The 96,996-nt window shown below is 59.1% G+C and carries 91 protein-coding genes, 2 tRNA genes and 2 pseudogenes (1 of these 95 cut by a window edge); 42 read left to right on the forward strand and 53 right to left on the reverse strand.

Going from position 1 to position 96,996, the window contains the following annotated elements:
- From tauD to F8N96_RS25305, 7 genes are all read right to left on the reverse strand, one after another.
- A protein-coding gene (gene tauD / locus F8N96_RS25270) for a taurine dioxygenase (protein WP_150800122.1) crosses the window boundary here: on the reverse strand, positions 1-792 show its 5' portion. Its footprint begins 51 nt before the window's first position; only the first 792 of its 843 coding nucleotides appear in the window; the start codon lies at positions 790-792; the stop codon falls past the left edge of the window.
- A 49-nt stretch (positions 793-841) separates the two neighbouring features.
- Entirely contained in the window at positions 842-1,675 is an 834-nt protein-coding gene (gene tauC, locus F8N96_RS25275) for a taurine ABC transporter permease TauC (RefSeq protein ID WP_150800123.1), read from the reverse strand.
- A complete protein-coding gene (gene tauB, locus F8N96_RS25280; protein WP_150800124.1) occupies positions 1,672-2,466 on the reverse strand; it encodes a taurine ABC transporter ATP-binding subunit in 795 nt (264 codons plus the stop codon). The genes tauC and tauB overlap by 4 nt, the downstream gene beginning before the upstream one ends.
- Before the next feature lie 15 nt (positions 2,467-2,481).
- Positions 2,482-3,459 carry a taurine ABC transporter substrate-binding protein gene (gene tauA / locus F8N96_RS25285; RefSeq protein WP_150800125.1) on the reverse strand — a complete coding sequence of 326 codons (978 nt, stop codon included), beginning with the start codon at positions 3,457-3,459 and terminating at the stop codon, positions 2,482-2,484.
- 238 nt (positions 3,460-3,697) lie between these two features.
- Positions 3,698-5,281 (reverse strand): glutamate--cysteine ligase, encoded by a 1,584-nt coding sequence (gene gshA / locus F8N96_RS25290; protein WP_150800126.1) that lies wholly within the window; start codon positions 5,279-5,281, stop codon positions 3,698-3,700.
- 255 nt (positions 5,282-5,536) lie between these two features.
- Entirely contained in the window at positions 5,537-5,920 is a 384-nt protein-coding gene (locus tag F8N96_RS25300) for a PaaI family thioesterase (RefSeq protein ID WP_150800128.1), read from the reverse strand.
- Positions 5,920-8,244: a Tex family protein gene (locus F8N96_RS25305; RefSeq protein ID WP_150800129.1), complete on the reverse strand. Its 2,325-nt coding sequence runs from the start codon at positions 8,242-8,244 to the stop codon at positions 5,920-5,922. Before F8N96_RS25305 ends, F8N96_RS25300 begins: the two co-directional genes overlap by 1 nt.
- A gap of 360 nt (positions 8,245-8,604) precedes the next feature.
- Between F8N96_RS25305 and ompR the strand changes: the two genes are divergently transcribed.
- Together ompR and F8N96_RS25315 are read left to right on the forward strand one after the other, a co-directional pair.
- On the forward strand, positions 8,605-9,345 hold the full coding sequence (ompR, locus tag F8N96_RS25310; protein WP_007903084.1) for a two-component system response regulator OmpR: 741 nt from the start codon (positions 8,605-8,607) through the stop codon (positions 9,343-9,345).
- A 101-nt stretch (positions 9,346-9,446) separates the two neighbouring features.
- Positions 9,447-10,760, forward strand: a complete 1,314-nt coding sequence (locus F8N96_RS25315) for an ATP-binding protein (protein ID WP_150800130.1) — start codon at positions 9,447-9,449, stop codon at positions 10,758-10,760.
- 46 nt (positions 10,761-10,806) lie between these two features.
- On the opposite strand, the gene rimK is transcribed toward F8N96_RS25315, so the two are convergent.
- Both rimK and F8N96_RS25325 read right to left on the reverse strand, forming a co-directional pair.
- Complete coding sequence (gene rimK / locus F8N96_RS25320) at positions 10,807-11,712, reverse strand: 30S ribosomal protein S6--L-glutamate ligase (protein WP_064675391.1); 906 nt, start codon at positions 11,710-11,712, stop codon at positions 10,807-10,809.
- Positions 11,709-12,170, reverse strand: a complete 462-nt coding sequence (locus tag F8N96_RS25325) for an ATP-dependent zinc protease (protein WP_191630788.1) — start codon at positions 12,168-12,170, stop codon at positions 11,709-11,711. The genes rimK and F8N96_RS25325 overlap by 4 nt, the downstream gene beginning before the upstream one ends.
- Positions 12,171-12,404: 234 nt before the next feature.
- Between F8N96_RS25325 and F8N96_RS25330 the strand changes: the two genes are divergently transcribed.
- From F8N96_RS25330 to F8N96_RS25340, 3 genes are all read left to right on the forward strand, one after another.
- On the forward strand, positions 12,405-12,812 hold the full coding sequence (locus F8N96_RS25330) for an RNA-binding S4 domain-containing protein (RefSeq protein WP_150800132.1): 408 nt from the start codon (positions 12,405-12,407) through the stop codon (positions 12,810-12,812).
- Positions 12,813-13,002: 190 nt separating this feature from the next.
- Positions 13,003-13,905 carry an Hsp33 family molecular chaperone HslO gene (gene hslO, locus F8N96_RS25335; RefSeq protein WP_150800133.1) on the forward strand — a complete coding sequence of 301 codons (903 nt, stop codon included), beginning with the start codon at positions 13,003-13,005 and terminating at the stop codon, positions 13,903-13,905.
- Between the two features lie 181 nt (positions 13,906-14,086).
- A complete protein-coding gene (locus tag F8N96_RS25340) occupies positions 14,087-15,628 on the forward strand; it encodes a phosphoenolpyruvate carboxykinase (protein WP_150800134.1) in 1,542 nt (513 codons plus the stop codon).
- Positions 15,629-15,704: 76 nt separating this feature from the next.
- Here the strand turns inward: F8N96_RS25340 and F8N96_RS25345 are convergent, their stop codons facing one another.
- From F8N96_RS25345 to F8N96_RS25365, 5 genes are all read right to left on the reverse strand, one after another.
- Positions 15,705-16,976 (reverse strand): type II toxin-antitoxin system HipA family toxin, encoded by a 1,272-nt coding sequence (locus tag F8N96_RS25345; RefSeq protein WP_150800135.1) that lies wholly within the window; start codon positions 16,974-16,976, stop codon positions 15,705-15,707.
- A gap of 2 nt (positions 16,977-16,978) precedes the next feature.
- Positions 16,979-17,467 (reverse strand): helix-turn-helix domain-containing protein, encoded by a 489-nt coding sequence (locus tag F8N96_RS25350; RefSeq protein ID WP_150800136.1) that lies wholly within the window; start codon positions 17,465-17,467, stop codon positions 16,979-16,981.
- A 364-nt stretch (positions 17,468-17,831) separates the two neighbouring features.
- Positions 17,832-18,131: a hypothetical protein gene (locus F8N96_RS25355; protein WP_150800137.1), complete on the reverse strand. Its 300-nt coding sequence runs from the start codon at positions 18,129-18,131 to the stop codon at positions 17,832-17,834.
- A 386-nt stretch (positions 18,132-18,517) separates the two neighbouring features.
- A complete protein-coding gene (locus F8N96_RS25360; RefSeq protein WP_150800138.1) occupies positions 18,518-18,850 on the reverse strand; it encodes a hypothetical protein in 333 nt (110 codons plus the stop codon).
- 272 nt (positions 18,851-19,122) lie between these two features.
- The gene (locus F8N96_RS25365; protein WP_150800139.1) at positions 19,123-20,196 is read right to left on the reverse strand and encodes a S8 family peptidase; all 1,074 of its coding nucleotides are present in this window, start codon (positions 20,194-20,196) and stop codon (positions 19,123-19,125) included.
- 267 nt (positions 20,197-20,463) lie between these two features.
- Here F8N96_RS25365 and F8N96_RS25370 point away from each other — a divergent pair, with 267 nt between their 5' ends.
- Together F8N96_RS25370 and F8N96_RS25375 are read left to right on the forward strand one after the other, a co-directional pair.
- Positions 20,464-22,392, forward strand: coding sequence for an ATP-dependent DNA helicase RecQ (locus F8N96_RS25370; RefSeq protein ID WP_150800140.1), 1,929 nt, complete (start codon positions 20,464-20,466; stop codon positions 22,390-22,392).
- 67 nt (positions 22,393-22,459) lie between these two features.
- Positions 22,460-22,891, forward strand: coding sequence for an acyl-CoA thioesterase (locus F8N96_RS25375; protein ID WP_150800141.1), 432 nt, complete (start codon positions 22,460-22,462; stop codon positions 22,889-22,891).
- Positions 22,892-22,960: 69 nt separating this feature from the next.
- On the opposite strand, the gene F8N96_RS25380 is transcribed toward F8N96_RS25375, so the two are convergent.
- From F8N96_RS25380 to F8N96_RS25395, 4 genes are all read right to left on the reverse strand, one after another.
- Complete coding sequence (locus F8N96_RS25380) at positions 22,961-23,449, reverse strand: glycine zipper domain-containing protein (RefSeq protein WP_150800142.1); 489 nt, start codon at positions 23,447-23,449, stop codon at positions 22,961-22,963.
- A 353-nt stretch (positions 23,450-23,802) separates the two neighbouring features.
- Entirely contained in the window at positions 23,803-26,151 is a 2,349-nt protein-coding gene (locus tag F8N96_RS25385) for an FdhF/YdeP family oxidoreductase (protein WP_150800143.1), read from the reverse strand.
- The gene (gene fdhD / locus F8N96_RS25390; RefSeq protein ID WP_150800144.1) at positions 26,148-27,002 is read right to left on the reverse strand and encodes a formate dehydrogenase accessory sulfurtransferase FdhD; all 855 of its coding nucleotides are present in this window, start codon (positions 27,000-27,002) and stop codon (positions 26,148-26,150) included. The genes F8N96_RS25385 and fdhD overlap by 4 nt, the downstream gene beginning before the upstream one ends.
- A 92-nt stretch (positions 27,003-27,094) precedes the next feature.
- Positions 27,095-27,982 (reverse strand): LysR family transcriptional regulator, encoded by an 888-nt coding sequence (locus F8N96_RS25395; protein WP_150800145.1) that lies wholly within the window; start codon positions 27,980-27,982, stop codon positions 27,095-27,097.
- 137 nt (positions 27,983-28,119) lie between these two features.
- Between F8N96_RS25395 and lysM the strand changes: the two genes are divergently transcribed.
- Positions 28,120-28,560 carry a peptidoglycan-binding protein LysM gene (gene lysM / locus F8N96_RS25400; protein ID WP_017335932.1) on the forward strand — a complete coding sequence of 147 codons (441 nt, stop codon included), beginning with the start codon at positions 28,120-28,122 and terminating at the stop codon, positions 28,558-28,560.
- An 81-nt stretch (positions 28,561-28,641) separates the two neighbouring features.
- Here the strand turns inward: lysM and yrfG are convergent, their stop codons facing one another.
- Positions 28,642-29,304: a GMP/IMP nucleotidase gene (gene yrfG / locus F8N96_RS25405; protein WP_150800146.1), complete on the reverse strand. Its 663-nt coding sequence runs from the start codon at positions 29,302-29,304 to the stop codon at positions 28,642-28,644.
- A gap of 90 nt (positions 29,305-29,394) precedes the next feature.
- On the opposite strand from yrfG, the gene nudE reads away from it, so the two are divergent.
- Both nudE and cysQ read left to right on the forward strand, forming a co-directional pair.
- Positions 29,395-29,961: an ADP compounds hydrolase NudE gene (gene nudE / locus F8N96_RS25410; protein ID WP_150763299.1), complete on the forward strand. Its 567-nt coding sequence runs from the start codon at positions 29,395-29,397 to the stop codon at positions 29,959-29,961.
- Positions 29,958-30,785 carry a 3'(2'),5'-bisphosphate nucleotidase CysQ gene (gene cysQ, locus F8N96_RS25415; RefSeq protein ID WP_150800147.1) on the forward strand — a complete coding sequence of 276 codons (828 nt, stop codon included), beginning with the start codon at positions 29,958-29,960 and terminating at the stop codon, positions 30,783-30,785. The genes nudE and cysQ overlap by 4 nt, the downstream gene beginning before the upstream one ends.
- A 117-nt stretch (positions 30,786-30,902) precedes the next feature.
- On the opposite strand, the gene F8N96_RS25420 is transcribed toward cysQ, so the two are convergent.
- From F8N96_RS25420 to F8N96_RS25430, 3 genes are read right to left on the reverse strand one after another with little or no spacing between them, the layout of a single operon-like run.
- A complete protein-coding gene (locus tag F8N96_RS25420; RefSeq protein WP_150800148.1) occupies positions 30,903-31,358 on the reverse strand; it encodes a thioesterase domain-containing protein in 456 nt (151 codons plus the stop codon).
- Between the two features lie 40 nt (positions 31,359-31,398).
- The gene (locus F8N96_RS25425) at positions 31,399-32,793 is read right to left on the reverse strand and encodes a sigma-54-dependent transcriptional regulator (protein WP_150800149.1); all 1,395 of its coding nucleotides are present in this window, start codon (positions 32,791-32,793) and stop codon (positions 31,399-31,401) included.
- On the reverse strand, positions 32,790-34,598 hold the full coding sequence (locus F8N96_RS25430) for a sensor histidine kinase (RefSeq protein WP_150800150.1): 1,809 nt from the start codon (positions 34,596-34,598) through the stop codon (positions 32,790-32,792). The genes F8N96_RS25425 and F8N96_RS25430 overlap by 4 nt, the downstream gene beginning before the upstream one ends.
- 131 nt (positions 34,599-34,729) lie before the next feature.
- Between F8N96_RS25430 and F8N96_RS25435 the strand changes: the two genes are divergently transcribed.
- The 4 genes from F8N96_RS25435 (at position 34,730) to F8N96_RS25450 (ending at position 40,401) form a co-directional block, all read left to right on the forward strand.
- A complete protein-coding gene (locus F8N96_RS25435) occupies positions 34,730-37,642 on the forward strand; it encodes an aminotransferase (protein ID WP_150800151.1) in 2,913 nt (970 codons plus the stop codon).
- Positions 37,643-37,953: 311 nt separating this feature from the next.
- On the forward strand, positions 37,954-38,832 hold the full coding sequence (gene aguB / locus F8N96_RS25440; RefSeq protein WP_064675413.1) for an N-carbamoylputrescine amidase: 879 nt from the start codon (positions 37,954-37,956) through the stop codon (positions 38,830-38,832).
- A gap of 5 nt (positions 38,833-38,837) precedes the next feature.
- A complete protein-coding gene (gene aguA / locus F8N96_RS25445) occupies positions 38,838-39,944 on the forward strand; it encodes an agmatine deiminase (protein ID WP_150800152.1) in 1,107 nt (368 codons plus the stop codon).
- A gap of 244 nt (positions 39,945-40,188) precedes the next feature.
- A complete protein-coding gene (locus tag F8N96_RS25450; RefSeq protein WP_150800153.1) occupies positions 40,189-40,401 on the forward strand; it encodes a hypothetical protein in 213 nt (70 codons plus the stop codon).
- A gap of 195 nt (positions 40,402-40,596) precedes the next feature.
- Here the strand turns inward: F8N96_RS25450 and F8N96_RS25455 are convergent, their stop codons facing one another.
- Entirely contained in the window at positions 40,597-42,690 is a 2,094-nt protein-coding gene (locus F8N96_RS25455; protein ID WP_150800154.1) for a TonB-dependent receptor, read from the reverse strand.
- A gap of 426 nt (positions 42,691-43,116) precedes the next feature.
- Between F8N96_RS25455 and F8N96_RS25460 the strand changes: the two genes are divergently transcribed.
- The 7 genes and pseudogenes from F8N96_RS25460 to F8N96_RS25490 all read left to right on the forward strand — a co-directional run bounded on the left by F8N96_RS25460 (position 43,117) and on the right by F8N96_RS25490 (position 49,695).
- Positions 43,117-44,403, forward strand: coding sequence for an OprD family porin (locus F8N96_RS25460; RefSeq protein WP_150800155.1), 1,287 nt, complete (start codon positions 43,117-43,119; stop codon positions 44,401-44,403).
- A gap of 330 nt (positions 44,404-44,733) precedes the next feature.
- Positions 44,734-45,024 carry a type II toxin-antitoxin system RelB/DinJ family antitoxin gene (locus F8N96_RS25465; protein WP_150800156.1) on the forward strand — a complete coding sequence of 97 codons (291 nt, stop codon included), beginning with the start codon at positions 44,734-44,736 and terminating at the stop codon, positions 45,022-45,024.
- Positions 44,990-45,304 (forward strand): annotated as a pseudogene (locus F8N96_RS35510) (type II toxin-antitoxin system YafQ family toxin). The gene F8N96_RS25465 and the pseudogene F8N96_RS35510 overlap by 35 nt, the downstream one beginning before the upstream one ends.
- 264 nt (positions 45,305-45,568) lie before the next feature.
- Positions 45,569-46,582, forward strand: a complete 1,014-nt coding sequence (locus F8N96_RS25475; RefSeq protein WP_150800157.1) for a 2-keto-3-deoxygluconate permease — start codon at positions 45,569-45,571, stop codon at positions 46,580-46,582.
- A complete protein-coding gene (locus F8N96_RS25480) occupies positions 46,579-47,859 on the forward strand; it encodes a four-carbon acid sugar kinase family protein (RefSeq protein ID WP_150800158.1) in 1,281 nt (426 codons plus the stop codon). Before F8N96_RS25475 ends, F8N96_RS25480 begins: the two co-directional genes overlap by 4 nt.
- A gap of 5 nt (positions 47,860-47,864) precedes the next feature.
- A complete protein-coding gene (pdxA, locus tag F8N96_RS25485) occupies positions 47,865-48,866 on the forward strand; it encodes a 4-hydroxythreonine-4-phosphate dehydrogenase PdxA (protein ID WP_150800203.1) in 1,002 nt (333 codons plus the stop codon).
- 55 nt (positions 48,867-48,921) lie between these two features.
- Positions 48,922-49,695 (forward strand): DeoR/GlpR family DNA-binding transcription regulator, encoded by a 774-nt coding sequence (locus tag F8N96_RS25490; RefSeq protein ID WP_150800159.1) that lies wholly within the window; start codon positions 48,922-48,924, stop codon positions 49,693-49,695.
- 255 nt (positions 49,696-49,950) lie between these two features.
- Here the strand turns inward: F8N96_RS25490 and F8N96_RS25495 are convergent, their stop codons facing one another.
- On the reverse strand, positions 49,951-50,274 hold the full coding sequence (locus F8N96_RS25495) for a helix-turn-helix domain-containing protein (RefSeq protein ID WP_150800160.1): 324 nt from the start codon (positions 50,272-50,274) through the stop codon (positions 49,951-49,953).
- Positions 50,275-50,494: 220 nt separating this feature from the next.
- Between F8N96_RS25495 and F8N96_RS25500 the strand changes: the two genes are divergently transcribed.
- The 3 genes from F8N96_RS25500 to F8N96_RS25510 are packed head-to-tail and all read left to right on the forward strand — an operon-like array spanning position 50,495 to position 52,122.
- Entirely contained in the window at positions 50,495-50,716 is a 222-nt protein-coding gene (locus tag F8N96_RS25500) for a tautomerase family protein (protein ID WP_138963756.1), read from the forward strand.
- Entirely contained in the window at positions 50,713-51,369 is a 657-nt protein-coding gene (locus tag F8N96_RS25505; RefSeq protein ID WP_150800161.1) for a DsbA family oxidoreductase, read from the forward strand. The genes F8N96_RS25500 and F8N96_RS25505 overlap by 4 nt, the downstream gene beginning before the upstream one ends.
- A gap of 42 nt (positions 51,370-51,411) precedes the next feature.
- Positions 51,412-52,122, forward strand: coding sequence for an SDR family NAD(P)-dependent oxidoreductase (locus tag F8N96_RS25510; RefSeq protein WP_150800162.1), 711 nt, complete (start codon positions 51,412-51,414; stop codon positions 52,120-52,122).
- A gap of 155 nt (positions 52,123-52,277) precedes the next feature.
- Here F8N96_RS25510 and F8N96_RS25515 read toward each other — a convergent pair whose 3' ends face one another.
- Positions 52,278-53,267 (reverse strand): Abi family protein, encoded by a 990-nt coding sequence (locus tag F8N96_RS25515; protein WP_150800163.1) that lies wholly within the window; start codon positions 53,265-53,267, stop codon positions 52,278-52,280.
- Positions 53,268-53,470: 203 nt separating this feature from the next.
- On the opposite strand from F8N96_RS25515, the pseudogene F8N96_RS25520 reads away from it, so the two are divergent.
- The 5 genes and pseudogenes from F8N96_RS25520 to F8N96_RS25540 all read left to right on the forward strand — a co-directional run.
- Positions 53,471-53,587: pseudogene (locus F8N96_RS25520) on the forward strand (3-oxoacyl-ACP reductase); the annotation flags it as partial.
- A gap of 257 nt (positions 53,588-53,844) precedes the next feature.
- The gene (locus tag F8N96_RS25525) at positions 53,845-54,243 is read left to right on the forward strand and encodes a carboxymuconolactone decarboxylase family protein (RefSeq protein WP_150744857.1); all 399 of its coding nucleotides are present in this window, start codon (positions 53,845-53,847) and stop codon (positions 54,241-54,243) included.
- A complete protein-coding gene (locus F8N96_RS25530) occupies positions 54,209-54,559 on the forward strand; it encodes a hypothetical protein (protein ID WP_224789629.1) in 351 nt (116 codons plus the stop codon). The genes F8N96_RS25525 and F8N96_RS25530 overlap by 35 nt, the downstream gene beginning before the upstream one ends.
- 750 nt (positions 54,560-55,309) lie before the next feature.
- Positions 55,310-56,305 carry a retron St85 family effector protein gene (locus F8N96_RS25535; RefSeq protein WP_150800164.1) on the forward strand — a complete coding sequence of 332 codons (996 nt, stop codon included), beginning with the start codon at positions 55,310-55,312 and terminating at the stop codon, positions 56,303-56,305.
- The gene (locus tag F8N96_RS25540; protein ID WP_150800165.1) at positions 56,302-57,291 is read left to right on the forward strand and encodes a retron St85 family RNA-directed DNA polymerase; all 990 of its coding nucleotides are present in this window, start codon (positions 56,302-56,304) and stop codon (positions 57,289-57,291) included. Before F8N96_RS25535 ends, F8N96_RS25540 begins: the two co-directional genes overlap by 4 nt.
- 176 nt (positions 57,292-57,467) lie before the next feature.
- On the opposite strand, the gene F8N96_RS25545 is transcribed toward F8N96_RS25540, so the two are convergent.
- Positions 57,468-57,743, reverse strand: a complete 276-nt coding sequence (locus tag F8N96_RS25545; protein ID WP_150800166.1) for a hypothetical protein — start codon at positions 57,741-57,743, stop codon at positions 57,468-57,470.
- Positions 57,740-58,720, reverse strand: coding sequence for an integrase domain-containing protein (locus tag F8N96_RS25550; RefSeq protein WP_150800167.1), 981 nt, complete (start codon positions 58,718-58,720; stop codon positions 57,740-57,742). Before F8N96_RS25550 ends, F8N96_RS25545 begins: the two co-directional genes overlap by 4 nt.
- 1,145 nt (positions 58,721-59,865) lie before the next feature.
- On the opposite strand from F8N96_RS25550, the gene F8N96_RS25560 reads away from it, so the two are divergent.
- Positions 59,866-61,854, forward strand: a complete 1,989-nt coding sequence (locus F8N96_RS25560; protein WP_046045539.1) for an RNA-binding domain-containing protein — start codon at positions 59,866-59,868, stop codon at positions 61,852-61,854.
- A 9-nt stretch (positions 61,855-61,863) separates the two neighbouring features.
- Here F8N96_RS25560 and F8N96_RS25565 read toward each other — a convergent pair whose 3' ends face one another.
- From F8N96_RS25565 to F8N96_RS25600, 8 genes are all read right to left on the reverse strand, one after another.
- Positions 61,864-63,186, reverse strand: a complete 1,323-nt coding sequence (locus F8N96_RS25565) for a tyrosine-type recombinase/integrase (RefSeq protein WP_150800169.1) — start codon at positions 63,184-63,186, stop codon at positions 61,864-61,866.
- Positions 63,187-63,357: 171 nt separating this feature from the next.
- Positions 63,358-63,433 (reverse strand) — tRNA-Thr (locus tag F8N96_RS25570).
- Between the two features lie 129 nt (positions 63,434-63,562).
- Positions 63,563-64,804 (reverse strand): nucleoside deaminase, encoded by a 1,242-nt coding sequence (locus F8N96_RS25575; RefSeq protein WP_150800170.1) that lies wholly within the window; start codon positions 64,802-64,804, stop codon positions 63,563-63,565.
- Between the two features lie 300 nt (positions 64,805-65,104).
- Complete coding sequence (locus F8N96_RS25580) at positions 65,105-66,334, reverse strand: methyltransferase (RefSeq protein ID WP_150800171.1); 1,230 nt, start codon at positions 66,332-66,334, stop codon at positions 65,105-65,107.
- On the reverse strand, positions 66,315-67,004 hold the full coding sequence (locus tag F8N96_RS25585) for an ABC transporter permease (RefSeq protein WP_150800172.1): 690 nt from the start codon (positions 67,002-67,004) through the stop codon (positions 66,315-66,317). The genes F8N96_RS25580 and F8N96_RS25585 overlap by 20 nt, the downstream gene beginning before the upstream one ends.
- Positions 67,001-67,696 carry an ABC transporter permease gene (locus F8N96_RS25590; protein WP_150800173.1) on the reverse strand — a complete coding sequence of 232 codons (696 nt, stop codon included), beginning with the start codon at positions 67,694-67,696 and terminating at the stop codon, positions 67,001-67,003. The genes F8N96_RS25585 and F8N96_RS25590 overlap by 4 nt, the downstream gene beginning before the upstream one ends.
- 78 nt (positions 67,697-67,774) lie before the next feature.
- On the reverse strand, positions 67,775-68,521 hold the full coding sequence (locus F8N96_RS25595; protein ID WP_150800174.1) for an ABC transporter substrate-binding protein: 747 nt from the start codon (positions 68,519-68,521) through the stop codon (positions 67,775-67,777).
- Positions 68,522-68,534: 13 nt separating this feature from the next.
- The gene (locus tag F8N96_RS25600; protein ID WP_150800175.1) at positions 68,535-69,308 is read right to left on the reverse strand and encodes an ABC transporter ATP-binding protein; all 774 of its coding nucleotides are present in this window, start codon (positions 69,306-69,308) and stop codon (positions 68,535-68,537) included.
- A 562-nt stretch (positions 69,309-69,870) separates the two neighbouring features.
- Between F8N96_RS25600 and gabP the strand changes: the two genes are divergently transcribed.
- Positions 69,871-71,262: a GABA permease gene (gene gabP / locus F8N96_RS25605; protein WP_150800176.1), complete on the forward strand. Its 1,392-nt coding sequence runs from the start codon at positions 69,871-69,873 to the stop codon at positions 71,260-71,262.
- Positions 71,263-71,337: 75 nt separating this feature from the next.
- Here gabP and F8N96_RS25610 read toward each other — a convergent pair whose 3' ends face one another.
- From F8N96_RS25610 to F8N96_RS25625, 4 genes are read right to left on the reverse strand one after another with little or no spacing between them, the layout of a single operon-like run.
- Positions 71,338-71,790 carry a hypothetical protein gene (locus tag F8N96_RS25610; RefSeq protein ID WP_150800177.1) on the reverse strand — a complete coding sequence of 151 codons (453 nt, stop codon included), beginning with the start codon at positions 71,788-71,790 and terminating at the stop codon, positions 71,338-71,340.
- A 6-nt stretch (positions 71,791-71,796) separates the two neighbouring features.
- Positions 71,797-72,213 (reverse strand): hypothetical protein, encoded by a 417-nt coding sequence (locus F8N96_RS25615; protein WP_150800178.1) that lies wholly within the window; start codon positions 72,211-72,213, stop codon positions 71,797-71,799.
- Between the two features lie 37 nt (positions 72,214-72,250).
- The gene (locus tag F8N96_RS25620; protein WP_150800179.1) at positions 72,251-73,225 is read right to left on the reverse strand and encodes an alpha/beta fold hydrolase; all 975 of its coding nucleotides are present in this window, start codon (positions 73,223-73,225) and stop codon (positions 72,251-72,253) included.
- Positions 73,226-73,273: 48 nt separating this feature from the next.
- The gene (locus tag F8N96_RS25625; RefSeq protein WP_150800180.1) at positions 73,274-74,353 is read right to left on the reverse strand and encodes a PDDEXK nuclease domain-containing protein; all 1,080 of its coding nucleotides are present in this window, start codon (positions 74,351-74,353) and stop codon (positions 73,274-73,276) included.
- A 261-nt stretch (positions 74,354-74,614) separates the two neighbouring features.
- Between F8N96_RS25625 and F8N96_RS25630 the strand changes: the two genes are divergently transcribed.
- Entirely contained in the window at positions 74,615-75,064 is a 450-nt protein-coding gene (locus tag F8N96_RS25630; protein ID WP_150800181.1) for a carboxypeptidase regulatory-like domain-containing protein, read from the forward strand.
- A 111-nt stretch (positions 75,065-75,175) separates the two neighbouring features.
- On the opposite strand, the gene F8N96_RS25635 is transcribed toward F8N96_RS25630, so the two are convergent.
- From F8N96_RS25635 to F8N96_RS25650, 4 genes are all read right to left on the reverse strand, one after another.
- Positions 75,176-75,251, reverse strand: a tRNA-Phe gene (locus F8N96_RS25635).
- 103 nt (positions 75,252-75,354) lie between these two features.
- A complete protein-coding gene (locus F8N96_RS25640) occupies positions 75,355-75,627 on the reverse strand; it encodes an oxidative damage protection protein (RefSeq protein WP_150800182.1) in 273 nt (90 codons plus the stop codon).
- On the reverse strand, positions 75,624-76,691 hold the full coding sequence (mutY, locus tag F8N96_RS25645; protein ID WP_150800183.1) for an A/G-specific adenine glycosylase: 1,068 nt from the start codon (positions 76,689-76,691) through the stop codon (positions 75,624-75,626). The genes F8N96_RS25640 and mutY overlap by 4 nt, the downstream gene beginning before the upstream one ends.
- Positions 76,688-78,913: an AsmA family protein gene (locus tag F8N96_RS25650; RefSeq protein ID WP_150800184.1), complete on the reverse strand. Its 2,226-nt coding sequence runs from the start codon at positions 78,911-78,913 to the stop codon at positions 76,688-76,690. Before F8N96_RS25650 ends, mutY begins: the two co-directional genes overlap by 4 nt.
- A 238-nt stretch (positions 78,914-79,151) precedes the next feature.
- On the opposite strand from F8N96_RS25650, the gene hisB reads away from it, so the two are divergent.
- From hisB to F8N96_RS25680, 6 genes are all read left to right on the forward strand, one after another.
- Positions 79,152-79,745, forward strand: a complete 594-nt coding sequence (gene hisB / locus F8N96_RS25655; protein WP_064680593.1) for an imidazoleglycerol-phosphate dehydratase HisB — start codon at positions 79,152-79,154, stop codon at positions 79,743-79,745.
- Complete coding sequence (gene hisH / locus F8N96_RS25660; RefSeq protein WP_150800185.1) at positions 79,745-80,383, forward strand: imidazole glycerol phosphate synthase subunit HisH; 639 nt, start codon at positions 79,745-79,747, stop codon at positions 80,381-80,383. Before hisB ends, hisH begins: the two co-directional genes overlap by 1 nt.
- A complete protein-coding gene (locus F8N96_RS25665) occupies positions 80,384-80,641 on the forward strand; it encodes a DUF2164 domain-containing protein (RefSeq protein ID WP_050682512.1) in 258 nt (85 codons plus the stop codon).
- 42 nt (positions 80,642-80,683) lie between these two features.
- Entirely contained in the window at positions 80,684-81,421 is a 738-nt protein-coding gene (hisA, locus tag F8N96_RS25670; RefSeq protein ID WP_033058290.1) for a 1-(5-phosphoribosyl)-5-[(5-phosphoribosylamino)methylideneamino]imidazole-4-carboxamide isomerase, read from the forward strand.
- Between the two features lie 9 nt (positions 81,422-81,430).
- On the forward strand, positions 81,431-82,201 hold the full coding sequence (gene hisF, locus F8N96_RS25675; RefSeq protein ID WP_007949037.1) for an imidazole glycerol phosphate synthase subunit HisF: 771 nt from the start codon (positions 81,431-81,433) through the stop codon (positions 82,199-82,201).
- Positions 82,202-82,281: 80 nt separating this feature from the next.
- Positions 82,282-83,037, forward strand: coding sequence for a substrate-binding periplasmic protein (locus tag F8N96_RS25680; protein WP_150800186.1), 756 nt, complete (start codon positions 82,282-82,284; stop codon positions 83,035-83,037).
- Here the strand turns inward: F8N96_RS25680 and F8N96_RS25685 are convergent.
- The 5 genes from F8N96_RS25685 to gpmI form a co-directional block, all read right to left on the reverse strand.
- Positions 83,018-84,337, reverse strand: a complete 1,320-nt coding sequence (locus tag F8N96_RS25685) for a Vps62-related protein (RefSeq protein WP_150800187.1) — start codon at positions 84,335-84,337, stop codon at positions 83,018-83,020. The genes F8N96_RS25680 and F8N96_RS25685 overlap by 20 nt on opposite strands.
- Before the next feature lie 115 nt (positions 84,338-84,452).
- The gene (locus F8N96_RS25690) at positions 84,453-85,229 is read right to left on the reverse strand and encodes a divergent polysaccharide deacetylase family protein (RefSeq protein ID WP_150800188.1); all 777 of its coding nucleotides are present in this window, start codon (positions 85,227-85,229) and stop codon (positions 84,453-84,455) included.
- 1 nt (position 85,230) lies between these two features.
- Positions 85,231-86,550: a S41 family peptidase gene (locus F8N96_RS25695; protein ID WP_150800189.1), complete on the reverse strand. Its 1,320-nt coding sequence runs from the start codon at positions 86,548-86,550 to the stop codon at positions 85,231-85,233.
- Between the two features lie 34 nt (positions 86,551-86,584).
- Complete coding sequence (locus tag F8N96_RS25700) at positions 86,585-87,877, reverse strand: murein hydrolase activator EnvC family protein (RefSeq protein ID WP_150800190.1); 1,293 nt, start codon at positions 87,875-87,877, stop codon at positions 86,585-86,587.
- Positions 87,878-88,128: 251 nt separating this feature from the next.
- Entirely contained in the window at positions 88,129-89,658 is a 1,530-nt protein-coding gene (gene gpmI / locus F8N96_RS25705) for a 2,3-bisphosphoglycerate-independent phosphoglycerate mutase (RefSeq protein ID WP_150800191.1), read from the reverse strand.
- A 154-nt stretch (positions 89,659-89,812) separates the two neighbouring features.
- On the opposite strand from gpmI, the gene F8N96_RS25710 reads away from it, so the two are divergent.
- The 3 genes from F8N96_RS25710 to secB are packed head-to-tail and all read left to right on the forward strand — an operon-like array spanning position 89,813 to position 91,009.
- A complete protein-coding gene (locus F8N96_RS25710; protein WP_150763342.1) occupies positions 89,813-90,226 on the forward strand; it encodes a rhodanese-like domain-containing protein in 414 nt (137 codons plus the stop codon).
- Position 90,227: 1 nt separating this feature from the next.
- Entirely contained in the window at positions 90,228-90,482 is a 255-nt protein-coding gene (gene grxC / locus F8N96_RS25715) for a glutaredoxin 3 (RefSeq protein ID WP_150800192.1), read from the forward strand.
- Positions 90,483-90,523: 41 nt separating this feature from the next.
- Positions 90,524-91,009, forward strand: a complete 486-nt coding sequence (gene secB / locus F8N96_RS25720) for a protein-export chaperone SecB (protein ID WP_007949026.1) — start codon at positions 90,524-90,526, stop codon at positions 91,007-91,009.
- Between the two features lie 172 nt (positions 91,010-91,181).
- Here secB and F8N96_RS25725 read toward each other — a convergent pair whose 3' ends face one another.
- Positions 91,182-91,637, reverse strand: coding sequence for a tRNA (cytidine(34)-2'-O)-methyltransferase (locus F8N96_RS25725; protein ID WP_007949025.1), 456 nt, complete (start codon positions 91,635-91,637; stop codon positions 91,182-91,184).
- Between F8N96_RS25725 and F8N96_RS25730 the strand changes: the two genes are divergently transcribed.
- Positions 91,636-92,076, forward strand: coding sequence for a hypothetical protein (locus tag F8N96_RS25730; RefSeq protein WP_150800193.1), 441 nt, complete (start codon positions 91,636-91,638; stop codon positions 92,074-92,076). The two genes, F8N96_RS25725 and F8N96_RS25730, sit on opposite strands and share 2 nt — an antisense overlap.
- Positions 92,077-92,732: 656 nt before the next feature.
- Here F8N96_RS25730 and ntrC read toward each other — a convergent pair.
- The 4 genes from ntrC to F8N96_RS25760 form a co-directional block, all read right to left on the reverse strand.
- Positions 92,733-94,169, reverse strand: a complete 1,437-nt coding sequence (gene ntrC / locus F8N96_RS25745; protein ID WP_150800195.1) for a nitrogen regulation protein NR(I) — start codon at positions 94,167-94,169, stop codon at positions 92,733-92,735.
- Positions 94,166-95,251: a nitrogen regulation protein NR(II) gene (gene glnL / locus F8N96_RS25750; RefSeq protein WP_150800196.1), complete on the reverse strand. Its 1,086-nt coding sequence runs from the start codon at positions 95,249-95,251 to the stop codon at positions 94,166-94,168. The genes ntrC and glnL overlap by 4 nt, the downstream gene beginning before the upstream one ends.
- A 230-nt stretch (positions 95,252-95,481) precedes the next feature.
- Positions 95,482-96,102, reverse strand: coding sequence for a DUF4124 domain-containing protein (locus F8N96_RS25755; RefSeq protein WP_150800197.1), 621 nt, complete (start codon positions 96,100-96,102; stop codon positions 95,482-95,484).
- A complete protein-coding gene (locus F8N96_RS25760; protein ID WP_150800198.1) occupies positions 96,099-96,614 on the reverse strand; it encodes a DUF4124 domain-containing protein in 516 nt (171 codons plus the stop codon). The genes F8N96_RS25755 and F8N96_RS25760 overlap by 4 nt, the downstream gene beginning before the upstream one ends.
- Positions 96,615-96,996 lie beyond the last annotated feature (382 nt).

The raw sequence follows: 96,996 nt of genomic DNA on the forward strand, positions 1-96,996 counted from the left end.
CCGCGCCGGCCGGTAATCATCGACCGCGAAATGCTGGGTCACGCGGTTATCCCAGAACGCCACGTCATCCTTCTGCCAGCGCCAGCGAATGGTGAATTGCGGACCAGTCGAATGGGCGAACAAAAACTTCAGGATCGTCTCGCTTTCGGTGTCCGACAGTTCATTGATCCTCGACGTGAAGCCTTCATTGACGAACAACGAGCGACGCCCGCTCACCGGGTGAGTGCGAATTACCGGGTGCGACAGCGGCGGATTCTTCCTGCGCACTTCTTCCCACTGGGCCAGCGCTTCGGCCGTGTTGCCAAAACGCTCCAGCGGGAACGAACGGGTGAAATCGTGAGTGGCCGTCAGCCCTTCAAGCAAGGTTTTCATTGGCGCGGACAACGCTTCATACGCGGCAATGCCGCTGGCCCACAGTGTGTCGCCACCAAACGCCGGCAGCAACTTGGCGCTGAGCACCGCGCCCATGGCCGGGGTCGGCAGGAAGGTCACGTCGGTGTGCCAGATCGCGTTGTCACGCACATCGGTGACGGCGGTATCGAGGATCAGCACTTCCGGCTGTTCCGGCACGTTCGGGTAGATCGGGTGAATATGCAGGTCACCGAAGTAGGCTGCAAAACGCGCCTGTTGCTGTGGCTCGAATGGCTGATCACGAAAGAACAACACTTGATGTTTGAGCAGCGCCTGCTCGATGTCGTCGCGCTGTTTCAGGTTCAGCGGCTGGCTGATATCGACGCCGCTGATTTGCGCGCCGAGGGCGGAGCTGAGGGGGACAATAATCAAGTTACTCATGGTCTTTCTCTTTGATCAGGGGCGCCAAGCTGTTTGTGGGAGCGGGTATTTAGTGAGCCTGGCCATGCCACGGCACCAGTTTGCGCTGCAGGGCGCGCAGGCCCATTTCCATGGCGAAGGCGATCAGGGCGATGACCAGAATTCCCAGCACCACCACATCGGTGACCAGGAACTGCGCAGCCGACTGCACCATGAAGCCCAGGCCGCTGGTGGCGGCGATCAACTCGGCGGCGACCAGCGTCGACCAACCTACGCCCAGACCAATGCGTACACCGGTCAAGATGTCCGGCAACGCGCTAGGCAAAATCACATGGCGAATCAGCTGTGCCCGGGTCGCGCCCAGCGACTGCGCGGCGCGCAACCTGGCAGGGTCGACGGTGCGCACGCCGGTTGCGGTGGCGATGGCGATCGGGGCGAAAATCGCCAGGTAGATCAGCAACACCTTCGACAACTCGCCGATGCCGCACCAGATCACGATCAGCGGCAGATAAGCCAGCGGTGGAATCGGGCGGTAGAACTCGATCAACGGATCGAGAATGCCGCGGGCGATGCGATTGTGGCCAATGGCGATACCGACCGGGACCGCGGTCAATATCGCGAAGCCCAGCCCCAGGCCGATCCGGCCCAGGCTTGCGCCCAAGTGCTGCCACAGGGTCGAATCCATGTAGCCGGTCGTCACCAGCAGCCAGGCTTTTTGCAGCACGGCGGACGGCGGCGGCAGGAACAGCGGCTCGATCATTCCAGTGGCGGTGACGGCCCACCAGATGACAATGAGCGCGACCAATGTCAGTACACTGATCCAGCGCGTACTCAAGCTGCGACGGATCGGCGCCACAGTAGCGCCCGGTTTCACCGCCGCGGCGGGAATTTCATAGCTGCTCATGCGCGCTCCTGCCGCTGGGTGGTGCTGCGTTGGGAGAACACCTTGGCGAGCACGTGTTCGCGGGTTTCGATAAAGCGCGGGTCGGACTTGATTGCCCGTGCCGATTCACCGGCGGCATAACGCTGGCCGAAATCCAGGCTCAGGCGTTCGACGATTTTCCCGGGGTTCGGCGCCAGCAGAATCAGGTCCGTGGCGAGGAACACCGCTTCTTCAATATCGTGGGTAATCAGGAACACCGGTTTGGCGGTGCGCTGCCAGACTTGCAGCAGCAGCTCCTGCATCTGTTCGCGGGTGAAGGCGTCCAGGGCGCCGAAGGGTTCGTCCATCAGCAGCACGCGAGGATCGGCAGCGAGCGCGCGGGCCAGGCCGACACGTTGCTTCTGGCCGCCCGAGAGCTGCCAGATCCGACGGCTCTCGAAACCGGAAAGATCCACCAGCGCGAGCATTTCCCGGGCGCGGATTTCGCGTTTGTCCCGGGAAACACCGGCCAGTTCCAGGCCGAATCCGACGTTGGCCAGCACGTCCTGCCAGGGCAGGAGGGCATCGTCCTGGAACACCACGCCACGTTCGGCGCTCGGGCCTTTGACTGGCACGCCATCAAGGGTGATGCGTCCGGCGCTGGGTTCGACGAAACCGGCAATCAGGTTCAACAGCGAAGTCTTGCCACTGCCGGACGGGCCGAGGGCGACCAGCATTTGCTGGGGCCCAAGGCTCAAGGATATATCCGCCAGCACAGGTTCCGGGCTACCTGGGTACTGTGCGCTGATGCGCTCCAGCTGAAGCAAGGCCATCGCGGTTAACTCCGATCAGTTGGTAATGTATTTGGCGCTGACGTAGGGGGCGTAGTCCGGCAGCACGGCTTCGACCTTGCCTTGTTCCTTGAGGAACGTGGCGGTGTCGGTGATGGCCTTGGTGGTCGGCGCGCCGAGGCTGATCACCTGATCCGCCGCCAGCGGGTAGACGTTGCCTTGCAGCAGCAACGGAATGTCGCTGGCCTTGGCGCCAGACAGTTTTACCAGCTTGTCGACGTTGCTTTGATTGGCGAGCCAGGCTTGCGGGTCTTTGCGGTAATCGGCGTAGGCATCGAGGGTCACTTTGGCGAATGCGGTGACGATTTCCGGGTGCTTCTCGGCGAAGTCCTTGCGCACGATCCAGGCATCGAATGTTGGTGCGCCGAACTTGGCCAGCTCGCCGGAGGTGATCAGCACTTTGCCGTTTTCCTTGGCGACACCGAGCGCGGGGTCCCACACGTAGGTGGCGTCGATGTCGCCGCGTTTCCATGCCGCGATGATCGCGGGCGGTGCGAGATTGAGTACGGTGACTTTCGAGGGGTCGATGTTCCAGTGCTTGAGCGCGGCGAGTAGGCTGTAGTGGCCGGTGGAAACGAATGGCACGGCGATTTTCTTGCCGATCAGGTCCTGCGGGGTCTTGATCCCGGAACCGTCGCGGGCAACCAGGGCTTCGGCGGCGCCGATCTGGGTGGCGATGAGGAAGGTTTCCACCGGGACTTTGCGGGTAATTGCCGCCGTCAGGGGGCTCGAGCCGAGGTAGCCGATCTGGACGTCGCCGGAAGCGATGGCAGCGATAATGTCTGCCCCGTTGTCGAATTTGCGCCAATCGATTTTAGCGTTGGTGGCTTTTTCGTAGGCGCCGTCGGCCTGGGCGACTTTGGCCGGGTCGACGGTGGTCTGATAGGCAACAGTGACGTCGGCGGCCTGGGTGAAGAAACTCACCGCAGCCAGCGATGCGGCCGCCAGGAGGCGAAGGGGGAAATTCAGTTTCATCAAGAAGCTCCTTGTCAGGCGACCGAGTGTCGGCGTGAAAGGAGACTAAATGATCTAAGAACTCGAAAATAAATAACTTTTTCGAATGAGCTTATGAGCGGAAAATTCTAAGCAGGTACCCTGATCGTTCCCACGCTCCCGCGTGGGAATTCAGCCCGTGACGCTCCGCGTCACTGGACGCGGAGCGTCCCTTGAGGCATTCCCACGCAGAGCGTGGGAACGATCAGTGCCAAGAAGATTAGTTGCTGATTGCCAAGATACTGGCCTGATACGACCCGACAAACACATCGAAATCGCCGACTTCGTTCTGCTCCAGCTCCACCTGCTGAGCCAGCGACGAACGCGCCCGCTCTTCAAACGTCGCCTGCTCCTCGGTACTCAACGGCTCGCTGCGGAAGTACTCCGCATGCACCTGGCTCTGGCGCAGGGAGAACTGAGCAAAACTTTCCTTGTGCTCAGCCATCGCCGCCAGCACTTGGGCCGATGGCGTCAGGGACGGGTCCCGGACCTTGGCTAGTTGCGCATCCAATGCCTTGCTGTGGGCCTCGCCGCCGTGGCTCTGATCCAGCAGCGCCGCCAGCGGCGCGATCTTCTCCAGCAGTTCGCTGGCCCACTCTTTCATGTCCACCGGCTGACCATCGCGTTGCAGTTGCAGGCCCGGACGGCGACCCTCCTTGACCACGCTGAGGAAGTTCGAGGTCGCGTTACCGCATGAGGTATTGGTCAGCAGCGGGCTGTCGTTCAGCGCGCAGTACAGCAGGAACGCGTCGAGGAACCGCGACTCCGGCAGGTCGATGCCCATCGGCAGGAACGGGTTGATGTCCAGGCAGCGCACTTCGACGTACTGGATGCCACGGGCGACCAGTGCCTGGATCGGCCGTTCGCCGGTATAGGTCACGCGTTTCGGGCGGATGTTGGAGTAGTACTCGTTTTCGATCTGCAGGATATTGGTGTTGAGCTGGACCCACTCACCATCCTTGTGCGTGCCGATCTCGACATAGGGGGCATAGGGCGTGGCCACCGCTTTGCGCAGGCTGTCGGTGTAGCTGGCCAGATCGTTGTAGCAGGGCGTCAGGCCGGCCTGAGCGTTGCTCTGGTAGCCCAGGTCACTCATGCGCAAGCTGGTGGCATACGGCAGGTACAGGGTATCCGGGTCCAGTTGTTCCAGCTGGTGCGAACGGCCGCGCAGGAAGCCGGCGTCCAGCGCTGGCGACGCGCCGAACAGGTACATCAACAACCAGCTATAGCGACGGAAGTTACGAATCAGCGCGATATAGGCCGACGACTGATAGTCGCGGTCGGTGCCGACAAAGCCTTCAGACGCCTTGAGCAGCGGCCAGAGCTTCTCCGGCAGGGAGAAGTTGTAATGGATCCCGGCGATGCACTGCATGGTCTTGCCGTAGCGCAGGGCCAGGCCCTTGCGGTAGACATACTTGAGCTGACCGATGTTGGAGGTGCCGTAATAGGCAATCGGGATATCTTCCTCGGCCGGCAACGGGCACGGCATCGATGGACTCCACAGGTACTCGTTGCCGAGCTTGCTGTAGGCAAAGCGGTGAATGCTGTCCAGGCTCGCCAGGGTGTCTGCCGGATCGGGCAGGGCCGGGGTGATGAACTCCAGCAGCGACTCGGAATAGTCGGTGGTGATTTGTTCATTGGTCAGCGCGGAACCCAATTCTTCCGGGTGCGGCGTTTGCGCCAGGCGACCTTCGCCGGTCACGCGCAGGCATTCACGTTCGATGCCGTGAAGGCACTGCTCGAGCAGAGAGAGGTTAGCGCGCTCGCCGAGCAGAGCCAGGCGGCGGTTGAGAAGTTCGCTCAAGTTGGATTCCTTCACGCGTCAGTCGCCCCAATATGGGGGTGGGCAAGACGGTCTACAAGGGTGAAGTTAAAACTGGCGTTTTCGCCTGGTTTTGGATCGCACAAACCTTTCCCTGTAGGAGCGAGCTTGCTCGCGAAGAGCCTGAGGGCGGCGCGTTCATTCAGAAAGCACGCGTCATCGTTAACGCCCATCGCGAGCAAGCTCGCTCCTACAGGAGGTATTGCGCTGAAATTAACTCAAATCGATGACATCTAGCTACAGGACAGCGAACGTACCCTGTGCTTTTGCGACAAGTTTTTCACCTTGCATCACGTCGGCTTCGACCACCAGCGTGCGGCGGCCCGGGTGGATCACCCGCGCCGTGCACATCACTTCACCGTCAGCGACGGCGCGAATGTAGTTGATCTTGCATTCGATGGTCACGCTCTGCTGGTCAAAGCCGTGGGTGCTGGAACAGGCCAGCCCCATGGCAATGTCCACCAGACTGAACAAGGCCCCGCCGTGCAGCTTGCCGCCGCGATTGCGCAGCTGCGGCTCAAGCGCCAGGGCGACTTGCGCCACCCCGGTTTCCAGGCCGTGCAAGCGACATCCCAGTAGCTTGAAAAACGCACTCTCGGTCAGCCCGGCAGGAATGTCCATCAGCGTTTCTTCAGCTGCTTGGCATTGGCGAACAGCGAAGCCATGGCATTGTTGGCCGGAGCCGCCGCCGGGGTTTCCTTGCGCGGTGCGTTGTTCTGGGACTGGCGTGGCGCCGAACCAGGACGCGCGCCACGGGCACCGTCGACTTTCTCGCCCGGGGTGTCGCTCATGCGCATCGACAGGCCCACGCGTTTGCGCGGGATATCCACTTCCATGACCTTCACTTTCACCACGTCACCGGCTTTCACCGCTTCGCGGGGGTCCTTGATGAACTTCTCCGAAAGCGCAGAGATGTGCACCAAACCGTCCTGATGTACGCCGATGTCGACGAACGCGCCGAAGTTGGTCACGTTGGTCACCACACCTTCGAGGATCATGCCTGGTTGCAGGTCCTTGAGGTCTTCGACGCCTTCCTGGAACTCGGCGGTCTTGAACTCGGGACGCGGGTCGCGACCAGGTTTTTCCAGCTCCTGCAGGATGTCGGTAACCGTCGGCAGGCCGAAGGTTTCGTCGGTGTACTTCTTCGGATCAAGGCGTTTGAGGAAGCTGGCGTCGCCGATCAGCGAACGGATGTCGCGGTCGGTCTCGGCGGCAATACGCTGAACCAGCGGATAGGCTTCCGGGTGAACCGCAGACGAATCCAGCGGGTTGTCGCCGTTCATCACGCGCAGGAAGCCGGCGGCCTGTTCGAAGGTTTTTTCGCCCAGGCGCGCGACTTTCTTCAACGCCGCACGGGTCTTGAATGCGCCATGCTCGTCGCGATGGCTGACGATGTTCTGCGCCAACGTTGCGTTGAGGCCGGAGATACGGGCCAGCAGCGCCACGGAAGCGGTGTTGACGTCGACGCCCACCGCGTTCACGCAGTCTTCGACCACAGCGTCCAGGCCGCGCGCGAGTTTCAGCTGCGAGACGTCGTGCTGGTACTGGCCGACGCCGATGGACTTCGGATCGATTTTCACCAGCTCGGCCAGCGGATCCTGCAGGCGGCGGGCGATCGACACCGCGCCACGTATCGACACGTCGAGGTCCGGGAATTCCTTGGACGCCAGTTCCGATGCCGAGTAAACCGATGCACCGGCCTCGGACACCATGACCTTGGTCATCTTCATGGCTGGATATTTTTTGATCAGCTCAGCGGCCAGCTTGTCGGTTTCGCGGCTGGCGGTGCCGTTGCCGATGGCGATCAGGTCCACCGAATGCTTGGCGCACAGGGCAGCGAGGACCGCGAGGGTCTGGTCCCACTTGTTGTGCGGCACGTGCGGGTAGACCGTGGCGTGATCCAGCAGCTTGCCGGTGGCATCGACCACGGCGACCTTGCAACCGGTACGCAGGCCCGGGTCGAGGCCCAGGGTGGCGCGCGGGCCGGCCGGGGCCGACAGCAGCAAGTCGTGCAGGTTGTGGGCGAACACGTTGATCGCTTCGGTTTCCGCGCCGTCGCGCAGTTCGCCCAGCAGGTCGGTTTCCAGATGGGTGTAGAGCTTGACCTTCCAAGTCCAGCGCACCACTTCGCCCAGCCATTTGTCGGCGGCGCGGTTCTGGTTCTGGATGCCGAATTGCTGGCCGATCATGCCTTCGCACGGGTGCATGGTGCCCGGCAGCTCGTCGCCGACTTTCAGCGCAGAGCTGAGGATGCCTTCGTTGCGGCCACGGAAAATCGCCAGGGCGCGGTGCGACGGCATGCTTTTCAGCGGTTCGTCGTGTTCGAAGTAGTCGCGGAACTTGGCGCCTGCCTCTTCCTTGCCGGCAATGACGCGGGCACTGAGGGTGGCTTCCTGCTTGAGGTAGCTGCGCAGCTTGTCCAGGAGGCCGGCGTCTTCGGCGAAGCGCTCCATCAGGATGTACTTGGCGCCTTCGAGGGCGGCCTTCACGTCCGCCACGCCTTTTTCGGCGTCGATGAAACGTGCTGCTTCGGTTTCAGGGCTCAGGGTCGGGTCGTTGAACAGGCCGTCGGCCAGTTCGCCGAGGCCGGCTTCCAGGGCGATCTGGCCCTTGGTGCGGCGCTTCTGCTTGTACGGCAGGTACAAGTCTTCGAGGCGGGTCTTGGTGTCGGCGAGCTTGATGTCGCGTTCAAGCTGCGGGGTCAGCTTGCCTTGTTCCTGGATGCTGGCCAGGATGCTGATACGCCGTTCGTCGAGTTCTCGCAGGTAGCGCAGACGCTCTTCCAGATGACGCAGCTGGATATCATCGAGGCTGCCGGTCACTTCTTTCCGGTAGCGGGCGATAAAGGGCACCGTGGAGCCTTCATCGAGTAGCGCGACGGCCGCTTCGACCTGTTGTGGGCGTACACCGAGTTCCTCGGCGATGCGGCTGTTGATGCTGTCCATAAAACCACCTGACAAATTGTGAAAGCAGGCTCGCAGGCACAGGATAATAGGCTCGGCGAGTCTGGTTGAGCGGCCTGGCCTGCGCCGCTACCTGGGTCAACAGGCTTCCCGTTGACCCGTGAAATCGAACAATTACTGCCTGCGCCTTGAAAATAAATAGCGGTCGCCGCAGTAATGAACAGACGTTGCCTGACACAAAAGGCCGCGCATTATAACCAGCGTTCGGTCATTCGGGGGCATCAGAGGCTGCAGGCACAATGCCTGGATTCCTGGCGGTGAAGGAAAAATCTGCTAACAATGCACACGGTGCGTATAACGACAGCTACGCCATAATGCGCGCCGAGATCAAAGGAGCATCCAATGAGCAGCACTGCAAACATTGCTGAAGGCGAAAAAATTCTTATCGTTGACGACGATCCGGGGCTCAGCAGCCTGCTGGAACGCTTTTTCGTCAGCAAGGGCTACCGCGCCCGCGCCGTTCCGAACACCGAGCAAATGGACCGCCTGCTGGCGCGTGAAGTGTTCAATCTGGTCGTCCTCGACCTGATGCTGCCCGGCGAAGACGGCTTGACGGCCTGCCGCCGCCTGCGCACCGCGAATAACCAGATCCCAATCATCATGCTCACCGCCAAGGGCGATGAGCTGAGCCGCATCAAGGGCCTCGAGCTGGGCGCTGACGACTACCTGGCCAAGCCGTTCAACCCGGACGAGCTGATGGCTCGGGTCAAAGCCGTCCTGCGCCGTCAGGCAGCGCCGGTGCCGGGCGCGCCGGGCAGCGAAGACGAAAGCGTGACCTTTGGTGACTACGAGCTGTCCCTGGCGACCCGCGAACTCAAGCGCGGCGACGAAGTTCACATGCTCACCACCGGTGAGTTCGCCGTGCTCAAGGCACTGGTGATGAACGCTCGTCAGCCACTGACCCGCGATAAACTGATGAACCTGGCCCGTGGCCGCGAGTGGGATGCGCTGGAGCGTTCCATCGACGTGCAGATTTCCCGTCTGCGTCGGATGATCGAACCGGATCCATCCAAGCCACGCTACATCCAGACGGTATGGGGCGTGGGTTACGTGTTCGTTCCGGATGGCGCTGCCACCAAGTGATCGGCAATTTGTAGGAGCGGGTCTTGCGGCTGATTTGTCCGCAGACTCGCAAACCGCAATATGCGAGCATCGCTCGCTCCTGCAAGTGTTAACGGTTATTCATGAAAACCCCGGTCTGGTTTCCCCAAAGCTTTTTCTCACGCACCCTGTGGCTGGTGCTGATCGTCGTCCTGTTTTCCAAGGCGCTGACCCTGGTTTATCTGTTGATGAACGAGGACGTGCTGGTGGACCGCCAATACAGCCACGGCGTCGCCCTGACACTTCGCGCCTACTGGGCGGCGGATAAAGAAAACCGCGAGATAATTGCCGATGCCGTGCCGCTGATTCGTGTGGTGGGTGCCGGCGTGCCGGAAGGCGAGCAGCACTGGCCCTACAGCGAGATCTACCAACGGCAGATGCAGACCGAATTGGGCCCTGACACCGAAGTCCGGTTACGCATGCATTCGCCTCCGGCGCTATGGGTCCGGGCGCCAAGCCTGGGTGACGGCTGGCTGAAAGTGCCACTTTATCCGCATCCTCTGCGCGGTCAGAAAATCTGGAACGTACTCGGCTGGTTCCTGGCCATCGGCTTGCTGTCGACCGCTTCAGCGTGGATTTTTGTGAGCCAGCTCAATCAACCATTGAAACGCCTGGTCTTTGCCGCAAGGCAACTCGGCCAGGGGCGCAGCGTGCGCCTTCCGGTCAGTGACACGCCGAGCGAAATGACCGAGGTGTACCGTGCCTTCAACCAGATGGCCGAAGACGTCGAGCAGGCCGGCCGCGAACGCGAGTTGATGCTGGCCGGGGTGTCCCACGACCTGCGCACGCCGCTGACCCGTTTGCGGCTGTCCCTGGAATTGATGGGCGACCACAGCGACCTGACGGGCGACATGGTCCGCGACATTGAAGACATGGACGCGATTCTCGATCAGTTCCTGGCCTTCATCCGCGATGGCCGTGACGAGTCGGTGGAAGAGGTGGACTTGACTGACCTGGTGCGCGAAGTCGCCGCGCCGTACAACCAGAATGAAGAAAAAGTCCGGCTGCGCCTGGAACCGATTCAACCCTTCCCCTTGCGTCGGGTGTCGATGAAGCGGCTGCTGAACAACCTGATCGGCAACGCGCTGCATCACGCTGGCAGCGGGGTCGAAGTGGCGGCTTATGTGTCCGGGGATGTCAGCGCACCCTATGTGGTGCTGAGTGTCATGGACCGGGGGGCGGGGATTGATCCGTCGGAGCTGGAAGCGATCTTCAACCCGTTCACTCGCGGCGATCGGGCCCGGGGCGGGAAGGGGACCGGCTTGGGATTGGCCATCGTGAAGCGGATTGCTTCGATGCATGGCGGCAATGTCGAACTACGCAACCGGTCCGGTGGCGGGCTGGAAGCGCGGGTGCGGTTGCCACTTGGGCTTATGTTGCCTAGAGACGCAGTCTAACTTGATCGTTCCCACGCAGAGCGTGGGAACGATCACCGAGTCAGCTTCAACCCTTACCTTTGGTGCGCGTCATATTCGGCCCGCCATTCTTCTCCAGATGCTCAATGATGATCCCCGCGACATTCTTGCTGGTGGTGGTTTCAATCCCCTCCAGCCCCGGCGAAGAGTTCACTTCCATCACCAGCGGCCCATGATTGGAACGCAGGATATCCACACCGGCCACGGCCAACCCCATTACCTTGGCCGCACGCAATGCCGTCATGCGTTCTTCCGGCGTGATCTTGATCAGGCTGGCGCTGCCGCCCCGGTGCAGGTTGGAGCGAAACTCCCCGGGCTTGGCCTGGCGTTTCATCGCCGCGATCACCTTGTCGCCGACCACGAAGCAGCGAATGTCCGCGCCGCCGGCTTCCTTGATGTATTCCTGAACCATGATGTTCTGCTTGAGGCCCATGAATGCCTCAATCACCGACTCCGCCGCGGTCGCGGTTTCGCACAGCACCACGCCGATGCCTTGGGTGCCTTCCAGCACCTTGATCACCAGCGGCGCGCCGTTGACCATCGCGATCAAGTCGGGAATGTCGTCCGGGGAGTGGGCAAAACCGGTGACCGGCAAGCCGATCCCGCGGCGCGACAGCAATTGCAGCGAACGCAGTTTGTCCCGCGAGCGGGCGATGGCCACCGATTCGTTGAGCGGAAATACGCCCATCATTTCGAACTGGCGCAATACCGCGCAGCCATAAAACGTCACCGACGCACCGATCCGCGGAATCACGGCGTCGAAACCTTCCAGCGGCCTGCCGCGGTAGTGGATCTGCGGCTTGTGGCTGGCAATGTTCATGTAGGCGCGCAGGGTGTCGATCACCACCATTTCATGGCCACGCTCGGTCCCGGCTTCAACCAGACGACGAGTGGAATACAGACGCGGGTTCCGCGACAGCACAGCGATCTTCATGCAACACCTGTGGAGGAGGTAGATACCGGGAACACCGGCTTGTCTTGAACGTATTTAATGCCCGGATTGACCACCAACTGGCCATCGATCAGGGCTTTGGAGCCGAGTAACAGGCGATACCGCATGGATTTGCGGCAGGCGAGCGTGAACTCGACCCGCCAGACCCGATCACCGAGGGCCAGGGTAGTGCTGACCACGTAGCGCATCTGCGCGTGGCCGTTGGAGCTTTTGATGGTTTTGCGCGTCACCAGCGGTGCTTCGCAGCGCCGGTGACGCAGTTGCACCACCGTGCCCAGGTGCGCAGTAAAGCGCACCCACTGTTCCCCGTCGCGCTCGAATGGCTCGATGTCGGTGGCATGCAGGCTGGAGGTGCTGGCGCCGGTGTCGATTTTTGCCCGCAGGCCTGCGACTCCCAAATCCGGGAGCGCCACCCACTCGCGCAGACCGACAACGGTCAAATGGTCAAATGTCTTCAAAGGTACTCAACCGGCATAAACCGCTCGGGCCGAACACGGCCGGATTCGCGGTATTCACGCAGAATAATGGTTAAAAGGCGACAGATATCTACGGCCCGGATTTCCAGTCCTTCGGGGAGGCTCTGGAATGTGCACATTGTAGTCCGAGACGGTGGATTTCTTGGCACGAGAGAAACGGTAGTACAGTTCACCAATATTTCTGGATGAGGAAATTCCATGGCACAAAAAAACGAAGAGGACGACAAGGTCCGTCTCGATAAGTGGTTGTGGGCTGCGCGTTTTTATAAAACCCGTGCCTTGGCCAAGGCGGCGATTGAAAGCGGCAAGGTGCATTGCCGGGGCGAGCGCTGCAAACCGGGCAAGGAACCGAGGATCGGTGACGAGTTCCAGATTCGCCAAGGCTTCGAGGAACGTACGGTGGTGGTCCAGGCGTTATCCGTCGTGCGCCGTGGCGCGCCCGAGGCTCAGGCGCTCTATGCTGAAACCGAAGCCAGCATCGCCAAGCGCGAAGCGGCGGCGGCCATGCGCAAGGCCGGTTCGCTGGGCATGAGCACCGATGGCAAGCCCAGCAAGAAACAGCGACGGGATTTGTTCAAGTTTCGCGGCAGTAGCAACGACGAGTGATCCTGTTGACGCTGTGTCATTCGGCGAAATTGCAGGAAGCCAACCTTGGCGGGTTTCAGCTTGCCTGGAACAAACCCGGGATTGTTCATAAAATGCCTTACTTGGCTGAACGTTGCGCACCCCATGGCTGCAACCGACACCCTGTTCAACACTTGTAACCCTATTGCCATTACTTCAGATACCCAAACCTATGACCGACCTGACGGATACCGACTACACCCAACGCTTCATCTTCGATGACAGCGACACCCGCGGCGAGCTGGTAACGTTGAAGCGAAGCTACGCCGAAGTCCTTGCCAAGCACACCTATCCGGAGCCGGTTAAACAACTGCTCGGCGAACTGATGGCGGCAGCGTCGCTGCTGGTCGGCACCTTGAAGTTCGACGGTTTGCTGATTCTGCAGGCCCGTTCCGATGGCCCGGTGCCGTTGCTGATGATCGAATGTTCCAGCGAACGTGAGATCCGCGGGCTGGCCCGTTATGAGGCCGACAGGATCGCGCCCGATGCGACCCTCGCCGACCTGATGCCCAACGGCGTATTGGCACTGACCGTCGATCCGACCCAGGGCCAGCGTTACCAAGGCATTGTCGACCTCGACGGTGAAACCCTGTCGGATTGCTTCACCAACTATTTCGTCATGTCGCAGCAGGTGAATACGCGTTTCTGGCTTTACGCCGATGGCCGTCGTGCCCGCGGCCTGTTGCTGCAGCAATTACCTGCCGACCGTCTGAAAGATGAAGAAGAACGCGCCGCCAGCTGGCAGCACCTCACCGCGCTGGCCAGCACCCTGACCGCCGATGAATTGCTTGGTCTAGACAACGAAACCGTACTTCATCGCCTCTACCACGAAGAGCAAGTCCGTCTGTTCGATGTGCAAAAACTGCGCTTCCATTGCAGCTGCTCGCGCGAACGATCTGCCAATGCCTTGGTCAGTTTGGGACTTGAAGATGCGCAGGCACTGGTCATCGAACACGGTGGCAACATCGAGATCGACTGCCAGTTCTGCAACGAGCGCTACCTGTTTGACGCCGCCGATATCGTTCAATTGTTCGCCGGTGCGGGCGTCGAGACGCCGTCAGATACCCGTCACTAAAACGGTTCAGCGCAGGTAAATTCACTGGTTAGTGCCGGATTAACGCCGTAACGACGGGAGGGCCCTACTATTTTTGGGCTTTTCTGGCATAATCCGGCCCACTTTTTTCGCGGTAGTAGTGCACGACTTTCTACTACAAAACGTTTGGAGCACACTCGGCCCATGGCCGACGGGGAACCTCATGACGCAAGCCAATAACGCCGTGTACACCGATCTGAGTGTTGATGATCTGGTTAAAGAAGCCCTCAATCGCGGTGAAGGCGAGCTTGCCGATACCGGCGCACTGGTTGTTCGCACCGGTCACCGTACCGGCCGCTCGCCAGTCGATCGTTTCATCGTTGAAGAACCGACCACCCAGGACGCTATCGCCTGGGGCCCGATCAACCGCAAGTTCCCGGCCGACAAGTTCGATGCCCTGTGGGCTCGCGTCGAGGCGTTCAACAACGCGCAAGAGCATTTCGTTTCCCATGTGCATGTAGGTGCGTCGCAAGATCACTACCTGGCCGTGAAGATGACCACCCAGACTGCCTGGCAGAACCTGTTCGGTCGTTGCCTGTTCATCAATCCGGCCCAGTACAATCCGGCTGGCCGTGAAGAGTGGCAGGTGCTCAACGTTGCCAACTTCGAATGCGATCCAGAACGCGACGGCACCAACTCCGACGGGTGCGTGATCCTCAACTTCGCACAGAAGAAAGTGCTGATCGCCGGCATGCGTTACGCCGGTGAAATGAAAAAAGCCATGTTCTCGGTGCAGAACTTCCTGCTGCCGGCTGCCGACGTGCTGCCGATGCACTGCGCCGCCAACATCGGCGAAGCGGGCGACGTGACCCTGTTCTTCGGTCTGTCCGGCACCGGCAAGACCACCCTGTCCGCCGATGAAAGCCGTTACCTGATCGGTGACGACGAGCACGGCTGGGGTGAAGGCGTTGTCTTCAACATCGAAGGCGGCTGCTACGCCAAGTGCATCGACCTGTCCGAGAAGAACGAGCCGGTCATCTGGAAAGCCATCAAGCACGGCGCAGTCCTGGAAAACGTCGTTATCGATGACGCCAAGCACGCCGATTACGCTGATGTCAGCCTGACCCAGAACAGCCGCGCCGCCTACCCGCTGGAGCATGTTGCCAAGCGTTCCGAGAAAAACCTCGGTGGCGAGCCAAACGCGGTGATCTTCCTGACCTGCGACCTGACCGGCGTGCTGCCGCCAGTGTCGATCCTCAGCGAAGAACAAGCGGCCTACCACTTCCTGTCCGGCTACACCGCACTGGTGGGCTCGACCGAAATGGGTTCCGGCAGCGGCATCAAGTCGACCTTCTCCACCTGCTTCGGCGCACCGTTCTTCCCGCGTCCGGCCGGCGAATACGCCGAGCTGCTGATCAAGCGCATCCGCGGCTTCGGCTCCAAGGTCTACCTGGTCAACACCGGCTGGACCGGCGGCGGCTACGGCGTCGGCAAACGCTTCAACATCCCGACCACTCGCGGCGTGATCGCAGCGATCCAGAGCGGCGCGTTGATCGGTGCTGAAACCGAACACCTCGACACCATCAACCTCGACGTGCCACTGGCCGTACCGGGCGTTGAGACCGGCCTGTTGAACCCACGTAACACCTGGGCCGACAAGGCTGCTTACGATGAGTCCGCCAAGGCATTGGCTGGGTTGTTTGTTGAGAACTTCAAGAAGTTCGATGTGAGCGACGCGATCAAGGCTGCTGGGCCGAAGTTGTAAGGGTTGGATTTAGCGCATGAAAAAGCCGCCCTTTGAGGGCGGCTTTTTTTTGGGAGAAAGACGAGTAGTACGGGGGTCACTTGGCAGACAGGTGAAACGCGGGAGCCATATTGTCTTGTTCTCGCTTCGACAGCCCCGTTGCGCGGGCAACTTTTGCCCACTGACCTACAACCTCTTGGAAGTTCTCAATTATTTCTCTCGCATCAATACGGCTAACCCGAAAGTACCCTGCCACTTCGCGAGCGAGTCCGAGATCCAAAGCATTGTCGGCATCTGTAATGTTGAGCTTCAACCCATCGGCGTGTGCAACCGGGTTCATGTCGTAGGCATCAGACAGGCGCCACCCCCGGCCGGGGTCAAGGAGAAAACCATGGTTACGCATGTGGTCGTCGGTATTGGAGACCAAGATGTTGAACACGATGCGTGACCACAACTCGCGGAGATCTTTGTCGGGTTCTGAGCCATGCTCCATGAGTACTTCTGCCAGCTCCAGATAGCTGGCGCCCACCGATGCATCGTCACCGTCCACGCGGTCAGTCATGGTCATGGCTGAGGCGAAATGTAGTCGCCCACCCGTTTCGGTACGGTCGAAGCGTTTGACCATGAAGCAGTGATGGTCGCTCGCATAGCGTTGCGCAATACCCTTCGCCACCCGCAGACCGCATTGATTCGCCAGAACACTCACCACGAATTCCCATCCGCCGACGTCATAGTCGTCCCGGGTGCTCGGAAACTTGGCGATCCACAGATGACCATTCTTGTCAGCAACACTGGCCTTGGGCCTGGCACCGCCCAATGAACCACCGGGTGCGATCAACATTCTCAGCCACTCGCGCCCATCGAGTGACGTATTGTCCGGATCGTTTTCCAACGCTCGACTTGCCTGCTCCAACGCGCGTAACTCGACAAAAGGAGGCGCCGCCAATCCGTCTCGATCATCCAGAAAATTGCCTTCGTCATTGAGCTTGTAGCGAATAGCGCCGACTCGATAGCGGTCATGAACGCCTAACAGGAAATCCGCCTCATAGAGCTTGGTACCCTTCGGAGCCAAGCCGTCGCGGATGTCCCGTTCCAGTCGGCGTTTCATCAGCAATTGCCCCCAGCGATCCGGGCTTGAGTCGGCAAAAACGCCGAAGCGGGTCTGGTGCTGTCCTGGGAACTGTCGCCCTTCGAAGAGTTTGATGCGGGGATCCAGAGTCGTGAAATTCAACTCGGGATCGGCCAAAGCAGCAGTGTCGTACTCAAACTCGAACACGTTAGTGGAGCGAGCCTTTCCGGCATGAAGAAACCCAAGACGCCTTGGTCTTTGCAGGGTTTCCCAATCGGCATACACCGCGATCAGTGTCATTTTTAATCCGTCTCAGGTTTAGATTTTTTCTTGGTAAACAAATTGGAAAAAGAGTGGGTGTTCAATGGGAAATCAACCTCAAGATCCGAATCGGAGATGGGGCTTTCCGGTGTTTGCGTCGTCCGGTCTTGAATGGGTGACGATGCTTTCGTTGGAGCCACGTTGCGCACTCGTCGGCGTTTACTGGTTGCGGCGCTCGCTCGTTGAGTTAATTGCGCGTCTTGCAGCTGGCGTCCCAACTCATCCGTTGCGGCGAGCTTGCTCAAGTCTTTCTCCAGGCCCAGAACCTGCATCACGGACATATAGGCCCCCATCGTCACGCCTGAGCCGCCGGACTCCAACGAGCGTAGCGTTGTCAGAGACATGCCTGCTCTCTCAGCCACTTGCTTGGCTGTCAGCTTACGACGTAGCCGAGCGAGTTTGAGTCGTTCTCCAAACTCGGCGAGCAACCTGGATGCGGCCGGCAACAGGGGTGCTGTTTTTTTAGCCATGTGCCATTATTCCTTCGTTTTTAGGCATTAACTGCCAGAATAATAGCACTTATATGGTGATTTGCTGGGCCGCCCCAACGTGTAGCAAAGCCCTCTCTGCTAGTACGGCCACTCCAGATATAGGTGGGCGGCGGTTAGTAGAACTGCCATTATTCCAACTTAAATCGCAAAAAACAGCCAGAATATTACCACTTAAGTGGTCGGCTAGATCTCTTCCAGAGCTTTGTATCCCACCGTTGCAACTTTGATCGTTCCAAGGTCTGAGTGGGAATGCAGCCCGGGACGTACTGCGTCCCAAGAGCCGAACTCGGAGCGTCCGTAGAGGCATTCCCACGCAGAGCGTGGGAACGATCTCCAGGCCGCGTCAGGCTGGGGCTTTCCAGTTCAGCATGCGTTGCTGGGCGACTTTTAGCAGGTCGCAGCCGTCCTGGGTCAGTAGGTAGAGCGCGTGGGTGATGTGGGGAATGTCTTCGAGATCACCTTGCTCGAAGCGTTGGCAGTGCAGCGTTCGGAGCAGCTCGCTGGAGGCTCGGATGCGCTGGAGGGCGGCTTCGAGGATGTCTTGGGGGTTGGCTTCTGTGTCGATGATCAGGGGCGGGGAATCGGTGAGGTTGGTTTGGAGTGGGCGGTAGCGATCGTGGGTGAATGGATTCCATTTATTCATGAAGTGCAATCTCGAATGCGTCAAAAGGAGTCACCGTCATCGTGACCAAACGATGGGAGGCGACTGTGTTCAGGTTGGTCAACCGGTGAGATCACACGCTTACCCGGTACGCCCGAAGACGTCCCAAACACAGCCGCCATAAAGCATGCTGACGCAAAAAAGCGCCGGCAGCATACAACGGGTGCGTGCGTAGATCTAATTCAGGTGACCAAACCTGAGTCGCTGATTTGGCAGCGACAGTTCGGACTATAGATATGAGTCACCGGTTGTCGATAGTCGACAAGGCGTCTGTGGTTGTAGGACCGGGATGAAGCTTGGATAGGGCATTGCCTACAGACTTTTTTCTTCCGGGTTTGAGCGGTTTGGTTTTTATCTGGTGCACCGCGTTATCGTTTTTCGCGAGCAGGCTCGCTCCCACAGGGGCATCGACTGGCGGTGGTTTTTGGTAATCGCTGTCGGGCGACCTCGAGCAGTTCGTGTCCGTCCTGGGTCAGCAGGTACAGTGCGCTGACGATGTTGGGAATATCGCTCGCGTCCGCCTGTTTGAAGCACAGGCAATACAACGTTTCCAGCAGGTCGCTGGCGGCGCGGATGCGTTGGCGGGCGGCGTCGAGGATTTCGTGAGGGTCGGCTTCGGTGTCGATGACCAGCACGGGGGTGTCGCTGTAACTGGTTCTGAGCGGGCGGTAGCGGTCTGTGAGCGGATCGGGGTTGTTCATCGAGGTCTGTCCTGTGAAAAGTCTGGCGGTCTCGCCGGCAGGCCGACACACCGTTTCAGCCTCGCCGGGAACTATAGAAGGGGGATGCTCCAGGGGACAAGACGGCCGCGATGGACAGGTTTTGTAGGGTTTTACCGGCCCTTTGGGATTCGGCCTACAGGTTTGCGCGGATTTTTACAGCCCAAGCCCTGGGGGGTAAAAGATCCCACGGGTTTGTCAGGCGAAGCGCGACACCCCTCGGTACGGCGCGCGCCAGAATGTGTACGACATTTCTAAAGTGCCTGGTCGGGATGGTTGGCCGGAGCTAGGCGTGAGGCCGCTTCAAGGTCCATCAATCCTCTACCGTACGCTTCACTGTTGGCATAGAGGCCAGTGCGGTTCGCTGTTGCCAGCAGGCGTTCGCGCACTTGCTGCGCGGTAAGCTCGGGATAGCGGCTGTGCAATGCCGCCAGGGCGCCACTGACCAGCGCGGCAGCCGGTGAGGTGCCTGCGGTCTGTACGTGTTGCCCGTCCTTGCCGGTGGTCAGCAGACCTTGCCCTGCGCCGGAATCGCCACCCGGCACGGCGATGCACCAGGCTGCCGCCACGCCGCAATAGTTGGACTTGGCGTTGATGCCGCTGCCGTCGCTTTTCAATGCCACCACAGCGATCCAGCCTTTTTCCAGTTCGGGCAAGGCGAGTGGCAAGCCGGGTTCGGCCAGGGGTTCGCGTCTCAGTTCGTTGCCGGTCGGGAACACGAACACTGCGCCGTCCCGGACCAGTTTTCGCGCGGTCACCAATGACTCTGGCATGACCTGGTTGTAGCGTGCCTCGTTGATTTCGGTCGCCGGGATGGCATTGGCCCACGAGTTGTTGAGAATGCGCGCGCCCTTGTCGAAGCCGGCTTGCCAGGATTGTGCAATCTCACTGTCAAAGAAGAATGGCTCGTTGTCGTCGCCGAAACGAAAGGGGATCAATTGCGCGTTGAACGCAACGCCGTGCATGCCATGGTCATCCTTGTTGGCCGCGAGAATGCCGGCCATCTGGGTGCCGTGACCGATCCGGTCGAGGGTGCCGACCTTGTTCTCGACATGATCGAAACCCGGATCCCGGACTCTGCCCTGAAATGCCGGCAGGCTGCTGTTCAGGCCGGAGTCGACCAAAGCGACGGCCACCCCTTGGCCGGTACCGCCGCGGGCATAAAGGGTTGAGGCGTGAATGACTGCCAGGCCCTTCTGGGCTCGATACTCCGGTGTTTCGAACCGGGTCGGATCGATGGCGGGTTGTACGGCGTTTGTGAGGCAGCCGCTTAACAGCAATGGCAGCGCCAGCGCAGGGGCGAGTGAAATGCCGGATGGTTGAAGCATGGTCGTTCCTTGATGGATTTGCGCGCGCATCGGATGTCCTGCCGTGATGAAGTTTCGCGCAGAGTGGTTTATTCGAAGGCAAACCTTACCGGTGGAATCGGGCGCCCGGGATGGAGGCAAAGTGCCCCGATTGTTTCGACCTGTGGCGAAGGTTGACCCAGTGGACGCTGTATCATCCCGTATCGTTTTTGCCCCAGACCTTTTCTCGACTCGCTGCGATCGCCGGCTAGGCTTTTGGCATCGCAGCAGTCAACGGAGTGACAGCTTATGCACAACACCCTGGAACAGGTTTTCGGATATCCACAGTTTCGGCCCGGCCAGGAAGCGGCGGTCAGCGCGGTGTTGGCCGGGCGTTCGGCGGCGGCGATTTTTCCGACTGGCTCCGGCAAGTCGCTTTGCTACCAATTACCCGCCATATTGCTGCCGCACCTGACGTTGGTGGTCTCGCCGTTGCTGGCGCTGATGCAGGATCAATTGGCCTTCCTGCAACGCCACGGCATCGCGGCGGGCAGTATCGATTCGGCCCAGAGCCGCGAGGATGCCAACGATGTGATGGCCCGGGCGAAGTCCGGCGAGCTGAAGATTTTGATGATTTCCGTGGAGCGCCTGAAAAACGAACGCTTCCGCAATTTCCTGCAGCAGGTGCCGATCTCGCTGCTGGTGGTGGACGAGGCCCACTGTATTTCCGAGTGGGGTCATAACTTCCGCCCCGACTATCTCAAGCTTCCCGACTACCAGCGCCAGTTCAATATCCCCCAGGCGCTGCTGCTGACCGCCACTGCGACACCCAAGGTGATCGCCGATATGGAGGCGAAATTCGCCATCGCCCCGGACGATGTGGTGACCACCGGCTTCTATCGGCCCAATCTCAATCTCTTGGTGGAACCCGTGCGCGGGCAGGACAAGCGCCGGCGCCTTGTCGAGTGGATGAGCCAGCGTCCTGGCCAGCCGAGCATTGTCTACGTCACCCTGCAGAAGACGGCAGAGCACATCGCCGAACACCTGGGCCGCAACGGCATTCAGGCCGAGGCCTACCACGCCGGTCTGCCCCATGAGCAACGGGAAGCGATCCAGAAACGGTTCATGGGCGGACAGTCCAATTGCATCGTCGCCACCATCGCCTTCGGCATGGGCATCGACAAGAGTGACATCCGCAACGTGGTGCATTTCGACCTGCCCAAATCCATCGAAAACTACAGCCAGGAAATCGGCCGCGCCGGGCGTGATGGCGAGCCGTCCGACTGCCTGGTATTGGCCAACCGCGACAGCCTCAACGTGCTGGAAAACTTCGTCTACGGCGACACGCCGGAACTGGGCGGCATCCGTTGCGTGCTGGATGAGTTGCAAGCCGCAACGCCCGAGGGGCAGTGGGAGTTTCTGCTGGGACCGTTGGCGGATCAGAGCAACATTCGCCAGTTGCCGCTCAAGACTTTGCTGGTGCAATTGGAGCTGCGCGGGATCATCGCGCCGCGCTATGCCTATTACGCAGAGTACCGTTTCAAGTATCTGCAGGAGCCCGAGTTCTTGCTGGCCCGTTTCGAGGGTGAGCGCAGGGATTTCGTTGCGGCGATCATCCAGACCTCCACCCGTGCACGGAGCTGGGCCACGGTGAATTTCGATGCCCTGTACCAGCAGTATCAAGCCGAGCGCAATCGAGTGGTCAAGGCGCTGGATTATTTCCAGGAGAAGGGTTGGGTAGAGCTTGAAAGCAAGCAGATGACCGATGTCTACAGCCTGCTGCAAACGGATTTCGACAGCGAGGCCCTGAGCGCCGAGCTGCATGCGTGTTTCACCCAGCATGAACGCACGGAAATCGCGCGGATTCACGCCATGCTCGAGCTGTTCGCCACCGACCATTGCCTGGGGTATCGCCTGGCGGCGTACTTCGGTGACGAGAATGCGCCGCGCCAATGCGGGCATTGTTCGGTGTGTCACGGGCAGGTGGCTCGACTGCCGGCACCACCGGCGCTACCGGCGCTTGTGGATAAAAACTTCGAGGCGTTGTGCGCCAATTTTATCCACAGGCATGAGCAATACACCGGCAGTGCGCCATCGGCCGAGCGTGTGACGCGGTTTTTGTGCGGGATCAGCGTCCCGCTGTTTACCAAGCTCAAGGCCAGGTCCATTTCGGGTTTTGCGGCGCTGGAGGACTATCCCTATGCCGAAGTGCGGGATTGGGCCGAAATGCACCTGTAGGCATTGGTTAATGTTCGAGCGCATCCATCCCCTTAAACTCGCCATCCAACTTCAGGAACCGACACTGATGTCCACTCCTATGCCCCAACGCACCGACTACCTCCACTTTCAGCCCATCACCACTCGCTGGCATGACAACGATGCCTATGGTCACATCAACAACGTCACCTACTACAGCTTCTTCGACACGGCGGTGAATACCTATCTGATCGAAGTCGGCGGCCTGGATATCCATGACGGCGAAGTCGTGGGTTTTGTCGTGAGTTCGGCTTGCGATTACTTTGCCTCCATTGCTTTCCCTGACCGGATCGAGATCGGTTTGCGCGTGGGCAAGCTGGGCAATAGTTCGGTTCAGTATGAGCTGGCGGTGTTCAAGGCCGGGGAGGCGGAGGCTTGTGCGGCGGGGCGTTTTGTTCATGTGTTCGTGGATCGGACGTCGAATCTGCCGGTGGCGATTCCTGCTGCGTTGCGCGGGTCGCTGGAGCAGTTGCTGGTTTGACGGGCAAAAAAATCGCAGCCCTTGGGCTGCGATTTTTTAGATCTACCTGTCAGTGGAGCCGTTCAGGCCTCAGTGACGACGGTAGTGCTTGTGGTGTTTGCGATGTCCATAGGCATGGCCACGACCCGGGTGGCCGTCACGGGAGTAGCGACGGTCATCGCCGCCACGATGGGAGCGACGATCATCATCGTCGTCATCGCTCTTGTTGCCCATGTAGTTACCCAGCGCGCCACCGGCACCGCCACCTGCTGCGGAGCCGATCAGGCTGCCGGTGGTGCCGCCCATGCTGCGGCCGACCACGTTACCGCCTGCTGCGCCCAACGCACCGCCAATGGCGGCTTCGCCACGGCTGCGTTTGTCTGCGCCAACTGCGCTACCACCCGCGCCGCCCAGGGCCGCGCCAATGGTGGAACCTGTACTGCCGCCTAACGACTGACCGACGACCGAGCCCAGAACCCCGCCCAATGCGCCGCCCACACCTGCTTCGGTGGTGCCGCCGGCAGAAGCGAAGCCACTGACCAGGCCAAGGGACAACAAGAGAATCGAGGAGAACTTCATAGAGAAACCTCAAGGGGATGACGACGCGATCCTGAGGCTGTGTCATGGTTGTTACAATCGAAATCCGACGAGTAACACGACTTCAACACATTTCTATAAGTTACTGTTTTTTAGGCGGAACTTATCAGTTTTTCGCGGGTCTTTAGTTACTTCGGAATGGCCGTTTTTGTGAAAAAACGGCCATTTTTGTGGGCGATGAATAAGTATTGGCTGCAAAACGTTAGTTGATTGATCTACCGCTTTCGCGAGCAAGCTCGTTCCCACAATCAACCTATACGTACACGGAATTTGTGTTCGCCAAAATCAAATGTGGGAGCGAGCTTGCTCGCGAATAGGCCGGCTCAAACACTGCGTTAAGCCGACCTGGCCATAATCAGCCCAGTCTCACTTGCCGCTTCCAACCGGATCGCCACAAACTTCGACGTCGGCGTCTGGCTGCCATCCCCAATGCTTTCCAGCGGCACCAGCGGATTGACTTCAGGATAGTAAGCCGCCGCCTGCCCGGCAGGAATATCAAACGTCAGCAATGTAAAACCTTTCACCCGGCGCTCGCGGCCATCGTCCCAGATCGAAACAATGTCCGCCTTCTGCCCTGGTTTGAACCCCAGGCGGATGATGTCGGCCTCGTTCACGAACAACACGTCCCGTTGACCCTTGACCCCGCGATAACGGTCATTGAGGCCATAAATGGTGGTGTTGTACTGATCGTGGGAACGCATTGACTGCATGATCAGGTCCGGCAAAACCCCAGTGGCACGAGTGCGTTCGTGCACCAGATCCCTGGGCAGGATGTTCGGACGGAAATTCGCCCGCCCGGATGGCGTAGTCCAGCGACGGGCGGCGGCGCTGTTGCCCAGGTAGAAACCGCCTGGATTGCGGATTTTCTCGTTGAAGTCGCGAAAACCTGGAATGGTGTCGGCGATCAGGTCGCGGATACGGCTGTAGTCGGCTACCAGCCAGTGCCAGTCCACCGGTTTGCTGCCCAGGGTGGCGGCAGCGATGCCCGCGATAATCGCCGGCTCCGAACGCATCTGGTTCGACAGCGGCTGCAACTGACCATTTGAGGCGTGGACCATGCTGAACGAGTCTTCAACGGTCACCGCTTGCGCGCCTTCGGTCTGGATGTCGATGTCGGTGCGGCCCAGGCACGGCAGGATCAGTGCGTCTTTGCCATGGGCCAGATGGCTGCGATTGAGCTTGGTGCTGATCTGTACGGTCAGGTCGCAATTGGCCAGGGCCTGGAAGGTGCGGGTGCTGTCCGGTGTGGCTTGGGCGAAGTTACCGCCCAGGCCGATGAACACTTTAGCCCGGCCATCGGCCATGGCGTGGATCGCCTCGACCACGTTGTGGCCATTGTCCCGCGGCACCTCGAACTGGAAGCGACGTTCCAGCGAGTCGAGGAACGCCACCGGCGGGCATTCGTTGATGCCCATGGTCCGGTCGCCCTGCACATTACTGTGGCCACGCACGGGGCACAGGCCGGCGCCCGGCCGGCCGATGTTGCCGCGCAGCAGCATCAGGTTGGCAATTTCCTGAATGGTCGCCACCGAATGGCGATGCTGGGTGATGCCCATCGCCCAGCACATGATCACGTTCTTGCCCTTGGCGTACATGCGAGCGGCTTGCTCGATCTCCACCAGCGTCAGGCCGGACTGCTCGACGATTTGCGCCCAGGAGGTGTCGTCGATGACGGCGAGGTATTCCAGCACGTCGACGCTGTGTTCATTGAGAAAATCGTGGTCAAACACCGCAGGCTCGCCTGCCTTCTGTGCATCGCGCTCCCATTGCAGCAGGAATTTCGCCATGCCGCGCAGGATCGCCATGTCGCCGCCCAGCGCCGGACGGAAGTAGGCGGTGTTGGTCGGCTTGTCGCCATTGGTGAGCATTTCGATTGGGTGCTGCGGGTGCTGGAAGCGCTCCAGTCCCCGCTCTTTCAATGGGTTGACGCAGACCACTTGCGCGCCGCGTTTCACTGCTTCGCGCAACGGTTCGAGCATCCTCGGATGGTTGGTGCCCGGGTTCTGGCCCCATACAAAAATCGCATCGGCGTGTTCGAAGTCGTTGAAGGTCACGGTGCCTTTGCCGACGCCGACACTTTGCGCCAGCGCCACACCGCTGGCCTCGTGGCACATGTTCGAGCAGTCGGGGAAATTGTTGGTGCCGTAGGCACGCACGAACAGCTGATACAAGTACGCCGCTTCGTTGCTGGCTCGGCCCGAGGTGTAGAACTCGGCCTGATCCGGGCTCGACAACCCTTGCAAGTGTTGACCGATCAGCGCGAACGCCGCTTCCCAGCTGATCGGCTTGTAGCGATCGGTCTCGGCGTCGTAACTCATCGGCTCGGTTAGACGACCTTGGTATTCCAGCCAATAGTCGCTCTGTTCCAGCAACGAACTGACGCTGTGTTTCGCGAAGAACGCGCCATCGACACGCCGTTTGGTCGCTTCCCAGTTCACCGCTTTGGCGCCGTTCTCGCAGAACATCACCATGCCCTTTTCCGGCGAATCGCCCCACGCGCAACCGGGGCAGTCGAAGCCGCCGTTCTGGTTGGTCTTGAGCATGATGCGCAGGTTTTTCAGCGCGTTGTCGCTGGTCAACCAGGCCTGGGCCACGCTGATCAGTGCGCCCCAGCCACCAGCCGGGCCTTTGTAGGGCTTATAGCGGGGGACGGGTTTCTGGTCGGCTTGACGATGTTGACTCACGCTTGATTCTCCAATGCCGGGCTGTAGACCCGGGGCGCACTTTTTTGCGGCAGGTGGATGAGATTGAGGTTGTGGCGGCGGGCCCATTGCACGGCAAGGCCCGTGGGCGACGACAGGCTGACCAGGGTCTGGATGCCGGCGCGCAGTACTTTCTGGATCAATTCGAGACTGCAACGGCTGGTGACAATCGCCAGGCCGCCTTCAGTCGGGATCTTCTGCCGGATCAGCCCGCCAATCAGCTTGTCGAGGGCGTTGTGCCGGCCGATGTCTTCACGGCCCAGCAGCAATTCGCCCTTGGCGTCCATGAACACCGCCGCATGCACCGCGCCGCTGTATTGGCCGAGGGGCTGGAACGCGCCGATGCGCTGGCGCAGACCGTCGAGCCATTCCACCGGCGGCAGGGGGGCGCCGGGTAAAACCTTGAGGTCGGGCAACGCCTGTTCGACCGCTTCCACACCACAGAGCCCGCAACCGCTGGTGCCCGCCAGTTGTCGACGCTGCTGCTTGAGGTTCCAGAAGGCTCGATTGGCGATTGTCACTTGCGCGTACTGCGCCGAACCCGAGCCGCTGAGTTGCAAGTCGTAGATGTCGCAGACATCTTCGACGATGCCGCTGCCGAGGCTGAAACCGACGATAAAATCCTCGAGATCCGACGGCGTCACCAGCATCACTGCCTGGCTGATGCCGTTATAGGCGATCGCCAGCGCGACTTCCTCGGCCAGCGCGGTGCTGTCCGATTCGGCACTTTGCGTTTCGGAGGGGGACAAGTTGCTGTAGCTGTAGGTCTGGCTGGCAGCGGGCGCGGGCGTTTCGAGGGCAGGCGCCGCGCAATCAGGGCGCTTGGCGTTCATGGCATCACCGACGGTTTGGTCAGCTTTAAGCCTATGCGCGTCAACTTGTCGCGTCTAATCGCTATTACTGATCTACCGATAGATGCCGTCGATCAACAGCCGGTCAACGATTTCTGATAGATCGCGAAACACGCCTCTGCCAAGGCCGAGCGTGGCGCGCTGCGACGCATGATCAGCCCCAATTTGCCGAGTGTCTGCGCGTTTTCGATGGGCTGCAGGCGCAAATGATCAGTGAGGTTTTCCAGGCCACCCTCCAACGGCATCACGGCGCAACACAAGCCCCCGTGCACGGCTTGTATGAGTTGATGCACGGCGTCGGTCTGTAGCAATGGCTGCGGGGTCAGGCCGCGGCTGTGGAAGTTGTGGTCGATGGACTGGCGAAAATGCATGCCGCTGGTGAGCATGCCCAGGGGCAATTCGATCAACGATTCCCAGCTCAACGCGGCTTCGCCGAAGGTGTAGAAGCGTTGATCGTAGAGCAGGCCCATGCGGGTTTCGCTGAAGGCGAGGGAATCGAAGCGCTCACCGTCCAGGCGTTCCAGGTACGAGACGCCGATGTCCAGGCGATTGTTCGCCAGTTGTTCGAGGATCTGTTCGGAACTCAGGGCCGACAGTTCGAACCGCAGGTTCGGGTGCTCGGCGTGCAGGCGTTGCATCAGTGGCAGCGGATCGAAGCTCGACAACGGCACTACGCCCAACCGCAGGGTACCGACCAGGTTACCGCGACAGGCAGCCGCTTCGGCCTGCAAGCCGTCGCAGGCGGCCAGTACGGTGCGTGCCCATGCCAGCACCCGCTCGCCCGGTGCGGTGAAGCCTTCGAAGCGCTGGCCACGGTTGACCAATGGCAATTGGAGTTCTTCTTCGAGGCTGCGCAGGCGCATGGACAGGGTCGGCTGAGTGATGTGACAGCGCGCGGCGGCCTGGCCGAAATGGCGGGTTTCGTCGAGGGCAATGAGGAATTTCAGCTGCTTGATGTCCATCTTCGCTCCAGGGCGCGGTGAGGCTCCGGATTCTAGCGCCTGGGGGGAAGCGGCGTCATTGGTCGGGTGGCAACCGAGGGTTACAACCTTGGTCTAGGCTTTTGGGTCTGGAACTTAAAACCCAAGGAGAGTGCACCATGAGTATTTTTAGCTTTGTGAAAGAAGCAGGCGAAAAGCTTATCGATCTGCTGACGCCGGGCAATGCCAATGCCAGCGAGCAGTTGAAGGAGCACATCAGTAAGGTCGGCCTGGGTAACCCGAATGTGCAGGCGACAGTTGATGGCGACAAGGTCACCGTGACGGGTGAAGTCGGCAGTCAGGAAGAGAAGGAAAAGATTCTGTTGGCGGTGGGCAACATCGCCGGCGTGGGGAGCGTCGATGACCAGATTACGGTGACCGGGCCGGTGGTGAAGGCTGCAACCTTTGTCACGGTTGTGAAGGGCGACACCCTTAGTGCGATTTCCTTGCGCGTGTATGGCGATGCCAACAAGTATCAAAAAATCTTCGAGGCCAATAAGCCGATGCTCAAGGATGTGAACAAGATTTATCCGGGGCAGTCGTTGCGGATTCCTGAATAAGGCTCAAGTCCGTGAGATGGCCTTCGCGGGCAAGCCTCGCTCCTACAGAGCGAGGCTTGCCCGCGAAGGACGCGACTCGGTCTAAAGCCCTGCAATGAGCTCCCGATAATCCCCAACCGCCGCAAACTCTGCCGTGTCCTTCGGTCCCTTGCGGCTGTCCGGCTCACTCACCGCCAACAGATGCGCCACACCAAAATCCCGTGCACTGCGCAGGATCGGCAAGGTGTCGTCGATAAACAGGCTGCGCGCCGGATCGAAACCGATGTCTGCCTGCAAGGCATCCCAGAACTGCGGGTTTTCCTTGGGGAAACCGTAGTCGTGAGAGCTGATCAAACGCTCGAAGTACGGTGCCAGTTCGATTCTTTCCAGCTTCAGTGACAATGAATCGCGGTGGGCATTGGTGATCAGCACCACGCGCTTGCCGGCCTGCTTGATCGCCGCCAGGAACGTGTCCGCATCCGGGCGCAGGGCGATGAGGTGGGCGGTTTCCAGTTTCAGCTCGCGCACCGACAGCTTCAGCTCGGCGCTCCAGAAATCCAGGCAATACCACTGCAACTGACCGGCATGGCGTTCGAACAGGGGCTGCAATTCCATCTCGGCCATGGCCCGGCTGACCCCGTGCAACTCGGCGTAGCGCTGGGGCAGGTGCTCCAGCCAGAAATGGTTGTCGAAGTGCAGGTCCAGCAGCGTGCCGTCCATGTCCAGCAGAACGGTGTCGATGTCGTGCCAGGGCAGCAGGGACATAAAAAACTTCTCCAGCGGTAAAAAAGATATCCGGGGTAAACAATCAGGATAGGCCGGGTATAGTAACCCGCTATCACCCAGGAGCCGCTCATGCGCCAGAAACCCACCATCCTCGCCCGCGAGATCGTCGCCACCAGCCGTTTATTCTGCGTCGAAGCGTTGCAGTTGCGCTTTTCCAACGGCGTAGAGCGCACTTATGAGCGACTGGTCGGCAAAGGCACCGGGTATGGCGCGGTGATGATCGTAGCTATGCTGGATGCGGACCACGCGGTGCTGGTCGAAGAGTATTGCGGTGGCACCGATGAATACGAGTTGTCCCTGCCCAAGGGCTTGATCGAGCCGGGCGAGGACGTGCTGGCGGCGGCCGAGCGTGAGCTCAAGGAAGAGGCGGGGTATGGCGCGCGGCAACTGGAACATTTGACCGAGTTGTCGTTATCGCCCGGTTACATGAGCCAGAAGATTCAGGTGGTGCTGGCCACCGATCTGTATGAAGAACGTCTTGAAGGCGACGAGCCTGAGCCAATGGGGGTGGACAAGATCAACCTGCGTGAGTTGTCGGCGTTGGCGCAGAACCCGCGGTTCACCGAGGGGCGTGCCTTGGCGTCGCTGTATCTGGTCCGTGACCTGCTGACTCAGCGCGGGGTATTTCTGCCATGAACTTCCCTCATCCGTTGATGGCGCCAGTGGTCGAGCTGGCATTGAAGGCGGGTGAATCGATCCTGCCGTTCTGGCGCATCGGCACCGCCGTGACCGCCAAGGCTGACGACTCTCCGGTCACTGCCGCAGACCTGGCCGCCCACCATCTGATTCTGGCCGGGTTGACCGCGCTGGATCCGACGATTCCGGTTTTGTCTGAAGAAGACGCCAACATCCCGCAGAGCGTACGCGCCGGCTGGCAGCGCTGGTGGCTGGTGGACCCGCTGGACGGGACCAAGGAATTCATCGCCGGCAGTGAAGAATTTACCGTCAACATCGCGTTGATCGAGCAGGGGCGGGTGGTGTTTGGCGTGGTGTCGATGCCGACCAACGGCCGCTTTTATGTCGGTGGCGCGGGTCTGGGCGCCTGGCGGGGAGACAAGGGTAGCGAGCCGGCGCCGATTCAGGTGCGTGACGTGCCAGCGACAGGCGAAGCGTTCACGGTCGTCGCCAGTCGTCGGCATTCGAGTCCGGAGCAGGAGCGTTTGCTGGCCGGGTTGAGCGATAACCTGGGTGAGCTGCAATTGGCCAATATCGGCAGTTCGCTGAAGTTTTGTCTGTTGGCGGAAGGGGCCGCGGATTGTTATCCGCGCCTGGCGCCGACTTCGCAGTGGGACACGGCGGCGGCACAGGGTGTGTTGGAAGGGGCCGGGGGCGAGGTCCTGGATTTGCGCGGTCAGCCGTTCTGCTATCCGGCGCGGGAGTCGTTGTTGAATGAGTATTTCCTGGCGCTGCCGGCCAAGGCTGCATGGCGGGAGAAGTTGTTGGCGTTGGCGCGTAGCTAAGATCGTTCCCACGCTCTGCGTGGGAATGCCTCAAGGGACGCTTCGCGTCCAGTGACGCGGAGCGTCACGGGCTGCATTCCCACGCAGAGCGTGGGAACGATCCATCGGCCCTGATTTCTATCGATGCAGGACGTACTGACCCACAAACGTCACCGCATCCTCCTCACTCCCCGCATTCACAACCCTCGAATGCAATGTCAACCGCGCCCGGCCATAACGTTCATACATCGCCAGAAACTTCTTCCAGAGCGCCGCACTCGGCGCCTGGCAAATCGCGATGGCATCGCGGGTCACCGGCAGTGGATAGCTGATGTGCCCTTCCTGGATCACGATATGCCCGTCCTCGACGCCGGCTTCACGCAGGCGTAAATGCAGCCAGCCCCAACCGGCCAGCACCGCGCCGCAGTACAGACTGCCACCGAACATGGTGCTCTTGTGGTTGACGTTGGCTTCCAGCGGCAGGTGCAGGCGCAGTTGCTGGTCGTGCCAGTCGAGTACTTTGAGACCCATGTCCCGCGTCAGGGGAATGTCGTGGTGAAGGATCGACTCCAGGTGACGGCTGTCGCGGTTCATTAACGGGCCTCAGGCATCAAGATGATGGTTTGACGATAGCTCAGTCGAGCTCCTCGTTAGTGGTGTGGGCTGCGCTGTCGGCGAAGTTCAGCCCGTGCTTGCGCAGTTTGTCGTGCAGGGTTTTGCGCGGAATGCCCAAGGCTTCGGCGAGGCTGCGCACGGAGCTGTGAGAGCGTGCCAGTTCCGCAGCAATCAGGCTCTTTTCAAAGTGTTCAACTTGCTCGCTGAGACCGCCGCCGACCACCTCTACCGTACTGCCGGCAGCCGCGTCAGGCGCGCTGTTGTCCAGCGCAAGTTCCAGGCCCAGGGCAAAGCGTTCGGCAGCGTTCTGCAGTTCTCGCACGTTGCCGGGCCAGGTATGGCGCAGCAGCAGGGCACGTTGTGCCGGTTGCAGTTCATGGGGGGGCAAACCATGGCGGGCGCTGGCTTCATCGGCAAAATGCTGGAATAGCATCAGCGCATCTTCACCGCGCTCACGCAGCGGCGGAATGCGCAACGGCGCGACGTTCAGGCGGTAATACAAGTCGGCACGGAAGCGCCCCTGATCGGCGGACTGGCGCAGGTCTTCCTTGGTCGCGGCGATGATGCGGATGTCCAGCGGGATCAGCTGGTTGCCGCCCAGGCGCTCGACCACGCGCTCCTGCAGCAAGCGCAGCAATTTCACCTGCACGTCCAGGCTCATGCTTTCGATTTCATCGAGGAACAGCGTGCCGCCGTTGGCGAATTCGAACTTGCCGATGCGGCGCTTCTGCGCGCCGGTAAAGGCGCCAGGCTCGTGGCCAAACAGCTCGCTTTCAACCACCGATTCGGCCAGGGCTCCGGCGTTGATCGCCACGAACGGACCGTTACGTCGACTCGACAGGTCATGCAGCGCCCTGGCCACCACTTCTTTGCCGGCACCGGTTTCGCCGAGGATCAGCACGTCGGCCTTGGTCGCCGCCAATGCCCCGATCTGTTCGCGCAGTCGCAGCATCGGCGCCGATTGCCCGACCAGTCGGGCGCTCAGCGCATTACGATCGCTCAGCGCCAGTCGCAGGCTACGGTTGTCCAGCACCAATCGGCGCAAGGCCAGCGCGCGACGTACGCTGTCGAGCAGCGCGTCACTGGCGAAGGGTTTTTCCAGAAAATCATAGGCCCCGGCGCGCATCGCTTGCACCGCCAGCGGCACATCACCGTGCCCGGTGATCAGCAGCACCGGCAGCTCCGGGTCTTGGGCGTGAAGTTCGGTCAGCAGTTCGATACCGTCCATGCCGGGCATCCGGATGTCACTGACGACCACGCCTGGCCAGTCGCGCTCCAGTTGCCCGGCCAGGCCCTTGGCTTCGGCGAGCGGCAGGATCTTCAGCCCGGCCAGATCCAGGGTCTGGCTCAAGGCCTGGCGCAGGTGGGGATCGTCGTCGATCAACACCACCTGGATGCGGTTATCGATGGTCATGCACTTCGGTCCTCGGACGGTTGCAGGCTCACACCCGGTGCGCCTGGGCGCAACTTCAGGGTAATCAGGGCGCCGCCTTCCTTGTGGTTGGAGAACGACAGTTCCCCGCCAAAGGCGCGCATCAGGGTTTCACAGATCGCCAGCCCCAACCCAAGACCCTGGGTGCGGGTCTTGGTGGTGTAGAACGGCTCGCTGGCGCGACCCAGTGCCTCCAGGCAGAAGCCGGGGCCATTGTCGCGAATGTATAGAGTGACGCCATCGGCGGTGGATTGGGCACTCAACCAGAGTTTACGCGGCGGACCTTTTTCCGTCAGGGCATCGAGGGCATTGGCCAATAGATTGCCCAGCACCTGGCGCAGACGGGTTTCCCCGGCCTCGACCCACAGGGTGGCGGCCGGCAAATCGCGGATCAGTTCGACTTCCATGCTGCGTCGGCGCTTGGCCAGCAGTGCCAGGGCATCGTCCAGCGCCGGTTGCAGGGCGACACTTTCCGGGGCGTGGCGATCACGCCGGGCGAAGGCGCGCAGGTGAGCAATGATCGAGGCCATGCGCCCGGTCAGTTCGCTGATCAACTTGAGGTTGCCGCGGGCATCGTCGGTGCGCTGGTGGTCCAACAGGACTTCGGCGTTCTCCGCATAACTGCGGATCGCGGCGAGCGGTTGATTGAGTTCGTGGCTGATGCTCGCCGACATCGTGCCCAGCGCCGACAACTTGCCGGCCTGCACCAGATCGTCCTGGGCGCGAACCAGTTCCTGTTGGGCCTGTTCGCGCTCGAGCACTTCCTCTTTCAATCGTCGGTTGAGGCCTTGCAGGTCGCTGGTCCGCTCGGCGACCCGACCTTCCAGTTCGCGCCGGGCCTTGGCTTCGAAAGCGATCCGCTCCAGGTAGTGGCGCCGACGCTGCATCATCAGGCCGAGCAACAGCATCAACACCAACAGGGTCGCGCCACCGATGGCGACCACGGTGCGCACCGGACGATCGATCAGGGTACGTGGGGCGAGGATGCTGACGTTCCAACCGGTTTCTTCGATCTGTTGGGTCTGGGTCAGCCAGGCGTCGGGGTTGAGGTTCAACGGTTTTGGATCGCGGGTCGGGTAGGGTTGGATCGCAATGATGGCCTTGCGCTCTTCTTCGCTCAACGGACGGGTCGAGCGGAATCGCCACTCAGGCCGTGAAGTGAGAATGACCACACCGTTATGGTCCGTCAGCAGCAGTTGTTCCGGGGTTTTGCCCCAGAGGCTTTCGGTGTGGTCCAGGTCGACCTTGACCACCAGCACGCCGAGGATTTTCTCGCGATCGCGCACTGGCGCGGCGAAGAAGTAACCGCGCTTGGCCGACGTGGTGCCCAACCCGAAAAAGCGTCCGAGCCGTCCAGCCATGGCTTCGCTGAAGTAGGGCCGGAAGGAAAAGTTACGCCCGACGAAACTGTCGTGCTTATCCCAATTGGACGCGGCCAACGTCTTGCCCGTGGAGTCCATCAGGTACATGACTTCGGCGCCGGTCTGGGCGCTGATGTTTTTCAACAGTCGGTTGGCGTTGCCCTGGGTGATGCTTTCGTCCGGTGCGCCGAGGACGGCTCGCAGGGCCGGCAGCTCACCGAGGATCTGCGGCAGTACTTCATAGCGGTGCAGGGTGCCCAGCAGGTTGGCGACGTAGAGATCGAGGGTCTGACGGTTCTGTCCGGCCAATTCGCTGCGGTAATAGCGCTCGGCCAGATGCTCCAGCGGCCACAGCAATGGCGCCAGGCACAGCGCGAGCAGTGCCAGGCTGCGCCAGCGGGGTCTGCGAGGAAGGGTCGGAGTCATGAGCATCGAACGCCTGTGGGTACAGGCGCATTATGCCTAGGCTTGCGGGCGCAGTCTGCGCGCCGTGGGGGTTGCGTATCGTCCCCGGCAGTGGCGATATAAGCGCCTAATAAAATTTCAGGGGTCGTTGTATGCCGCTCGCCACGTTGATTCATCGCGCCAGTCTGCCCGCTCCGCAAGTGTCGATGGCGCAAGCCCTGCAGCTGCTAGAAGGGCATTATGGGCTGAGCGGCAGGTTGCAGGCCCTCGGCAGCCAGCAGGACCTCAACTATCGCGTTGACAGTGACCGAGGGCAATTCGTCCTGAAAATCTGCCGTGGCGATTATTCGGCGCTGGAGCTGCAAGCCCAGCATGCAGGGCTCAGGCATCTGGCTGAACATGCCGGGGTGCAGGTGCCACGGGTGATCCCTGCGCACAATGGTGCAGACCTGCTGACCCTGGACGTCGGTGGCCAATCGGTGCATGTGCGCCTGCTCGATTACATCGAAGGCCAGTCACTCACGCACCTGGATCACCTGCCCGGTTCAGTGGTGGCCGGGTTCGGTCGACTGTGTGGTGAAATGGATCTGGCACTGGCCGGCTTCGATCATCCGGGCCTCGAACGTACGCTGCAATGGGACGCCCGCCATGCCAACGCGTTAATCGCCCATCTGCTGCCAATCATCAAGGACGATCAGCAACGCGCGCTGATCGCCGACGTGGCCGAACGTGCCGAGCGCCATTTGCAGCCGCTTGTGGATAAGTTGCCGGTGCAGGCCATCCACATGGACATTACCGACGACAACGTGGTCTGGCAGCGTGATTCGCAACGCCAATGGCAATTGCAGGGGGTGATCGATTTCGGCGACCTGGTTCGCACCTGGCGCATCACCGATCTGTCGGTGACGTGCGCGGCGTTGTTGCATCACGCCGGTGGCGATCCTTTCTACATCTTGCCGGCGGTCCAGGCTTATCACGCACTCAACCCGTTGCAGCCTGCAGAGCTGCTGGCGCTCTGGCCGCTGATTGTCGCGCGGGCGGCGGTGCTGGTGCTCAGCGGCGAGCAGCAGGTCAGCATCGATCCTGATAACGAATACAGTCGCGACAACCTGACCCATGAGTGGGAAATCTTCCGCGTTGCCACCTCGGTGCCGTTGGCGTTGATGGAGGCGGCGATTCTTGCCGCGGTCGGTCAGGGCCTGCCGACCATCGACACCGAAGGTTTTGCACCGCTGCTGCCGGGTCTGGTGGGTCGTGAGTTTGCCTTGATCGATTTGGGCGTGCTCAGCCCGCATTTCGACGCGGGTAACTGGGAGCAGGCAGGAATCGACCAGCGTCTGTTGGCCGAAGCGGCTGCGACTCACGGTCTGGCGGCCAGCCGTTATGGGCAATACCGGCTGTCTCGTACCCGGCCGGACAGTGCCATTGAACCGGACACGTTCCCGCTGCACGTCGAGTTGCAAGTGCCCCATGGCACGGCTGTGGAATCGCCGTTTGCCGGTGTGGTGCATCAGCCGGCGCCCAATCTGTTGCAACTGGACGGCCCGCAATTGAGCGTGCGCTTATGGGGCGTGACGCCGTCGCTGCTCACAGGCGCGGCGCTGGTCAAAGGCCAGGTGCTGGGTTCGGTCAGCGGGCTGTTGGTGGTGCAGTTGTGCCGAGGCACATCGTTCGATGCGCCGCTGTTTTGCACGCCATCGCGCGCCGCTGCCTGGCAAGCGTTGTGCCCGTCGCCGGCGGCGTTGCTGGGGCTGGCCTGCGATGTACAAGAGGAGCTCGACTCGGCGACATTGCTGGCGCGCCGCGACGCCAGTTTCGCCCGCACGCAAAAACATTATTACATCGACCCGCCGCGCATCGAACGCGGCTGGCGCAATCACCTGATCGACATGCAGGGCCGGTCTTACCTCGACATGCTCAACAACGTCGCGGTGCTGGGCCATGGTCACCCGCGCATGGCCGCGGTCGCCAGCCGTCAGTGGTCGCTGCTCAACACCAACTCGCGGTTCAACTACGCGGCGATCGCCGAGTTCTCCGAACGCTTGCTGAAGTTGTCGCCGGACTCCATGGACCGCGTCTTCCTGGTCAACAGCGGCAGCGAGGCCAACGACCTGGCGATTCGCCTGGCGTGGGCCTACAGCGGCGGGCGCGACATGCTCAGCGTGCTGGAGGCCTATCACGGCTGGACAGTGGGCGCGGACGCGGTCTCGACCTCGATCGCCGACAACCCCCGGGCGTTGAGCAGCCGCCCGGACTGGGTACATCCGGTGACCGCGCCGAACACCTATCGCGGCGAATTCCGCGGCGCCGGCAGCACACCGGACTACGTTCGCAGCGTCGAACACAACCTGGCAAAAATCGCCGGCCAGAACCGTCAGCTCGCCGGTTTCATCTGCGAACCGGTGTATGGCAACGCCGGCGGTATCTCGCTGCCGCCGGGCTACCTGAAACAGGTCTACGGGCTGGTTCGCGCCCAGGGCGGCGTGTGCATCGCCGACGAAGTGCAGGTCGGTTACGGGCGCATGGGCAACTTCTTCTGGGGCTTTGAAGAGCAGGGCGTGGTGCCGGACATCATCACCATGGCCAAGGGCATGGGTAACGGCCAGCCGCTGGGCGCAGTCATCACCCGCAGGGAGATCGCCGAAGCGCTGGAGGCCGAGGGTTACTTCTTCTCGTCAGCTGGCGGTAGCCCGGTCAGTTGCCAGATCGGCATGGCGGTGCTGGATGTGATGGAAGAAGAAAAGCTGTGGGAAAACGCGCAGGTCGTGGGCGGGTATTTCAAGCAGCGCCTGGAGGCGCTGATCGATAGTCATCCGCTGGTGGGCGCGGTGCATGGTTCCGGCTTTTACCTGGGCGTCGAGCTGATTCGCAACCGTGAAACCCTGGAACCGGCGACCGAAGAAACCACCGCGCTGTGTGATCGACTTCGGGAGCTGGGGATTTTCATGCAGCCGACGGGTGATTACCTGAACATCCTCAAAATCAAACCGCCGATGGTCACCTCGCGCCAGAGTGTGGATTTCTTCGTCGACATGTTGGCGAAGGTGCTAGCGGAAGGTCTGTAAACACCTGACCCCTGTAGGAGCTGGCTTGCCAGCGAAAAACGCCAAGGCACCGCGTTTAAGCAGAAAACACGCGTTATCGTTGACGGCCATCGCGAGCAAGCTCGCTCCTACAGGGAGTGTAAATCTCGATTATTATCGGTTTTTTTTCCTGGGAATACGACGGAAGGAAGTGATACTGCTTCTAAAGCCGATATTTATCGGATATAAAGTCGTCGTCGCCTAGGGTGTGCCTCATCACACCCGGTGCTTCCCATTTTTGTCATCGGTCGACGCCACACTCGACCCTCAAGCACTTGCTCAGGAGCCGATTCATGAGCCGTATCGTTACCGTCGCCGCTACCCAGATGGCTTGTTCCTGGGACCTGGAAGCCAACATCGAGACCGCCGAGAAGCTGGTCCGTGAGGCCGCGGCCAAAGGCGCGCAGATCATTCTGATCCAGGAGCTGTTCGAGGCTCCCTACTTCTGCCAGAAGCCGAACCCGGATTACCTGCAGCTGGCGACGACCGTTGAAGACAACGTCGCGATCAAGCATTTCCAGAAAGTCGCCAGGGAACTGCAAGTGGTGTTGCCGATCAGCTTCTATGAATTGGCTGGCCGCGCACGTTTCAACAGCATCGCGATCATCGATGCCGACGGCAGCAACCTCGGGATTTATCGTAAAAGCCACATCCCGGACGGCCCTGGCTATCACGAAAAGTATTACTTCAACCCGGGTGATACCGGCTTCAAAGTCTGGAACACCCGTTACGCGAAAATCGGCGTGGGCATCTGCTGGGACCAGTGGTTCCCCGAGTGCGCCCGCAGCATGGCGCTGCAAGGCGCGGAAATCCTGTTCTATCCGACCGCCATCGGCAGCGAGCCACACGACAAGACCATTTCGTCCCGAGACCACTGGCAGCGTGTGCAACAAGGCCATGCCGGCGCCAACCTGATGCCGCTGATCGCCAGCAATCGCATCGGCAACGAAGAGCAGGACGGCTACGACATCACGTTCTACGGCTCGTCGTTCATCGCCAACCAGTTTGGTGAAAAAGTTCAGGAGCTCGACAAAACCGAAGAAGGTATTCTGGTGCACAGTTTCGACCTCGACGAGCTCGAGCATATCCGTAGCGCGTGGGGGTCTTTCCGTGATCGTCGCCCAAACCTGTATGGCGCGCTGAAAACCCTCGACGGTTCCCTGGAGTCCTGATCGCCATGACCACTTTGAACAGCACCCCTCGCGCTGATGGCTTTTACATGCCGGCCGAATGGGCGCCACACACCCAGACCTGGATGATCTGGCCCGAGCGCCCGGACAACTGGCGCCTGGGCGGCAAACCGGCGCAAGCAGCGCACGTGGCGGTTGCAAGAGCCATCGCCCGGTTCGAGCCGGTGACCGTGGCGGTATCCGCCGGTCAGTACGAAAACGCTCGCACCCGTCTCGACGTGCCGAATATTCGCGTAGTTGAAATGTCCAGTGATGACGCCTGGGTCCGCGACACCGGCCCGACGTTCGTGATCAATAACAGTGGCGAAGTCCGTGGTGTGAATTGGGACTTCAACGCCTGGGGCGGTTTTGACGGTGGTCTGTATTCGCCATGGAATCGCGATTCGCAGGTCGGCGGCAAGATCCTCGAGATCGAACGTAGCCCGCGCTACCGCACCGAGGGCTTCGTGCTCGAAGGCGGCTCGATTCACGTCGATGGCGAAGGCACGCTGATCACCACTGAAGAATGCCTGCTCAACCGCAATCGCAATCCGCACCTGAACCGGGCAGAAATAGAAGCGCAGCTCAGCGCGAATCTGGCTGTGGATAAAATCATCTGGCTGCCGGACGGGTTGTTCAACGACGAAACCGATGGTCATGTGGATAACTTCTGCTGCTATGTGCGCCCGGGTGAAGTGCTGTTGGCCTGGACCGATGATCCGCAAGACCCGAACTACCCGCGTTGCCAGGCCGCCATGAAAGTGCTGCAAGGCAGCACCGACGCCAAGGGTCGCCCCTTCACGGTGCACAAGATGCCGATTCCGGGGCCGCTGTATGCGACCGAAGAAGAGTGCGCGGGTGTCGATCCGGTGGACGGCACTCAGGAACGCAATCCGACGGTGCGTCTGGCCGGTTCCTACGTGAACTTCCTGATCGTCAACGGTGGCATCATCGCGCCAAGTTTCGACGATCCGTTGGACGGTCCGGCAAAAGAGATTTTGCAGGCGCTGTTCCCGCAGCACGAAGTGGTGATGGTACCGGGGCGCGAACTGTTACTGGGTGGCGGCAATATCCATTGCCTTACCCAACAACAGCCTGCGCCACACCAGGAGTGAGTGCCGTTGTAACAGCTTGAGTTACCTGCAAAATCGACCCGGCAGGGCTTTCTCCTCAGCGCCTTGCAAAGAGCCCGCAGCCCATCAGGATTGCGGGCTCTTTTGTCTCCGCCCGTCGACGATTACGGTACCTTGGCACAGCTCTTGTATCAGTCCTGGTGTCAAGCAGGGAGGGGAGAACTGCGATGTTCTGTCATAAACCTTGGATAAGTTAGCCGCTCACAAACCAGGAGAGAGCGTGGACATGAACGCCGAAGTCAATGCAGTGAGCGAGCAGGCGTTGCATCCCCTGGCAGTAGATAGCGAATCGCTCCAGATCCTGGCGCACTGGTTGAAGTCCAATGGAACGCGTTCGATCGAAGACACTGATCCGCGCCGGACGATGATCGAGCGCTACCCGGCTGGTTTGTTCAGCGAAGCGGAACTGGAAGCGTTGTGGGATGTGATGGAAGGATAAAAGAACAACAAAGGATTGATAAAAGCGCTGCCGGGATGGCGGCGCTTTTTTTATGTGTGCCGAATGTGTGGAAATCACGCAGGCCCCCTGTAGGAGCTGGCTTGCCAGCGAAGGCGTAATAACTTCCAACATCAATGTTGGACGTGATGGCCTCTTCGCTGGCAAGCCAGCTCCTACAGGGGTTTTTGCGGTGCCTTAGAAACTATAGGTTCCGGTCACGACCAGGCTACGCGGTGCACCCGGCTGGATCTGCGCCGCACTGGTTGCCGAGGAGTAATAAGTCTTGTCGCTGATATTATTCAGCGCCGCTCGCAAATCCCAGTCCTTCTGCCGGAATCCGGCCAGTGCGTCCCAACGGCCATACCCCGGCAGGACGGTGGTGTTGAGGTTGTCGGCATAACGCTCGCCCACCAGGGTCAAACCGGTCTCGGCGTACCAGCCCATGTCCGGCTTCCAGGTGAGGAACAGGCTGCCATTGCGCTTGGCCACGTTACTGATGCGTTTACCTTCAAAGCCGTTGTTGTCCTTCTCGACCGTCGCATCCTGCAGGCCCACGCCACCGCGCACATACCAGTTGCCGGCAATCTTGCCGGTGCCGGTCAGTTCGATCCCGCGGGAACGTTGCAGGCCGGAGAGAAAGGTAATGGTCGGGTCGTTTGGATCGCTGGTGCGGCGGTTGTAGAGCTCCAGTTCGTAAATCGCCAACGTAGTGCTCAGGCGATCGTCCAGCCAGTCGCTTTTCACCCCGATTTCTTTCTGCTTGGTCAGCTCGGGACTCAGGTCGTTACTGTTGCCGGCCGCACCAGGGGTGATGCCGATCAGACCGCCGCCGACCGGGGAAAAGGTCTTGGTCCAGGAGGCGTAGAAGGAATGATTCTGCAGCGGCGTCCAGACCAGTCCTACGCGCGGGCTGGTGCTGTGGCTGTCACGGTCCTCGGAAATACCCCGCAGCTTGTTGGTCGACTCGATGTCGAAGGTGTCGTAGCGCAGACCGGCCAGCAATTGCCATTGATCGTTCAGGCGCAGTTGATCCTGCACGTACACCGCACGGCTCTCGACTTCGGTGTGGTTGTCGCTGGATACCTGCATACGCCCGGTGTGGCGCAGGTCGCGGTTGGGCGGGTCGAGATCCAGCGACGGCACCGGCTGGCTGCCAGGCCCGGTAGTGGCGGCGGTGTACAACGTCGGGTCACGGCGCTGACTGCCGATTTCGATGCCGGTCAACAGGCGATGTTCCAGGCCGAAGGTATCGAAACCGCCTTCCAGTTCAACGTTGTTGTAGACGTTGCGGGTGGTCAGATCCTGTTGCCAATGCTGGCGCGTGACCCGGTTGGTCGCCGGGGTATAGCCGGTCAGATAGGTGTTGTCGAAATCGCTGTCGAGCTTGAACACGCCCAGGGTGTGGCGCAGCTGCCAGTTGTCGCTGAGTTCATAGCTGAGTTTCGAACGCAGGGATTGCGACTTGTCATCGATGAAATCGTGCTCGTTGCCGTAGGTCGTATCCCGATCCACGTCCGCCGGGCGTCCGTTGACACCAGGGATGCCGCGATCCGGCGTCCGGTTGTAGCGGCTGTACTCGTACTGCACCAACCAGTTGAGGTCGGGCGTCAGTTGCCAGCTCATCGATGGCGCGAACAGCTGACGGTTGCCACTGACGCCATCGCGGAAGCTGTTCTGGTCCATGTTACCCATGTTCAATCGCAGGCTGATGTTCTCGCCGGGGTCGGTGCTGAGGTCCGCATACAGACTGCGCAGGTCGTCGCTGCCGCCTTGGGCTTCAACGGTCGAACGGCGGCCGAACTCCGGCAGTTTGCTTACCCGGTTGACGATCCCGCCCTGGCTGCCACGGCCATACAGCACGGCGGCCGGGCCTTTGAGGACTTCAATGCGTTCGATGTTATGCAAGTCGCGCATGTATTGGCTGTCGTCACGAATGCCGTCGAGGTAGAAATCGTTGCTGGCGTCGAAGCCGCGGATGCGCAGGCTGTCGAAGCGGGTGTCCGCACCGCTGCTGACGTTGGGCATGCCACTCAACGCAGTGCCGAGATCGTTGGTGCCGTAGTCCACGACGTTCGCGGTTTTAATCGAGTCGATGGCTTGTGGCACGTAACGTACCGGCGTAGCGGTACGGGTTGCGGTACTGGTTTCTATCACCCGTGGGTCATCGGCTTCAGCTTCGGCGCTGATGGATGTGGCAGGCAGGGTGGTAGGAGCGGCGTAAGAAAAACTGGCAGACAGCAAAGCCGAGAGCCCAAGGCTGAAGGGCGCGAGACGAAAGGGGGCAGGCATTTAAGGACGCATCCGTAGGATTTTTCAGGGGGCAGCGTGTAGAGGGTGCAAATGATAATGCGTACTATTTACTTCCGTAAATTATTCTTGAACGGTCCGGTCGTTTCATTGTGTCCGTTTGTGTCGATGTCATTACAAACCCGCGATTCGGCAAGTCGCACGATTTCAATCGCAAGACCGCAGCAATTTCTTAGATGATTTCGACATATCACAGACGATTCATGAAATTGACACAGCGTTAAGGGCGCGGCTACGATTCCGCCCTACGCCAGTGGCTAACCGCCATGACTCACATAATTACAATAAGGCCCGCCCCGACATACTCGTGGGCGGGCCTTATTGTTTTAAGGTGAAAAAAGAGCGCAAAAGCGCCGTTTCACCCGTGAGATACAGCGCGTATCAACCCGTAATAAGGAAAAGAACAAAATGTTGAACAAGCGAATCAGCCTGATCGCTCTGGGGATGTTGAGTGCCACACAGGCCATGGCTAACGACCAGGCCGAATCCAAGGGTTTTGTTGAAGACAGCAGCCTCAAAGTGCTGCTGCGCAACGCCTACATGAATCGCGACTACAAAGACGGGAACCCGGATAAGGCCGAATGGGGCCAAGCGGCCATCGGCACCTTCTCGTCCGGTTTCACCCAGGGCACCGTCGGTGTGGGTGTGGATGCTTTCGGTCTGTATGCATTGCGTCTGGATGGCGGCAAAGGTCGCACCGGCGCACAAGGTATCGACTTCTTTAAAAAGGGCGACAGCGGCAGCGCGGCAAATGACCTGTCCAAGGGCGGGGCGGCGGTCAAATTCCGTCTTTCCAGCACGACGCTGACCTACGGCGACCAGATGCCGGCTCTGCCGGTGCTGAGTTACGACAACTCACGCCTGCTGCCGGAAAGCTACACCGGCACCCTGATCACCTCCAAGGAGATCAATGGCCTGGAGCTGAACGCTGGTCGCTTCACCGCCGAATCGCGCAAGAGCGCGCAAGGCCGTGACAGCGGTGGCTTGAAATCGATCAACGTGTTGGGCGGTAGCTACCGGTTCACCGAGCAGTTCAAGGCTGCGCTGTACGCCTCCGACGTCGAAGACGTGCTGAAGAAGCAATACGTGAACGCCAACTATGCGCTCCCGATCGACAAGGATCAGTCCCTGACCCTGGACTTCAACGGCTACCGCACCAAGCTGGACGATTCCTATGTCCGCGAAAGCGGTGCCACCGGTGATGACAACAAGATCTGGAGCCTGGCCGCCACCTTCGCCACCGGTCCGCACTCGTTCACCCTCGCGCATCAGCGCAGCACGGGTGACAGCAACCTGGGCTACCCCTACGGCGGCTACCAGAAAGATCAAGGGCGCGTCGGCGATGGCGGTAACACCATCTACCTGGCGAACTCCTACTGGTCCGACTTCAACGCCGAAGACGAACGCAGCTGGCAGCTGGGCTACGGCCTCGACTTCACCACCTTCGGTGTTCCAGGCCTGACCTACAACGTCGCCTATGTGCGTGGCAGCAACATCACCACGTCCACCAGCGAAGGTGGCACCGAGCGCGAAATCTTCAACCAGTTCAAGTACGTCGTGCAAAGCGGCGCGGCCAAAGACCTGAGCGTGAGACTGCGCAGCTCGGTCCTGCGCGTGTCGCAGAAATCCAGCGAATACAACGTCAGCGGCAACGAAGTACGGGTGTTTGTGGATTATCCGATCAACGTTTTCTGATGATCGGTGGCGGTATCGAAGCCTGATTCAAGGCTGAGGAAGAAAAAAGCCCCGACTGGTTCGGGGCTTTTTTGTGGGCGAGATTTAGCGTTCACCGATAGTGGAAATTTCCTGCGCTGAATTGAGAACGTTCTCGAGTACAGAAAGGATTTGGCTGATATTCACTGCGTGGTCAAACGATTAAAAATACGGGACGAGAGGTCCAGCTGATCGTCAGGAACCCAGCTTTAGGAGACGTCCATTTGCGCTGAGGTTGACCCCAAACAACCGCTCAATCACAATACTGAGGTAGCGCCAATGTAGCTACAAATTAACGATGAGGTTATTACCATGGGTGCATTGCTGAAAACCACAGATGTGCGTTGCCGTATTGATGAAGATCTGAAGGCACGTGCTACTGAAGTCTTGAGCGCCTGCGGTCTGAGTATCAGTGATGCCATGCGTCTTTTTCTTCGTCAGGTCGTAGCAACTCAAGGCCTTCCTTTTGAGGTGCGCGTCCCTTCGGAGAAAACGGCCCGCGCCATGATGGAAGCACGAGATATTCGTCAGCGGTTCGACTCGATAGACGAAATGCTGAGGGATGCAGATGGCGAAACCGGAGAAAAAACAAAACCGCGCTGAGCTGCCCAAGCAATGTTCACAAACGTCTGAATTCAAGAAGTCGTGGGAACGTTACAAGCGTGCCGGTCGCCGCGATATGAATGAAGTTCGTCGGGTGATGGTCATGCTATTTCTGGGAGAGCCGCTGCCCGCCGAATACCTGGATCATGCGCTGACAGGGGATTGGGCTGGTTTTTGAGAGTGCCATATAGGCGGTGATTTCTTGATGATTTATGAGCACACACGTTCCGATCTGATCACATTTGTTGATCTCGGAAGCCATTCAGAGCTGTTCAAGTAGTATCGCTAATCAAAAAGCCCCGACTGGTTCGGGGCTTTTTTGTGGGCGTCGCAGGGCTCTAGCGTGCGCCGCAGGGCATTTCCAAGGTCTGTGATACCCGGAATCTCACAGCAGAAATGATCGAAACGATCATTTGAATGATTGATTTGCGCATTATTTGCCGATGACCTAAGATAAATTTGACTGAAATAATCACATCGTGATCGTTTCAGTCAGTTTCGAGGTGATGCACGTTTTGCCAAACAATTATAAAAGGAGACCCTCGTGGCCCAGATCCCTATCAAGCGCACCATAGAACGCATACCGGGCGGCATGATGATCGTGCCCCTGCTGATCGGTTCGCTGGTGGCAACCTTCCTGCCTGACACGCCAAAGTTTTTCGGCTCATTCACTAATGCGCTGTTCACCGGTGCGCTGCCCATCCTCGCGGTGTTCTATGTCTGCATGGGCGCGAGCATCAATATCAAGGCTACGCCTTATCTGCTCAAGAAGGGCGGCACGCTGCTCATCACGAAAGTCGGCATCGCCGTGCTCATCGGGATCATCCTCGGTCACTTCCTGGGCGAGCAGCCGATTTCGTCAGGTCTCTTCGCCGGCATTTCCACCCTGGCGGTGGTCGCCGCGATGAACGACACCAACGGCGGCTTGTACATGGCGCTGATGGGGCAGTACGGGCGCTCCGAAGACGTCGGCGCCTACTCGGTCATGTCCCTGGAGTCCGGTCCTTTCCTGACCATGGTCACCCTGGGTATCGCCGGGCTGTCCGCATTCCCGTGGCCGACGCTGGTGGGCAGCATCCTGCCGCTGGCGCTGGGCATGCTGCTGGGTAATCTCGACCGCGACATGCGCGACTTTCTGGCCAAGGCCGTGCCGGTGATGATCCCGTTCTTCGCCCTTGCGCTTGGCGCCAGCCTGGACCTGCATAACGTCTGGCAAGCCGGTTTGCTGGGTCTGGGCATGGGGGTTGCGGTGGTCGTGCTGACGGGTATCCCGCTGTTCTTCGCCGACCGCCTGACCGGTGGCACTGGCGTCGCCGGTGTCGCGGCGGCCACCACCGCCGGGAATGCCGCAGCGGTGCCGGCGCTGATCGCGGCGGCCAACCCGGTGTACGCCGAAGCCGCGAAGAGCGCGACAATCCTGGTAGCGGCTTGCGTCGTGGTCACCGCGATTCTCGCGCCGATACTCACCGCCGCTGTCGCCAAGCGCGTGCAACAGCGCAACCCCGCTGTCATACCGGAACCGGAGATCGAGCCTCAAAAACGGGAGGCCTTGCGATGAGGATTCTGATCATCGCAGACGATCTGTCGGGCGCGGCGGATTGCGCCATCGGCTTCGCGAGCGCGGGTCTGCAAACGGTCGTCACGCTCGATCCCTTGAATGACAAGACTGACGCCCAGGTGATTGCCGCCGATACCGATACCCGGCGCCTCTCGCCGGAGCAGGCTGCCGAGCGCACCGTCGCCGCGTTCAGGGCACTGCATCAACCCGGCCAGCGGCTGTACAAGAAAATCGATTCCACCTTGCGCGGTAACTGGGCGGCGGAAGTCGCCGCCCTGCAACCGTTGGCGGGCCTGGCCATCGTCGCGCCGGCGTTTCCCGCCACCGGGCGTACGTTGCGCGGTGGTCGGGTGTTCGTGAACGGCCAGCCACTGGAGTCCACCGATACCTGGAAACTCGAAAACGCCGATCGTCCGGCGGATGTAGAGGCGATGCTGGTGGCCGCGGGCCTGAGCACCGCCAAGCTTGATCTGGACACCTTGCGCGGCAATGAACAGGCGCTCGAGCGTCATATCGCCGAAATGGCCAGCAACGGCACCCAGGCATTGATCGTCGATGCACAAACCGAAGACGACCTGCTGACCCTGGCTCGCCTGACCGCGTCGATGGATCAGCCGCTGTTCTGGATCGGTTCGGGTGGCCTGGCGCGGGAAATCGCCAGTCTTGCCGATTTTTCCGAAGCACGTTTCACCGCCATCGAACCCGCTGCAGTCGAAAAAAGCCAGGCGCCGATCCTGATACTGGTCGGCAGTCTGTCCGGCGTCTGCGAGCGCCAGTGCGCACTGCTCAAGGAACGTGGCGGGGTCAGCGAATTGGTCGTCCCACCTGCAGTGCTGCGCCAAGGCACCACTCATGGCGATTGGGAACTCTGGCAAGCGCGCATCGGCGAGCAGTTGGACGGCTGGAGCGACCTGCTGCTGCGCATCGGCCGTGATGAGGCGTTCGATCCTCAAGAAGGCGCGCACCTTTCTACCCTGCTGGCCGTGCTGGTAGAGCCGCACTTCGCCAAGGTCGGCGGCCTGATCGCCACGGGCGGCGAGACGGCGCGGGCCATCTTGACCACCGTCGGCATCGACAGCCTGCAACTGCTGACCGAAATCGAAGCCGGCGTCGCCTTCGCCCGACCGGCCCTTTCCCGACACGGTCATCGCCCCGGCATTGTGACCAAGGCCGGCGCGTTCGGCACCGATTACGCCTTGTATGCGGCATGGCAACACCTGAGCGCCAGCGCTGATCGCTCGCCGCCCCAACGCACACGAATCCAAGGACTCGAATGAACACTATGAGCAACTACCTTCCCATCATCGGCATCACCATGGGCGACGCCACGGGTGTCGGCCCGGAAATCGTGGTCAAAAGCCTGACCCATGACATCGTCTACCAACAATGCCGGCCGCTGGTGATCGGCGATGCCCGTCGTCTTGAGCAGGCCAATGTGATCGTCGGCGGCAGCGCCAAAGTGCGCCGCATCGAGGACGCCTCCCAGGCGCTGTACGAGGCCGGCACCATTGACTGCATCGACCTCGACCTGATCCCCGACGATCTGCCGTTCGGCGAACTGTCGCCCATCGCCGGTGACGCCGCCTACCAATACATCGCCCGTGCCGTGGAACTGGCGCAGGCCAAGCAGATTGACGCGATCTGCACCGCGCCCTTGAACAAGGAAGCGCTGCACGCCGGCGGCCACAAATACCCCGGCCACACCGAAATGCTCGCGCACCTGACCAACGTCGACGAAGTGTCGATGATGCTGGTGGCGCCGCAGTTGCGGGTGATTCATGTCACCACCCACATCGGCATCATCGACGCGATCCGCAAGATCGAGCCGGGCCTGGTCCAGCGCACCATCGAACGCGGCAACGCGACGTTGATCAAGGCTGGCATCGCCAGACCGCGCATTGGCGTATGCGGGATCAACCCGCATGCCGGTGAAAACGGTCTGTTCGGCTATGGCGAAGAAGAAGAGAAAATCATCCCGGCAGTGAAGCTGCTGCAGGAACGCGGCCTCGACGTGACCGGCCCGCTGCCGGCCGACACGCTGTTCTTCCGCGCCGGCCGCGGCGATTTCGATCTGGTGGTGGCGATGTATCACGACCAGGGCCACGGCCCGGTCAAAGTACTGGGCCTTGAAGCCGGCGTTAACGTCACCGTTGGCCTGGACGTGATCCGCACCTCGGTCGACCACGGCACCGCCTTCGACATTGCCGGCAAGGGCATTGCCGATGAACGCAGCCTGCTCGAAGCGCTGCGCCAGGGTGCGGAGCTTGCCACGCGACGGGGATGAGCCGCACGGGCGCTGTCGTGTAAGATCGACCACCGTCCATTGTGCGAGCCCCGCCATGAAAGCCTCCGAACGCCACCGCGCCATCCTCGATCTCGTACGTATCGGCGATGCCAACGTCGAGCAATTGAGCGCGGCGCTCGGGGTCTCGGAAGCGACGGTGCGGCGCGACCTGACCATGCTCGCCAAACAACGGCACCTGGTACGCACCTATGGCGGCGCCACTGCCGTGGTCGGCGTGCATGAGCCGGAAGCCTCCCTCGAAGAACGCAAGACGTCGCAGTGGGAGCAAAAGGATGCCATCGCCCAGGCTGCAGCGGCCCACGTGCAGGACGGCGACACCGTACTGCTCGACGGCGGCACCACCTGCGCCGCGCTGGCCCATCACCTGTGCTCGCGCCAAGACGTGCACGTGGTGACCAATAACCTGCTGGCCGTGATGACCCTGGCCAATGCGCCGGGTATCCGCTTGACCTTGATCGGCGGCGACTTGCGCGGTTCGAGCATGAGCACCTTGGGACCGTTGGCGGAGCTGACGTTAAGTCGGCTGAGCGTCGACAAAGCCTTCCTCGGTGCGGATGGCGTGGTCGCGGAATTCGGTTTGTGCGAAGCGAGCGCGCAGCAGGCTTATCTCAAGGAATGCATCATCAAGCGGGCGGCGCAAATCGTCGTACTTGCCGACACTGATAAACTCGGCCGCGCGCGACAGCAGCACTGGACGCCGATTGAGCGGGAGTGGCGGCTGATTACCGGCGCCTCGGCTGATGATGCTGCCCTCGCACCCTTTTATGCGCTCAAGCAAATCACCGTGGAAACCGTAATCATCGGTTAGACCACCGAACTGTAGGAGCCGGCTTGCTGGCGATGGCGGCCTCAAATTCGCTATCGCCGGCAAGCCGGGCTCCTACGAAAAGCGATCATTTCTGCGCTCATGTCGTCAAAACCCCGTTTCGGTAACACGTGTCGCCAACATGTCGTTCGCGGCGACATGTTCCCAGGACGTGTCGTTAAAAGTGGAAAATTGCGACACGTAACAAAACGGACTACATCAGAAGGGGCGAAGTCCTATAGTAAAGTCGTACAACATCTAGCAGACGTTAGCTTGTGAAATAACGATCTGAGGCGTGGCCCCGGCATCGTTGGACGGAAATGTAAACGTGGTGCGAAAGCCCAGTTTATCCAGCATGTCCATCATTGCATCGATCGTGAATTTCTCGATCTTCCCAGTGGTGAGCTCTGAGATGCGTGATTGGGTCACGTTCAACCTGGTTGCGGCTTCACTCTGTTTGAGGCCAAGGGTTTTGATGCAGTCAGTGATGAACATCGAAAGCTCCATCTTCAGCGCGATTTTACTGGAGACTTCTTTTTCATGCGTGACATGGAATGGGCTGTCGAAAAATTGAATGGCCATGAATGTCCCCCTCCTTTGAGTTATCTAAAATTTTCGATAAATGCAGGTTATTCGATTGATCCATTAGAGGCAAACATGTAGTGCTTTCGCGACGGAATCCATTACACCAAGTAACTAATGATGTTCCCGCCCCCACCTTTATCCCCTCCAGCTAACTCCATACATTGAGCTCCAACACCTACCCATCACCCCGATGAGCAGGTCACCGGAGATCTTCCTCATGCCTTTCGTAAGCGTACGCATCACCCGCGATGGCGTTACCTCTGAGCAGAAAGCTCAGGTGATCGCCGAAATCACTGAAACACTGGAACGTGTCCTCAAGAAGGACCCGCACCTGACCCACATCGTGATCGAAGAAGTCGACACCGATAACTGGGGCTACGCCGGCATCACCACCACCCAATACCGCAAGCAACTGGCTGAAGAGGAGGGGAAGTCGTGACGCCGTCGGTCTCCATCGATTTCATCTCCGACGTGGTGTGCCCGTGGTGCGCGTTGGGTGCGACGGCACTGGAGCAAGCGATCGGGAACGTGGCGGGTGAAGTTTCGGTCCAGCTGACCTACAAGCCCTTCGAGTTGAACCCGGACATGCCGGCGGAAGGCGAGAAAGCGGTCGAGCACTTGATGCGCAAATACGGGCGCACCGCCCAAGACGTCGCCGCTGGCAAGGCGATGCAGATCGAACGTGGCGCGGCCATCGGTTTCACGTTCGATCTGGAGAAGCGCACTCACTTCTACAACACGTTCGATGCTCACCGGCTGATGTTGTGGGCGTTGCAGGAAGGGCGGCAGGTCGCACTGAAGAAAATCCTGTTGCGCGCTTACTTCACCGACGGCCAGAACCCGAGCGATCGCGAGACGCTGGTTCGTCTGGCCACTGAAGCGGGACTGGATGCGGCGGCGGCTCAAGAGGTGTTGGCGTCCGGAGGGTTCTACAACGAAGTGCGAGAGCTTGAAGCGTTTTACCGCCAGCACGGGATCAATTCGGTACCGGCCATGATCCTCAACGGTCGACACCTGGTGTCCGGTTCGCAGTCGGTCGAGTACTACGAACAGATGTTGAGACAAATGGCGAAGGCCCCCGCTGAAGCCTGATTACTTACTTTTCAAACCATTATTTATTAGTAGAGGTTCATCATGAGCAATTCGAAAAAAGTCATCGTTATCACTGGCGCCTCGCAAGGTCTCGGCGCAGGCATGGTCAAGGCTTTCCGTGACCTGGACTACAAGGTCGTCGCCACTTCACGTTCGATCAAACCATCCACCGACCCGGATATCCTCACTGTGGCGGGCGACATCGGTAACCCGGAGGTCGCCCAGCAAGTTATCCGTGAAACGATCGAACGTTTCGGTCGCGTCGACACCCTGGTTAACAACGCCGGGATCTTCGTTGCCAAGCCATTCACCGAATACACCGCTGAAGACTACGCCAATGTGCTCTCGGTGAACCTGAATGGGTTCTTCTACATCACCCAACTCGCGATTACCGAGATGGAGAAACAAGGCAGTGGTCACGTGGTGAACATCACCACCAGCCTGGTGGACCATGCCATCGACGGAGTGCCGTCGGTACTGGCGTCGCTGACCAAGGGTGGGCTGAACGCGGCGACTAAATCTTTGGCCATCGAGTACGCCAAGCGCGGGATTCGGGTGAACGCGGTTTCTCCCGGTATCATCAAGACGCCGATGCATGGTGAAGAAACTCATGAAGCGCTGGGGAATCTGCACCCGGTCGGACATATGGGCGAGATCAGCGACATTTCTCAGGCAGTTGTGTATCTGGACAGCGCCAACTTTGTTACCGGTGAAATTCTGCACGTTGATGGTGGGCAGAGCGCGGGTCACTAAGACCTGCTTTTTCAAACCCCGGAATCAAAGCCCTCGCATTGATGTGAGGGCTTTTTTTATGGTGCGCGGTATCAGCGGCTGACCTGATGCGGATAGACCAAGATTTTCGGCTTGATTGATCAAGCTGGACAGTTAGGGTTTGTTTTCTGGCTTTCTTATCTCAGGCACCATTGCTGCTGATGTTTCCAATCATTTGGAAATCCCATAAGTCTCAAATAACCAAATTCCTGCTGATCCACGATTTCGGCCAAGCGCAGCTTCCATTGGCTGTCTGGACTAATCAGGTCGGTCAGGTATGCAAGCATCGTCAATACGATGTACAGACGCTGCTTAGGCTGAGGCCCGTCGGCAGGTGCGTTCGGAATGACCCATTCTTTTGGTAAGGATGGTCGAATCGAGAGTTCTCGGTTCCAAAGCCGTGAGTGGTGCGCGCAGCAGTTTCGAATGAAGGTCAGAGTGTGTAGCCAAGAGGCCAATACATCGAAGGGCAGGCGGAATCTGGTGGCGATAGCTTTCTTATCGGCACTTTTTCCTATGGCATTGAACAGGGTCGAAACCGTCCCAAGGCTGAGTTCTTCCAATACCGCCCAAGCGGGTGGGAGCTCAGGGTGGGCGTAGGTTGCTCCGTAGTATCGAAAATAATTATCGCGCATACGGTTTTCGATCCGTTGTTGCTGTAGCCCATCGGCCTGTCGGCCTTTTTGGAGGCGGTCAATATCACGTCTGAGTTTGTTGCGCTCTTTATGCAATTGCTCCCGCAGGGGGCGCAGTAGCTCGGGATGCCGGTAAGACGAGGAGAGGACTGACGCGTCGGCTATCCAGTCAGGCCCATATTTAGGACACATGTGATTGCTGATGGTCGCCCGCATAGCGACTTCGACACGTTCGATGGCATCCATGGTTATGCGTCGCAACGTACCATCGAAGCGATAGATGTCGACGACTGCTTTCAGCGTGCTGCCGGGCTTGAAGCTGTGTTCAGGATCTGGTTCCTGAAAAGGGCGCATATATGGGCTCAGGCGAAACAGCGTGACCACTTCTAGAAACCGAATGGCCCGATTGTCGTTGGCGACGTACAAGCCCCGTTGCTTTAGCAGTTCCAATTGCTGTTCTACGCGCAGGGCCGGCTTGTCGAAGGGCCTCATGTAGTTTTCTCCAGGCAAAAAAAACCCGCACGATTTGAGCTTGCTGACTGGGTCAACCTAGGCTTGGCGGGTGTTGGGGTGCATTATAGGTAGCTGGAAGGGGTCGTCAATGCCATGCCGAAGTGAAATTGTAACGGTTCGGTGAGCCGGCAGATTTGGACGGGGAAGGGGACCGACGGAAGGGGACGGATCTATTTTCCCTGGTTGGGCATATGGGCGAGATCAGCGATATTTCTCAGGCAGTTGTGTATATGGACAGCGCCAATTTTGTTACCGGTGAAATTCTGCACGTTGATGGTGGGCAGAGCGCAGGTCGTTAAATCCAGTGCACAGCGTCACCGACTAATCTCGGCGGCGCTGTTTGGACTCCCGGTCAAAGCGGCTTCATCGACATTAGAATTTCTCGCACTGGTCACTTGTCGTCATTGCGCCGAAAAAATCTAAATCCATCCTGTTGTTTCTACAATGTTTAAGCATTCATTACTGGAGTCGTCCTGCTAACGGCTCTGGCATGGCCGCCAGCGAACTAAACTTGTATCTCTGGAGCAGATATCTCTATAGAGGCAGGAGGTGTCAAATGGCCATTCAAGATACCTATCGGGAAATTGAACAGACCCTGGGTCAAGTACCAGAGTGGATCAAGCAGATGCCGGAAGGCGGCGCGAGCGGATTCTGGGGCGTGGCCCGGGACTTCTGGCTGGCGGATACCAAGATTCCTAATAAGTACAAGGAGTTGATAGGTCTGGCGGTGTCCGGGGCGACCCGTTGTAAGTATTGCGCCCTGTTCCATACCGAAGCCGCGCGCTTGTTTGGCGCGAGCGACGAGGAAATATCCGAAGCCAGCTTCATGGGGGCGTTGACCATGATGGGCAGCACCTTTATTAACGCCCAGCAGATCGACTATGAGCAGTTCCGGCAGGAAACCCTGAGTATCGTCCGGTATGTCAAAGATCACTCGCAATCCAAAGCCGCTTAAGCCGTTGCGCGAACCTGCCCTTCGCCAGCTGACGAAGGATAAGTTGATTGCAATCACCAGCGATGGTCCGAGGACCACCGCTCGGTGGCAAGCGGCTGTGCTGCGAGCCATCGGCGAATTAATGCATTACAGCGATACTGCCCGCGAAGAAAACCAGGACCTGCGCATTCCCTTCGCCAAAGCACTCCATGACCTCTATGCGGGACAGAAGTCCGACGCCGAGTTGACGGAAATGGTGTTGCTGATGCTGGAAGTGGAAACCGCCCCCTTTCTCGGCGAAGGCCCCAGGGCGGGAGCAGCATCCGGGAACAAATGACCTCTGAGAAGTGGATAGGGCCAAAAAGAGCCGTAGTGATTGATCTGAACTAAATAACGACGCTTCCTGATCTACGTCCTCATCGCGACCAGGCTCCCACAGGTTCCAGTGTATGGGCAAAAAGTGAACATTCCAGAAACAACAAAGCCCTCGTATTTCTACGAGGGCTTTGTTTTGTATGGTGCCGGCACCAAGAGTCGAAAAATTCTATAACTATATGTAAATAAAGAATTTTATATTGGCGCGTATTTTTTCTATCCCTAAAACTATCCTTGTCGTTAGTCCGCTTTCTAGTGGAATGTTTATTTGCTCCAGTCTCTGATTGCATTTTGCAATCGTGGAACGAGCGCATTGTGACCACCCTTTCGAAACCTCATAAAGGTTTATGCCATTTCGTCGGGTTGATCTGCATCCTGTATCAGTTTTGTGGAGAGAGCAGTACTGGATGTTTTTTTGAAAAAATGCCATCACCCCCCTTGACTGCTGGCACTTCGCCCCTAAAATGGAGGTCTCTTTACGTGCTTTGGGGCTTCGTGCTCTAGTCGGGTGTATAGCCAGACTCTAATTTATTGATCGGCTTTAGTTGCGACGAAGTCCCGCGTGGGCCTCAGTCGTCGTTCCTCCTCCTAAAGCCCACGCGGGACTTCGTCGCTATATCTTTGGTAAAGAGCCCTCCCTCCTCCCTCTATTCTCTCAGGCTATTAGGGTGGTGGTGGCATGAGATAAGAAACGCGCATTTGAGTGATAATAGTGAAGTTCGACGATAAAAGGGAAGAACATCTCGCTCAAATCACACTCGAAACCTCTCGAATTGTGCATGAACAACCGATCTTATTTCTTTGCGGCGGAAAGGTTGATGTCAAGCTTGCAGAACCAGAGTCGGTGCGCGGAGCTCTTGTCGAGCACCTCAATAAAACACGTTGTGACCTCGCAGAAAGCATAACTCTTGCTGAGGAATTTAAGGACTGGATACACGATTCCATATATCGTGACCTATTGGTCTTTGAAAGTGATATAGCCCACATCTCATCACTTATAGTCATAGTGTTAGAAAGTGCCGGTGCACTTACTGAGTTGGGGCTATTTGTAAGAAATAGAGCTCTGCGAAATAAGATTCTAGTTTTTGTAAACGAGAAACACTACGAAGAAGAATCGTTTATTAAGCTTGGCCCTCTTCGGCATTTACAAGATATTAAAGAATCAAGTGTATGTGCGTATCCATGGGAAAAAATTGGAAATACTGAAAAAGTAGATATGAAAGGATCCCTTAAGGATTCTTTGGCGGAAATGCGAAGCGACATTTTAGCCATCGTCTCAGATCAAGATAAATCAGAGCTTTTCAACAAAGATAACGAGGGTCACGTTAGCTTTGTGATATATGAAATTGTAAAAACTTTTCAAGCTTTGAAAATCACAGAGATTGAAAATTTTCTTGGTAAACTTGGGCTTGCTATCGGAAGAGAAAAGACCAAGCGGCTTATATTTCTCCTTACAAAGTTTAAGCTCATAGGCATGGCTAAGCGCGGACATGTAGAGTATTACTATGCCACAAAAGACATTGTGAAGGTTAATTTCGCCGGAAAATTTGAGCCAACATCGGCAAAGCTTTCGGCAATGAAATTCTATTTAACTAATGACAGTGAGTCAAAAAGGCTTCAGGTGATAAAGGCTGTGTGCTTACCGCCCTCATCAACGCCACCTCCGCCAGTTGTAGCAGCACTACCTGAAGTTGGAGCGGCAGTATGAGTATTCTTGAATCGCTTTCGCAAAAATTTATGATTAGTGCTGGGGAGTTACGCTCCTTTATAAAAACTGCTCCATACAGGTACAAGGTTTACCCTATACCTAAAAAGAGTGGGAAAGGTTTTCGAATTATTGCTCAGCCGAGTGATGTATTGAAAATGATGCAGCGGATGGTACTTGAAGAGTTCTTGTCCGAATTGCCTGTTCATTCATGCGCAGCAGCCTACAGAGAAGGGTTGAGTATTAAGGATAATGCGGAGGCGCATGCAAAGAATCAATATTTACTTAAAATGGATTTTTCAGATTTTTTTCCTTCGATGGCGCCGTCGGACCTTATAAATCATATAGTTAAGCATAAGGGAGCTATAACGGCCGAAGACGCATACATGATCCGGAAATTATTTTTCTGGGCCAGAAAACAGGACCCCACATATAGATTAAGCATTGGTGCGCCATCGTCTCCGTTTATCTCTAATACTCTCATGTATGGTTTTGATTGTGTGCTCCAAGATTATTGCGGAAAATTAGGAATCACCTACACACGATATGCAGACGATATCACCCTCACCACAAATGTGAAGGGCTTGCTTCTAAGTATGCCAAGCTATGTCAGAAGCCTATGCAAAGAAATTGATTATCCGACCCTTAAGGTGAATGAGCAAAAAACTGTATTTTCTTCTAAGAAGAGCAATCGTCACGTTACTGGTCTGGTTATAAATAATGAGAACCAGGTTTCTTTAGGGAGAGAGCGTAAGCGATATATACGATCCTTGATTCATAAGAGCTCCCTGGGAGAGATGACAAATGAAGAAATGCATAACTTGAAGGGGCTGCTTGCATTTGCAAAATATGTAGAGCCCGCATTCTACAAGTCTGCACTAGACAAGTATGGCTTGCCGGCTTTGTACTTGATCGAAACCTTTCAATCTAAGCCAGAAGTCATTGGGTCTCTAGGGGAAGAGACGCTTCCCGTAAGTGATGTTTTTTAAGTCATACGCATCGCTAGCCAATCTTCGTAGGTTAGTTCCTTCGTGCTGATTAGGCGGCGCGCGGAACTGCTTTTTTAGGTTTATTCGCTTGTCCGCTTTTGGCAGCTTTCTGTCGGTCACTCCCCCTTTTGTGTGTCATGGTCAACCTGATGTCCGTGATGGGGGGTGAGTTTCGCTCAGCACGTGAACCGCCAATACTTTCGTAAGCGAATAGCGATAAGCTGCACGGTCAGCAGATAGTAATAGCGCGTTGATGCAGCACACTCGCTTACGTGGTGACCTAGAAACCAGGCCAGATGCTTTCGTTGCCAAGTCCATGGATTGTCTCGGTACCAGCGGGTAGCAATTGCCGTCTGAATGGCCATTGCTTGGCGTAGGTGACGCTCGCGTGTGGCGTGCGACCCGGTCAGGATGCCCGCCAGAAACAGCTCCATGTTGAATGGCTTGCTCATGCTCGACCCCCGATGTAAGCCGATACCACGTCGATACGGCCGTGCCCCAGCTCATAGCTGATTTGGTCTCGGGCCTCCCGATCGAGGCTTTGGTTGAGTTGATAGCAACGGCCGCCGTTGATGGGCGCGGGATGAAGGGTGATTTGCTCATAGCGTTCGCACGCATAAGCCGCCCGCAATTCGTGGAAGCCTTTGAGGTTGTGCTGATGGAGGATGTCCCGTGCCGGGCGGACGATTCCCCGTTGGAAATCGAGGTAGCGTTCGTCCGGTGCAAGCAGGTTGCGGCTACCGTCGGGCGAGACCTGTTCGGCAAACCTCAGCGCGTCACGAATATGCTCATCTGCCGTGATCCAGCGAGATGCCGAAGCGCCTGAGCGGCCACCTTTGGTGCCATCCTGGATGTTGATTCTGCCGAACCTCTCGGCTTCCCGTTGCAGTCGAGGAAGGTCGGCCAAAATGGCCTCGCGCAAGCGCATGCCGGTGGTTCGCGCCAACTGCGCGATGGCCGCGGCGCGCGGCATTTGGTGTTCGCAGAGCACGTCGACGATCCGCTTCACGTGTTCGCGGTCTTGGCCTTGCGGCACCGAGCGGCGAACACTGGTGCGCCACATCCCTAGCGCCTTGCTCGGACTCGGCACTTTTACATACTGATCACCGCGAAGCGCGGCCATGGTCCGGTTCACGCTGGATAACCGGTTTTGCGCGGTGGCGATGCAGATAGCCCCTTGTTCAACTTGCTGCCGCAGATGCCCGGCATAGTCCAACAAGGTCTGCCGATCAATTTTTCGCGCATCGTTAAACCCCGGCCCATCCTCCGACCGACACCAGCGCACAAACGCCTGCCACCGATCACTGTGTGCTTTGACTGTCCCGTAATGCCCGCCGCCAAACATATCGCGCAATGCCTGTGGCCCGGCATAGCTCAGTTGCCGACCCCATCCAAAATTTCGCCCGTCCCGTCTACCGACCAATGCCATGATCCAACTCCTCTCGAAGCAAAACTTTTAAAAACTTCCCCACGTCATCCCGCCATGGATGTTGAGTGCTATCAGGGATCAAGGCCCCTGCGACCTGTGAGGGTTGTCTGCTAACGCGGGACTGGCGGCTCCTTACGGCCGGGAGCTTGGGCATCTCATGATCTGACCTCCTGGACACTTCCAAAGAAGTGGGCGGGTGGAGGCTGCGCTGGCTGACGAGCCCAGCGCCGCGAGATCCTGAGTCGGGTGAAGGCAGTGAAGCGATGACTGGGGCATGCCTGACTGTCAGTCAGGTGCAGTCCATTCCGTGGGCTGCGGCACCATCATCTGCATCGCTGTTGCTGGTGACTTTTCGGTGTTTGTCACGCCGATTGTCACGAGGGGGAATGCCGCAAAGCCTTGTACGAGTTGGGCTGCAGCAGCGGTAGGAGCGCCCGTCTCTTTCCGGAAGAAAGAGACGGGCGCAGGTTGGCGCAAGGAAATGGCCAAGCGGATAGGTTGCTGCAGGGCAGCTATGAAAGGGGATGAGTTGCCGCAGTGGGCACACTGATAAAAGTAGGCATCCATCACATCGCTGTGACCGTGCGAGCCGCCGGACGCTAATCGCACTTTGGGAGAACCACCACGGTGTGGCGTAGCCTCAAAGGTTCTGGCTACCTGGGTTGCTGTCAACGACAGCGCTTTGCCCGATCTTTTCTACGCCTGTGGATAATTCGGGTCAAGGCTCGAATTTTCGGGAGTTCTGCGGCTGTGGATGAAATTATCCACCGGTGGAAATCAGTGGTTTTCCACAGGCAGTTGCGTGGGCTTTAGATTTTTTAAGTGAGGTCCAGCCAAGCAGGGCGGCTTTGCAGCCCCGCTTGGATGGACCCGCGTGGACAAGCGGATCATCGAGATTTCGAGAACGTACGCTTACTTTGCTGCGCCGCGATTGGCTTTTGGCCGTGTGACATTCGTGCAGAGTCGTGAGGAGTGACATCCTCCTGCTGATGGGTGACTGGGAATCGGCTCCACCAGTTCATGATCAGTCTCCGCTCGTCGAGTTGCGTGCGACTATGGAAGACTGAGTACAATCCCCGCACGTATGTCTTTTCTTCGACCTTTTGCAGCTACGTGAAGCCGGCTGATCATTTAGGAAGTCTTTGATGTCACTCAATCCCCACACCCTTGAAGACCTGCCCTCGCTGGTTGAATCTGTCGAGCTCGAATGCAAGCTCGCTCAGGGGCAGGATGGGAAGGGAGAGTTGCCTAAGGATTTCTGGTTAACCTACTCCGCTTTTGCTAACACTCAGGGTGGGGTAGTACTGCTTGGCGTGCGCGAGAAGGATGGGCAGTTCAGCGTCGCAGGCCTATCAAATATCGAGAAAGTACGTACTGACCTGTTCAATACCCTCAACAATCCGGCCAAGGTCAGTGTCAATCTGCTGACTGACCGGGAGGTGGTCGTCAGAGAGCTGGAGGGCAAGCAGGTACTTGAAGTGAAAATCCCGGCGGCTTCGCGTAAGCAGAAGCCGGTATTTCTCAATGGTCAGCCGCTAGGTAACACTTATCGTCGATTACATGAGGGTGATCGGCGTTGCTCTGAGGAAGATGTTCGCCGCATGTTCGCAGAGCAAGTGGAGGACTGTCGGGACGAGCGGATTTTGCCGAATTACGACTTCGCGGACATTGATCCGGACAGTCTGCGTATCTACCGCCAGATGCTAAGCGACATAAAACCAAGCCATCCAGCGCTGGAGCACCAAGGGATTGAGTTTCTCCGACAGATAGGAGGTTGGCGTAAGGACCGCGCGAACGGAGTCGAAGGGCTGACTCTGGCAGGTTTACTCATGTTCGGACGCTGGCTTTCGATCCAAGAGAGTGTGCCGCATTACTTTGTGGACTATCAGGAGCGGCCGTACGCCAAAACAGAACTACGTTGGGTGGATAGGCTCGTCCCTGATGGAACCTGGTCAGGAAATCTGTTTGATTTCTACCGGCGGGTTTATCGCAAGTTGGTTGAGGACTTAAAGGTACCGTTCGCTCTCAAAGGTGATCAGCGCCAGGATGACACACCGGTACATGAAGCTCTGCGCGAGGCTTTGGTTAATACCTTGGTCCATGCCGACTATACCGGGCGGGTTTCTGTGTTAGTCGTGAAGCGTCCTGACTTGTTTGGTTTTCGCAATCCTGGCGGCTTACGTTTACCCCTTGAGCAGGTGTTGCAAGGTGGTACCAGCGATTGCCGGAACAGGCTAATGCACCAAATGTTTCTTCTTATCGGTCTTGGCGAGCGTGGTGGTTCTGGGGTTCCAAAAATCTACAGCGGGTGGCGCAGCCAGCATTGGCGACCGCCAGCCCTTTATGAAAAGCCCGAGCCCGAGCAAACCCTTCTTGAGCTTCGCATGTTGGACTTGCTTCCAGAAGGGGTGGTGGAGCAGTTACGAGAGCGATTTGGGGTTCGTTTCGAGAGCTTGGAACATACTGCTAGGTTGATTTTGGCCACAGCCGCGATTGAGCGGGTGGTCAGCCATAATCGTCTCCTTGAGATTTGTGATACTCATGCTCATGACTTGAGCCAACTGCTTGCACGGTTGGTACGCGAGGGATTCCTTGTGCCCGACGGGCGCTCACGGGGCATGATTTATCACCTGCCGGGTGAGCAACTGCCTACGCCGGAGCAAGTGTTCGCAGGTCCGCTACAGAGCTCCGAACATTACGCCGGCAGCTCCGAACATAACGGGGCTAGCTCCGAACATAACGCAGGTAGCTCCGAACATAAGGTCGAGCTGGATATGCAGCGAAACGATGATGGCTGCTTGTTGAGCGATCATATTGACGCGCCGCTGATCGATGCTTTGGACAGGCTTGATGCAGGGTTTCGAGAAAAGCTCGAAATACTGGCTGAGGAGCCGCGCAATCGAGAGCGCATGCAAAAGGATCGTATGCAACAGGTGATTATCACCCTATGCAAGGAGCACTATCTGACGCTCAACGTTTTGGCTAATTTGGTAAAGCGCAGTCCAGATGCCCTCCGTCAGCAGTACTTGAATGGAATGGTGAAAAGCAGGCAGATTCAGTTGGCATTTCCGTCCAAGCCGACTCATGAAAGGCAGGCGTACAAAGCGTACATTAGTGGGCAGGACGAGGAGTAGGCTAACGGCCTACTCCCTCAAGCGGCTTTTCGCCTTGAGCCGCGTGACGTTCGTCCCGGTCTGGTTTGCAAATTCGTGCGGGGTGACATGCTCCTGCCGGTTGGCCTCCAGATACCGGCTCCACCAGTTCATGATCAGCCTGCGCTCCTCGATGAACTCTGCCTTGTGGATGTAAGCGGCGCGGACGTTGTTCCGCTCTTTATGGCTCATCTGCCTTTCAATGGCGGTCTCGGACCACAGTCCTGATTCAATCAGCGCGCTACAGGCCATCGAACGAAATCCATGCCCGCAGATTTCGGTTTTGGTGTCATAGCCCATTTTTCTGAGTGCGCTGTTCACCGTGTTTTCAGACATGGGCTTCCAAGGCTTGGCATCGCCTGCGAACACCAGATCGAATTTGCCGGTGAGGGCGTGGATCTGTTCAAGCAGGGTCACGGCTTGCGGCGATAAGGGTACAAGGTGGATATCCCCGGCCATCTTCGTACCCCTTGTTGAAAAGGGGACGCCGTCCAGTGCGGGTCGAGTGTCCGGTATCTCCCAAGTGCCGCGCTTGAGGTCGAACTCGCTCCAGCGGGCGAAGCGAAGTTCGCTGGAGCGGACGAACACATGCAGCGAGAGCATGACCGTCAGCCGGGTAAGTGCGCGGCCTCTGTAGGTGTCGATACGCTCCTGCAATTCAGGCAGATGCGATAAGGGTAAAGCAGGGCGGTGAATCACCCTGGGGGCTTTGATCAAACCTTCAAGGTCGGAGGCAGGGTTTGCCGCGATCTGTCGAGCACGTTTCGCCTCGCGCATGATGCTTTGTAGATAGTTTTGTACCCTTAAAGCGACGTCAATCGTGCCGCGTTTCTGGATCGCTTCCAGAGGTTGCATCAGGTCATGGGTGTCCAGATCGACAATAGAGCGAGCGCCGATCAGCGGGAAGACATGGGTTTTGAGGCGGCTCAGGACGGTCTTGGCATGGCCCGGAGCCCATTTGGCAGACATCGCTTCGTGCCAGTCCAGTGCGGCGCTTTCAAAGGTTCGGCCTTTGATTGCGGCCTGCGTCTTGGCTTGGTGTTTGGTCTCTATGGGGTCGATGCCATTCGCCAGCATCCGCTTGACCTCCAGGCGCTTGTTGCGCGCATCGGCGAGGCCGACCACGGGATAGCTGCCGAACGAGGTCAGTCCTTCGCGTCCATCAGGCTTGATGTACCTGAGACGCCAGCCTTTACGGCCATTGGGTTGGACTAGAAGGTAGAGGCCGTCGCCGTCGAAAAGCTTGTAGGCGCGGTCGGTGGGCTTGGCTGAGCGGCAAGCCGAATCGGAGAGTGGAGCAGTGGTGCGCGACATAAGGGTACTCCCCCTTTATCGAATTACCTTACCCCTAACACTACCCCTAAAACGGTTGGAATCCACCAGTTTCTGACGGAAACCGATGGAACGCCAAAACGAGAAAACCCGCCAGAAGGCGGGTTTTTCGAGGGTTCCAGAGATTTTGAAAGCCTTCTCTGGAACCTTATATGGTGCCGGCACCAGGAGTCGAACCCGGGACCTACTGATTACAAGTCAGTTGCTCTACCAACTGAGCTATACCGGCGTGTTGGGCGACGATTATAGCGATTGGAATGGTTCTGTAAACCCCTGAATTCAGACTATTTTTGCGCAGGCGTCAGGCCAGGCCCGCGAGTGCTTGCGCGGGGCTGGCCAATGCAATTGCTTTAGCGCCTCAGACGCCGTTTTTAACGGCGTTGATCAGGTCCTGGTTCAGCACCTGCGCGGGCGCTACTTGCACGCTTTGGGTGTAGAACGGCGGCAGGTTCTGGGCCAGTGTCGACAAGGTTTGTGCGGTGGTGTTGCCCGGCAGCAGGACGTATTGCAGGTTGGACGGATAGCTCTGCGGTACGGGGCCTTCCATGGTCGAGCCGTAGGCGCCGAAGGTCATCACGGCCTGCGGTGTGGTGGGGTCGGGGGCGTAGAGGAAGACGAAGGTGCCGTATTTCGGATGGGTCAGGTATTGCTCGGCCTGGGCGCGAACGGCCGGGTCGGGGTCGTTCATCAGGGTCCAGCGCAGGAGTGCGTAGTTGCGGGTGGTTTCCATGAAGGCGGTGCGAATCGGTGACTGGTTTTCGACGCCGGCCTGGCACACCAGCAGGTTGCCGAACGGGTCGATCAGGGCGACTGAGTTGAAGACGGTGCTTTGCTGTGCAGTCTTCAATAGCGCCGGGGCGAGTTCTGCGCCGGGGTCGCGGGGGTTGGCCGATTGGATGGTCAGGGCGAACGGGCTGAGTGCAGTCAGTGCCTGGCGCACTTTGCTGTTGGCCGGCAGGTTTGCCGGGTTTTGCAGTTGGTCCGGCGGCAGGCCGCTGTTGTTGCTGGCCTCGCGCACGGTGTTGACGCTGGCGGAGAAGATGGAGCTGGTGAGGAAGTAGGCCGCCGAATCGATGGTCTCGCCACCGAACACCGGACTGTTCGAGCCCTGATAGGCGCGGCTGACCGGCGCCGCAATCGCGTAGTAGCCCCAGGTGTCTTGCGCCTGTTGGCGGATCTGCGGCGGTAGCGACGGAAAGTTGAATTGGCTGTTGTAGTTGATACCGGCGTAGTCATCGATCGCACTGACGGCGACGTTGAAGCCGGCGGTCAGTAGCGAACCGGCGCACATGGCGCACGGGTCCAGCGTAGTGACGACGGTCAATTGGCTGGGGGGCGGCAGGTTCAGTGGCGCGACGTTCTCGTAGTACCAGTCCACCAGCTGTCGCTCACCGTGGGCGGTCGGGTCATGGGGCAGGAAGTAGGTGATGCCACTGCCGGGAAAGGGCATCAGCACGTTGTTATGCAGCGCGGCGATGACTTCGCCGGTGGCATTATTGATGATGGCGCCGCCCACGGCGAAGGTTTGCTGCAGCGCCGCCTCGATGGCCTGGTTGGCGACGGTGTCGACGGCTTCCTGTGCACTGTTCAATGTGCTCATGTTTTTCCCAGCTCCTTGCTGATTGAGCGTCAGACAATTCTGGCGCTTGGCAAAGATAGTTGAGGATATGCGCGCACGTTTATGTCGATTTGACTTAAGGCTTATGCACAACAGGATATTTTCCACACCGGCTTAGAGAAAAAATTACGGACTTATTCTCTTATGCACGCAAATGCCTGTATTTGCGGTTTTTTTATAGGTGTACGAATATTGAACAGTTGTGTTTCAGTGCCAAAACAGCCGCCTATATTGGATCCGAGATAATTTCATCAACAGAGTTATCCACAGGCTTAGGCGTTTTTAAACGCGCTCGGCGAGCAGCAGAAAATTACGCGGTGTGAGCGGGGTGTCACAGAAGGTACCGAGGTGAACGGTGTATGCCTGCTCGGAGAGGAAAAGCGCCCGATCGAGGTTCAGCCACAGCTCCAATGGGCGTCGGAAAAGTCCGCGCAGCAGCTCCAAGTTGCGTACTTCGGCCAGTCGCTGCCATCCGGACACTTCCAGGGCAGGCCAGTCCTGCGGTCCGATTGTGGATAAGTCTTTAAGTGCGGCCAAATGATGGCAGTATTCGGCGAAGGATATATCCAGCCAGGCACTGGGCAGGGAAGGGGTAGGCAGGTATTCGTCAATGCCGCGCAGTTGCCGTTGCAGCAGGTCGAAGGCCAGGCGCCGGGCCATCGAGGTGTCGCGCTGGCGTCGGACGCGGGTGCCGGCTGTGACGGTTTCGCTCATTGGGAGCGAGAGGTCATCGAGGGACAGCTGCAAGCCGGACCTCTTGGCCGGGAGCGAAAGCGCCTGATATGCACTGGCACGGATCCGGTTGTAGCAGCAGGGGGCAATGGCCATCTGTTTGCAACCCGCTGAGCTGGCGAGTTGCATCAGGCGCACATGCAGATCACCGCAGGCGTGCAGCGCTACGGGCGTATGGTCAGCATTCAATAAGGCGGCGGCACCCGGCGCGAGTACGTCTTGTTCGACATGAAGCGCGTGCAAGTGATGACGCTGGCTGAGGGTCTGGCCGCTGGCGACCAATGCCGGGTCAGATTCCAGGCAAGTCAGCTGCTGACCGGTTTGCAGCAAGCGTCGTCCCAAATGTCCTTTGCCCGCACACCAATCCAGCCAATGTTCAGGCGCAGAGGTAAATGCCAGCCGACTGGCGAACGCCTCAATCTGCTGCCACTTGCGCCCTGGCACATCGACATTCAAGCGGTGTCCGGGCGCTCCAAGCGCGTGCGCCGGCAATTCATTCACTGCGCTTAACTCGCGGGACAACGCCGCCAGTGAAGCAAAGGGCTGCGGCGCATCCAGCAAGCAAGGTTGGTTATGGCTGTTTTCCGCCTCTTCCAACGACCGCTCCCGTAGCCAGAGCGCCAACTCCGGGTAGGACGCTTCCCATGGAAGTTGCAGATGAGTAAACGGCCGAGGTTTCCACAGCGCCTGATGCTCGACCAGAAACGCATCCAGCGCGGTGAAACGGGCGAGCAAGTCCTCGCCCGTCAGCACGCGGGCATCAGCGCCCCTGGCAGGCATCGACGCGCAGCCAGCGCTCCAGCAGCTTGAAGCCGCGTACCAGCACATAAGCCATCAGCAGGTAGAACATGCCCGCGGCGAAGAAAATCTCCACCGGCAGATAGGTCCGGGCAATGATGGTGCGGGCCATGCCGGTGAGTTCCAGCAGGGTCACGGTGCTCGCCAGGGCACTGGCCTTGAGCATCAGGATCACTTCGTTGCTGTAGGCCGGCAGGCCGATACGCGCCGCCCGGGGCAGGATGATGTAGAACAGCGCCTTGGCCCTGGACATGCCCAACGCCCGCGCCGCTTCGATCTCGCCCGGTGGAATCGCCTGGATCGCGCCGCGCAGGATCTCGGCGATGTAGGCCGCGGTGTGCAGGGTCATGGTCGCGGTGGCGCACCAGAACGGATCGCGCAGGTACGGCCACATTGAGCTGTTACGGACCGCGTCGAACTGTGCCAGGCCGTAGTAGACCAGGAACAGCTGGACCAGCAGCGGCGTGCCTCGGAAAAAGAAGATGTAGCCGTAGGGAATTGCCCGCACGTACCAGAGGCGCGATGAGCGGGCGATGCCCAACGGGATCGCCAGGAGCAACCCGGCGATCACGGCGATGGCCACCAGTTCCAGGGTCAGGGTCGCACCCTGGGCCAGTTTCGGCAGCCATTTGATGATGACTTCCCAGTTCATTGGGTGCTCCTCGCGAAGCCGCGAGCGGCGCGTCGTTCCATGAAGTGCATACCGGTCATGGCCAGAATGGTCAGGCCCAGGTACATGAAGGCGGCCACCATATAGAAGGTGAATGGTTGCTTGGACACGGTCACGCCGATTTGCGCGTGGCGCATGATTTCTTCCAGGCCGATGACCGACACCAGTGCGGTGTCCTTCATCAGGATCATGAACAGGTTGCCCAGGCCCGGCAGGGCGATGCGCCACATCTGCGGCATGATCAACCGGGTGAAGATGCGAAACTTCGAGAGGCCCAAGGCCATGCCGGCTTCACGGTGTCCTTTGGGAATCGCCAGGATGGCGCCACGAAACACTTCCGTGGCGTAGGCGCCGAAGCACAGGCCCAGCGCAATCACGCCAGCGGCGAAGGCGTTGAGTTCGAGGTCGGGGTTGCCGAAGAACTCGCCCAGGGCACGCATCAGGTTGACCGTGCCGAAGTAGATCAACAGCACCCAGAGTAATTCCGGGATGCCACGCACCAGGGTCGAATAAGTGCCGCCAAGCCATTGCAGCGGCTTGTACGGGGAAGTCTTGGCCAAGGCGCCGAGCAGACCGAGCACCAGCCCCACGCACAAGGCGCAGAGTGCCAGTTTCACAGTCATCAGCGCGCCAGCGGCGAGCGCCGGGCCGAATCCGTAGAGATCGATAGTCATGGATGTCTTTTCAAATCGCGGCAGGCAATGCCAGGGACGGGCGCCGTCAGCGAACGACGCCCGTCAGGCAAGTCAGAATCAATAGATGCTGAAAGGGAAGTACTTGTCGTTGATCTTCTTGTAGGTGCCGTCAGCGACGATTTCTTTCAGTGCGGTGTTCAGCTTCTCGCGGATCGCGTCGCCTTTACGTACTGCGATACCGATCTTGTCGCTTTCTTCCACCGGGTCGCCCTTGAATTCGTAAGAGCGGCCGGCGTCGCTTTTCAGCCATTCATAGTTGACGTACTTGTCGGCCAGGATGCCGTCCAGGCGACCGGAAGTCAGGTCGAGGTAGGCGTTTTCCTGGGTGTCGTAGAGTTTGACTTCAACGCCTTCCATGTTGTCTTCCAGCCAGGTGCCGGCGAGGGTCGCACGTTGGGCGCCGATCACTTTGCCTTGCAGGGAATCCTTGTCGGTTTTGAAGTCGACGTTTTTCGGCGCAATGAATTGCAATTTGTTGGAGTAGTACGGGTCGGTGAAGTCCACCGCTTGCTTGCGCTCGTCGGTGATCGACATCGAGGAGATCAGGAAGTCGAACTTCTTGGCGTTCAGGGCCGGGATGATGCCGTCCCAATCGGACGTGACCACGGTGCATTCGACTTTCATCTTGGCGCACAGGGCGTCGCCGATTTCTTTGTCGAAGCCGACGACATTGCCACTGGCATCTTTGTTGTTGAACGGCGGGTAGGCCGCTTCGATGCCCATCTTCAAGGTCTCGGCAGCGGCACCGGCGCTGAAGGCCAGGGTGACGGCAGCAGCCAGGAAGATCTTTTTGTAGTTCTGCATGCGGGTAGCTCCGTTAGCGGTTGCTGGACATGAATTGTTTGCAGCGCGCCGAAAGCGGGCTTTCGAACACCTGCTGTGGCGATCCTTGCTCTTCTACCAGGCCCTGATGGAGGAACACCACTTCGCTGGAGACCTGACGGGCGAACCCCATTTCATGGGTGACCAGCAGCATGGTGCGGCCTTCTTCGGCTAATGCACGGATGACATTAAGTACTTCCTGGACCATTTCCGGGTCAAGGGCAGAGGTGGGTTCGTCGAACAGAATCACCTTGGGTTGCATCGCCAGGGTGCGGGCGATAGCTGCGCGTTGCTGTTGACCGCCCGAGAGTTGCGACGGGTAGGCGTGGCGTTTGTCGGCGATGCCGACCTTGGCCAGCAATGCTTCGGCGACTTCGATGGCTTGCGCTTTGCTTTGACCGAGCACGCGGCGCGGGGCTTCGATGATGTTGTCGAGCACGCTCATGTGCGGCCACAGATTAAAGTTTTGAAACACAAAACCAATCTCGCTACGCAGACGATTGATCTGCTTGCTGTCGGCCGCCACGAGTTCGCCGTTCTTCGCGGCCTTGAGCTTGAGTTCTTCACCGGCCACCAGGATCTGGCCCTGGTGCGGGTTTTCCAGCAGGTTGATGCAGCGCAGGAACGTGGACTTGCCGGAACCGGAGGAACCCAGGATCGAGATCACGTCGCCGTCGCGGGCGGTCAGCGAAATGCCTTTGAGCACCTCTAGCTGTCCGTAGCGTTTGTGCAAGTTGCGGATTTCAAGCGCGGGCGCGGCCTCAGCCATGTGCGTTCCTCATAGTGTTTCGCTCCTGCTGTTGGTGGCCTTCCTGGCGAGGCGGCCAAGCTAGCATAGCGTCTGAATGGCAGCCAACAGCGCTACGAGCGGTAAACGGGTGGCGTGTGGCAGGTTGTCGCATCGGTACAGCAGACTGTCGCGCTGCTATCAACCGAACAGTTGTTTGAACCCTGCTGCTACATAAAAAAGCGTGGTGGGTGTCACAAAAAGGGGCGCGATGTTGCCAGCTTTGACGGGGTGTTGGAAGCGCTAACCGCCCAAACGTTGCGGATCTGCACTTTTAGTGTGCGTCGAGTATTTTTCGGGTGTGTTTCCGGTGCGCCGTTTCGTTCTTGAAATGGGTCGCAGGGTAACGATCTGGCAAAGTGCCATGCATTTCAATGACTTGCGATAACTACCCAGTCTCGCTACAGGCCCCGGTTTTGGGGAGTTTGTAACATTTTGGCGCAATTATTGCGTGCAGAATAAGGAACGCTCCGTTGGTTTCTTTTTACAAGAAGGAACGCCGGCGGGATGTACGCATTCGCTTTTCCTTACAAAGGTAGTTTCAATGAGCAGTACCCCAAGCTCCAATGGCCTCGAACAGGGGCTCAAACCGCGTCATGTGACCATGCTGTCGATCGCCGGGGTTATCGGTGCCGGCCTGTTCGTCGGCTCCGGCCACGCTATCGCTGCCGCCGGCCCGGCTGTGCTGTTGGCCTATGCGGCCGCCGGTACCCTGGTGGTGCTGGTGATGCGCATGCTCGGCGAAATGGCTGTCGCTTCGCCGGACACCGGCTCCTTCTCCACCTATGCCGATCGTGCGATCGGTCACTGGGCCGGTTTCACCATCGGCTGGCTCTACTGGTGGTTCTGGGTGCTGGTCATCCCGCTGGAGGCCAACGCCGCCGCAACCATCCTGCATGCCTGGTTCCCCAACGTGGCGATCTGGGCGTTCACCCTGGTCATCACCTTGCTGCTGACGGTGACCAACCTGTTCAGCGTGAAAAACTACGGTGAATTCGAATTCTGGTTCGCCCTGGTCAAAGTCCTGGCGATCATCGGTTTCATCGTCCTCGGCGTTCTGGCGATCTTCGGCTTCCTGCCGACCAGCCAGGTCAGCGGCGTCTCGCACCTGTTCGATACCCAAGGCTTCCTGCCCAACGGTATGGGTGCCGTGTTGGCAGCGATGCTGACGACCATGTTCTCCTTTATGGGTACCGAAATCGTGACCATCGCGGCCGCGGAATCGAAGAACCCGGGCCAGCAAATCTCCAAGGCCACCAACTCGGTGATCTGGCGGATCGGCTTGTTCTACCTCGTGTCGATCTTCATCGTTGTGGCGCTGGTGCCCTGGAATGACCCGGTACTGGCCGCTGTCGGTTCCTACCAGACTGTGCTTGAGCGCATGGGCATCCCGAACGCCAAGCTGATCGTCGACATCGTGGTATTGGTTGCCGTGACCAGCTGCCTGAACTCGGCGCTCTACACCGCCTCGCGGATGCTGTTCTCCCTGGGCAAACGCGGCGATGCACCGGCCGTGTCCACGCGCACCAATGGCAGCGGCACGCCGTATTGGGCCGTGATCCTGTCCACCGCAGCCGCCTTCCTCGCGGTATTCGCCAACTACGTGGCGCCGGCCGCCGTGTTCGAGTTCCTGCTGGCCAGCTCCGGCGCCATCGCGTTGCTGGTGTATCTGGTGATCGCGGTTTCCCAGCTGCGCATGCGTCAGAAGCGCGTGATTGCCGGTGAGAAGATTGCTTTCCGGATGTGGCTGTTCCCTGGCCTGACCTACGCGGTAATCGTGTTCATCGTCGGCATCCTGACGATCATGCTGTTCCAGGAAGCCCATCGCGTTGAGATCCTCGCGACCGGCCTGCTGAGCGTGTTGGTCGTGGCTACCGGATTGCTGGTGGCTCGCCGTCGCAAGCTGCAGAAGCTGGGTGCGGTGGTGCTGAACTGACTCGTACCCTGTGACGCAAAACGGCCGCTGTCAGTGATGACAAGCGGCCGTTTTTGTTTTTGAAGGGCAGGGCGGTTACTCGCCCTTTTCTTCCTGCGCATCCAGCGTCTGGCGATAGCTGTCCAGCGCTTTGCCGAAGTCGGTGATGAATTGTGGATCGGTCAGCCAGGCCTGGGCCGCATCGCGATCCATGCCGTCGGCCCACATGCGGTAGTCGATCAGCATGTCGGCAGCCAGGTGGGTGGCGGCCATGGCTTCGTTGTCGGCGTTTTCCATGTCCAGTAGGTCCGGATGGTCGCTGATGATCTCGGCGAGGTTCGACAGCAAGGTCTGCAGCATGACGTCGCGGCTGGTGGCTTCCACGTCGCGCATTTTGCTGAACATCGCCAGGGTGTATTCCGGGATCGGCTCGCCGATTTCGCCCAGGTCATCGTCCAGTGCGGCGGGTTTTCTGCCGTGGATGTTGATTTGTCTGGCTTTGATCTTGGCGCGTTTGGCGCGTTTCTGTTGCTTGTTCAGGGAGGCCATGGGAACTCAGTTCGGTTTCTGTTGGTTTTGGGCTGCGATGATTTCGGATGCGGCCACGTAATCTGCCTGGAAGGCCGGGGATTCGATCCACGCCAGGGCGCCGGCTTCGTCCGTTTCGGTGGACCATTGGCGGTACTCGATCAGCGCGCCGATGATGAAGTCTGTCGCTGTTTCTTCGCCTTCCTGCTCGAGCACCAGCGCGAGCAGCGGGTGTTCAAGAAAGGCTGCGCACATGGCTTGCTGGCTGATTTTTTGCGCCTCGATCATTTCTTTGAACAGGTCGGTCAGGTCCACCGACTCGAAGTCGATGCGGTCGTCGTTCGGGTCCAGCTCGACCGGCGCGGCAACCCGTTGGGTGCGGTTCTGCTTGGCCTTGGCTTTGGCGCGGGTGGCGCGTTTTTGCTGCTTGTTGGCGGAGGCCATGGGCGTCGTTCCGTATTTCGTTGAGTGGGCAAGTCGATCAGCTGCGTGGCACTAGCCGCCCGGGGATATCGGGGACCAGTTCGCCGCTTTGCAGCCAGGACAATGCAATGGGCCATAGTGTGGCTTGGTATGAGCTGCGAAAAAAGGCGAAATGTCCGACTTCTTCTTCGCCAATGTCTTCGGGGGCGATTCGCAGGTGGGTGTTCGTGCTATTGCTGAAGTAGCCGAGCAGGCGTTCTATGGCCGGGATTGTGCCGTAAGGATCGTCGCTGATGCTGATGGCCAGGGTTTTGGCTGTCACTGAGGCGAAGGGCAGCTCGCCGGCGTTATCGATGATTACGCGACCGCTGGGGCGCGTTTCGTATTGCGCGGTGGGCATGCTCCAGTCGCGAACCACGCCGGCGGGCGTGTCTTCCAGCCAGCCAAGGCGTTTTCCGGGGAAGTAACCGTAGAGCATCGTCAGCAAAGGCATCACCAGGTGCCACTTGCCGAACATCCGCCAGCGATGAGCGGGTGCATAGTCGCGCCAGTAGGCAAATTGCGCACCCACGGTCACCAGGCGCCGGATCAGGTGCCCAGAAGCTCCCAGGCCCGCTGCACAGCCTCCAAAGCTGTGGCCGACGACATCGATGGGCTGGCCGGGGAACTCGCGCTGAGCGCGCTTGAGCATCGCCTCGAAATCCAGCGCGCCCCAGTCGGACCATGAAGCGTCCAGATCCTTTAATGACCCAGGGCGCGATTCGCCGATGCCGCGGTAGTCATAAGTGATGACGTCGAAGCCGTTGGCGAACAGGTAGTCGGCAAAGCGCGAGTAATGCCGGCAGCGAACCGAGGTGGCGGCGTTGATGATGACGATCGGACGCGCGAGGTCCCCAGAGGCGTGCCGCCAGGTGAAACCGCCGAGGATGAACCCGTCTGTGGCAGGCTCCCTGAACGCTTCGCCAGCAGTGGCGGTGGGCGGCGACAACACGATTTGAGAGGGCGCCAGCGGTGGCATGTCCTGCAAGTTCATCGGCTTCGGACCTTTGCGGGTAGCTGCCAACGATAGTCCTCGCGCAGCTTATGGACAATCCATCCGTATGGATCCGGGTGCCTGATCGAGCAGTCGCTCTTCAATTGCGGCCCGCTCCCGATCCAGTTCCGCACGCAGCTCTTCTTCGCTGGGCAGCACTAGCTTGTACTTGCTGGCGAACAGTTGCTCGTTGCCTTCCAGTACCGAATAGCGCACCACTGACTCGTCTTTTTGCGCGCAGAGAATGATGCCGACGGTGGGGCCATCCTCCGCTCCTCGTTTCAGGTCGTCGTACATTCGCACGTACATGTCCATCTGGCCGACATCCTGATGAGTCAGCTCGCCGCGCTTGAGATCGAAGATAACGAAGCACTTGAGCAGGTAGTTGTAGAACACCAGGTCGATGTAGAAATCTTTGCTGTCAGTGCTGATGCGTTGTTGGCGGGCGATGAAGGCAAAGCCTTTGCCCAGTTCGAGAAGGAAGGCCTGAAGCTGATGGATCAATGCTTGTTCGAGATTGGTTTCCTGGGTCAAGCCTGCGTTGGGCATTCCAAGAAACTCGAGTATTACCGGGTCCCTGATGAAATCACGTGGGTGTGCCTTCATGTTCTGGATGTGGGTGGCGGCTTCGTGCTCGACGGCAGGACGGTCGCGGCTTGTCAGCAGGCGCTCGTAGTAGAGGGTGTTGATCTGGCGTTCCAGGGCGCGAGATGACCAGTTTTGGATGGCTGATTCATTCATGTACCAATGGCGGGCGTGTTCGTTATCGACGCGCAGCAATCGGCGATAGTGGGTCCAGCTCAATTCGGAACGCACTGCGTTCCAAATCGGGAAGGTCTGATAAAAAACGCGCATATACCTCAGGTTTCGCTCATCAAATCCTTTTCCGAAATCTGTGGTAAGAACTTTCGCCAGTGTTGGTAGCAATCGCTTGCCGTATGCCGCCCGCCGAGCCCCCTCTTGCTCGAACTCCACAATATGCCTGCCGATCTGCCAGCAGGTTTGTACCTGGACCGTATCGACCGCTCGCAGCACCTTCTGGCGTGCATCACGGATCAATTCGCCAAGATTGCCAAGTAGCGAGGCGAGTTGGGGATCTTGAGTGTTATCGGGCCTGAGTGCGCTCATGAAGTCTTCCGCAAATGGATGAACAGGCAGAAGAGGATTGCAGAGGCGGGTGGGTCGACGATGCCGGGCGTGTCCGGGAAATGAGAAGGAAAGCTCGATTGGTTTTGCGGGATCGCTCCGACGGCACACCCTGCTTGAGCAGTACAGCCTGTAGTCCATTTCGCAGTGTGATCAAGGCCGAATCATTCTAAAACCGGCCGGGCACAGGGAAATCAAAGACAAGGTAACGATTGGGTTCTGCGGAGCCCGGGAGTGCCCATCATGAAACATGTCCATACGTTCATTTTGCCGCTCGCTGCCGTGGGGTTACTGATGTTTCCCATGATGTTGCAGGCGGCCAGCCTGGAGCCGATCGACAGTTCAGGCGTGCAAGTTCAACGACAGGAGCAAAACGGAATTACCTACCTCTCCGGTGGAGTTGGCGAGGATGAGGCGAAGGCGATCCAGCAGACTACTGGCTACAACCTGCACATGACGTTCGCTATCGGGCCGGAAAACAAATACGTCCCCGATGTGGATGTGCTCATTCAGAAAGCCCAGGGGCAAACCGTGCTGACCCTGAGTCAGGCAGGTCCGTTGGTGTACGTTCAGTTGCCCCCAGGCAAATATACCGTTGTCGCAACGCGCAATGGCGAGGAGCGACGTGATACGGCGGAGGTGGGAAGCGGAGCAGCTCACAATCTGGTCTTTCATTGGAACAGCAACGAATAGTTGTGGATGAAAGAGGCAAAAGCACTGCGAGACTGGGCGATGAAAATCGGAGCCCATCAAATCCCGGGCATAAAAAAACCCTGAATCTTGCGATTCAGGGTTTTCGGTATTTGGTGCCCAGAGACGGAATCGAACCGCCGACACGGGGATTTTCAATCCCCTGCTCTACCGACTGAGCTATCTGGGCAACGGGGCGCATTAAACGGGTTTTTCAGGGGGTCGTCAAGCAAGTTTTCAAAAAAAATTTAATTATTACCGTCGCTTACGATCCGACCCCCGAGAAAGCGGGGTTATTCAGCCGGCGGAACGTAGCCGTCAGCCTTGGCGTATTCCTCACCGGAAAAGAACTTGTCCATCTCGCCCTGAAGATATTTGCGGTCTTCGGCGTTCATCATGTTCAGGCGTTTTTCGTTGATCAGCAGGGTCTGGTGTTTTTGCCAGTCGGCCCAGGCCTTGGCCGAGACGTGGTCAAAAATGTCCTGGCCTTTGGCGCCCGGGAATGGAGCGCGCTCCAAGGCGGGCAATTGTTCTTTGTACTTGCGGCACATGATGGTGCGGGTCATGACGACTCTCCTGCGTTCAATACGGCAGCCGCGCGTTCGAGCAAGGTTTTGACCGGGGCGGCAAGGCCCAGGCGCGGCGGGGTGGCGAGGTTATACCAGAGCCAGTCGGCCTCGGCCACGTGATGGCCGGCCTCCTGGACCTGAACCAGCCAGGGTTCGATAGCCAGTTGGAAATGGCTGAAGGTGTGGATCAGGCTCGGCAGTGCCTGTTGGCTGCCCAGCGCCAGCGAGTGCTGCGCTGCCAGATGTTGCAGGTCATCGAGGTCGTCGAGTTCAGGCAGGCTCCAGAGACCGCCCCACAGGCCCGTGGAAGGGCGCCGGTAAAGCAGGATCGCGCCTTCGCCGTTGGCGAGCATCGGCATCAGCGTGCGCTTCTGTGGGATGGCCTTGCGCGGCTTGGGGATCGGGTAGCGGGTCTCCAGGCCGAGCATGTGCGCTTCGCAGCCCTTTTCCAGCGGGCACAGCAGGCAGCTCGGCTTGCTGCGGGTGCAGAGCGTGGCGCCCAGGTCCATCATCGCCTGGGTGTAGGCGTTGACCCGATCATGGGGCGTAAAGCGCTCGGCATTGGCCCACAGCTGTTTCGCGACCTTGGGCTCGCCCGGATAACCCTCTTGCGCGGTAAAGCGCGCCAGCACCCGTTTGACGTTGCCATCGAGGATCGGCGCCCGCAAGCCCATGCTCAGGCTGGCGATGGCGCCCGCGGTGGACAGGCCGATGCCCGGCAGGTCCGTCAGCTTTTCGACATCCCGGGGAAACTCGCCGCCATAGTCGGCAACGACAATCTTCGCGGTCTTCTGCAAGTTGCGCGCGCGGGTGTAATAACCGAGGCCGGTCCACAGGTGCAGCACTTCGTCCTCCGGTGCGGCGGCCAGGGCTTCGACCGTCGGCAATGACGCCATGAAGCGGTCGAAGTAATTCAACACCGTGCTGACCTGGGTTTGCTGCAACATGATTTCCGAGACCCACACCCGATACGGGGTGATGCCCTGTTGCCAGGGCAAATCGTGGCGGCCGTGGTGGTCGTACCAGTCCAGTACCGCCGAAGAGAACTGCTCGGCTTTCATCGCTTGAACAGCCCTTTCAGTGCGTCTTTCAGTTCAGGACTGACCTTGTCGCCCAGCTTCTCATCGATTTTTTCGCCGATTTTGTCGCCGGCCATTTTGCCCGCGACCTGGCCCATGCGTTCGTTATCGAGGCGACAGGCCTTGGCGCCCAGTTCCAGCGGACCACGGCAGCGGAGCGGCCATTCGATGCCGACGAATTTCTCGCCGACCTGGCAGGCCGGGTCCGGCATGTCGCTCTTGTCGCCTTCGACGATGATGCCCACGCGGTAATCCATGCCCAGCACTCGCAGGTCGACATCGCCGTCACCGTTGACGGTCATGCCCGGGATGCGCACTTTCAGGTCCGGGTTGCTGGCCACGCCATTACGCAAGGTCAGGTTGCCCTTGAGCTCCTGGAACGGCGTGTCCTTGCCCCGTGGCTCGCCGCTGAGGGTTTTGCGGTTGAGGGTGGCGATGCCTTTGCACAGTTGCTGTTCGAGATTGGCATTGAGCAATACGCCATTGTTGATGACGAAACTGGCGTTGCCGTTGAGGCTGTCGATCAGCGCGCTCTGACTGTTGCCGCTGCCGGTCAGGTTGCTGTTGAGCGTGACCAGGCCCTTGACTGGCGGATTTTTACCCTGGCTTTCGAGGATTTTTTCTACCGGTACCTGGTTGATGTGCGTCTGCATGTTCAGCGTAGGCACCGACTGGCGTACGTCCAGGGTACCCTTGGCTTCGAAGTTGCCGTCGTACAGGTTGCCGCGCAGGTTTTCCAGGGTCAGCAGGCCGCCCAGGCCGGTGGCCTTGAGTGCAGCGTTCTGGATCGGCAGTTTGTCGAGGGTCAGTTGGCCGAAGGTCAGGTCGGCGTTCACATCGAGTTTGCTCAGGCGTTCCACCGGCAGTAGCCGCGCAGTGCTCCACGGGCCTTTGGTCGGTGATTGCGGCAGTGGAGTGCTGCCCGCACCGGCCATGGCATTGGCCTCGGTGCTGGCGACTTCGGCCTCACGCACCTGTTTCGCGCTGTTGGCTTCGGCGGATTTTGGCGGCAAGTAACGATCAACGTTGAAGGTGTCCGCCTTGAGGCTCGCCCGCAGCGATTGTTTGGCGAAATCCTCGACGGCAATACGACCGCTGAAGGTGCTGTCATCGACCTTCAGGTTGATGTCGTCGAACGACACGCTGGTCGGTGTACCGGAAAGACGGCTGGCCAGTTCGAATTTGCTCAGGCTGCCTTCAGCCATGGCCGGGAGTTTCTGGCCGATGCTGTCGACGAACTTCGCCAGGTCGAATTGGGCAATCGACAGGCCGCCGCTGATTTGCGGGGTCTTGTCGAGGTCGTTGACCTTCAGTTCACCCAATGCGCGCAGTTGGTTGGCGGATAGCTTGATGCCGGTCCATTCGGCGACGTTGGCCGCTTTATCCAGCAGCAGCTGGCCCTGGGCGGCGAAGGTGATGGTCTTGCCTTGCAGCGGATCGCCGGCGACTTCGCCGGAAAGTTTCATGTCTTCGAACTTGTAGCGTTGCAGCGCACGCTCGAAGCGCAGTTCGCCATTGAGCTCGGTACGTACGCGCAAAACCGGTTGGTTGGTGCCGAGAAACGCGGTGAGTTTGATCGGAATATTGGTCGAGTCGTGGACCGGACCGGTGCTGAGCTGGATGCTTTCGGCGCTGAACAGCTTGCCGGTTTTTTCGTCGCTGTATTCAACGCGGGCGTTGTTGACGGTCAGGCTGTCGATGTCCAGGCGGATCGGCTGGGCCGGTTTTTCCGCTTGGGCGGTGGTCTCCGGCGCTGGAGCTTCGCTGGTGGCGGGCGGTGTGTCCGGGGTGGCAGGCGCCGGGACCTTGCCGATGTCTTCCCAATTACCGTGGCCATTCTTGTCGCGATTCAGGCGCAGGTTCAGGCCTTCGACGCGCACGTCACTCATCTGCACTTCACGGCGCAGCAGCGGCAGCACGCGCACCGAGAGGCCCAGCATCTGCAGGTCAGCGAACGGCTCGGTGGGCTTGGCCAGGGTCGCGACACTGGCTTCGTGCAATTCCAGGCCCAGCCAGGGAAACAGGCTCCAGCCGATATCGCCATTGAGCGTCAGCTCGATGTGGGCCTTGTCGCGGGCAATCTGGCGAATCTCGTCTTTATAGTCGTTGGGATCGAAGAGGTGGGTCAGGGCAAAGCCCAGCGCCACAATGATCAGCAACAGCCCGAGAAGTACCAGACCCAGGATTTTGCCGAACGCTTTCATGGGCGAGTCCTTTGTAGTTAGTCGAATTCGAATTTAGCCGGGGAGTATAGCGCTCCGAAACGGGTGATCGGTCAGTGATGATGCAGGCATTCATCATGATTCCTGGTTGTATGGACATGTCTATCGCCGACGGCACTGAATTCAGTCCGTCAGTGATATCACCTCTCGTGTTTCTGTTTCCGGCCCGCGCCCCTATAATGGTTGCCTTTTTCGCCCAATGATTTTTGCGGAGCTGGTGATGGCCGAACGTATGGCGTCTGTCGAGCGCGACACTCTGGAAACCCAGATCAAAGCCTCGATCAACCTGGATGGCACCGGAAAGGCCCGATTTGATATCGGTGTTCCTTTTCTTGAGCACATGCTGGACCAGATCGCCCGTCACGGGCTGATCGACCTGGATATTGTCAGCAAGGGCGACCTGCATATCGACGACCACCACACTGTGGAGGATGTCGGTATCACCCTGGGTCAGGCTTTCACCAAAGCCATCGGCGACAAGAAAGGCATCCGTCGCTACGGCCATGCCTACGTGCCGCTCGATGAAGCGCTGTCGCGCGTGGTGATCGACTTCTCCGGCCGTCCGGGCCTGCAGATGCATGTTCCTTTTACCCGCGCCACCGTTGGCGGTTTTGATGTTGACCTGTTCCAGGAGTTCTTCCAGGGCTTCGTCAACCATGCCAACGTCTCCCTGCACATCGACAATCTGCGTGGGCACAACACCCACCACCAGATCGAAACCGTGTTCAAGGCTTTCGGCCGCGCACTGCGCATGGCCGTAGAGCTGGATGACCGCATGGCCGGTCAGATGCCGTCGACCAAAGGCGTTCTGTAATGCAGACGGTCGCGGTTATCGATTACGGCATGGGCAACCTGCACTCGGTGGCCAAGGCCCTCGAGCACGTCGGTGCCGGCAAGGTCTTGATCACCAGCGATGCCGATGTGATTCGCGAAGCCGACCGGGTGGTATTCCCCGGTGTCGGCGCGATCCGCGATTGCATGGCGGAAATCCGTCGTCTGGGTTTCGATTCGCTGGTGCGTGAAGTCAGCCAGGACCGTCCGTTCCTCGGCATCTGCGTCGGCATGCAAGCCTTGCTCGACAGCAGTGAAGAGAACGACGGCGTCGAATGCATCGGCCTGTTTCCGGGCCAGGTGAAGTTCTTCGGCAAGGGTTTGCACGAAGACGGCGAACACTTGAAAGTGCCGCACATGGGCTGGAACGAAGTGAAACAGACGGTCGCGCACCCGCTGTGGCACAACATCCCGGACCTGGCGCGATTTTACTTCGTACACAGCTACTACATCGCTGCCGGCAATCCGCGGCAGGTGGTGGGTGGCGGTCACTACGGTGTCGATTTTGCCGCGGCGCTGGCCGACGGCTCGCGTTTCGCCGTGCAGTTCCACCCGGAGAAGAGCCATACCCATGGCCTGCAATTGCTGCAGAACTTCGCCGCGTGGGACGGTCGCTGGTAAATGGCCGTCAAGAAAAAGCCGCCGATCCTGACCCTTACTCCAGAACAGGAGAACGAGGCCAACCAGAAGATCAAACGCTTTATGGAGGATCGCTTCGAACTGGACCTGGGTTCGTTCGAAGCGGCCGAAATCCTTGAGCTGTTTACCCGTGAAATTGCGCCGCACTATTACAACAGGGCGATTTTCGATGTGCAGACGCACCTCAAAGAGAGGTTCGAAAGCATCGAAAGCGACTTGTGGGCGCTCGAGAAAAACTGATTTTCGAGCGAAGCTGAACAATCGAATTTGAAGGTTTGCCAGATGCTGATTATTCCCGCTATCGATCTTAAAGACGGTGCCTGTGTTCGTCTGCGCCAGGGCCGCATGGAAGATTCCACGGTGTTCTCCGATGACCCGGTGAGCATGGCTGCCAAGTGGGTGGAGGGCGGTTGCCGCCGTCTGCATCTGGTCGACCTGAACGGCGCCTTCGAAGGCCAGCCGGTCAACGGCGAAGTGGTCACCGCCATCGCCAAGCGCTATCCAAACCTGCCGATCCAGATCGGCGGCGGGATCCGCTCCCTGGAAACCATCGAGCACTACGTGAAAGCGGGCGTGAGCTACGTGATCATCGGCACTAAAGCCGTGAAAGATCCGGCCTTCGTCGCTGAAGCCTGCCGAGCGTTCCCGGGCAAGGTGATTGTCGGTCTGGATGCCAAGGACGGTTTCGTCGCTACCGACGGCTGGGCTGAAATCAGCACCATCCAGGTGATCGACCTGGCCAAGCAGTTCGAAGCCGACGGCGTGTCTGCGATCGTTTATACCGACATCGCCAAAGACGGCATGATGCAGGGCTGCAACGTTCCGTTCACCGCTGCGCTGGCCGCTGCGACGAAGATCCCGGTCATCGCTTCCGGTGGCATCCACAACCTCGGTGACATCAAGTCGCTGCTCGACGCGAAAGCGCCAGGCATCATCGGCGCCATCACCGGTCGGGCGATCTACGAAGGCACTCTCGATGTCGCTGAAGCGCAAGCTTTCTGCGATTCGTACAAAGGCTGAGGACTGACCATGGCGCTGGCCAAACGCATCATCCCTTGCCTGGACGTGGATAACGGCCGGGTGGTCAAGGGCGTCAAGTTCGAGAACATCCGCGATGCCGGTGACCCGGTGGAAATCGCCCGCCGCTACGACGAGCAAGGTGCCGACGAAATTACCTTTCTCGACATCACCGCCAGCGTCGATGGCCGCGACACCACGCTCCACACCGTCGAGCGCATGGCCAGCCAGGTGTTCATCCCGCTGACCGTGGGTGGCGGCGTGCGCACCGTGCAGGACATTCGTAATTTGCTGAATGCCGGCGCGGACAAGGTTTCGATCAACACCGCTGCAGTATTCAATCCGGAGTTCGTTGGCGAAGCGGCGCAGCATTTCGGTTCGCAATGCATTGTCGTTGCCATCGACGCCAAGAAAGTTTCACTGCCGGGCGAAACCCCGCGCTGGGAAATTTTCACCCACGGCGGCCGCAAACCCACCGGTCTCGACGCGGTGGAGTGGGCGAAAAAAATGGAAGGCCTCGGTGCCGGTGAAATCCTGCTGACCAGCATGGACCAGGACGGCATGAAAAACGGCTTTGACCTGGGGGTCACCCGTGCCATCAGCGATGCCCTGGGCATTCCGGTCATCGCTTCCGGCGGTGTAGGCAACCTGCAGCATCTGGCCGACGGCATCCTCGAAGGCCACGCCAGCGCGGTGCTGGCGGCAAGTATTTTCCACTTTGGCGAATACACCGTGCAGGAAGCCAAGGCCTACATGGCTCATCGCGGAATCGTAATGCGCTAAAACATATCGATGCCAGGCCAGTGGACAGCATGGCGGGCTCAAGGCACTCTTGAGCACGCCATGGATTTCGGTAGCCAGACATGCTTAGACGCCTTCTCCTTGCCCTCGCCAGCGCTTCTCTGTTGCTCGTCAACGGGGCTCAAGCGGTAGAAAGTCCCGACACCGACCTGGTGCTGCTGACGGAAAATTTCCCGCCCTACAACATGGCAAAGAACGGCAAGAATTTCGCTCAGGACGAGAACATCGATGGCATCGCCGTGGACATCGTCCGCGAAATGTTCAAGCGCGCCGACATCACCTACAACCTGACGCTACGTTTCCCCTGGGAGCGGATCTACAAGATCGCCCTCGAGAAACCCGGTTATGGCGTGTTCGTGATGGCACGGTTGCCGGACCGCGAGAAACTCTTCAAGTGGGTCGGCCCGATCGGTCCGGATGACTGGATCATGCTGGCCAAGGCGGACAGCAAGATCACCCTCGCTACCCTGAACGACGCGCGCAAGTACAAGATCGGTGCTTACAAGGGCGATGCGATTGCCGAGACGCTGGCCAAACAAGGCTTGAAACCGGTAGTGGTGCTGCGCGATCAGGATAATGCCAAAAAACTGGTCAATGGCCAGATCGACCTCTGGGCCACCGGTGACCCCGCCGGGCGCTATCTGGCACGCCAGGACGGGGTGACCGGACTCAAGACCGTTCTGCGTTTCAACAGCGCAGAGCTGTACCTGGCACTGAACAGGAACGTTCCGGACGATGCCGTCGCCAAGTTGCAGGCTGCGCTGGATCAGATGCGCAAGGACGGTGTGGTCGAAGAGATCATGGCGCGGTATTTGTAGCTGCCGACACGTCTGCCTCTGGCAGAGTGGCGCTGGGTTCACTGTCTACCTCAGGCGGATATTCGGCCAGGTAGAAACTGTCGCTATCGGTGTAAGCGATGTTGACCCCAACCTGTGTGCCGTCTTTGCGCAGAAGCTCGTAGTGGCTCTGCAGCTGATATACCGCCAGGGTCTTGTTTTTCGGAACGATGGCGACGACTTCTACAGATTTAGATGTCATCCATCCGCTGGATGATGTTTCGGTGCGAGTGAAACTCTTGCTCAATCTTGCCGAGAATTTTATTGGTAAGACACGCCCCGACGTCGCGATTGGCCACTCGGTTCTGAACTGTATGGATGTGTTGTCGGTGAATATCCGCAGTAGGGTACGGTCCAGAACCCAATGCGCTGTCCATCTGAAAAACCTGCCCTTGGTTCCTGTGTTATGGCCATACCCGACCAGCACGTACCTGTCTGTTCTTTCCAACTGGTAGAGCGGTGATCTGGTTAATTTTTCGATAGGTTCCAGGGCATCGTCTTCCACTGCGAACCAGGGAATGGTGGCAACCTGAGTGGCCTCGAATGATTCATGTGGTGGAGAAGCACTGAAGCCCGTGAGCACGGGAACTTCTGGTGCGGGATTTGTCTGGAGGGGGATTTGCATCCGCAATGAATAAGCAGCGACGTGTGTCGCAGGTTTGGAAAAGCTGGCGGCACCGATGAAGGTGCCCGATGCAAAGTAGATTTCTCCCGCCGCTGCGGCCGGAGGATCGGTGCTCCAGGCGCTGAAGTTCTGTTCGGCGCCACTGCCCCTGTCGTCCCAGATCTCGTCGCCGACGCTTGACGCGATCACCAGGTCTGCCCGGACACAACGTACTGCATTGAGCGAAGGCTTTTCATGGTTGTTGGAGCACACCAGCCCCAACGCCACATAGCCATCAGGAGGGATCGGACGCCATATCGAACCGTCCGTCCTGGATCCTGAACCCGAATCTTTCCAGACTTGTTCATAGTCATCGGGCCGGCTGAGTGCTTTTCCTTTGGTGGCACCCTCGCTCTGCGGATCACCCTCACAGACAACCGCCATCACTCTTTTTCCGTTGATGTTGTCGTGTCCGGAGACGGCAAGGTCGCCCAGCGGGAAAAAGCCAGGTAGTGCATCAGGGGCCGGGGTTGGGCGCCAAAAGGCCCCTGGTTTTGCCTTCGAGCCCTTGGTATCCCAGATCCGGTGAAACTCCGTCGTGAAGTTGATCAGCAGGTTTTCTACTGTTAATGATTCCATTTGCCTCGCGGGCAATGCGACATCGTCATTGGTGTTCATGATCAATCCTGATAGTTGAAAGGCGACTCGGGGGAGTCGCGACCTGTTGCAGGTCTCACTATTCAGGGATTGGCGAGGTATCTGGCGGTAACTATGTATAGGTGGTGACCGGGTATTACCGATAAATACCATCTTTGCCATGAGCGACCATGGCGCGATTGCCGCGCACGCTGATCATCTGCTTGATATCGATCCACTCGATACCCTGAGCCTTGAGCTTGGGCAATTCCCGCTCCAGCACCGCCAGGGTCTGTGGATATGGGTGCCCGATCATCACCGCCGAGCCCTGCTCGCGTGCCATGCGGATTGCCGTTTGCAACTGGGTGAAAATCGCCGCTTCTGTGGGCTCGTCATCCAGAAACACGTCCCGCGAAACACTGGCCAACCCAATCTTCTGTGCTTCGGCGGCTGCCACGGTCTGCGCACTGGTGCGGCTGTCAACGAAGAGCTTGTGCCGCCGTTGCAAATCAGCCATCAGCCAGGTCATGGCCGGTCGCTGAGCGGTCATACGGCTGCCCATGTGGTTGTTGATGCCTGCGGTGTAGGGCACGACCTTGAACGCCGCATTCAGACGCTTCTCGAGCTCTTCGATCGGCAGCTCGGGATGCCAGGCGAACGGTCCGGTGGCCGGCGCCATGGGCATGTGGAGAATGACGATCTTGCCGGCGCGATGAGCCTCGCGAGCGAACCCGGTGGCATGGGGGGTGTCGGGCATGATCGCTGCAGTCACCGGGCCGGGCAGGGCCAGCACGCGGCGATCCTGGGGCAGGTTTTGCCCCAGGTCATCGATGATCAGGCTTAAATAGGCCTTTTGCGGCGGCGTCGCGACAGGCGTTGCGTGAGCAACACCCGCCAGACAGCACATCAGTGCGAGGATGAACCGCAAGCGCATCTCAACGGCCAGAGGTGATGCTCAGGCCTTTGAGCAGGCTCAAGGCCTGGGCCAGCTGATAATCGTCATCCTGCGGCATCGCCTTGGCTTTGCCGCCGGAGCCGGTAGGCTTGTCGGCGCCGCCGTTGCCATTGCCCAGGTGGCCTTGCAGATCGGCTTCCTTGAAGTACTCGCCGTCCTGTTCGTTGGTGATCTTGGCCCTGCGCACTTCGATGTCCGGGACGATGCCCTGCGCCTGGATCGAGCGGCCGTTCGGCGTGTAGTACAGCGCCGTGGTGATTTTCAGGGCGCGCTCGTTATTGAGCGGCAGCACGGTCTGGACCGAGCCTTTGCCGAAACTGGTGGTGCCCATGACCACCGCGCGTTTCTGATCCTGCAAGGCACCGGCGACGATCTCCGAAGCCGAGGCACTGCCGCCGTTGATCAGCGTGACCATCGGCACGGCTTCGCTTTCGTCCTTGCCGGTGGCGGAGAAGCGCAGTTCGGAGTTGGCGATGCGGCCCTTGGTGTAAACGATCAAGCCCTTGGTGATGAAGTGGTCGACCACTTCCACCGCCGCTTGCAGCACGCCACCCGGGTTGTTGCGCAAGTCGAGGATGATGCCGTTGAGCTTCTTGCCATTGTCCTTGCGCAGCTTGGCCAAGGCCTTGGAAACCTCTTCGCCGGTCTTGACCTGGAACTGGGTGATGCGGATGTAGCCGTAGCCGGACTCCAGCAGCTGGCTCTTCACGCTCTTCACTTGAATGATGGCGCGGGCCAGGGTCACGTCGAACGGCGTGCCGCCGTCGCGTACCAGGGTCAGGGTGATTTTCTGGCCGATTTTGCCACGCATCTTGTCCACGGCTTCGGTCATGCTCTGGCCACGGGTCGGTTGGCCGTTGATCTTGACGATGAAGTCGCCAGCCTGGATGCCAGCCTTGGACGCCGGGGTGTCATCGATCGGCGAGACCACCTTGATGAAACCGTCTTCGGCGCCGACTTCGATGCCCAGGCCGCCGAATTCGCCGCTGGTGCTTTCCTGCAATTCAGCGAAGTCTTCCGGGCCCAGGTAGGCGGAGTGCGGGTCGAGGTTGCTGAGCATGCCCTTGATCGCGTTTTCCAGCAGGGTTTTGTCGTCCACCGGTTCGACATAGGCGGCCTTGATCCGGTCCATGACCTCGGCAAAGGTGCGCAACTCTTCCAGCGGCAATGGCGCCTTGGTGGTCGCAGCCGTGCCTGCAGGTGCGACCGCCGGAGCAGGTTGAGCGGCGAACGCCAGAGGCGCGCCAATCACCAGGGCGATCGTCAGGGCCAGCGAGGTAAGGCGGGACAAATGCAGCATGTCGAACGAACTCCTAATGTAGGTGATTCAGCGCCTATCCTTGCGCGCGGCACCATTGCGCCGGATCACTCGGGTGACCCTGCTGACGAATTGCGAAATACAGCGCTGGTGTGTCCTGTCCGCCACTGTTGCCGACGGTGGAAATGGACTCACCGGCTTTTACCACGTCACCCGCAGACTTGAGCAGCGTCTGGTTGTGACCGTAAAGACTCAAGAAACCGTTGCCGTGGTCGAGGATCACCAGCAGCCCGGCGCCACGCAACCAGTCGGCGAACACCACGCGACCGCCGTGCACGGCGTGTACCTGGCTGCCGGCGGAGGCGCTGATCATCACGCCATCCCACTTGGTGCGGGCGTCATCGCCGCGGCTTTCGCCAAAGCGTGCCAGCAGTCGACCATCAACTGGCCAGGGAAGTTTTCCCCGGCTTGAAGCAAAAGGGCCACCAAAGGTTTCGCCTGAACTGGAAACCAGGGCGCCGGGGGTCGGTCGGACAGGTTTGCGTGGGGCGTCAGTGGCATCTGCTTGCGCCTGAGCCTCACGTAAACGCTTTTTTTCGGCTTCCTGCTGGGCGATCAGCGCTTTTTGCCGCGCTTCCTCTGCCTCACGAGCCTGGCGGGCCAGGGTTTCCTCGATGGTTTTAAGGACTTTGGACAGGTCCGCCTGCTCTTGCTCGCGGGCGGCCAGTTTCTGGTCGCGCGCCTTTACGTCGTTGCTGAGCTTGGCCAGTACTTGCTGGCGCTCCTCGCGGACTTTGTCGAGTTCGTCGCGCTGGCTGTCGAGGCTGCTTTTCTGTACGAGCAATTGCGCCTGCTGCATGGCGATGTCTTTTTCGACATTGGCCAGTTGGCGCAAGGTTTCGTTGAAATTCTTCAGCTGCTGCAGGCGAGCCTGGCTCAGGTAGTCGTAATAGGTGAGGGTGCGGGCGAATTTTTCCGGGTTCTGCTGGTTCAGCAGCAGCTTCAGGTATTCCTGGCGGCCGTTCTGATAGGCCGCGCGGGCCTGAATGGCGATCAGTCGTTGCTGTTCAATGCGCGCGCTCTGGAGTTTTTTTTTCTCGGCATCGAGTCGCTGCAGCTCGGATTCGCTTTTCTGCAGCTCTTTTTGCAGGGCGTCGACCTGCTTCTCGAGCTTGCCCATTTCGGTCTCGGTGCCCTTGAGATCTTTCTGTACCCCGGACTTTTCTTCCTGCAACTTGCCCAGCAGTTTTTTCAGCTCGGCAATATCCTGACGCGTGGCGTCCAACTGTTGTTGGGTTTGCGCGCGCTCGTCAGCGAAGGCCGGTTGGAGCAGGCAAGTCAGGGCGAGGGCTATCAGGACGCGAAGCATAGAGGCGGGTGATACCAGGGAAATGGACGCCCTAGTATGCCCGCCAAGCGCTGCAAAAAAAACGCCCAATTGGGGCTGTGTGATGACTGGAGTGGGTTGCAGGAGTAATTAATCTTGGAAACCACCACCAACCACTGTGGGAGCGAGCCTGCTCGCGAAAGCGGTGGGTCAGGCAACGTCGATGTTGGCTGGCACTCCGCATTCGCGAGCAGGCTCGCTCCCACAGGGTTTAGTGGTGTCTGAGAGACGGATTACACCAGTATTGAAGTCCCGGTCATTTCAGCTGGCTTTTCAAGGCCCAGCAACATCAGCATGGTCGGCGCCACATCCGCCAGCACGCCGCCTTCACGAACCTTCAGGTCCCGTTTGCCGACATAAATGAACGGCACGGGCTCGGTAGTGTGGGCGGTGTGCGCCTGGCCAGTGGACTCGTCGGACATTTGCTCGACGTTGCCGTGATCGGCGGTGATCAACGCCTCGCCGCCGACTTTTTCCAGCGCGTCGACGATGCGTCCGACGCACAGGTCCAGGCATTCAACGGCTTTGACGGCCGCCTCGAACACGCCGCTGTGGCCGACCATGTCGCCGTTGGCGTAGTTGACCACGATCACGTCATAACGCTGGTTGTCGATAGCGTCGACGATGCGGTCGGTGACTTCCGGTGCGCTCATCTCGGGCTGCAAGTCATACGTGGCGACTTTGGGCGACGGGATCAGGATGCGTTCCTCACCCGGGAATGGTTCTTCACGACCGCCGGAGAAGAAGAAGGTCACGTGGGCGTATTTCTCTGTTTCGGCAATGCGTAGCTGGGTCTTGCCGTTTTTCGCCAGGTAGTCGCCCAGCACGTTGTCCAGGCTGCCGGCGGCGAAGGCCGATGGCGCAGGGATGCTGGCAGCGTATTGGGTCAGCATGACGAAGCCGGCCAGTTTTGGCTGGCGCGCACGTTCGAACTCATTGAAATCGTCTTCGACGAACACGCGGGTCAGTTCGCGGGCGCGGTCGGCGCGGAAGTTCATGAACACCACGGCATCGCCGTCTTCGACCTTGACCGGCTCACCGATGGAGGTGGCCTTGACGAATTCGTCGCTCTCGCCACGATCGTAGGCAGCCTGCAGGCCTTCCTGGGCGGTGGCGGCATTGAACTCGCCATTGCCATCGACGATCAGGTTGTAGGCCTGGGACACGCGGTCCCAACGGTTGTCGCGGTCCATGGCGAAGTAACGACCGATAATGCTGGCGATCCGACCTTTGCCGAGGGCCTGGAAGCTCGCGTCGAGCAGTTCGATGGACGACTGAGCGCTTTTTGGCGGCGTGTCGCGACCGTCGAGGAAGGCGTGCAGGTAAATTTTTTCAGCGCCGCGCTTGTAGGCCAGTTCGGCCATGGCAACCAGGTGGTCCTGGTGGCTATGTACGCCGCCATCGGACAGCAGGCCCATGAAGTGCACGGCTTTGCCGGCGGCAACGGCTTTATCGACGGCGGCGCAAATGGTCGGGTTCTCGAAGAACTCGCCGTCGCGGATCGATTTGGTCACTCGCGTGAAGTCCTGATACACCACGCGACCGGCGCCGAGGTTCATGTGGCCGACTTCGGAATTGCCCATCTGGCCGTCCGGCAAACCGACGTCCATGCCGCTGCCCGAGATCAGGCCGTTCGGCACGGTGGCCCACAAGCGGTCCAGCACGGGCTTCTTCGCAGCAAAAATGGCGTTGGATTCAGGGCTCTCACTGTGACCGAAGCCGTCGAGAATAATCAGGACCAAAGGTTTGGGCGTGGTAGTCATGGATTCTACTCTGGCTTAAGTTAAAAAGAGGGCGATGGAAAAGGGAGTGGCAGTTTAAAGCGAAGTTCCGGCGCCGTCACCGCCGGACGGGGTTTGGCCCACCATAGTGGCTGTGTATACTGGCCGACATTTTAACGCCCTGGAACCTCCTTCGATGGTTGCTCACCTGATTGAATTTGCCACTAACCACTATCTGCTCGTCGGTATCTTCGTCGTACTGCTGGCGTTGCTGATCGCTTATCAGATGCAAGGCGGCGGCCGCAGCCTGAGCACCGGTGAACTGACCGGGCTGGTCAACAAGGACGCAGGCGTCGTCATCGACATTCGTTCGAACAAGGATTTCGCCGCCGGTCACATCGTGGGTGCGTTGAACATTCCCCACGACAAACTGGCTGCTCGCGTCGGCGAGCTGGAAAAGCACAAGGCCAAGACCATCATCCTGGTCGACGCCATGGGCCAGACCGCCGGTACCCATGCCCGCGAACTGATGAAATCCGGCTTCACCGCCGCCAAGCTCTCCGGCGGTATTTCCAGCTGGAAGGGCGACAACCTGCCGCTGGTGAAGTGATATGAGCAACGTCGTCGTCTATTCCAGCGATTACTGCGGTTATTGCTCGCGAGCCAAGTACCTGCTCGAGAGCAAAGGCGTGGCCTTCGAAGAGATCAAGGTCGATGGCAAGCCGCAGGTGCGCGCCGCCATGGCTCAGAAGGCCGGACGTACGTCCGTGCCGCAGATCTGGATCGGCAGCACCCACGTGGGTGGTTGTGATGATTTATTTGCCCTTGAGCGCGCTGGCAAGCTCGACGCCATGCTCAAGGCCTGAATGCCTTCCCTATAAGACCCCAAGATCAGAAAGGATCTGAGATGACTGACCAACAGAACACTGCAGCTAGCGAAGAAGAAACCGCACCGCAATTCTCCTTGCAGCGCATCTACGTACGTGACTTGTCCTTCGAAGCCCCGAAAAGCCCGGCGATTTTCCGCCAGCAATGGGAACCGAGCGTCGGTCTGGATCTGAACACCCGTCAAAAGGCACTGGAAGGCGACTTCCACGAAGTCGTGCTGACCCTGTCCGTCACCGTGAAGAACGGCGACGAAGTGGCGTTCATCGCTGAAGTGCAACAGGCCGGGATCTTCCTGATCAAGAACCTGGACGATGCTTCGATGAGTCACACCCTGGGCGCGTTCTGCCCGAACATCCTGTTCCCGTACGCGCGCGAAACCCTGGACAGCCTGGTGACCCGTGGTTCGTTCCCGGCACTGATGCTGGCCCCGGTGAACTTCGACGCGCTGTACGCGCAAGAGCTGCAACGCATGCAGGCTGCGGGCGAAACCCCGACTGTGCAATAAGCGTTCGATGCAGTAACGAAAAAAGCGCCGTAACAGGCGCTTTTTTCATGGGCGAGAGATGATCGTTCCCACGCTCTGCGTGGGAATGCAGCCCGTGACGCTCCGCGTCACTGGACGCGGAGCGTCCCTTGAAGCATTCCCACGCAGAGCGTGGGAACGATCAGTCGCGGGGTTACTTGAAGCCGAGCTGGCGCCAGCCTTCATACACGGCAACCGCCACGGTGTTCGACAGGTTCAGGCTGCGGCAGCCTTCGCGCATCGGCAGGCGCAGGCGTTGTTCGCCGGGCAGGGCATCGAGCACTTCTGCCGGCAGGCCACGGCTTTCCGGGCCGAACAGAAACGCATCGCCCTCGGCGAAGCTGGCATCGTGGAACGGCCGCGAGCCCTTGGTGGTGAAGGCGAACAGCCGTGGATGACCGAGGCTCTCCAGGCAGCTGGCGAGGTCGGCGTGACGCTGCAGGGTGGCATACTCGTGGTAATCGAGGCCGGCCCGGCGCAGGCGCTTGTCGTCCATCTCGAAGCCCAGCGGCTCGATCAAATGCAGGTGGCAGCCGCTGTTGGCGCACAGCCTGATAACGTTGCCGGTATTCGGCGGAATTTCCGGTTGGAAAAGGATGACGTGAAACATGCACGGCTCCGAAGGTAAAGATGACCGGCATTCTACGCCGCCAGTGGACAAGCGATCGAAACTATTCCCGCGAGTGATGGCTTCGCTGGCAATTGTCGGGGTGATGGTAGGACTGATGATCGGCCGATTGACCACCCCTGACCCCAGCGAACTGCAGCAGGTCGAGATGACGGGCGACGGATTGGTGGTGTGGTTCAACAATGAGCCAAAGACTCACGGCGAGCTAGTCGACGGCAGCCTCGCGCTGTTGTTCGAGGCTGAAGGCAAGGCACAGCAAGGTCAGCTCAAGCTCAACGGCAAGCGTGTGAACTGGCGAGTGCGTTTGAGTGATGGGGGGCTGTTGCTGACGGTGGTGGCGGCCCGGCCGCTGCAGGGCGAGTGGGCCGGTCGCGAGGTCGATGACCGCTGGCGGCTGGAGATCCATCTCCGAGAGCAATAAAAGAGGGAATCCCCGGCCTGCCTGTACCAAGGTTCCCGAAACGGGAGGGCTCATCGCCAATGCGTTGTGAGCCCGGTGTAAAGAGGGAATCCCCGGCCTGCCTGTACCGAGGTTCCCGAAACGGGAGGGCTCATCGCTAGTGCGTTGTGAGCCCGGTGTTAAAGAAGGAACCCCTGACCTGCCTGTATCAAGGGCCCCAAACCTGCAGGGCTCGTCGCTAGTGCGTTGTGAGCCCGATGTAAAGAGGGGAATCCCCGGCCTGCCTGTACCAAGGTCCCCGAAACCGGGTAGTGAACTGAATCACTGAATGGACTATTGCAGGGGGCGTGCCAGGTTTTAACAAGTTGATACAGAAAGCCGCCTGGCAGCGCTGAAAGCCCCGCAACTCGGGGCTTTCGTGTTTTTTCGATAGGGGTTCGAATGCGAATGCGGGCGGGGTTTTGGATTGGTTGATGTGCGCGATTGCGGTTCACGGTGCATTCAGTCGGTGCACTCAGGACCTAAAAGCATCGCGAGCTTGCTCGCGATTTTGATCGTTCCCACGCTCTGCGTGGGAATGCAGTCCGGGACGCTCCGCGTCCCTGCCGAAGCGGCGGACGCAGAGCGTCCATTGAGGCATTCCCACGCGGGAGCGTGGGAATGATCAGGTGAGGGAATTAACCCTCTTCCCCCTCATCATCATCCCCACCATCAACCTTCATCCCCAGCTCCTTGATCTTGCGCGTCAGGGTATTACGCCCCCACCCCAGCAACACCGCGGCATCGCGGCGGCGGCCGGCGGTGTGTTTGAGGGCAGTCTCGATCATGATCCGCTCGAAAGTCGGCACCGCACTGTCCAGCAGGCTTGACTGACCACGAGCCAGCGCCTGATCAGCCCATTGCCGCAGCGCCTGCTCCCAGTTGGTCACCGGTGCCGAATCCTGCGGCAGGCTCAACAGCTCCGGCGGCAGGTCGCTGATGTGCACTTCGCGACCCGAGGCCATCACCGTGATCCACCGGCAGGTATTCTCAAGCTGACGTACGTTGCCGCCCCACGGCAGGTTTTTCAGGTATTCCTCGGTTTCGCTTTTCAGCAGCTTGGGCTCGACCGCCAGTTCCTGGGCGGCGCGGCTGAGGAAGTGCTTGGCCAGGGTCGGGATGTCTTCGCGTCGGTCCGACAGGCGTGGAATGTGGATGCGGATCACGTTGAGGCGATGAAACAAGTCCTCACGGAATTTTCCGGCATGCACCAGGGTTTCCAGATTCTGGTGCGTTGCGGCGATGATTCGCACATCTACCTTCACCGGCACATGGCCGCCGACGCGGTAGAACTCGCCGTCCGCCAACACCCGCAGCAAACGAGTCTGGGTGTCGGCCGGCATGTCGCCGATTTCATCGAGAAACAGCGTACCGCCGTCCGCCTGCTCGAAACGCCCGCGTCGCAGGTTGGCCGCACCGGTGAACGCACCTTTCTCATGGCCGAACAGCTCGGACTCCATCAGGTCTTTCGGGATCGCCGCCATGTTCAGCGCGATGAACGGTGAAGACGCCCGTGGACTGTGACGGTGCAGGGCATGGGCCACCAGTTCTTTACCGGTACCGGATTCGCCGTTGATCAGCACGGTGATGTTGGAATGGCTCAAGCGCCCGATGGCGCGAAACACTTCCTGCATCGCCGGCGCTTCGCCGATGATTTCCGGAGTGCGGGTCAGGGCGACCGGGACTTCCAGGCCTTGCTGTTCCTGGGCATGTTGATTGGCGCGCTTGACCAGAGACACCGCTTCATCGACATCGAACGGCTTGGGCAGGTATTCGAAAGCACCGCCCTGATAGGACGCGACAGCGCTGTCCAGATCGGAGTGCGCAGTCATGATGATCACTGGCAGCCGTGGGTGTTGTTCGCGAATCCGTGCCAGGAGGTCCAGGCCGCTGGCGCCGGGCATGCGTATATCGGAGATGATCACATCCGGTTGCTGACGCGCCAGGCGACTCATCACGCCATCGGCGCTGTCGAAGCTTTGGGTGGTCATGCCTTCTTGCTGCAGGGCTTTTTCCAGGACCCAACGGATAGAACGGTCGTCATCGACGATCCACACGGTTTCACTACGGCTCATGTCGATGTGGCTCCTTGTTCCAGTGGCAGAAAGATCGAGAACGTGGTGTGGCCGGGGTGGCTGTCACATTCGATCAGGCCCTGGTGCTGGCTGATGATGTTCTGGGTAATGGCCAGGCCCAGCCCGGTACCATCCGGGCGGCCGCTGACCATAGGGAAAAAGATGGTTTCCTGCAGTTCGGCGGGAATGCCCGGGCCGTTGTCGATGATTTCGATTTTGGTCACCAGGCGATGGCGCACGTGGCCGATGGTGAACTGGCGCATGGCGCGGGTGCGCAAACTGATGCGGCCCAGGCGCAGTTCATTCTGGCTGCTGATGGCCTGCATCGCGTTGCGCACGATGTTCAGCACGGCCTGGATCATTTGTTCGCGGTCGATCAACACGTCGGGAATGCTTGGATCGTAGTCGCGCACCAAAGTGATGCAACCCTGGCTTTCCGCTTCGACCAGATGGCCTACGCGCTCGAGCACTTCATGAATATTGCACATGGCCAGGGACGGTAGCTTGTTGGAGCCGAGCATGCGATCGACCAGGTTACGCAGGCGGTCGGCTTCTTCAATGATGACGTTGGTGTAGTCGCGCAAGCTCTCTTCCGGCAATTCCCGGGCGAGCAATTGCGCCGCGCCGCGAATCCCGCCCAGGGGATTCTTGATTTCGTGAGCGAGGCCGCGTACCAGCATCTTGCTGGTTTCCTGTTTCGACAGCTGGGCCTCTTCCTTGGTGATCCGCAACAGACGGTCACGGGGATGGACTTCCAATAGCAGCAGAGTGACGCCGTTGGCCAGGATCGGCGTTACCGCGTAGTCGACGGTCAGGGTCTGGCCGGTGAGGGCCGTGAGCATGGCTTCGCGCTTGGTGAACGGGTGCGCCTGCTCGACCGCCTGGCGCAGGGAGTTCAGGGCTTCAGTGGATTCGGTGAACAACTCGCTGATGAACTGCCCATGGCTGCGCTGGCCGCTGATGGCCAGGAGCATCTCCGCCGCCGGATTCATGTACTCCAGACGCAGGTCGGCGTCGAGCAGGATGGTCGCGGTAGTCAGGTTGTCGAGTAGCAAACGGTGTAGTGCGTCGCTTATGGTCATCAGGACCTCTTTTGGAGCGGAGCGTGCGCAAGAAACAAGCGTTGGTACAAGGAAAATGCAAAAACCAAACCAAGGCTCCGAAAAGAAGCGTTTGAGGCCTGAAACAGACGTTTTACGCTCGGTTGCGTGGCGTTCTGCCAGCTTTGACGGGTATTTTCGAACCAAAATGGGCTGGTGAGTGGGTATGGGGCAGCTTGTCGCCCCAATATAGTGCGCAAAGCTGAGTCAGCTTAGAAGAAAGGCAGGAAGGAATTTTTCTCTTCTTCGGGTTTGTCCTTGAGCGGGCATTCCGGACGCTGGCCGTAGTCATCGAGCGCGCAGGGTTTGACCTGGCGTTTCTGCGCTAGGGATATGCGCAGCATGTGGAACGGCTGATTGGCCGTGCGTTCGACGGTGCGGCCCTGTTCGTCGAGGATCTCCACGGACAGATTATGACCGCCGCGGTCGACGTTGCTCAGGGGAAAGACCGGGCTTGGACCGGGTTCGGCGACGGGCTCACCGTCCAGCAACAGGCGGAAGCGGTGACCGCGTTGCAGGCCGGGTTCGCTGGTGACGCTGACAATCAGTTCGCCGGCGCTGCTGCGGACAGTGGCATCGGGCTCCGGGACCAGCACTCGCAGCATGTCGTAGTGAAAAGGTGCTTTGGCTTCGGTCTTTTTACCTGCAACGACCGGTGCTGCAGCGGTCGGGTTGGCGGACATGCGGTTACTGGGGGCTATCGGCACTCGCTTGGCGTTGTCGGTGCCGGGTCGGTCGGTGAAGACCCGATTGCCCTGGGCGTCGACGTATGTGAACACGTCGGCCGCTGCGGGCAGGGCGATCAGGCATGCAGCCAACAGCCAATACCTCACGGCTTGTGCACCCGTTGTACGGTAAAGGTCACGCTCGGACTCTGCTGAACGATGCTTTCCCCATCGATGACCTGCACCGCGAGGCTGTGCGAGCCGCGATCAATGTTCACCAGTTGCAGGATCGGCACGTTACTGGGTTGGCCGTAGGGTTGGTCGTCCAGCAGCAACCTGAACAGATGCGGACCTTGCAGGCGTGGCTTGATCAACACATTGACGGTGAAGGTGCCGTTGTTGGCGCGCAGGGCTTCGGTGGTCGGCAGGCCGGTCAGCTCCAGCACCTCGTAGGCGCTGCGGGGTTGCTCGCGATCGGTGGCGTCGGCAGGTGGCGCGGGCGCGATAGGCGTCAGGGGCTCGACACTGTTGAGCGGCGGCAGCTCGACCGGCTGCGCCTTCACGCCATCGGGGGGTTGATTGCTGTAAGCGGTGTTGCCGTTGGCGTCAGTGTACTTATAGATCTGCGCTGCGGCGGGCAGGGCGATCAGCAGCAACATCAATAGAAAACCACGACCCATAAAATCGACCGGAAACGAGAGCATTGGGTTGCAGCATAGGTCAGGGGTGGCGGTAGACCCAAGTTGTAAACATTTGGGCATGGTTTGCCGACCTTGCCCAAACACCATAAATCCCCCTGTAGGAGCCGGCTTGCTGGCGAAGGCGTCGGCACATCCGGCATCCAATGCGTCTGACAGTCCGCTTTCGCCAGCAAGCCGGCTCCTACAGGAGGATATTGTCGTCCGATAAATCGTGGGCACAAAAAAGGCCTCCCGAACAGACTGTGTGAAAACGCACTGATGGTGGTTCCAATCAAACGCCCCGACTTGTTCGGGGCGTTTGCTTTTGTGCGGGCAGCAGACAAAAAAGGGCGTTTCAGCCCATCAACGCCATCAACTGACG

This window comes from Pseudomonas fluorescens, assembly GCF_902497855.1.
Classification (GTDB): domain Bacteria; phylum Pseudomonadota; class Gammaproteobacteria; order Pseudomonadales; family Pseudomonadaceae; genus Aquipseudomonas; species Aquipseudomonas fluorescens_BI.

Bases quoted from the DNA above. Each gene is read 5' to 3' on its own strand.
- F8N96_RS25640 (WP_150800182.1), bottom strand. From the start codon at position 75,627: ATGACCCGCACCATCATGTGCCGCAAGTACAAAGAACAATTGCCCGCC.
- F8N96_RS25420 (WP_150800148.1), bottom strand. From the start codon at position 31,358: ATGAACCGCGACAGCCGTCACCTGGAGTCGATCCTTCACCACGACATT.
- F8N96_RS25340 (WP_150800134.1), top strand. From the start codon at position 14,087: ATGACGCAAGCCAATAACGCCGTGTACACCGATCTGAGTGTTGATGAT.
- F8N96_RS25550 (WP_150800167.1), bottom strand. From the start codon at position 58,720: ATGGCATTGGTCGGTAGACGGGACGGGCGAAATTTTGGATGGGGTCGG.
- secB (WP_007949026.1), top strand. From the start codon at position 90,524: ATGACTGACCAACAGAACACTGCAGCTAGCGAAGAAGAAACCGCACCG.
- F8N96_RS25305 (WP_150800129.1), bottom strand. From the start codon at position 8,244: ATGGACAGCATCAACAGCCGCATCGCCGAGGAACTCGGTGTACGCCCA.
- F8N96_RS25450 (WP_150800153.1), top strand. From the start codon at position 40,189: ATGAACGCCGAAGTCAATGCAGTGAGCGAGCAGGCGTTGCATCCCCTG.
- F8N96_RS25455 (WP_150800154.1), bottom strand. From the start codon at position 42,690: ATGCCTGCCCCCTTTCGTCTCGCGCCCTTCAGCCTTGGGCTCTCGGCT.
- aguB (WP_064675413.1), top strand. From the start codon at position 37,954: ATGAGCCGTATCGTTACCGTCGCCGCTACCCAGATGGCTTGTTCCTGG.
- F8N96_RS25615 (WP_150800178.1), bottom strand. From the start codon at position 72,213: ATGGCCTCCGCCAACAAGCAGCAAAAACGCGCCACCCGCGCCAAAGCC.
- F8N96_RS25540 (WP_150800165.1), top strand. From the start codon at position 56,302: ATGAGTATTCTTGAATCGCTTTCGCAAAAATTTATGATTAGTGCTGGG.
- F8N96_RS25650 (WP_150800184.1), bottom strand. From the start codon at position 78,913: ATGAAAGCGTTCGGCAAAATCCTGGGTCTGGTACTTCTCGGGCTGTTG.
- gpmI (WP_150800191.1), bottom strand. From the start codon at position 89,658: ATGACTACCACGCCCAAACCTTTGGTCCTGATTATTCTCGACGGCTTC.
- fdhD (WP_150800144.1), bottom strand. From the start codon at position 27,002: ATGAACGCCAAGCGCCCTGATTGCGCGGCGCCTGCCCTCGAAACGCCC.
- F8N96_RS25630 (WP_150800181.1), top strand. From the start codon at position 74,615: ATGAAACATGTCCATACGTTCATTTTGCCGCTCGCTGCCGTGGGGTTA.
- ompR (WP_007903084.1), top strand. From the start codon at position 8,605: ATGAGCAGCACTGCAAACATTGCTGAAGGCGAAAAAATTCTTATCGTT.
- F8N96_RS25370 (WP_150800140.1), top strand. From the start codon at position 20,464: ATGCACAACACCCTGGAACAGGTTTTCGGATATCCACAGTTTCGGCCC.
- F8N96_RS25500 (WP_138963756.1), top strand. From the start codon at position 50,495: ATGCCTTTCGTAAGCGTACGCATCACCCGCGATGGCGTTACCTCTGAG.
- gabP (WP_150800176.1), top strand. From the start codon at position 69,871: ATGAGCAGTACCCCAAGCTCCAATGGCCTCGAACAGGGGCTCAAACCG.
- F8N96_RS25490 (WP_150800159.1), top strand. From the start codon at position 48,922: ATGAAAGCCTCCGAACGCCACCGCGCCATCCTCGATCTCGTACGTATC.
- F8N96_RS25395 (WP_150800145.1), bottom strand. From the start codon at position 27,982: ATGGACATCAAGCAGCTGAAATTCCTCATTGCCCTCGACGAAACCCGC.
- hisA (WP_033058290.1), top strand. From the start codon at position 80,684: ATGCTGATTATTCCCGCTATCGATCTTAAAGACGGTGCCTGTGTTCGT.
- F8N96_RS25610 (WP_150800177.1), bottom strand. From the start codon at position 71,790: ATGGCCTCCCTGAACAAGCAACAGAAACGCGCCAAACGCGCCAAGATC.
- F8N96_RS25730 (WP_150800193.1), top strand. From the start codon at position 91,636: ATGCACGGCTCCGAAGGTAAAGATGACCGGCATTCTACGCCGCCAGTG.
- F8N96_RS25375 (WP_150800141.1), top strand. From the start codon at position 22,460: ATGTCCACTCCTATGCCCCAACGCACCGACTACCTCCACTTTCAGCCC.
- F8N96_RS25620 (WP_150800179.1), bottom strand. From the start codon at position 73,225: ATGAACTTGCAGGACATGCCACCGCTGGCGCCCTCTCAAATCGTGTTG.
- aguA (WP_150800152.1), top strand. From the start codon at position 38,838: ATGACCACTTTGAACAGCACCCCTCGCGCTGATGGCTTTTACATGCCG.
- F8N96_RS25725 (WP_007949025.1), bottom strand. From the start codon at position 91,637: ATGTTTCACGTCATCCTTTTCCAACCGGAAATTCCGCCGAATACCGGC.
- rimK (WP_064675391.1), bottom strand. From the start codon at position 11,712: ATGAAGATCGCTGTGCTGTCGCGGAACCCGCGTCTGTATTCCACTCGT.
- yrfG (WP_150800146.1), bottom strand. From the start codon at position 29,304: ATGTCCCTGCTGCCCTGGCACGACATCGACACCGTTCTGCTGGACATG.
- F8N96_RS25530 (WP_224789629.1), top strand. From the start codon at position 54,209: ATGTCAAAGATCACTCGCAATCCAAAGCCGCTTAAGCCGTTGCGCGAA.
- F8N96_RS25595 (WP_150800174.1), bottom strand. From the start codon at position 68,521: ATGCAGAACTACAAAAAGATCTTCCTGGCTGCTGCCGTCACCCTGGCC.
- F8N96_RS25680 (WP_150800186.1), top strand. From the start codon at position 82,282: ATGCTTAGACGCCTTCTCCTTGCCCTCGCCAGCGCTTCTCTGTTGCTC.
- F8N96_RS25580 (WP_150800171.1), bottom strand. From the start codon at position 66,334: ATGCCTGCCAGGGGCGCTGATGCCCGCGTGCTGACGGGCGAGGACTTG.
- F8N96_RS25465 (WP_150800156.1), top strand. From the start codon at position 44,734: ATGGGTGCATTGCTGAAAACCACAGATGTGCGTTGCCGTATTGATGAA.
- F8N96_RS25430 (WP_150800150.1), bottom strand. From the start codon at position 34,598: ATGACTCCGACCCTTCCTCGCAGACCCCGCTGGCGCAGCCTGGCACTG.
- F8N96_RS25695 (WP_150800189.1), bottom strand. From the start codon at position 86,550: ATGCTGCATTTGTCCCGCCTTACCTCGCTGGCCCTGACGATCGCCCTG.
- F8N96_RS25425 (WP_150800149.1), bottom strand. From the start codon at position 32,793: ATGACCATCGATAACCGCATCCAGGTGGTGTTGATCGACGACGATCCC.
- lysM (WP_017335932.1), top strand. From the start codon at position 28,120: ATGAGTATTTTTAGCTTTGTGAAAGAAGCAGGCGAAAAGCTTATCGAT.
- grxC (WP_150800192.1), top strand. From the start codon at position 90,228: ATGAGCAACGTCGTCGTCTATTCCAGCGATTACTGCGGTTATTGCTCG.
- F8N96_RS25525 (WP_150744857.1), top strand. From the start codon at position 53,845: ATGGCCATTCAAGATACCTATCGGGAAATTGAACAGACCCTGGGTCAA.
- F8N96_RS25600 (WP_150800175.1), bottom strand. From the start codon at position 69,308: ATGGCTGAGGCCGCGCCCGCGCTTGAAATCCGCAACTTGCACAAACGC.
- F8N96_RS25575 (WP_150800170.1), bottom strand. From the start codon at position 64,804: ATGAGCACATTGAACAGTGCACAGGAAGCCGTCGACACCGTCGCCAAC.
- F8N96_RS25685 (WP_150800187.1), bottom strand. From the start codon at position 84,337: ATGAACACCAATGACGATGTCGCATTGCCCGCGAGGCAAATGGAATCA.
- F8N96_RS25360 (WP_150800138.1), bottom strand. From the start codon at position 18,850: ATGAACAACCCCGATCCGCTCACAGACCGCTACCGCCCGCTCAGAACC.
- tauB (WP_150800124.1), bottom strand. From the start codon at position 2,466: ATGGCCTTGCTTCAGCTGGAGCGCATCAGCGCACAGTACCCAGGTAGC.
- F8N96_RS25365 (WP_150800139.1), bottom strand. From the start codon at position 20,196: ATGCTTCAACCATCCGGCATTTCACTCGCCCCTGCGCTGGCGCTGCCA.
- F8N96_RS25700 (WP_150800190.1), bottom strand. From the start codon at position 87,877: ATGCTTCGCGTCCTGATAGCCCTCGCCCTGACTTGCCTGCTCCAACCG.
- F8N96_RS25545 (WP_150800166.1), bottom strand. From the start codon at position 57,743: ATGAGCAAGCCATTCAACATGGAGCTGTTTCTGGCGGGCATCCTGACC.
- F8N96_RS25315 (WP_150800130.1), top strand. From the start codon at position 9,447: ATGAAAACCCCGGTCTGGTTTCCCCAAAGCTTTTTCTCACGCACCCTG.
- tauA (WP_150800125.1), bottom strand. From the start codon at position 3,459: ATGAAACTGAATTTCCCCCTTCGCCTCCTGGCGGCCGCATCGCTGGCT.
- F8N96_RS25355 (WP_150800137.1), bottom strand. From the start codon at position 18,131: ATGAATAAATGGAATCCATTCACCCACGATCGCTACCGCCCACTCCAA.
- F8N96_RS25585 (WP_150800172.1), bottom strand. From the start codon at position 67,004: ATGAACTGGGAAGTCATCATCAAATGGCTGCCGAAACTGGCCCAGGGT.
- F8N96_RS25510 (WP_150800162.1), top strand. From the start codon at position 51,412: ATGAGCAATTCGAAAAAAGTCATCGTTATCACTGGCGCCTCGCAAGGT.
- cysQ (WP_150800147.1), top strand. From the start codon at position 29,958: ATGAACTTCCCTCATCCGTTGATGGCGCCAGTGGTCGAGCTGGCATTG.
- glnL (WP_150800196.1), bottom strand. From the start codon at position 95,251: ATGACCATAAGCGACGCACTACACCGTTTGCTACTCGACAACCTGACT.
- F8N96_RS25460 (WP_150800155.1), top strand. From the start codon at position 43,117: ATGTTGAACAAGCGAATCAGCCTGATCGCTCTGGGGATGTTGAGTGCC.
- F8N96_RS25625 (WP_150800180.1), bottom strand. From the start codon at position 74,353: ATGAGCGCACTCAGGCCCGATAACACTCAAGATCCCCAACTCGCCTCG.
- tauC (WP_150800123.1), bottom strand. From the start codon at position 1,675: ATGAGCAGCTATGAAATTCCCGCCGCGGCGGTGAAACCGGGCGCTACT.
- hisH (WP_150800185.1), top strand. From the start codon at position 79,745: ATGCAGACGGTCGCGGTTATCGATTACGGCATGGGCAACCTGCACTCG.
- F8N96_RS25565 (WP_150800169.1), bottom strand. From the start codon at position 63,186: ATGTCGCGCACCACTGCTCCACTCTCCGATTCGGCTTGCCGCTCAGCC.
- F8N96_RS25515 (WP_150800163.1), bottom strand. From the start codon at position 53,267: ATGAGGCCCTTCGACAAGCCGGCCCTGCGCGTAGAACAGCAATTGGAA.
- hisB (WP_064680593.1), top strand. From the start codon at position 79,152: ATGGCCGAACGTATGGCGTCTGTCGAGCGCGACACTCTGGAAACCCAG.
- F8N96_RS25480 (WP_150800158.1), top strand. From the start codon at position 46,579: ATGAGGATTCTGATCATCGCAGACGATCTGTCGGGCGCGGCGGATTGC.
- nudE (WP_150763299.1), top strand. From the start codon at position 29,395: ATGCGCCAGAAACCCACCATCCTCGCCCGCGAGATCGTCGCCACCAGC.
- F8N96_RS25710 (WP_150763342.1), top strand. From the start codon at position 89,813: ATGGTTGCTCACCTGATTGAATTTGCCACTAACCACTATCTGCTCGTC.
- F8N96_RS25330 (WP_150800132.1), top strand. From the start codon at position 12,405: ATGGCACAAAAAAACGAAGAGGACGACAAGGTCCGTCTCGATAAGTGG.
- mutY (WP_150800183.1), bottom strand. From the start codon at position 76,691: ATGAAAGCCGAGCAGTTCTCTTCGGCGGTACTGGACTGGTACGACCAC.
- F8N96_RS25495 (WP_150800160.1), bottom strand. From the start codon at position 50,274: ATGGCCATTCAATTTTTCGACAGCCCATTCCATGTCACGCATGAAAAA.
- F8N96_RS25590 (WP_150800173.1), bottom strand. From the start codon at position 67,696: ATGACTATCGATCTCTACGGATTCGGCCCGGCGCTCGCCGCTGGCGCG.
- F8N96_RS25665 (WP_050682512.1), top strand. From the start codon at position 80,384: ATGGCCGTCAAGAAAAAGCCGCCGATCCTGACCCTTACTCCAGAACAG.
- F8N96_RS25435 (WP_150800151.1), top strand. From the start codon at position 34,730: ATGCCGCTCGCCACGTTGATTCATCGCGCCAGTCTGCCCGCTCCGCAA.
- F8N96_RS25380 (WP_150800142.1), bottom strand. From the start codon at position 23,449: ATGAAGTTCTCCTCGATTCTCTTGTTGTCCCTTGGCCTGGTCAGTGGC.
- F8N96_RS25300 (WP_150800128.1), bottom strand. From the start codon at position 5,920: ATGGACATTCCTGCCGGGCTGACCGAGAGTGCGTTTTTCAAGCTACTG.
- hslO (WP_150800133.1), top strand. From the start codon at position 13,003: ATGACCGACCTGACGGATACCGACTACACCCAACGCTTCATCTTCGAT.
- pdxA (WP_150800203.1), top strand. From the start codon at position 47,865: ATGAGCAACTACCTTCCCATCATCGGCATCACCATGGGCGACGCCACG.
- F8N96_RS25760 (WP_150800198.1), bottom strand. From the start codon at position 96,614: ATGGGTCGTGGTTTTCTATTGATGTTGCTGCTGATCGCCCTGCCCGCC.
- F8N96_RS25690 (WP_150800188.1), bottom strand. From the start codon at position 85,229: ATGCGCTTGCGGTTCATCCTCGCACTGATGTGCTGTCTGGCGGGTGTT.
- F8N96_RS25345 (WP_150800135.1), bottom strand. From the start codon at position 16,976: ATGACACTGATCGCGGTGTATGCCGATTGGGAAACCCTGCAAAGACCA.
- ntrC (WP_150800195.1), bottom strand. From the start codon at position 94,169: ATGAGCCGTAGTGAAACCGTGTGGATCGTCGATGACGACCGTTCTATC.
- F8N96_RS25350 (WP_150800136.1), bottom strand. From the start codon at position 17,467: ATGGCTAAAAAAACAGCACCCCTGTTGCCGGCCGCATCCAGGTTGCTC.
- hisF (WP_007949037.1), top strand. From the start codon at position 81,431: ATGGCGCTGGCCAAACGCATCATCCCTTGCCTGGACGTGGATAACGGC.
- F8N96_RS25560 (WP_046045539.1), top strand. From the start codon at position 59,866: ATGTCACTCAATCCCCACACCCTTGAAGACCTGCCCTCGCTGGTTGAA.